The organism is uncultured Roseivirga sp., from assembly GCF_963973945.1.
Lineage (GTDB): Bacteria > Bacteroidota > Bacteroidia > Cytophagales > Cyclobacteriaceae > Roseivirga.
In genome coordinates, this window is sequence record NZ_CAXBBV010000001.1 from 692,057 (window position 1) to 807,399 (window position 115,343).

Here is a 115,343-nt window from a genome sequence, read left to right on the forward strand (position 1 = left end):
CGAATACACTACTAAAAAAGCACAATAGTCCCCCTTTCTATTTGGTTTGGCTATCCCCTTTGCCGTCATAATGCGCAAGGGTGTCAAACTCTGCTCATCTAGTTGAAAGGAAAAACCTGCCAAAACCAGCCAGAATAGAGTTCATCGTCTGAAAACTGTCAAAGAATGTCAAGTTTGAGTTAAGCATTCGCTGTAGCTGCATTCTACTTTTACTGTACAATCACCTTGAAATAATTAAGAGCATCAGGTTCTCTTGAAAGAGGAGGTTCTAAGTAATAATTTTCATTTAGAATAGCTTTGAAATTTAATAGAAGTACTCGCCACTTTAGTATTCGGAAACCTATTGTGGGTTTGTTAACTGCTATCTGCCTTATCTTAATCAATGGTGGATATAGCTATACACAAACAGCCGTTGCATTCACCATTCAGAATGATGCGGACATTGTGGAAAACGAAACCGCACCCCTCACTATTAATAATCCATCCACTGGAATTACTTCGGAAGCAACCACAATTCCAAATGTAGCCGTTACAGACGATGCTTTGTTAGCCTGCGGACCTACTGATCAGGTTTTTCCTGGTATCCTTTCTTCTAAGGTTATTGGCGATCCCACCGAGGGACTGGTATCTTCTGCTACCATGCACTTTGGTAGTAGTGCCTCAGGAGCTCGAAGAGGTCGCGTTCAGTTTTTATACACTGCAGCCGAACTTAATGCAGCAGGGTTTATAGGTGGTGGTAAAATTTCATCCCTTTCGTTTATGTACACATTCGCTAGTAATCCAGCAAATACCGTTACTAACCTTACAATGAAAATGGGCTGCACAGGATTGAGCTCTCTGGGGGATGGGCTACCAACTGAAACTGTTCCTGAAGATCGTTGGGATTTTGAAACAGGCCTTACCCAAGTAGGAAGTTATGCAAGTGTTGCTCCCCCCGCAGCATTTATGTTTCCCCCTACTTTTGCCTGGGTAGAATTTCCGATAAATGAACCTGGGATGGATGGATTCTTGTGGGATGGTGTAAGCAATCTACTCGTTGAGTTCTGTACACCTGATTTGCAATCTAACAAACCATTTTTCCTGTCTTCTTCAACAACCGCTAATAATCAAGCATTATATCTTTATGATTTTGCTTCGGGTGATCCTGACGGATGCTCCTATACAGCAGGGAAGAAAAGCGCTATCCGGCCTATCGTGAGAATGGATGTTCGTTCTTCCTTCCCCAATGTGAATCTATCAGTAAGTGCCAATTCAGGAACCGAAGCAGCAGGAACAGCAATCACAGTTACTGCTACTGCCGATGCTGCCGTAACAGGAGATCAAACCGTTGATATAGCCGCGAGCGGCACAGGAATTACGGGTACTGACTACACATTAAGTGCCGGCACAATTACCATTCTTGATGGTGCTACTACAGGAGCTGCCACTTTCACGATACTGGATGATGCAGCTATTGAAGGAGCCGAAACGGCCACTTTAACCATCAGTAACCCTTCGGCTGGAATCACACTTGGTGCTACCACAGCTCGGAATATTTCCATTACAGACAATGACACTGCTGGTTATACATATGCTCATAGTGGTGGAAACACTACAGTATCAGAAACAGGTACGACCGATGGATTTACCATTGTTCTGAATGCACAACCTGCCTCAGATGTAGTAATCGATGTATCCAGCGGAGATACTGGAGAAGCCACCGTCAGTCCGGCCAGCCTTACCTTTACCGCAGCCAACTGGAATACGCCACAAACTATTACGGTCACAGGCGTTGATGATGCCCTTTTGGATGGCACCCGAAATACAGGAATCACTCTTTCCATTAATGATGCTGCGAGCGATGACGCTTTCGATCCATTATCAAACCAAACAGTGATTGTAAGTACCACTGATGATGAGCTCCCAGAAGTAAGCCTCAGTGTTTCCGCGACTTTTGGCACCGAAGCTGCTGGCACAGTCATCACGGTAACCGCTACAGCCACTGGCGCAGTAACAGGCGACCAAACCGTTGATTTAGCTGTTAGCGGAACAGGTATTACAGGCACAGATTATACTTTAAGTGTAGCCACCATTACCATTCTTGATGGTGCTACAACAGGAACTGCCACTTTCACGATCCAAGACGATGCAGCCATAGAAGGAGCCGAAACGGCCACTTTAACCATCAGTAACCCTTCGGCTGGCCTGACCCTAGGAGTGACCACAAGCCGAAATATTTCAATTACGGACAACGATACGGCTGGTTACTCCTATACCCATAGTGGAGGAAATACTACTGTATCAGAAACGGGTACAACCGATGGGTTTACTGTGGTGCTGAGTGCCCAACCTGCCTCAGATGTAGTGATCGATGTATCAAGCGGAGATACAGGCGAAGCTACTGTCAGTCCGGCCAGTCTCACTTTTACCGCAGCCAACTGGAACACACCACAAACTGTTACGGTCACAGGCGTTGACGATGCCCTTTTGGATGGCACCAGAAATACGGGAATCACCCTTTCGATTAACGATGCAACCAGTGATGACGCTTTCGATCCATTATCAAACCAAACGGTGATTGTAAGTACCACTGATGATGAGCTCCCCGAAGTCAACCTTTCTGTATCAGTGGCATTCGGTACTGAAGCAGCAGGAACGGTAATCACCGTGACCGCCACAGCCACTGGCGCAGTAATAGGTGACCAAACCATTGACCTAGCGGCCAGCGGAACTGGAATTACGGGTACAGATTATTCTTTAAGCGCTGGAACTATTACCATATTAAATGGTGCAACCACAGGCACAGCAACCTTTACAATTCTTGATGATGCTGATATTGAAGGTACTGAAACAGCTACTCTAACCATCAGTAATCCTTCAAGTGGACTTAGTCTTGGGGTTACCACAACTCAGAACATTACGATTACTGATAATGAGATTCCAACAGTTAATCTTACTATTAACTCAGCCTCAGTAGGGGAAGCTGGTAATGTTGTTGTGCTTACGGTTACGGCTGATGTAGCTGTTGTGGGAGACCAAACAGTGGATGTGGCAGTTACTGGAGCAGGAGTTACAGGAACAGACTATGCCATCAACTCAGCCACTATTACCATTCTAAATGGGCAGACTAGCGGTGTTTCCAATGTGACATTACAGGATGATAGTTATGTTGAAGGCACCGAGACAGCCACTTTCACCATTAGTAATCCTTCAGCAGGAATAGTCCTTGGTACTACTACATCTCAAAACTTGGACATCTTGGATGATGACGTTGCAGGGTTGACTATTATAGAAAGTGATGGCAATACCACAGTTTCGGAAACTGGTACAACAGATGAGTTTACAGTAAGGTTAAGTAGTCGACCAACCTCTGATGTGATTATCGACATTTCAAGTGGAGATACAGGAGAGGCTACCATAAGCCCCTCTTCGTTAATTTTTACTCAATTCAATTGGAATCTTACTCAAACAGTTACTGTAACTGGGGTTAGTGACGCTGTATTTGATGGTGACCAAAACACTACCATTACACTTTCTGTCAATGATGCAAGCAGTAATGATTTCTTTGATCCAATGGCAGATCAAACCGTAACAGTTACTACCACTGAAGCTCCACCAGCAGTTAACCTTTCAGTAAGTTCAAACACTGGAACAGAAGAAGATGGAACAATAATCACCGTTATCGCCACAGCAGCAAGAGCAGTGGTGGGAGATCAAGCCATTAACCTGGCTGTCAGTGGAACTGGAATTACGGGTGCCGATTATATTTTAAGTGCTGGTTCAATTACTATTCTTAATGGAGAAACTACTGGAACTGTCACTTTTACTATTCAAGACGATGCGTTAGGGGAGGGGAACGAAACAGCCACACTAGCCATTACCAACCCTTCGGGCGGAATACTATTAGGAACGACTAAATCTCAGGATGTAGTGATTACTGATAATGACCCGATTGAAGTAAACCTTTCTGCAAATACCAACTCAGGTTCAGAAATAGGTACGGTCATTACACTTCAGGTAACTTCTGCATTCCCCGTAGTGGGAGACCAAACGGTAGATTTATCTGTGAGCGGAACAGATATTACCTTTACTGATTATGCCTTAATCAATCCTAATATTACAATACTAGATGGACAAACATCGAACACAATATCCTTTACTATTCAGGATGATACTTATGTAGAAGACACAGAAACGGCTACTATTACTATGAGTAATCCTTCAGCAGGACTTGTTTTAGGAGCAACTGCAACTCTGGATATTACCATTATTGACAATGATGTAGCGGGTTTTAATATTACCGAAAGCGATGGTAACACTTCCGTTTCAGAAACAGGTACCACAGATGATTTCTTGGTCAAGCTAGACAGAAGGCCGACTAGCGATGTCGTTATTGATATTTCTAGTGGCGATTTAGGTGAAGCCACTGTAAGTCCTACACAACTGACATTTACTATTAATACTTGGAATACAGCGCAAACAGTAACGGTTACAGGTGTTGATGATAACTTTGTGGATGGAGATCAGAATACTACCATCACACTTTCTATTAATGATGCCAACAGTAACGATCTCTTTGATCCAGTGGCAGACCAAACTCTAACGGTTACCACTATTGATGATGATGCCGTTGGCTTTACGGTTACGCAAAGTGATGGAAATACCGCGGTTTCAGAAACAGGCACTACCGATGAATTTACCGTTGTTCTGAGTGCACAACCTGCTTCGGATGTAATTATTGATATATCGAGTGGAGATACAGGCGAAGCCACAGTAAGCCATGCCAGTCTGACTTTTACCGCAGCGAACTGGAATGCACCACAAACCATTATAGTTACTGGGGTTGATGATGCACTTGTAGATGGAAATCAAAACACTACAGTGACCTTGTCTATTAATGATGCAGGCAGCGATGACTCATTTGATCTGCTGGCTGATCAAACCATTATGGTTACTACTGTTGATGATGATACGCCTGGGTTTACTATTGTTGAAAGTGATGGAAGCACCGAGGTATCAGAAACAGGAACTATCGATAACTTTACAGTTGTACTCAATTCTCAGCCTACATCTGATGTGTTGATTGATGTATCCAGTGGAGATTTAGGTGAAGCCACAGTAAGCCCCACCAGTCTGACTTTTACCACAGCTAATTGGAATACACCTCAAACCATTATAGTTACTGGGGTTGATGATGCACTTGTAGATGGAAATCAAACTACTAATATCACCTTGTCAATTAACGATGGTAGTAGTGACGATTTGTATGATCCTTTAGCTGATCAAGTTGTATCTGTTATTACGACAGATAATGACTTTCCTAAGGTCAACCTTTCAGTAAGTGCCAACGCAGGAACAGAGGCTGCCGGAACAGTCATTACCGTAACCGCCACAGCTTCCGCAGCTGTTACAGGTGACCAAACCGTTGATCTGGCCGTAAGTGGAACTGGAATTACTGGCACGGATTACAGCTTAAGTGCTGCAACAATTACTATCTTAAATGGAGCAACTACTGGCACCGCTACTTTCACTATTCTTGACGATACGGATGTCGAAGGCCCTGAAACCGCTACTCTAACGATAAGTAATCCATCTGCTGGAATAACGCTTGGTGCTACAACAACGCAAAATGTGGTAATAACAGATAATGATTTTGCAGCAAACCCTACTGTGGATTTGAGTCTTTCGGCAAATACAGGAACAGAAGCTGCCGGAACAGTGATCACCGTAACCGCTACAGCATCTGCCGCGGTAACAGGTGATCAAACCATTGATCTTGCTGTCAGCGGAACTGGAATTACAGGAACTGATTACAACTTAAGTGCCACTACAATCACCATCTTAAATGGTGCAACTACTGGCACGGCTACTTTTACTATTCTTGACGATGCTGATATTGAGGGCAATGAAACAGCTACTTTGACTATCAGTAACCCTACTGCCGGAATCGCTTTGGGAGCTACCACAACGCAGAATATCACGATCACCGATAATGATTTCCCCGAAGTCAATCTTTCGGTAAGTCCCAATATTGGAACAGAACAAGATGGAACAATGATAATTGTCACGGCCACAGCTTCAAGTGAAGTAGTGGGAGGGAAAACCGTTGACTTGGGGATTAGTGGAGCTGGCATTACCTCAACCGATTACGCCTTAAGCTCCACTATCCTTACTATTCCTGACGGAGAAACCACTGGCACGGCAATTTTAATGATTGTGGATGATGAGGATATCGAAGGAACAGAAACAGCCACACTAACTATCAGTAATCCTTCGGCTGGAATTGCTTTGGGAACTACAACCACTCAAGATATTATAATCACAGATGATGATTATACTAAGCCTGACCCAACAAATGTAAACACAACAATAATGGCTGCCCCATCAACCTTGGTTGCCGATGGTACTTCCACAAGTATAATTACGGTAATGCTATCGAATGCAAACGGAGATCCATTATCGATTAGTGGAGGAACAGTAATCTTGACTACCTCAGGTAGTGCCTCTTTAAGTGCAGTTGTCGACAATAACGATGGTACTTATACAGCAACTTTAACCAACACTGTTGCCGAAACCGTGACAATAACTGGTCAGGTAGATGGAGAAGACATTACAAACAATGCGCTTGTGATCTTCACCCCAGATTTAACGGACTCAGATGGAGACGGGGTAATAGATAGTGATGAAGACATCAACGGAAATGGAGATTTGACGGATGATGATACCGATGGAGATGGTATTCCTAATTATTTGGACCCAGATGATGACGGTGACGGAGTTCCAACAAAAGATGAGGATGTGAACAAAGATGGAGACCCTACCAATGATGATACTGACGATGACGGAGTACCAAACAACCTAGATGAAGATGATGACGGAGACGGAAAGTCGACCGAAGAAGAGGGTACTGGCGATTCAGACGGAGATGGTACACCTGACTATTTAGACACTGTTGATAAAGTCGAAGCAGGGCAAATTTTAAGTCCAAATGATGATGGCATCAACGATGTTTTCATTCTAGAAGACATTGAGAAATACCCAGAAAATATGGTAAGCATATTCAATCGAAAAGGAAATTTGGTCTTCGAAATTCAAGGCTATAACAATAACGATAAAGCTTGGCGTGGACTCCCTAACACAGGATTCCTAACTAACAGCGACAGAATTGTTCCTAATGGTACTTATTTCTATGTGGTGGATCTTAATGATGGAGAGCGCCCAATAACAGGTTTCCTTGTTCTTAAGCGTTAATCAAATGAGTTTAAAAAGAATATTTGCATCATTGATTATTTCCATTGGGCTTTCGGCAAGCACATATGGACAGCAGCAGATTTTGAATACCCAGTATGTATTCAATCGTCACCTGATCAACCCTGCCTATACTGGAGTTGGAAATACCCTAAAAGCCTCTTTACTATTCAGAAATCAGTGGAAAGGAATCGAAGGAGCTCCAAATACACAGGCTTTTAGTCTTCATTCACCCGTTAATTATGATAATTCATTTTCTCTAGGGGAATTATTATTAGAGATAAAATAGGAGTAACTACTCAAACAGGGGTATATATGACCGCTTCTTATGCTCTTCAGGTAAGCGATGAAACCTTTATTTCCTTTGGCTTACAAGGCGGGGCTTTAACCGACCGAACTAACTTTTCGGAACTTGATGGCTATGCAAATGACCCTTCACTAATTGCTGAAGATCGAACTTACGTTCGCCCTAATTTCGGTGCTGGGATTTATATTTTCGATGATCGATTCCACATCGGGCTATCAGTTCCCAACTTAGCAAATCAAAAGTTCGAGCAGTTCTCCACTCAAGAAGGTTCAGACATCAATCGTTTTTTCTATTTGGATGACGGGTATGTGTTTTTTCTCAACCCTCAATGGACATTAGACCTAAGTACCCTACTTAAAGTTCAACCGGGAGACCCTGTGCAGTTTGATATAAATGCGCTCGTTGGAGTCCGTCAATCCATTTGGTTCGGTACTTCATATCGCTCTTTTGAGTCTTTCGATTTACTCTTCAGGTTGAAAATTGCCAGGGATTATTACTTTTCATATTCATACGACATAGCCACTGGCCCTGTAGCTTTAAGTCGAGTAAACACAGGTTCTCATGAATTCAACCTTCAGTTTGGATTAAGTGAAATCAGTAAAAAAATCAATCGCAGAAATGCTTTCAGAAGATAAATTTTGTACTTTATAAGTCTCATTTAGGCTAAACTGCCTTCCTCTGCTGAATGTATTCCGTAGGCGAAAACTGCATCTTTTTACGAAACTGCCGATTGAAATGTGAGATGTTATTGTAGCCACAATGGTAACTGATTTCGAGGATGCTCATTTGTTTTTCCATCAGCATTTTACAAGCAAAACCAATCCGCACTTCATTCAAAAATTCGGTAAAGGTTCTTTGAGTAGTCTGCTTGAAATACCGGCAAAACGAAGACTTATTCATGCTCACCAAGTCTGCAATATAATTTACCTCAATCCCTTCCTGAAAGTGGTTCATTACATAATCGTAGACCTTTTCTAGTTTGGAACCTTCCGTTTTTTCAAAGTGATTTACAAAGCCAGGGCTGGCAATGGTTTGGGCAGATTTATCTTTAGAAAGCAAACTAAGTACTCTCAAAAAGTGAATCATTCGATCTAAGCTGTTTAAGCTTTCGAGTTCCGAAATCAGAACCTTCACCTCTTTTGTAGTATGTTCTGAAAACTTTAATCCCAATTTGGCCTTTTCAAACAAAACATGGATTTCTCTAAATTCTGGAATATTCGTTAAGGCAGAATTGAGAAATGAAGGGTCGAAATGAATTACGTGCGCTTCGGCCCTGAGCAATGAGCCTTCTTCAAAATACCCTTCGTCATTTTGGTACATATGCGGCAAATTACTGCCCAATAGAATCAGTTCACCCGCCTTAAATCGGTCGATATTATCCCCCACAAAACGAGTTCCTTCACTTTTTACAATGTGTACCAGTTCAAGGGCAGTATGATAATGCCATACTTTAAGAAAATATGGGAAATCATGCTTCGCAATTGCAAAGGAATGATCTGGGGCAGCATGGCGTTTAAGTAATGTTGCTTTCACCGACATTTATTTATCTTCAATAAAGCCAGTAGCTCTATTTGTTGCAAATATAGTGTTAATACTGGAACACCTAAGCGTAGCCAGTATCCAGCATATTGAAGAAATTGCTCTAGATTCAATTGGACTGCCCACAGCATGGAATGTGAGATTATTGGCTACGAGGTAAAAGACATTCGCTTTCCCACCAGCAAAACGTTGGATGGCTCTGATGCTATGAATCCCGACCCCGATTATTCAGCCGCATACCTCATTCTAAAAACCAACATTCCCCAACTTGAAGGCCATGGATTAACCTTTACCATTGGCCGCGGAAATGACATTTGTGTTCAGGCCATTCGGGCTTATATGCCCATGGTTATTGATAAAAAGCTGTCTGAAATCACCTCAAATATGGGCGCCTTTTGGCATACTCTTAATGGCGATAGCCAACTGCGCTGGTTAGGGCCAGAAAAAGGAGTAATGCACATTTCTCTAGGGGCTGTAGTCAATGCCATTTGGGATTTATGGGCGAAGAGAGAAGGCAAACCACTTTGGCAATTGGTCAGCGATATGTCGGCTGAAGAAATCGTCAACTGCATCGACTTTACTTACATTACGGATGCCATTACGCCTCAAGAAGCAGTGGAAATATTAAAGCAGAAGGAGCTCAGCAAAGAGGAGCGCATTGCTCATTTGAAACAAAACGGATACCCAGCCTACACTACCTCTGCGGGCTGGCTAGGTTATTCTGATAAAAAAATTAGACGGCTGTGCCGAGAAGCCATTGCCGAAGGTTGGGCTCATGTGAAGATGAAAGTGGGCAGCAATCTTCAAGACGATATCCGCAGGGCCACCATCATTCGTGAAGAAATTGGTGAAGACCGATTCTTGATGATGGACGCCAACCAAAAATGGGAAGTGAATCAGGCCATTGAATGGATGGATGGGCTTAAGCAATTCAATCCACTTTGGATCGAAGAACCCACCAGCCCAGATGATATTTTAGGACATAAAAGAATCAGAGAAGCCGTTGCACCAATCCGCGTGGCTACGGGAGAACATTGCCAAAACAGAGTAATGTTCAAACAGTTTTTACAAGCCGAAGCCATTGATTATTGCCAGATTGATAGCTGTCGCTTAGGAGGGGTAAACGAAGTGTTGGCTGTGTACTTAATGGCCGCCAAATTTGGCGTAAAAGTTTGCCCTCATGCGGGTGGCGTGGGTCTTTGCGAATACGTTCAGCACTTGTCCATGATCGACTTTATCTGCATTAGCGGAAGTACCGAAGGTCGAGTTATTGAATATGTAGATCACCTCCACGAACACTTCGAATCTCCAGTAATCATTAAAAATGCAGCTTATACCCTACCCAAAGATGCTGGCTATAGCATCACCATGAAAAACGAATCCATCAACACCTATTCCTATCCAAAAGGTAGCTATTGGGTCAAAGAAATGAATTATGAGCAAGTTTAGTCTTCAAGGAAAATACGCCATCATTACTGGGGCAGGTAGCGGAATTGGAAGGGCGATCGCCTTGGTTTTTGCAGAAGCCAAAGCGATCATTCAGGTGCTGGATTTAAATATAGAAGCTGCCAATGAAGTAGTGAATGAAATTAAGGCCACTGGCGGTAATGCTAAAAGCCATGCTTGCGATGTCTCAAATCAAAGCGAAGTAAAAAAGGTAATTGATACCATTGCAGAAAATCATACCATAGATATTCTGGTGAATAATGCTGGCATTGCTCATGTGGGTAATTTGGAAGGCACAACAGAAGCAGATTTAGATCGCATCTACGCTGTCAATGTAAAAGGGGTTTATAATGGTATGTTGGCCTGCGTTCCCTACATGAAAAAATCAGGCGGTGTTATTCTGAACATGGCATCGGTGGCTTCGTCTGTTGGTATTACCGATCGCTTTGCCTATTCAATGAGCAAAGGAGCCGTACTGACCATGACACTTTCTGTAGCCAAAGACTACGTGAAAGAAGGCATTCGTTGCAATTGCATTTCGCCCGGAAGGGTACATACACCATTTGTAGATGGATTCATTGCCAAAAATTACCCAGGAGAAGAAAAAGAAATGTTCGAAAAGCTTTCGGCAACTCAGCCCATTGGTCGAATGGGGCGGCCCGAAGAAATAGCGAACTTAGCCTTGTTCTTATGTTCAGATGAGGCAGGCTTTATAACAGGAACAGACTACCCAATTGACGGGGGATTCATAAAACTCAACACATAAATGAAGTTAATTCGATTTGGAAACACCGGAGAAGAGAAACCCGGAATCATCAATAAAAACGGCCAAAGGCTTGATGTAAGTAAATTCGGTGAAGACTACAATGAGGCATTTTTTGAAAAAGATGGAATCAAAAGATTGATCACATGGCTATCAAAAAATATCGACAACTGTCCAAGAATTTCTGAAAACGAACGTCTTGGCGCTCCTATTTGTAGGCCGTCTAAGATCGTTTGTGTGGGATTAAACTATGCCAAACATGCCCAAGAAAGTGGCGCTCAAGTTCCGTCAGAGCCCGTGCTTTTCTTCAAGTCTACCACCGCCATTTGCGGTCCATACGATGACGTGATTATTCCGAAAGGAAGTCAGAAAACAGATTGGGAAGTAGAGCTAGCCGTGGTCATTGGCAAAAAAGCCTCTTATGTTGAAGAAGAAAATGCCATGGATTATGTGGCAGGCTATGTACTACACAACGACATCAGTGAAAGAGAATTTCAACTAGAAAGACAAGGACAGTGGGTAAAAGGAAAGAGTAATGACACTTTTGCACCACTCGGCCCTTGGTTAACCACACGAGACGAAATAAGTGACCCCAATAACCTTAACCTTTGGTTGAAATTGAATGGCAAAACCATGCAAGAGAGCAATACTTCAGATATGGTGTTTAAAATTCCAGAATTGGTAAGTTATATCAGTCAATTCATGACTTTACTTCCGGGTGATATTATCTCAACAGGAACTCCTTTTGGAGTGGGGCTTGGGCTGAATCCTCAAAAGTATCTTGTTGAAGGAGATGTGATGGAATTGGGCGTTGACGGCCTTGGAGTAGCAAAGCAAAATGTAATAAAATACACATGAAAATCGATGCGCATCAGCACTTTTGGCATTACGACCCAGTCCGAGACTCCTGGATCGATAGTTCTATGTCCGTGTTGATGCGTGATTTTCTTCCGCTTGAGCTAAAAGAAGAAATGGATAGCAACGAAATTCGCGGTTGCGTGGCTGTTCAGGCCGATCAATCCGAGGAAGAAACCAATTTTCTACTTCAATTGGCACAATCCAATTCCTTTATCAAGGGGGTAGTAGGCTGGGTAGATTTACGAGCCGAAAATGCAGAGGATCGCATTTCACACTTCGCTGCAAATAAAAAACTTAAAGGCCTCAGGCACATTGTTCAGGCCGAACCAGACGAGCATTTTATGCTCCAAAATGATTTTAAAAGAGGTATTTCCTTCCTTTCTAAATACGGACTTACCTACGATATTCTGATCTTTCCTAAACACTTGGGTACTGCTCTGGAGCTGGTAAAACAGTTTCCAGAGCAACCCTTTGTTATCGACCACATGGCCAAACCTCAAATCAAAGATCAGCTGTTTTCGCCTTGGAAAGAACAGTTTCAAGAGTTGGCCAAAGCACCCAATGTGTATTGTAAAGCCTCTGGCTTGATCACCGAAGCCAATTGGCACCACTGGAAAATCGAAGATATAAAACCCTATTTGGATATAGCTTTTGAGGCCTTCGGTACAGACCGACTCATGTTTGGCTCCGATTGGCCCGTGTGTAAATTGGCGGGAAACTATACTTCCACTTGTACTATAATGGAAGAGTACCTCAAAGGTTTTTCAGAGGGAGACAAGGCCAAATTCTGGGGGAAGAATGCGGTAAACTTTTACAACTTAAATTGATGAACAATGAAAAAGTCAAGCCTACGATTTGTTCTTACTTTCTTTCTGATGCTTCCTTTTTTAGCGGATGCACAAGAAGAAAAACAGAAGTACTTTCCAGAGACTGACCCTTTGGTTTTAGAAAAGCTGGAGCAATGGCAAGACATTAAATTTGGTTTGTTGATGCACTGGGGAACTTACAGCCAATGGGGCATTGTAGAATCTTGGTCCATTTGTGCCGAAGATGAGCCGTGGTGCAGAAGGCCGCACGACAATTATGAACTGTATAAGCAGGAATACGAAAACCTACAAACGACTTTCAATCCCGTAAACTTCGACCCAAGTAAATGGGCAACTGCGGCCAAGCGCGCAGGAATGAAATACATGGTATTCACCACCAAACACCACGATGGTTTTACCATGTTCGATTCGAAGTTCACCGATTACAAAATCACCGACCCTAAAACTCCCTTTCACACCAATCCAAAAGCCAATATTACCAAAGAGATTTTTGACGCCTTCAGAACTGAAGACTTTATGATTGGCGCCTATTTTTCTAAACCCGATTGGCACTCGCCCTATTATTGGTGGAAGAATTTTGCCACCCCAGATCGAAACGTAAACTACAATGTAAATACCTATCCCGATCGTTGGGAAAAATTCAAAGACTTTACTCATGGCCAAGTAAACGAGCTTATGAGCGGTTATGGTAAAGTCGATATTCTCTGGTTCGATGGCGGTTGGGTGCAGCCCTATACCGATGAGGAAATTCTTGCTTACAAGGTGAAAAAGGATTTTAAACAGGTCAACCTTCAGAATCAGGACATCGACATGCCAAGGTTAGTAGAGGAAGTAAGAGCAAAGCAGCCGGGAACCATTGTTGTTGATAGAGCAGTGGAAGGGCCTTATCAAAACTACATTACCCCAGAAAACCGAATTCCTGAACACATGATTCCTTACCCATGGGAATCGCCAATGATTGCTGGCGGAAGTTGGTCATGGATCAAAAAACCAAACTACATTTCAACCCGAAAAGCAGTACATATGCTGCTAGATATTGTTTCGAAAGGAGGAAATCTATTGCTCAATATTGCCCCTTCTCCCTTAGGTGAATTTGATGAAGGTGCTTATGAATTATTGGAAGGCATTGGCCAATGGATGGACGTAAATAGTGAAGCCATTTATGAAACGCGACCAATCGCACCCTATAAAGAAGGTAAAGTAACCTTGACACAAAATAGACATACCAAAGTTGTTTATGCAGCTTACCTGCCCGAAGAGAACGAAAATCAACCCCCAACCAAAATATGGTTATCCACAATACAACCAGAAAAAGGAACGAAAGTAACCATGTTGGGTTCAAAAGTAAATCTGAAATGGGAGGCGATTGGAAATGGTTTTGAAGTGATTATTCCTGAAAGCCTAAGAAAAAACCCACCGGCTTCAGATGCTTGGGTGCTCAAAATTGAAAAGGTAAAGGACTAGCATTATGAAAAAGGCTCTATCAATTCTATTTACGCTGGCACTAATTTCCGCTTGTGGTACTTCCACAAAAGAAGAAGGCCGAAACGTCCTCTGGTATAATACGCCCGCAACATATTGGTCAAAAGAAGCCTTACCCATTGGCAACGGAAGAATGGGCGCCATGGTATTTGGCGATCCGCTTCACGAACGCATTCAATTGAATGAAGACTCCATGTGGCCAGGTGCCCCAGATTGGGGAGATGCGCAAGGAACACCAGCGGATTTGGAAAAAGTAAGAGCGCTTTTGGTCGCTGGAAAAGTGCATGAAGCCGACAAAGCTTGGGTGGGTTCATTTTCGCATAAAAGCATCGTTCGTTCGCACCAAACCATGGGCGACTTATTCATTGATTTCGAAGAAAGAGAAATTTCAAACTATCATCGTCAGCTAGACTTAGATTCGGCTTTGGTGACGGTCAGCTATAATACGAAAGCCGGAAAATTTGCGGAGCGCATGTTCGCCAGTGAACCACACAATGCCATGGTTTTGGAGCTGGAAACTACGGACGAAGCAGGCTTAAACCTCGACCTTCGATTGAGCAGGCCCGATGACGATGGGCACCCAACCGTTTCAATTTCCACCCCAAAGGAAAATGAAATTCAAATGGACGGCATGGTAACCCAATACAAAGGCAAGCACTTTTCGGAACCAAAGCCCATCGACTATGGCGTGAAATTTCAGACCCGTTTGAAAGTAGAAAACGAAGGAGGAACAATCACGTCTTCAGACGGAAAACTAAAATTAAGTGGAGTCAAAAAAGCCACGATTTACATTGTTGCAGCAACCTCTTATTATCAGGATGATTTTGAAGCCAAAAACGAGCAAGACCTTCAGCGACTTTCGAAAGCTTCATTCCAAGAAATTCTTAAAGAGCATGTAACAGACTACCAAAGTCTTTTCAAAAGAGTTGAAATCGATTTGGGAGACCACGAATTAGATAGTCTTCCTACTAATGAACGCCTCGATCGAATTAAAGCTGGGGCAAAGGACCTAGATTTTGTGGCCAAACAATTCCAATTCGGAAGGTATTTGCTGATTGCAAGTTCGCGCCAAGGCACCAATGCCGCCAACCTTCAAGGCCTTTGGAATGAGCATATTCAAGCTCCTTGGAATGCAGATTATCATTTGAACATCAACCTGCAAATGAACTATTGGCCTGCGGAAGTCACCAACCTGAGTGAAATGCATGACCCCCTTTTTGATTTCACAGAACGGCTCATCGAACGCGGAAAAATTACTGCAAAGGAACAATACAACATGCGTGGTTTTGTAGCGCACCAAGCCACAGACTTTTGGGCTCCGGCATGGATGCGTGCAGAAACACCCTACTGGGGTGCTTGGGTTGGCGGAGGTGGTTGGCTGACACAGCACTTCTGGGATCACTATCAATTCACTCAAGACAAAACCTTTTTAAAAGACCGCGCCTATCCTGCAATTAAGGCTTCCGCACTCTTTTACTTGGATTGGCTGATGGAAGATCCACGAGATGGAAAATGGATTTCGGCACCATCCACTTCCCCCGAAAACTCATATACCGCAGCCGATGGAAAATCTGCGGCCACCGTTTTAGGAACTGCCATTGACCAGCAGATTATTGCCGAAGTATTCACCAATGCATTGGCTGCCGCAAAAGACTTAGGCATTGAAGATGACTTTACGAAAGAAGTAAAAGAGAAACTGGCGAACCTAAGATCGGGAACAATGATTGGCCCAGACGGTCGAATTTTGGAATGGGATCGGCCTTATGAAGAACCCGAAAAAGGGCACCGACACATGTCACATTTATATGCTATTTATCCGGGGAACACCATTACCTCGAAAACTCCCGAACTCTTTGAAGCCGCCCGAAGGTCTACTGAGTACAGACTGGCGAATGGTGGTGCAGGCACAGGTTGGAGCAGGGCTTGGTTAATTAACCTTTCCGCCCGACTTCTAGATGCTGAAGAAGTAGACAAACACGTGACGCTTCATTTACAAAAATCCATTGTGCCGAACCTGTTCGACATGCACCCTCCTTTTCAAATTGATGGCAATTTTGGTTTCACCGCGGGCGTAGCAGAAGCCCTGCTTCAATCGCATACTGAAGAAATTAATCTGTTGCCAGCTTTACCTAAAACTTGGACCACAGGAAATATAAAAGGACTTAAAGCCAGGGGCAATCTGACCATTGACTTATCATGGAAAGATGGCGTACTTGACATGGCCAAAGTAATTCCCGCAAATACAGGGAATTATCAATTCGCATATCAGGGCATTTCAAAAACAATCGAAATGCAAGCTGGAAAAACCTATTACCTCAACACACAACTAAAAACGACAACTCCATGAACAAACCCGCTAAGTTCACCGCCCTCCTACTCACGCTAGTTTTATGGGTGACCTCTGCTGAACAAAGCCACGCCCAATTTCAAAATGGCGTAGACGAAATATGGAAATACATCGAGAATGAGCAGATCATAAGTGAAAACAAAGCGCCCGCTCATGCCTCATTCACTTCTTATACTTCAGAAGCCGATGCGCTGAACAAAAAAGCTACGGATGCCAAATTCTATCAATCGCTAGATGGCACATGGAAATTCAACTGGGTGCGTATGCCAAAAGACAGGCCGCTCACTTTTATGAATCCTTCGGAAAGCGTTGCCAATTGGGATAACATTAAAGTACCTGCCAACTGGGAAGTGGAAGGCTTCGGGGTGCCAATTTATGTAAACCATCAATACGATTTTGCCGATTACAAAGCGCCCGTTTCTGAGGAAATGAAATTTGTAGATCGAATTTACCCTGCTGACCCGGGTAAAGTTCCTCACGATTATAACCCAGTGGGTTCTTACAGAAGAGATTTCGATTTGGCCAAAGATTGGGATGGAAAACAAATTTTTCTGCATATCGGAGCGATGAAATCTGGCGGCTTTCTCTGGATTAATGGAGAATACGTTGGCTACTCTCAAGGGAGTAAATTGCCAGCAGAATTTGATGTGACCAAATTTGTAAAACCGGGCAAAAACACCATTGCTCTGCAAATCTACCGCTGGACGGATGGTGCCTATTTAGAAGGTCAAGATTTTTGGCGCATTAGTGGAATTGAGCGAAGTGTCTATCTCTACGCTCAACCGAAACTTAGAATCAAGGATTTCGAAGTGGTGTCAATTTTAGACGGAGCCTACAAAAATGGAGAGTTCGACTTGACTGTTGATTTGAAAAACCATGGTACGAAGTCCCAGAAATTCAAGCTCAGTTATAAGCTTATCACAGCGGAAGGCAAGGAAATAAAAAGTGGATCCGAAACACTTTCAGTAGCAGCAAACGCGGAAGTCAGCCATAACTTTAAAGCCACCATCGACCAAGTAAAACAATGGAGTGCAGAGCATCCAAACTTATACACATTGCTTTTAAAAGTAGAAGACTCAAAGGGAAAAACGCTTGAAGCTACTTCCCGAAAAATTGGTTTCAGAAGTGTTGAAATCAAACAAGGTTTACTTTTAGTGAATGGCCAGCGGATTACTTTGAAGGGAGTGAACACCCAAGAAAATGACCCAGAAACAGGTCATGTGATGAGCGAAGAAATGATCATGAAAGACATTCGCTTGTGGAAAGAAAATAACATCAATGCGGTGCGCTTGAGTCATTACCCTAGAGGCAGGCGCTTTTACGAGCTCTGCGATGAGCACGGAATTTATGTAGTAGACGAAGCCAATATCGAATCGCACGGTATGTACTATGGTCAATACTCTTTGGCCAAAAAGGAGAGTTGGGAAAAGGCCCATGTGGATAGAATGTTGCGCATGGTCGCCCGCGATAAAAACCATCCGTCTGTGGTGATTTGGTCCATGGGGAATGAAGCTGGAAATGGCATCAACTTTTACGCAGGCTATAACGCGATGAAAGCCTTAGACAAAACCAAACGTCCGATTCAATATGAGCGCCCTTACAAAGATTATGATGGCAGCCTTTATGATATGGATTGGAACACGGACATTATTGTTCCGCAGTATCCGTCACCCGCGCGTTTTGAGCAAGTAGGCCAAAACAAAACCGACCGCCCTTATATTCCAAGTGAGTATGCCCACGCCATGGGAAATAGCACCGGTAATTTTCAAGATTACTGGGACATCATCGAGAAATACGACAACCTGCAAGGCGGTTTTATTTGGGATTGGGTAGATCAGTCCATTTGGAAAACCAATGAAAAGGGAGAACGATTTTATGCCTATGGTGGCGATTATGGCGAAAACATGCCAACGGATAATACCTTCTTGAACAATGGAATTGTGTTTCCAGACCGTACTCCTCAACCCGCTTTATACGAAGTAAAAAAGGCGCATGAGTACATCAACTTCAAAGACCAAGGCATTAACCGACATGATGAATTAAGAGTGTTGGTGGAAAACCTCTATGATTTTACTGACCTCAACCAATTCAATTTTGAAGCAAAAATCAAAGCGGATGGCAGGGTATTGAGAACCATTCCTTTGGAGGAAATATCGGTGGAAACACATACGGGAAAACTGATCCGAATTCCATTGTCAGGAATCGATTATCAACCTAAAACAGAATACTTTGTTGAGATCAGTGCCACTACAAAAACAGATTGGGGACTGCTTCCCAAAGGTTTTGAGGTAGCCCATGAGCAGTTATTCTTAAAGGGGAAATATAAAGCGGAACCCGCGTCTCCAATGAATTATGGAGAAGCTTTAAGCCATACAGAACAAGGCCAAATCATCACGATTCAGAATGACATTGTGAAAGTGGTTTTCGATAAAAATCAAGGCCAAATCACCTCTTATGTTTTCGAAGGCAATGAATTGCTGAAAGATGGCCGAGGCCCAAAACCTAATTTTTGGCGAGCTCCTACCGACAATGATTTGGGCAATAGAATGCAAAACAGAAATATAGAATGGAAGAAAGCTTCTCTGTTTTCTGAAGTAATTGAAACGAAGATTTCGGAACCAGCTAACAACCAAATTCAAATCGATTTCATCTATAAGCTTCTGGGCGTAAATACAAATTACACCAGTCACTACACCATTAGCGGCAATGGGCTGATCCATATTTCCAATGAAATGGAGCCAACGGAATACAAAGCCGACATGCCTAGAATGGGCATGCGCATGCAACTGCCGAAAGCGTATAACACCCTTGACTATTATGGACGTGGCCCTTGGGAAAACTACCAAGACCGTAAAGCTTCGGCCTTTGTGGATGTATATTCTTCCACCGTTTCAGCGCAATATGTGCCTTATGTTCGGCCACAGGAAAACGGCTACAAAACAGATGTGCGTTGGGCCACATTGAGCAATAGTGAAGGTCAGGGTTTAATGATTGTAACAGATTATACCGATCAACCGCTCGGCTTTTCAGCATTGCACATGCCTAATGAAGATTTCGATTTAACAGAAGGATTGGCCTATAGTGCAAACGATAAAATCGATCCAGAATTTCAGTTAAAAGGTGCTTCGCCTGCCAACCCAAGCAAGCACATCAACGACATCAAGGAAAAAGATTTGGTGCAATTGAACATTGACATGGGTCAGCGCGGAGTGGCTGGAGATGACAGTTGGGGGGCAATGCCACAAGAGAAATATCGCATTAAAGCGGATGAAAAACTGAGCTATGGTTTTTACCTTTTCCCCTTTTCAAAGTACAGCAAGGAAGCTGCAATTAGTAAAAGTAAAAGCCTAATGAGGGAAGGAGGCGAATGATAGAAAGTAAACCTTTTGGCCGCACCAAAAACGGAGAAGAATCCACGCTGTTTTACCTGTACAACAATCAGGGACACTCAGTGTGCATTACCGATTTTGGTGCCCGAATTGTTGAAATCAATGTACCCGATAGTCTTGGGAAAATTGAGAATGTTGTGCTGGCCTATGATCGGCTGGAAGCATACGAAAACGACCCAGCTTACCTAGGCGCAATCGTTGGGCGATACGCTTCTAGAATTCATGAAGGCAAGTTTGAAATGGATGGAAAAATCATTCAGCTTTCAAAAAACGAAAAGGGAAATCACCTGCATGGTGGCGAAAACGGATTCGATAAAAAGGTCTGGAAAAGCAGCACAGAAAGCACCAAAGGCTTTGAGCGTTTGACGCTTTCATGCTTCTCTCCAGATGGGGAAGAAGGCTACCCTGGAAACCTTGAGGTGAGCCTAATATATACTTGGAACCATGAGAGTGAATTAAGTCTGGACTTCAGTGCAAAGTCCGATCAGAAAACCATTATCAACCTCACCTCTCATTCCTATTTCAACCTTTCAGGATTTGCCAAAGAAGAGGTTTTGAATCACCTGCTGATGATCCATTCAAAGAGTTTTGCCCCGATGAAAGCTGAGCTCGTACCGCAAGGAACATTAGAAGAAGTAAGCGAAACACCCTTCGATTTTAGTTGCTTCAAAGCCATCGGCAAAGATATTGAAGATCAAGATCCGCAGCTAAAATTGGCTGGCGGTTACGACCATTCCTTTTTTCTACAAGCGGGAAATTCGCTGATAAAAGCGGCCTCCCTTTATGAGCCCAAAAGCAAAAGACTGTTAGAAATTTCTACTACCGAAGTCGCTGCCCACCTGTATTCTGGAAATTATTTACCCAATGTATCGGGCAGAAATGGGATGCCCATTGGACCGAAAAAAGGAGTGGCTCTAGAAATGCAGCACTTCGGAGATGCTCCAAATCAGCCCGCATTCCCCTCCACAATTTTGGACGCCAACACTGAATTTAAAAGCAGCACTTTGTATAAATTCACAACGGTTGAAAGTATTGTGAATCAGATAAATAGTAATTTGTAGATGAAGAACAAGTAAACATATGGATCTGAACCTGAGAGATAAAGTTTTTTTAGTCACCGGAGGTGCAAAGGGAATTGGAGCTGCCATTGTTCGTCAAATTGCGGAGGAGGGCGGCATACCCATAATCTTCGATAAGGATGAAGAGGCGGGAGAAAAACTAGTCTCAGAAATTCAAGGCAAGGCTCAATTTGTTCAGGTCGATTTATGCAATACTGCCGAATGCGAAAAAGCCGTCAAAGAAACGATTGCTTTGTTCGGAGCCATTCACGGACTTGTCAATAATGCTGGAATCAACGATGGTGTGGGATTGGAAAACGGAAGTCCAGAAGCCTTCAAAACCTCCCTTCAAAAGAACCTCCACCACTTTTACGACATGGCGCATTTTTGCTTGCCTTACCTCAAAGAATCGAAGGGTACCATTCTCAATATTGCTTCCAAAACCGCAATTACTGGACAAGGAAATACATCGGGTTATGCTGCGGCAAAAGGTGCCGTTTTGGCCTTGACAAGAGAATGGGCGGTTGAACTTTTAGAAAGCGGCATCCGGGTAAATGCCATTGTGCCTGCCGAAGTAATGACGCCACTTTACGCAAGTTGGCTACAGACTTTCGATGATCCCGAGGCAAAGGTAAAGTCCATCACCGATAAAATTCCTTTAGGAAAAAGAATGACCACAGCCGAAGAAATTGCCAACACGGCTGTTTTCTTAATCTCCGAAAAGGCCAGCCATATTACGGGGCAGCAGATCTTTGTAGACGGAGGTTACACCCATTTAGACCGAACCATTTAACCTCAACCTATGAAAGCTTCAACCAAGGCAAAACTCGTTGACCGAAAAACGCTCCTCCCCTTCATTCTGATTACATCGCTTTTTGCGCTTTGGGGTTTTGCGAATGCGGTAACCGATCCTATGGTGCAGGCTTTCAAGAAGGTGCTGGAGCTAACGAATTCTCAAGCCGCTTGGGTGCAAATGGCATTTTATGGGGGCTACTTTTGCATGGCCTTGCCTGCCGCATTATTTGTGAGAAAATACTCCTATAAAGTGGGTGTGTTAATCGGCTTAGCCCTTTATGCCTTCGGGGCACTGTTATTTTACCCAGCAGCCATTACGGAGCAATTCTGGTTTTTTTGCCTTGGCCTCTACATTCTTACTTTTGGTTTGGCCTTTTTAGAAACCACCGCCAATCCTTATATTCTGGCCATGGGTGCAAAAGAAACCGCCACTCAACGCCTCAATTTGGCGCAGTCGTTTAACCCTGTTGGGTTATTGGCTGGTCTGCTCGTTGCGCAGCAGTTCGTGCTCAAAAAACTGCAGTCCGATGATATAGCCGACTTTGCTTCACTTGAGCTGGCCAAAAAAACATTGATCAAAACCTCCGACCTGATGGTCATTCGTAACCCTTACGTCATTCTCGGCTTAGTACTTATCGGCATCTTTATTCTGATTGCAGTGAGCAAAATGCCACAGACAAAAGGCGATGGAGAAATCCCTAGTGTTAAAGCATCCTTCAATGCCTTGCGCAAAAACAAAAAATACGTACTCGGTGTATTGGCGCAAGTGTTCTATGTGGGGGCACAAATCATGTGCTGGACTTATATTTATCAGTATGCCGAAGCCATAGGCATTTCCAGTTCAGACGCAGCCAATTATCAGTTTGCGGCCTTCATCCTCTTTTTAGTGGGAAGGGCAACTGGCACTTACCTGCTCAGGTTTGTTAACTCTGGTCAGTTACTCAAGTATTTTGCCCTTTTGGCTGGAATAAGTACGGTGCTCACCATTTATGTCGAAGGAATTTATGGTTTGTATGCTTTGGTCGCCATCTCTCTTTTCATGTCCATCATGTTCCCCACCATTTACGGTGTGTCCTTGAATGGTCTGAATGAAGAAGAATCCAAAATCGGGGCAGCGGGCTTGGTAATGGCCATTGTAGGAGGCGCCTTATTACCCAAATGGCAAGGAATGATTATAGATTTAGGCGGAAGCGCAGTGAACGACACTCAAATTACGGGTGCAAGCGAAGTGAATTTCTCCTTTATCCTGCCACTGCTCTGTTTCATGTATATTGGCTGGTATGGAAGAAAGGTGAGTAAACTGTAAGAGCTCCCATCCATGCCTTCCCCAAAGGGGGAAGGTTACCGAAGTGCAAGAAGTTGGCTAAGGGTGCTTTGAGAGAATTTAGAAATCGGTAGATCAGAAATCAGTTAATCAGTGATCGTAAATCGTAACTCAACATTCAAAAATTGAAAAGATACTGTCTTACACTCGACCTAAAAAATGATCCTCAACTGATTGAGGAATACAAAATCCATCACCAAAAGGTATGGCCAGAAATCATTGAAAGCATTCGAGTTTCGGGTATTTTGAAAATGGAGATTTACCTACTTGCCAATCGCCTTTGCATGATTATGGAAACGGAAGATGATTTCTCATTTGATGAAAAAGGAAGAATGGATCAGGCCAATCCTAAAGTGCAAGCATGGGAAGCACTCATGTGGAAATATCAACAAGCTTTACCCTTCGCAAAGCCAGATGAAAAATGGATGCTGATGGAGAGGGTTTTTGAGTTGTAGGCTATGGTTTGTGTATGAGTAGTGGCATCCCGCAGGGTGCTATTACTCATACATCGTGTTGTGCTCAGTTTTTGATTTCCATATTTTTCTAAAGGTCATGTTCCTCAATTTGAACAGAATTGATTCGACCAAATAGGTAACCTTACTCCAGTGCTTAAAGGATAGGCTGTTTAAAACAGCTCCTGTAAATATTAGCCCAATCCCTACAAAGGAAGTTGGCTGATGTGTTAGAGTGTAACCCCCTCCAACAAGCAAAGTTCCAATCAAGCTAATCCAAAAAGGGAATAGTCCATTACGGGCTTTTGCTCTTCTGTAAAGCAATACTAGGTTAAACACCATTACACCAATAATCAAAGGCAGTAACCAAGGGCTATATGGAATACTTTGAAGACCTGAAATTCCAAAAACGCTAAGGTAAGCAGCCCAACAGAAAGGACATTTTGGGAAGAAAACAACCAAAATAGGAATGACTACCTGTTGAAAGGTATTTAAGATTTTTGAGACCCATGTTCGTTTTAATGAACGACCGACCAATTTTGTTAGATCAGAAACCACCTGTTCCACTGTCCACTGTATTCTAGAGTAAGTCGTTGCTACACGACCATATTGATTCAGAATGAATAGCTCGATTCTGTGCTGATTAACCGTAGAGGCCACATGATTGACGCCAAGTTGAAAAAAGTCAGAAAGCACACTAAATTCCTCCGGGCGAGTTCTTAATACATGTGTGTTCGGTCCAAATACCAAACCTCTATTCTCTCCAAATACTCGCATTTTAGTTGGGGTATCGTAGCTCGGATCATAGGTGAATGCAAGCAGGTTTACCTTGCTATCAAGTCCTATTTGTGTCAGCTCTTTTTGCAGCCATCCCATTTTGTTAATAGTAAGTGTACACTTATTTGGGTTCATACAGCGTGTGTAAAAGAATGCTACAACTGTAGGCTTTTGGTCTATAACATCCTGAAGAGACTGGAATTTACCCTTCTCATTTTGAACCTCAAGATTTCCTATACTTCTTACATTATGCAACCCTTTCCACAACCAAGAAATTCCGGTTTTGCTCTTGTTTTCTATTTCACAGCAACTTAAATCAAGGTCTCGTTTGTCTTCCTCGATTTCCTTGATTGTTTTCCGAATTACCTCACGCATTTCTGGTGTAAAATCCTCTGTCTTGTTTAAAAACGACCTGAGTTCTGGTAAAGCTGCTTTAGCATATCCCTTCAACCACTGTAGCGTTCTGAAAATTTCAAGGCGCCCACTTGAAGGATTATTAAGTGGCCATTCAGGTTTAAAAACAGTAAGGTCAAAACTATCGTCATGGTATTTGAGATTATTAACCGATTGGATTAAGAAACTAACGTATTGAGCTTTCGGATGCTTAGCACCACGTAATCCTCTAGCTGCGGCTCCAACCAAATAAGCGTTTCGTCCATTTTGCAATTCATCCAGTACGAAGCTGATGGCCGAACTAGGTAGTCCTGTTTCTTTAAAAGAAGCAAGTGCATACCCTTTGATTCGGTTTATCTGATAGCTTGGGCGCTCTTGATACACAGAATGGCGTTCTGATAAAAGATCTACCAAAATGCTTCTGGACAATTCACCTTTTCGAATTCTACCGAATACTTCTCCGATATGGTCTTCGATACTTTCTGCTGAAAGAACAGGTCTAATCATCGTTTTTACCATCTAGTCTTGAAAGAAGTTCAGCAGCCAGTTGCTCAACGATAGTTGGGCCTGCTACCGGTGCAGCAGCAAATGCCTCGAGTGAACTGCGAAATTTAGCCTTGTATTGAGTGTCCGAGGCAACCACTTCTCGCAATGAAGATTTTAGTTCTTCGTTTCCTTTCAATAGGTCAGTATCTCCTGTGTATACCAACATATTCAATAGTCCCGCTTTAAAATCTACTTCATCTGGGTTGGGATTCACACTTTTAAACATCTTTATCCCGTCTCCAGGTTCTGGTTTTGCAATAATCTTGGCAGCAATGTAGTTCATGGTTTTATAGTCCAGATGGTGTAGCGACAGTCCACTCGCTTCTCTTACACTGTAGTTTTCATTTTCATCGGTAACAACCTCCTTAAGTAGGTCTATAGATTGAGGGTCGTTTCCGAGCCCCTCAATTGCTGCTTTCCTAACGGCATTGTTTCTACTTTCATAAAAAATTTCATGGAATAGCCCAACATGTTGCTGTTTAGTATTTTCCCTTAAAAAGAAAATGGCATCCTGTTTTGAGATAAGCTCACCTTGGTCTTTTCTTAACTCTTCAATAAGAAACTCTTGAGCAACCTCGTCTTCGTGGGATGTAAGAATTTCAATAGCCTGATATCTTAGTTGTAGATTTTCGCCTCTGAGTAATCCTCTTAATAGATCAAAGAATTTAGCTCTCCTTGATGGATATGCTTTGTTCGATCTTTTCGCACCAATCATCGAATGAATCAGTTCAGACCTGATTTCAACGGACTCCAATTTATCCTCGATTATGCTTAATGCTCGATCTAAAAATTCTGCTTGAGAATCGTCTGCTAGGACGATAGACATTAATCTGACCTCAGTTTCTTCGTTCTTGTCACTCAAAACCTCTAATGTCCTCATTTTCTCACCATCTTCAATGAGAAACAGTTTGCTCGCTATCTCTAACCGCTTTGGAGTTTCGATACTCTGGTCGAAGAATTGATCGAGAAGCGCCTTTCTGTCTGTTTCAGGCATCTCACACTTGTATGGTGTTTTATCCTTATCAAAATACGGAAGGTCTGCATAATCAAATCCTTGTTGAGCTTGATTATTCTCGCTGTAGATACCTTGATAATCAATGGTGCTTTTTACTGTAAGAGACTTATATGGATACGGATATTTGGAGGTTGGTGAATCAGGGAACTTAATATTTATTTGTGGGACTTTTCCTTTATTATCTCCTCCTAAATAGTTTGTATCCCACCTTCTTATAGGCCTGCTTAGTTCATAATCATATGCCCATGGCCACAGCGTATCTTCAGCATAGTTTCCAACGTCCTCATTGCCAACATCATAATGACCATCATCATTTAGCACTTTGTCTCGAGCCCACTTTTCTCCTCTTTCTCCTGGATAATTCCCTTGATAAGGGTATGTTTTAATGTCATTTCCATCGAATCTATCATAAACATGTTGCCACAATGCCCATAAACGGTCTACATTGCCGTGCATCATAAAGAATACAGGGTCAACAGGATCTTTACCAACGTTAACCACATGACCCGTGAATGTAAGATGAGCACCATTGTGAGAAAATCTTTCCTCTAAGGAAGACCAAAACTTAAAATTGTCTTTAGTGTCTGCAGGCGCTTCACAAATAAGTTCCTTCTCCGACATGCCAATATACTGAGTTCTACCATCCAAAGGATTTTGATTCCGGTATGCTCGTTTTAAAGCTCCACCCCAAAAAATATGTTTCGAATAAGTGAATAGTGGGTTGTTTTTATTAAATGTAGGTTCCAATGTTTCGCCATAACTCACCTTTACCGTTGTGCTATTGATATTTGTGATACCAGGAATTTTTGTTTGACCATTCTCACCTGCAAATTCTCTTGTGAATACATTATTTGCAGCTTCGTCAAATTTCCAATAAGGAATTGTTACCTCGGGGTGGATTTTTTGCAATTCCCGCTCTAGATGTAAAAGAAAAGCTCTATGCCAGGGGTGAAAAGAGGTCCTCCTATGAATTTCATTCGATGCGTCCAGCGTATGCATTAATACAATCTCGTCCAACAACTTGCTAGGTGTTTTGGTATATTCGTTACTTGGGTCAGGGTAATTATCTTTAGATTCTAGTCTTGCTAATTCTACAAAACTCTCTAAAAACAGTTTTATCTCAATTGGCGCAAGTTCATTGGCATTCTTCCGAACTCGGACCATTACATCTCGTTGAATCGTAGCAATTTTAGAGTCACGGTCTTCAACTCTGATAAAAGTGTCCTTTCTTGCTACACTAGCGTTATCAAACACCCCAGCCACAAAGAAGACTTGTTCTTCGCCCATGTAATCTAGCTCGATGGTTTCTACCGACACTGCGCTTGTGGAATTATCTTTATAAAGAGCAATTTTTCCTTCTGCTCCTTGAAGCTGGCCGGTCGAGATAATGACTCTTACAGGTGAAGAATTTTCAAACGATGCAATCTTTAGGTTGCATTTGACTGGTGTCCAGCCTACATAAGCTGCCTTTTCTGATTCAGATCCATTAATTTTTAATATGAAATTCATTTTTGTGGAGTTTTAAAGGGGTATTAGTTAATGAATTGTTTTTATTACTCCCATCCTGGAAAAGGCCAAATAACCTCCGCTTCCTTAACGAGAGTTGGAGGATGGATAGGGATTTCCATCAGTTCACCTGTGGCTGTTTTTTGTACTTGAACAGTAATGATGGGCTTATCGTTATTTAATCCTCGCTCATCAAGGTCGATATCTGCAAAAAATGTCTTCATCTTAGTTTTCGCAAGAGCTGGAATTAGATGATTTGGTTCAATAGAATCGGCAGATTGAATGGCTTCTTCGAAGAATATACCACAAGCAAAGGCTCCAGCTGAGAAATAAGATGAAGGCATACTGAAGCGTTCAAAAAACTTTCTAGCAAATCGTTCTGGTGTTATAAACTGATCATGTCCGACAAGCTCGACAAACGGATTCCACTGTGCACTGCCAAAAAGGGCATTGGCTTTACTACCCAATTCTGTTCTGAATTTAGGAACAGTAGGCCCTACACTAAAAGCTAGGCCTTTAGGACTAAATTGCAATTTGGCTGCCTGCTTAACAATATCTATACTTTCAGATAGATGCCCTGTATTAAAAAATAGATCGGGGCCAATAGCTTGAATGGACTCCAATTCTTTTCTATAATCCTCTTGAAGGTGTTTGTAAACAACTACGCCTGATTTATCAATTGTTAGATCAGGAGATGGATCGGGCTGTAGTAATTGCATACCCTTATCCTGTGCATATTTTGCCGTGGCCTTTGCATCTTCCAAGGCTGCTGGATCATCGCAGGATAAAAACGAAATCGTTTTGGGTTTGTCTTTTATATCGGAGTTGCCTAGCAAATAATCGATTGTGCCAGATAAATAAACCCTAGCGGGTGACATGATGCCGAAGAGATGCTTATAGCCTTTGTCATACATAAACTCTCCTGCTCCAGTGGCCGTTACTACGGGAATACCCTTGCCGTCAAGAAAATCTGCAATGTGCCAATTTGGAGGAGTAGGATAACTTCCTAGCATAAATTTCACACCATCAAATAGTAATTCCTGGGTCAGATTTTGAATGAATTCCTTATCTCCAGGACCATTACTTTTGGATTCTGTATCTCGAAATTTTAAAACGACTTTATATGCTTTGTTCTGAATTTGAATACCCCCAGTTGAATTAACATGTTCCATCCAGAATTGATAACCTAATCTTATTTCACGCCCCTCAGTAGCGCTTGGGCCAGATAAAGGCAAGCAACAACCAAATACCAGTTGATCAGCTCGTGAAGGAATGCTCACTAATGCGAGTCCGTTTGGTCCTCCCAAAGTTGGTATATTGTTTTTTACCGTAAAGTCTCCCAGACTTAACTTAGAAATAAACTTGCTTCGACCGTGTGAAATATAAGCCATGTTATCCCTAGCATGAACTCGGATGTGTATGGGATCCATTCCTACACTAATCCTTTTTACAACCGATCCTCTTGCAATATCTAGCACCAGTATCTTACTTTCCCAAACAGCTGGACATAGAATATATTTTCCGTCTGGAGTAGGTTGGGAATACAGAATTTGTGCGGCTTCAAGATTATTAAACTCTTGAACAGGAGTGAAATTATTTGGATTGAGTATCACCAAACGTCCACTTCCAGATATAATGAGATTCTTCCCGTCAGCAGTCCATGTGATCCCTCGAACAGCATTATTCTTTCCTAACGAAAAATGGCCTAATTGTTTACCATTATCTGCATCTATCTTATAAAGACCTGCTCTTCCTGCCCCAAGAAAAATAGATTTTCCATCTGCAGAAAATTCGAAATTATGAGTGCCATGTGGAATGGGGAAGTTTTGATCTGGAAAATAATCTGAGTCTGAACCAATGGAATGATGGTCTATATCTAATGCGAAGGACTTTGTTGGGAATTTCTCTTTGGAGTCAAGATCAAAGATCAGCATTTCACTATTCCCTTTTTCCACATTTACATATAGCCTACTTTCATCTGGATGAAGTTTTATTCCATGAGGCGCTCTATATAAAGCATATTCATCATTATCTCGAAATGTATATAATCTATGTAATTCACACTGGGTATGTGTATCAATGACCGAAATACTTGCTCCAGCATCTCCTATGAATTCATCATAGTCTTTTATACCAAAATTCGTTACATAGGCAATTCTACCTGACTTGTTGACCTCTATTTCATGAGGCCAGAATCCAGTTTTGATTCTTCCAATTTCAAGCTCACTATTAAGGTCGAAAAATCCTATTGAAGAATCACTTTCTTCAACTGTAATTAAAATATCCTCCTGATTCATAACTTAAATTTTAACGTCATCTTTATTTCCACAGAAAATTAAAAGGTAGAGAGTTTGCACCCATGGCCACTCTTGTATGATGCGCTTTGTCCTTGAAAACGAATTCCAAGAGTTCACTGGCCCCGTTTATCACCTTTGAGTGTTCGGTATAGTCATCAACCGAGTTTACCATTCCAAAAACCTCAATGATTGATTCTACCCGATCCAAGCTTCCAATTGCCGCTCTAGTAGTTTGAAGAAGATTGAGCATGCATATCTTTGCTGAATTATAGCCTTGATCTGTAGTAAGGTCAATTCCAACCTTCCCCAGGTTTTTGCTAAAATCATTCCCCCAACTAGGACCATGGCCTGAAAGATACAGGTATGAGCCATCGATACGATATAGTTGAAATGGGTTGCCACCTGGTATTTCAATTTGGGGAGGTATTTCAGGAATAGAAAGAAATTTTTTTTCTGCACTCATCTCAATGTTTGGTTTGGTTATTTATTTACAAGAGTTTCAACAGCCTTCAAAGAAGAAATAATTGCACCCTGTATCCAGCCATTATCGAGTGAGCAATGTTCACCAGCAAAGAATAAATTACCTTCCGAAGATATAGCATCTTGATAATAATTGGAAAAATCTCCAGGTTTCATAAAACAGAAAGCTCCATTTGCATATTTATAGTTGTCCCAGGAGATTGATGCCGTATCTTTAACCATTCCGACTTCCATTATTTCTGGATGAATTTTTGAAACGGCATCTATAACAGTGACCGCCCGATCATCCTGTTCTAAAGCACCCAGCCTTCGGGCATCCATTCCCCATACATAACTACCTACTAGAATACCTGGGCTTTCTTTTGAATCGTCAATTAATTCAAATTTGCTATACTTTTGAACCTGCCCATGTAAACCCTTGAGCTGAGACGCGTTAGTTTCCGGTACGGCAACTGTATTGCCAGAAGGATAATAAATTTGCCTGTTGATTAAATCAGTTTGCGAGGCACCACCTTTGATATTATAAGGAGCAGCCTCCCAAAAGCGGTTTTTAGTATTCAGCAATACTTTGGCAGAAGAAGCATAATTAAGATTTCTGATGGCAGTCATCTTAGGTTTACTAAAGCCAGCCAAAGAGATTGTTCGGAGAATAGAAAAAGGTAGCGTACATATTACGTAATCGAAATCTTCGAGTGTTTCCTTGAGTTTATTTTTGATACCTAATTGTATTTGCTCACTTTGTTTGTTTATCGAAAAGACTTCATGTTCGGTTTTAATTTCAACTTTTAGCTTGCTCAACATGTTAAGCATCCCATTTGGAAGCTGATCGGTGCCCCCAATTATTTCATCTCTACCTTCCTCAATACCTTGATCTTTTAATCTTTCTTCTGCCGCCAATTCCTCTCGAATAAACATTGATACTGCCTTGTCCCACCAAACCTCCAAACCAGTAACTCCACCGATTAATTCGATGGCATCCGTAGAAGTATTGTATTTTTTCAAATACTCTCCTAATGAAATCTTATCAATTTCTTTTATTCGTTCAGTTATTGGACCTGTACCAAGAATCGCATTCAGGTCATGGGGATTCGAAGAAATTTCATGCATAAGTTGCTTAAAGGGGTATACTAACAAATTGAGTAATTGAGCATGCCTAGCCTCAGCTGGAATTGGTCCATTATCAATCATCCACTTTTCAAATTCAGTCAGGTTTAATTCTGGAAGAAGCTTGGTGCCCCAAGATGATTTCTCTGTTAAGACCCCTTTTATAAAATAGAATGAGTTTGGTTCGTCATGGTGCTTGATAAATGTTCTAAAAGATAATCCACACTTTTTAGCATAATATCGGGTATGATCATGTTCCATAGGAAAACGCATCGCTCCAAACTCATGGTATTGGCCATCGTCAAAACGATGTGTCCATGCCCTGCCACCAATTCTATCATTTGCTTCGTAAATAACGACTTCATGACCTAGCGAGGCAAGTTCATAGGCTGCTACCAGACCTGCCATTCCTGCTCCTAAAACGGCAATTTTTTTTCGAGGACGATTTTGGTCAGCTTTCTTAATACGGTCTAGTTTTGGTTGAATTTGTTCTATCATTTTTTCTATTTTATTTCTGTTCGAATTATTTTAGATGTATATCATTTAGTTGATTTCTAGTGTTGGTGAGTAAGGTTTCAAATATCATTGAGAGCCATACTGAAGTTTTTAGCCGTAATTTCTTCTGGGTAAATATTATAGCTGCTTTTTCTATTTGCTCGTATAATTGACTTACTTTTTTATTCTCGTAATTCAAATTGATGTAAAAGTTGTTAAATAAGGCATCTGGATTTGTGATTTTAAAGTCGATCATTGTGGAAGGTATCTCTATCTCATTGCAGGGATTAAATCCCAGTATACCGTAGGCTTGTTTAATTTTATCACTGTTGTATCTGGAAATAATATGAAAGAGTTCATGCTCAAAAAGGTGTGCTGAAAGAAAATTATAATTGAGTACCATATAATTTTTCCGTGTAAACCCATTGGCTCCTTCTTCATGCATGGCTGATTTGACAACAAAAATTTCATCCATTCGAATCGATATTGTTTTTTTTGATTTGTTTCTCGGTTTGGGTAATGATATTTTCTAAGTATGCCTTTTCATGATTATTCCAACTATATAGGTATTTCTGTGCATTTGCTAAATAGTCGTCAACTGTTACCTGTCCTATCTGTTTGACCTTTGCTTTAAGGTCAAAAGGTGTCAATAAATGGAGTAAGAATCAGGGTCAATCACTAAGCGTTCGGCTTCTAATGAATCGACCAAATTGATTTTCGAGTTGAGGAATTTTAATTGCATTTGTTTCTTTTTATATCTACTCATATTGAGCACAACGTTATGTAACGCTCAATTTAAGAGTGTTACATTTCCAATAGTTTACAAAAAGGAGAGTTAGCACACCTAATGGGCAATTGCTATAAGCCCTTTTTTAATTTCCAGAAAAGCACGATGAGTGAAAGTGGGAGGTATGTTTTTCTATAATAAAGAAAGACATTTAGGAGAATATTAACAAGAGGTATGCTAGAGGAAGTTTACCCGTGGAAAAAGAGGGTACAGCGTGCAAGATTGGGGCACTAATGCAAAACCTAGCAGAATGTGCTGTCCCTCTCCTTGGAGAGGCATAAAAGGGTGAGGCCTCTCGGAGGTTGTTATGAAGCACGTCTATCTTCTACGTAGCTCAATTCATTTATTCTGAGAAGTAAACTGTCGAGAAACCAGAGCACCCTCCATAGAGTAAATATTCCAACTCATTTCCGTAAATTGTCCCTTTCAGCAAAGCCTTTCCATGGCAAAAGAAGGCGATAAGTGGATGGCTATTTTTTTGATTTAAGAGAATAAAAAAACCTATGCTCAAAAAGCGAATTTTCAGTTTAATCATACTTTGCCAGGTAGTGGGCATATCACTATTTGCTCAAAAATACCCTTACCAGAATGCCAAGCTTCCCGTGGAAGAAAGGGTTTCTGACCTTCTTTCAAGAATGACTTTGGAAGAAAAGGTACGGCAGATGGACATGTACAACGGTGCAAATATTAAAGAAGGAGAAGCCTTTTCACTAGTGCTGGCCAAGGAATTGATCGGAGAAAAATTGGGTGCAGGTGCGGTACACGATTACTATCCGAAAGACGCCAAAGCAGCCAATCAACTTCAAGAATTTATCATCAACAATAACCGTTGGGGAATTCCCGCATTACTCATGTCCGAGTTTTTGCACGGCTATATGGGTGAAGGCAGTACTGCTTTCCCCATGAACATTGGCCTTGGCGCTACTTGGGACAAAGCCTTAATGGAAAAGGTGGGGCAGGTTATTGGCACCGAAGGCCGGGCGCATGGCGTACATTTCGGTTTAGGCCCCAACCTCGATTTGGGCAGAGAACCACGCTGGGGAAGAATTGCAGAAACGCTGGGAGAAGACACCCACTTATCTGCCGAACTCGGTACCGCCTTGATCAAAGGCATCCAAGGAAAAGACTTGAGTTCTGACCGCTCGATGGTAGCAGAACCCAAACATTTTGCCGCCCACGGATCACCACAAGCTGGCGGCAATGCCGGGCCTGTTTTGTTGGGAGAAAGATCCGTAAGACAGGATTACCTTCCTGTATTCAGAAAGGCATTTATGGAAGGAGGCGCTTTGGGCACCATGGCCGCATATTCCGAAATTGACGGAATTCCCAATGCCTCCAATGAATGGCTGATGACGGAAGTGCTCCGAAACGAATGGGGCTTTAAAGGCATCGTGGTTTCTGACCTTGGCGCGATTCGCTTTTTGCAGAGCAGCCACAAGTCCAGCGATTCTCCTAAAGAATCTATCCGGCAAGCCATTTCTGCGGGCATCGACATGCAGTTCTACGACTTCCCAAATGAAGAATTTCAGCAAACCATTATAGAGCTGGTGAATGAAGGAGCACTCGATATTTCAAAAGTGAGCAGAGCGGTATCAGGGGTTTTGAGGTTAAAATTCTTGTTGGGGCTTTTTGAAAACCCATATACAGAACAAAGACTTATTGACGAAAGAAATCACAGTGAAGAAAACCAGAATCTGGCCTTAGAAGCAGCCTTGAAATCGATGGTATTGCTCAAAAATGAAGGTGATTTATTACCCCTCAGTAAAAGCTTAAAGAAGGTCGCGGTGCTTGGGCCATTGGCCGATGAGTCCGTTTTGGGTGGCTATTCTGTAAAAAACAAAAAAGCCATCACGGTTTATGAAGGGGTAAGGCAATTGCTCGGAGCAAATACGGAAGTAGTGTATTCCGAAGGCGTTCCCCTTATTTATAAAGGTCAGCCCATTCCAATGGCCAACTTTAAAACCAAAGACAGATCACAAAACGGATTAAATGCCACATTCTTCAACAATAGAAATGTAGAGGGCGAACCTGTACTCACTAGAATTGACAAGCAAGTCGCTTTTGAATGGCCGGGCTCTCCGGGCGAAGGAGTGGGCGAAGATCACTTCTCTGTCACATGGGAAGGTTACCTTCAGCCAGATGAATCATTTAGCGGATGGTTAGCCGTAAGTTCCGATGATGGCGTAAGACTCTGGGTAGACGACAAACTGGTGATTGACAATTGGGAAAAGGGAGCGACAAGTATCGAAACCACGCCAATGGATTTTGTAAAAGGCAAGGAATACAAAATCAGAATGGACGTATGGGAAGGTGGCTATGGCGCCAAAGCTTATCTCAACTGGAACATGCAAAAGCCCGATTTAACAGAAGCGATCGCGCAGGCAAAATCATCAGACGTGGCCATTGTAGTAGTCGGTGAATCGAACGAACTGGTAGAAGAAAATAAAGACGTAAGCAGCCTAGAACTCTATGGCCTTCAGAAGGAATTCGTAGACGCCATTCTTGCTACCGGAACTCCTGTGGTATGTGTTGTGCTCAATGGCCGCCCCTTATCCATTAACAGTTTAGATCAGAAAGTGCCTGCCATTTTAGAGGCTTGGTTTCCTGGTGAAAAAGGAGGCTTAGCGGTGGCACAAACCCTATTTGGAGACTACAATCCTGCGGGTCGTTTACCTGTTACGGTTGCCCGAAGCGTAGGCCAACTGCCAATGTATTACAGTGCCAAACCCACCAGAAATCACCGCTATGTCGATGAGAAAATTACACCCCTCTACCCCTTTGGCTACGGTTTAAGTTATACCTCTTTCGATTATAAGGACCTTCAGATTACGAATCAAGGAGAAGGTAAAATTCACATTGAAGTGACGGTCACCAACACCGGAATTCAAGCAGGTGAAGAAGTGGTACAGCTTTATCTAAGCGACTTGATCAGCTCTGTAACCACAGCGGTAAAGGAACTCAAGGGTTTTCAACGGATCCATTTCAATGCTGGAGAAAGCAAACGTGTAAGTTTTGATTTAAACCCTGAAGATCTTTCCCTTTGGAGCAGGAACATGGAGCGGGTAGTGGAAGCGGGCAAGTTCCGAATCATGGTTGGGAAAAATTCGGAAGAAGGAGAGAGTGATACTTTCACGGTGGAGTCATTGATCAAACTGAAAAATTAAATGGGAGCAAATTGGTCATATAATAAGAACTACCCATCGATGGATGACCTTCGCAATAAGGCCAAAAAGAAGATGCCCAAATTTGCCTTCGAGTATTTGGATGGAGGTTGCAATGAGGATGTCAATTTACACCGCAATACCTCTGAAATTCGAGAACTCAGTTTGGTGCCGAAATACTTAGCGCCTTACAAAAGCAGCAGTCTAAAAACCGAGCTCTTTGGCCATGAATATGATGCTCCTTTTGGCATTGCACCCGTGGGTCTGCAAGGTCTGATGTGGCCAAATGCGCCAGAGATTCTAGCCAAAGCGGCCTTCGAACACAATATTCCTTTTATCCTTAGCACCGTCACGACTAGTAGCATCGAACGCATTTCAGAATTGACGGAAGGCAGGGCTTGGTTTCAACTTTATCATCCAGCCAAAGAAGAATACCGTGACGACATTTTGAAACGAGCGGCCGCAGCCCATTGCCCAGTTTTAGTATTGCTTTGCGATGTGCCCACCTTTGGTTATCGCCCAAGAGACATTCGTAACGGGCTTTCGATGCCGCCTCGTTTGACCATGAAAAATATCGCTCAGGTGATGACGCATCCGCATTGGGCATTGCAAACGCTCAAACATGGCCAGCCCAACTTCGCAACACTCAAACCTTATATGCCTAAAAATTTGGGCCTAGGCGGACTGGGTGGATTTATGGATCAGATGTTTTCTGGCCGATTAAATGATGATCGGATCAGCCGAATACGTGACCAATGGAAAGGAAAAATCGTGCTGAAAGGTGTAGCCAGCGAAGCAGACACTGAAAAGGCAATTGCCCTTGGTTTAGATGGCATCATTGTTTCGAACCATGGCGGAAGACAACTGGACGCAGGAGAATCGACCATCAAACCTTTGACTAGAATTGCAGAGAAATACAGCGGTCAAATCAAAATAATGATGGACAGTGGTATGCGCTCAGGCCCTGATGTAGCCCGGACTTTGGCCTCTGGTGCTGAATTTACTTTTATGGGCCGAAGCTTTATGTATGGTGTAGGCGCTTTGGGCAAAAAGGGAGGAGATCATACCATCTCCATTTTAAAAACCCAATTACAACAAGTGATGGAGCAGATTTGCTGCGAGAAAATTGAAGATCTTCCAGCACATTTACATAAGGCCTAAAACCTAGGGTAATTTGTGTTCAAAAGTTCCGATAAAACTTCCGAGTAATGAAAATACATATAACCAATTTGCGCCCTTTTCCTTGTTTACGAGGAATACAAATAATAAAAAATAAAGTAAAATAAAGCAATTTACTACTGAAGATCACGGAGGAAAACTTCCGATAAAACTTCCGATAAACTACTTAAGTAGCTCAATGCCTTGTTTTGTAATTTGATATTTACGGTTCTTATTTTTACCAGAAGTTGATATTAGTTTATGCTTAGATAGAGCCCCCAAGTCATCTCTAACCGACCTGTTTGATACTGATAATTTAGCTGAGATTTGATCTACAGAAAACTCCTTGTTAATATGAAGATCCTTAAGTATTTCTAGCATTTTGTCGGCTCTCTTTGTGGAGATTTGAAGAATGCTCTCAAGTGGGTTAACTCTACTTTTTCTTTCAATTTTTAAGGTAAAAAACTCTGAGTATTCAAATTGAATCTCGGGTAAGTTGTTCTCTTGCATTAGCTTTCTCATTCTGCTAATGCCAGTGCCCATTTTTTCGATATAGTTTACTTGGTTGAGCAAAGCGCAAATATTAGGATTTCTGGCCAAGCTCTTTTTCCCAAAATCATTTTCCGATAACCCTTTTGGTAAGCCCCCTGGGTTCGAAATCTCGATCATATCATCAAAAACTTCAACCATTACATTTGCCCCCTTTTCAAAATAGTCTCTATGCGCAATTGCATTAACGATAGCTTCCCTCAAAACAACTTCAGGAATTTCTAAAATTTCCATTCTGCGAGTACCTGATATTTCAATCCTATTCTTAAGATGAGTTTTTAAGAATAGGATAGCCCCTTCAATGTTTGAAATTAAATCGCCCGATAATTCCTTCTTATCGAGAATCGTAGCCTTGTCATTACCCTGAAATCTAGCACATACTACATTGGAATGTGGAATGTACTTGGTGGGAGTTTTGGTGAAAAATAGCACACCAGTATGAGTGAGGTAGGCTTGGTCATCAACAAACTCTAGAACACCAAGATTGGAAAGTATATCAGCGTCCTCGATACTCTTAGAAATGTTCTTAAGGGATAAAAAATGATTTAGTTTTTCTGAATCAAAGATTTCTTCGAAAGGATATTTTTTGAATAATAACTCGTCAAATTTTATCCTTCCCTCACTTTGAACAAACTTAATAATCTGAGCAGTATTCATTTTTTCAGAACTACTCCCTGCTCTTAAAAAGAAGCCTTTCGTACAACGATAGGGTTTGTCATGCCCCTCCTTCACTTCAATAATCAATATATTTTCAAACGTTTCTAGTTTTATGTCAACAGGGGGATCGCAGGTTGAAGCGGCTTGTTGTATTTGAGACCTCAGCTGATTGGTCGCTTCAATGCCCGTAACTTTTCCATCATCAGAAACCCCAAGGAAAACCCTCCCTCCTGATCCATTCGCAAAAGCCACCAGCTCTCGTTGCAAATCACTATTCAGGCTTGATTTAAATTCAGCCCTATAACCTTCACCTTCTTGAAGAATCAATTGAAGTTCTGCCTTTGTCATTGGTTGAATATAATAAAAGGAAGTAAATTAACTGCTAAAGTATTCGGCCGTAGTCGCCAAATACCACTTCATTCTTATTAACCCTTACCAATATGTTGAAAAAGACGCTTTCCTGCTTTTTTCTTGCGCTGCTAATGGCTTCCTTTTTCGGCTGCCAGGGTGGTGATCAAAAATTAGACGAAGCCAAAGAAGAAACCCGAATGGATTGGTGGCGTGATGCCCGCTTTGGCATGTTTATTCATTGGGGCCTTTATGCCATCCCTGCTGGGGAATGGAAAGGAACAACCAACCATGCAGAGTGGATCAGGACCACAGCCGAAATTCCGTTGGAAGAGTATGATCAATTTTTGGATGATTTCAATCCAGTGGAATTTGATGCAGAGGCTTGGGTGAAAATGGCCAAAGATGCGGGAATGAAATACATCACCATCACCAGTAAGCACCACGATGGCTTTGGACTCTACGATTCTAAAACTTCGGATTTTGATGTGATGGCCACCCCTTTCAAAAGAGATATTCTAAAGGAATTGGCCGATGCCTGTGAAAAGGCGGGCATCAAACTCTGCTTCTATCATTCCATTATGGATTGGCATCATCCTGATTATTTGCCAAGAAGAGGCTGGGAAAAAAATCGCTCTACCGAAGGTGCCGAGTTTCCTCGTTACGTGGATTATATGAAAAATCAGCTGAAAGAGCTTCTGACCAACTATGGGGAGATTGGCGTGCTTTGGTTTGATGGGGAATGGGAAGACACATGGACACATGAAGAGGGTGTGGAATTGTATGATTATATCCGAAGTCTTCAACCCAATATCATTATCAATAATAGAGTTGACAAAGGTCGCCAAGGTATGCAAGGCTTAACCGCAGAAGGTAATTTTGTTGGAGATTTTGGAACACCGGAGCAGGAAATTCCTGACACGGGTTTGCCAGGTATCGATTGGGAAAGCTGCATGACCATGAACGATCATTGGGGCTACAATAAAAATGATAACAATTGGAAATCGTCCAAGGAGTTGATTCAAAACCTAGTGGATATTGCCTCTAAGGGCGGCAACTTCTTGTTAAACATTGGCCCAAAAGCAGACGGTACTTTCCCTCAAGAAAGCATTGAAAGATTGGCGGCAATCGGTGATTGGATGAATGTTAACGGAGCGTCTATTTATGAAACAGAAGCAAGTCCATTCGAGCATTTGGTTTGGGGCCGCGTTACTCAAAAATCGATCAATGGAGGCACCAGACTTTATTTACATGTTTTCGATTGGCCAGAAAATGGCGAACTCAGGCTCGGAGGCATTCGGAATGAAGCCATTAAAGCAAGCTTACTTTCAGCCGCTTCCACTCAATTGACGGTCAGAAGAGATGCGGACGCTTTAGTGATTGAGCTTCCTAAAATTTCACCCAATAGCATAGACGAGGTAATTTCTCTTGATATCAAAGGCAAGCCTGAAGTAGTTTTGCCGCCAGAGATTATGGCAGATGAATTTCAGTTTTCTGATCAGCTGCTCGTAAAACTAAAGGCCAAAGATGGCTTTGATGTGCGGTATACACTTGACGGATCTGAGCCAAATTCCTCTTCAACCCTATACTCACAAGAGGGCATAAACATCACCAAAAACACGGTATTGAAAGCCAAAACTTTTGAGGGTTCAAATGCTGCAAGCGCTACTTCCTCAGCAGAATTTAATAAAGTTTCAAGCCAAAAGGCACAGGCAGTATCCAACCTTAAGTCAGGAATTAATTATGCTTATTATGAAGGAGATTGGGATCAACTCTCCAATTTCAATCCATTGAAAAGCACCAAAAAGGGTACAGTAAACACCTTTGATTACAGTGCTCATTCACGCGATGAATACTATGCTTTTTCGTTCGAAGGCTATATCAATGTTCCAGAAAATGGAGCTTACAGATTCTATATTTCCTCAGATGATGGAAGCCAACTTTTCATCAACGATCAATTGGTGGTGGATAATGATGGCTTACACGGCATGGTAGAAAAGTCAGGTTTGGTGGGTTTAGAAAAAGGAAATCATAAAATCAAAGTTACTTATCTTCAAAAAACGGGAGGCAGTGGTCTGGAAGTAAGTTGGAAAGGCCCTAGTTTTATCAAGACCCAAATCCCCGCTTCAGTTTTATATCATCAATAGTTTATAATGAAATTCATCTCTCTGTTTAAATCGGCATTAGTTTTCGTTTTGGTTGTCCAAAGCTTGGGGCTCCACGGCCAGGAAAAGCAATATGAGGCCACTTGGGAATCCTTGAAATCAAAGCCTTATCCTGAATGGTTCAAAGAAGCCAAACTCGGAATTTTCATTCATTGGGGTGTTTATTCTGTGCCTGCTTATAGCAATAAAGAAGATTACGGAGAATGGTATTTGCGTGGACTCATGTTGAGTGATTCGCTCCGCACCTCTTACATGAAAATTAATTATGGTGAAGATTTCACTTACAAAGACTTTGCTCCCTACTTCAAAACCGAACTTTTCTACCCTGATGAGTGGGCCGATCTTTTCAAAAAAGCAGGCGCCAAATACGTAGTCATGGTTTCCAAACATCACGATGGCTATGCCATGTGGCCGAGCAAATACGCTCCCAATTGGAACAGCATGGAAGTCGGGCCAAAAAGAGATTTAGTAGGTGAACTGAGCACGGCAGTAAAAAAAGCAGGCCTCCACATGGGGCTTTACTATTCACTTCCTGAGTGGAACAATCCTCTCCACCGCTGGGATACCGATCCGCATAGAAATATCAAACCCTATGTTGATCAACACATGATTCCGCAATTCAAGGAATTGATTGCTACTTACAAACCAGACTTGATTTTTGCCGATGGCGAGTGGTTCAACTCCGCTGAAGAATGGCATTCAGCCGAATTGATTTCATGGTATTACAATTTGGTTGGACCAGATGCTGTAGTGAATAACCGCTGGGGAGGTGGAAGTCAGGAAATTGGTTTTCTTACCCCAGAATATAGTTCGGGCATCACGGAAACCGAACGTCCTTGGGCGGAAGTCCGTGGTTTGGGTCGCTCTTTTGGGCTTAACCGATTTGAGAAGTTGGATGCCTATATGACGGGTGAAGAGTTGATTCACTTCTTTGTAAAAGCTGTCGCCAACGGTGGCGGTGTAATCATTAATGTTGGACCAAAAGCCGATGGCCAAATCCCATTATTGCAGCAAGACCGCTTGATGCAGTTAGGCCGTTGGTTAGAAATTAATGGTGAAGCCATTTACGGCTCTACCGCTTGGGAGAAAACGGGAGAAGAAAAACCAGTAAGTCTTCAGCGTGTCGATCCGAATATTGACTTCAACTGGGTGAGAAACACACCCGGAAATCCGATCAAAGAAGACAACTTCACCGCTACATGGACGGGCTTTATTCAACCTGAGTTTTCAGAAGAATATCAATTTGAAGTACAGGCCGATGATGGTATTCGCGTATGGATCGACAATCAATTAGTACTGAGCAAATGGGAAGGCGCACCCGCTGGTGCCGAAGGTTTTGTAATGGGCAACAATAACCAAAACAAAGAACAAGGTAGTATTCAGCTCAACGCTGGAAAACGCTATGCCATCAAAGTGGAGTATTTCGAAAAGCAGCAAAACGCCAGTGCCCGCCTTTTTTGGTCGAGCAAAAATACCGAAAAGCAGATCGTTCGTTCTTCTAAATTATACACCTCTGCAACAGGAGATACGCATGGCTTAAATGCCGAATACAAATCCATGCAGCAGCACATTGCCTACACTCAAAACAATGGAAATGTATATGCCATTGCTATGGAGTGGCCAGATGATCAATTGGCCTTGACGGTAAAAGCGCCTTCAAAAAACGCCAAGGTCAGCCTTTTGGGTTATGAAGGAAATCTTGACTGGAAGTATGAAAACGGAAAAATGATCATCAATACAGACGAGATTAAGTTCAGCCAAGTAAAGAGCAAAGAGGCATGGGTGTTTAAGATTGAGGGGTATTGAGTTGGGTGTTATATTATGGAATTGTTTAAAGCAAACTGTACAAGTTGAGACGTGTTGTGCAATTCCGTTTTTCTCAGAATATTCTTTCTATGTGTTTTAACAGTATTTTCAGAGATAAACAGTTTTTCCGCAATCTGCTGACTAGTAAGACCCTCGGCCAGTAATTTGATGACTTCAATTTCCCTATCTCCTAGTTTGTATTGGGTTATTTGATTTTTACTCTTATTAAAAGTCTGGATTAAATCATAGTAGGATTTTCCACTACTTACCCTCAAAATAGCTTCCTTCAATTCTTTCCCAGTGTTGCTTTTTAGTAAAGATCCATCTATTCCAATTTTTAACATTTCTTCAATAAACGACCTTTGAGCATACATGGTAAGAATGATAATCTTAACTTCTGGATAAGAAGTTTTAATCCGTTTTGCGCATGTAAGCCCATCCATTACGGGCATGTTGATATCAAGAACGACTACGTTAATGTCATTTCGATTGTGTAAGATGTTAAGAGCCTCTTCTCCATTATTGGCTTCAGCACAAACCTCAATCTCTTCATGACCATCAAGGACGGCTTTTAATCCTTCAATGACAATGGCATGATCATCTACAAGTAGAACTTTGATTTTCATTTTAGTGGGATTTCAATTACTACATTAATTCCTTTACCCTCAGACTCAATAGAAATATCTCCTGCCATTTTGTGTACTCTCGATTTAATATTTATCAACCCAACTCCTGAAACGGTTTGACCTTGATTAAAGCCAATACCATCATCTGTATAAATAAAGCTTAAATACTCATTCGCAACTTCATACAATTCAATACTAATGTGTTTTGCTCCAGCATGTTTTAAAGTGTTGTTAATCAATTCTTGGGCAATTCGGTAAATGTTTAGAGAAACGTCTCCACTGATAGAGTTGTCTATCAAAATACTGCTTTTTACTGCGATATGACGGGTTTCCCTGATGGCACTCAGCAAATCATCGAGGGCGGTTTTAAGTCCAAAATGCTTTAGAGACACGGAATCAAGCCTGTGCGATAATTTACGTGTTTCATCACTAGCCTTCGTTGCAATTTCATTAATGCGGTTGATTAATTCATTTTTACGCTTTATGTCGACAGTAGACAGTGCGGTATCGGTGTACATATTCAGTGTGACCAATATACTGCCCAAATTGTCATGAAGCTCTTCGGCAATTCGCTTGCGCTCTAGGTCTTGCCCCTGCATTAATGCATAAGTTGATTTTAATTCCTGCTCTTTTAAAAGGTCTTCAATCTCCTGAAATGCGATCTTTTTCTTAAAGAGCTTGCGCTGGTATAAATAAATAAAAAGCACCACTGCACTGGCCAATAATAGCATGCCCAATGTGCCTAAATAAACGAAAGTTCTGTATGCTATTTCTTGCTTACTTTCCATAAGCCAATGGCTAAAAACACATTTTTTAGAACATTTGATGTATTGTGTAAAATCCAGAGTGGCGCATCTGTCAAAATATATTTACTAAGCGTAAAGGTGAAAAATGCGCCCGAGAAGTACACTAAAACCCCAATGGTGATCCAGAATATTGGAGATCGATCAATAAAAATATCTTCTTCCAATTTAAAGAATTGATAAAATAACCTCAGGGATAAAAAGATCATTATCAAACATTCAACAGACCTACCCATCGTGTTAAACTCACCCCATTCAAACCAAATAGAATTAATCAGGTAGAATACAGAGTAAGCCAAGGCCAAAAAAGGAATCCATTTTTGGTTTTTGATTACTGAATTGAAAAACCAAAAGAGTATTAGCGCTTCTAAAAGTCCATATAGGTGAAGCACTGTGTAATTATTTCCAAACAAGAACACAGATACTAAATCAGTTAAAAATGAGAGAGAGATAAAGAGTATAATGATCTGTAAGGGACCATTATACCTACCTTTCAGTAGAAATAGCAGGGGTATAAGCGGTGAAAACACCGAACTATAAACAAAGAAGTAATCCCAGTTAGTCATATTGTTATTTTTCCGGCTCGCAGTTATTTGGGCATGGAGCGGATGTATTTAAAAACAGACTATCGGATAAAAATGGTTGGCCTTTATCAATTTGTCGATAATCAAAACCATTCCCTTGAACAGGGATCATCATCAAATCATAGTGATCCTTTAAAGTTTCTTTGTCCTTTGTAACAACAAGGTAAGCTCTTACGCCACGAATAGACTCTAATGAATCTTTGGGTAATTCATATTGTAAATTTTCTCTTTCTATTGCTCTTATTAGACTTCTGAGGTTGTCGATCCCAAAAGCAAACGCATAAGGTTTTATCCGCTTTTCGCCATTCATTCCCCTATTAATCTCTACAAACTTTGAATATTTTTCTCTGGCTTCACTCAGCTCGATAAATGAACCTGTATTTCTTGGGTGAATACCGCCAACCATTTTGCCGTTTGTGTCTTGATATATATAATTCTTTTTAATCCAATCATCTTGCAGCTCATCGACATCAGAAAGGTTTTGGTAATCAAGCACTGCTTTGACCCATTCTTGGGTTATTGTAAACGGTTCTCCATCATTATCAAAAAAGCTTGGCTCTTTACTACGATTAAAGAAGCCCATGAATACTAGTACACCTATTAAAGCAATACTTAATATGACCGTTGTGGTTTTGTATACTTTCATAAAATAGTGGTTTTGGTTTCATGCTAAATTCTCTTTAAAAATGGTGTGCTTCAATACCTATCTGGGGGTAATTGGTATAAAAAAAATTGCTATAGGTTATAGTATACCTTCCTTAATAAGTCTTGATTTTATCTTTTCCATAATAAGGTAATAATAAATGCCTATAAAATAACCTTTGATACCGCTCAGTGGGTATTGAAATACGTGAACTGATAGAAGAAATTTGATTCTCAATTTTTAAATCAATCAATCATGAAAACGGTATGCACTATTTTTTTTGTACTGCTCTTCTTTGGAGGCAACCTCTTCGCTCAAAAGGAATTCACTTATGATTTCAAGGAAAAGAAAATGAAAGCCCCTGAAGGTTTTGATGGGTATGTTAAAGAAGGAGAATTAATAAGCCTAAAGGTCACCAATATTAATATGCTACTCATGAAGGTTGACCTTGAAAAAAATGCAGTGACATACAATACGAAAGTCCCTGACTTTTCATTGTCGGGGCTTTCTGCTTTGACGCTTTTCAGTAGTGTAACAAATGGAGAAAAATTTTTTGTGGCAAATGATAAGGTTCATGTATTTAAGCAAGAGCTACCCGATTATTACGAGCAGTTTTTCAACCTATATGATCAGCTTGTTACTGATGCCAAAAAAAGTGCCTCAGAGCTTAATATACAGAATCAGTGGTATCCTGATAGCAATCCGCTTAAGAGCCTTACTCCGATGGATATAACGAATTTAACAAATGACCTGAAGAACTTAAATAAATTATATTTCCAAATAATTCTTGATCCAGATCCCGCCAACAAACCCCTTAAAGAAGAAGTTAAAGCACAAAAGTTAAAGCTAGATGAGATCGATCTCCTTGATTGGTATACCAAGAGAAATGTTTACATTGATAACATTCAAAAAAGCACCATTCATTTTTATCAATCACAGCCAAAAAAGGCCTCGGGCGATGAGTTTTCCTTAAGTCTTATAATAAGTCCGAAAGACACTAGTAAATCCTATCCATTTGGTGTTGAGACACCCGTAGTTTCAATGAAGGTAATCAGACGCCATAGAGTCACTTTTAGTACAGGTCTTTTTGGATCTAGCTTATCGAACGAAAAATTCATAAACAAACCAAACTATGTTACAGACATAAACACTCAAGTTGACACGGTCGCCAGTTACACTCTTTCAAAAGAGGGAACTGATAATTATACTGTGGGGCTTGCCGCCTTTATGCATTACACTTGGCATTATGAATATAATTATGGTACAGGATTTAGTATTGGAGTAGGCTATGACCTCGATAAGAATGTTCAATACTTACTTGGAGGAACACTTGTTTTAGGTGCGAAAAATAGAGTTATTTTTAGTGGGGGCCTTTCCTTTGCTCAAAAGGAACAGCTATCAAGTGGGTTCAAGTTAGAAACCACAAGCAACGCCCCAATAGACTTTAAAACTGTCAAGAAAATTGAAACAGGTGCTTTTATAAGCTTTAGTTACAACTTGAACCTCTAACCATAATTCCTGAATCAATTGTAAAGTTGCCTGAAAATGGAAAATCGACATCAGCCAAGTAAAGAGCAAGGAGGCTTGGGTGTTTAAGATGGACTATTAAAAAGTTGTCATGTCAACAAAACCGACTGATTTTTCGTCTAAAAAGCATGAAGCTAATTGCCCTTATTTTTTTAGGAATTACGCTTTCATTAAAGGCTTTTCCTCAAAGTGCTTTTAGTGAAAAATTATTTGAACATGCCAAGAGCACCCCAGAAGAAATACAAAAGGATATTGACGCCCTAGTTTCTTATTTAAAAAAACCTACTGAATCTAAAAGACAATTGGCAGAAGTTATTGCCTATTGGGTAATGCTAAATATCGAGTATGATGTAAAATCATTCGTTAATAACATTAATACGCCTCCAAACTGGGAAACCACTCTCATATCAACAAAAGCTGTATGCTCAGGTTACGCAAATTTATATAAAGAACTCTGTGATAGAGTTGGAGTTAAGTCTTGGGTTATTTCGGGTTATTCAAAAGGTTATAATTATATCCTAGAAGACTTAGAACAAAGCAGTCATGCTTGGAATATTATCCAAACGGATGGAGAATTCCATTTGATGGACCTTACATGGGCAAGTGGTTTTGTAGAAATGGTCAACAATAGGCTCACTTACTTCCCTCAACCAGATAGATCATTTCTGTTTGCTGAGCCAACAGATTTTATTCAACGCCATATTCCAAATCAGCCAAGGTGGCAACTGCTTGATTTTCCCGTTTCTATTGAAGCTTTTGTCGGCTCTACAACCCTTCAAGATATGATTGATTCTACAAGCCAGTATTACAATCACAAAGACAGCATTTTACTTTACCTAGAGTTAGAGCCTATTGAGCAGTTAATTAAGGATACCGAGGCATCTCATGCTTTCTTTCCTAATAATAATCAACTTGCTCAACAATATGAATACCTCGCATATCAATGCGTAGTGCAGGGTAAAAGAAAAGAGGCTTTCTTGAATTCAATAAAATACTACAAGATCGCTGAAACACTTTATATGAATAACCCTAATCATACAGAGCTGGACTTGGATAGATGTAAAGAAGGAATTAAATATGCTCAAACCAGTCTTGAAAAATACTATTAGCATGCAATGGGTTAAATAATCTGTTAGATTAGTTAGTCATACTTGAAAAGGACAATGCCACTGTAAATAACTTACCCATTTACGCCTCTTTTTTCTACATTAGACAAGCAATGAAGAAGATTCAATATTCCAATTTTGGCGTTTTTACAATGCTATTGATAATCGCTTTCTCCTCTGGATGTCAAACCGATCCGAAACCTACACCTCCAGAAGGCATGCAGTACATTCCAAAAGGAAAATCAATTCCTGCTTTTTTTATGGATACCTCGCCAGTAACGGTTGCTCAATTTCGCGCCTTTGTAGAGGCCACCGAATACATTACCGAAGCCGAAAAATTTGGGAACTCTGGAGTCTTTACCATTGAGCAAAACTGGTTTCTAGAAGACGGGGCCGACTGGCAATATCCACAAGGGCCAAATGCTGAAAAAGCCAATGATGACCATCCTGTTACCCAAGTATCTTATAACGATGCGCTCGCCTATGCTAACTGGGCTGGCAAAAGGCTTCCCTCTCAAGCCGAATGGGAACATGCTGCCAAAGATGCGGATGACATCAATACGATTTATAATTGGGGCGACCAGCTTATTGTGGAAGGAAAATACATGGCCAATACTTGGCAGGGTTCTTTTCCCTTTGTCAACCTCAATGAAGATGGCTTCATGCTTACTTCCCCAGTGGGGTCCTTTGGAAAAACCAAGCTTGGCCTTACCGATATGGCAGGCAATGTTTGGGAATGGACCAGCGATTGGTCGATTCCATACGGGGTTAAGCCAGAAAATTTTGTACCGAACCAAACCAGTCAGAAAATATTGAGAGGAGGTTCCTTTCTCTGCGAACCTAGTTTTTGCCATGGTTATCAAATTACTGGCACCAGCGAATCAACTCCCGAAACTAGCTTAATGCACACAGGTTTTAGGTGCGTGAAGGACATTTAGCCAAAAAACAGAATGAAGAAACTAATAGCCGCATTTTTACTGATTACCATAGTCGCTTGTCAAACCAATACCGAAGAAAAGCGGCCCAATATCATCGTGTTTTTGGTAGATGACATGGGCTGGCAAGACACCTCCGTTCCATTTTGGAACCAAAAAACCGCCTTCAATGAATTGTACCAAACGCCTAACATGGAACGCTTGGCCTTAGATGGAATGAAGTTTACCCAAGCTTATTCCTGTTCCGTTTGTACCCCCACCAGGGTAAGCCTAATGACGGGCATGAATGCCGCCCGCCACAGAGTAACCAACTGGACTTTGGAAAAAGACACACAACCAGTTGCTGATGACGATATTTTACAACAACCCGACTGGAATGTGAATGGAATGAGCCCCGTAGAAGGCATTCAAAATTCCATATTTGCCACTCCACTTCCCAAGCTTTTAAAGGATGCAGGTTACTTTACCATCCATTCGGGCAAAGCCCATTTGGGTGCTATTGGAACCCCCGCTGCCGACCCAATTAGCCTCGGTTTTGATGTTAATATCGCTGGTCACGCTGCTGGCGCACCCGGAAGTTACTATGGCAAAGATGACTTCGGAAATAAGAAAGCCGATAATGTTTGGGCCGTTCCGGGTTTAGAAAAGTATTACGGGAAAGATATTTTCCTGACGGAAGCCCTGACCCTTGAAGCCATTTCATCTATGAATCAAGCCATACATTCCGAAAAACCTTTCTTTCTTTATATGGCCCATTATGCGGTGCACACCCCCATTCAAGGAGACGACCGTTTTGTTCAGAAATACCTCGACATGGGCATTAACCCCATTGAGGCAAAATATGCTTCCTTGATTGAAGGCATGGACAAAAGCCTAGGCGACATTATGGATTTTCTAAAACAGAAGGCCATTGATGACAATACAATTGTTCTATTTATGTCCGACAATGGCGGATTAAGTGCCGTATCTAGAGGAGGTGAAAAACATACCCACAACCTACCGCTGAGCAGTGGAAAAGGTTCTGCCCGAGAAGGAGGCATTAGAGAACCGATGATTGTGAAGTGGCCAGAAAAAGTACGTCCCAATTCTGTTACCGATGCGCATATCATCATTGAAGATTTTTTCCCAACCGTTTTAGAAGTCGCTGGCATTGAAAAATATGAAACAGTTCAAGAAGTAGACGGCCTCAGCTTTGTTCCAGTACTAAAAGGCAAGGAATCCGAAAGTAACCGACCACTTTTTTGGCATTACCCTAACCGATGGGGTCCGATAGGTCCAGGCATTGGCTCAACAAGTTCGGTAAGGTTGGGGGAATGGAAGTTAATCTACTATCATGCAGATAGACATTTCGAACTCTTCAACTTAAATGAAGACATTGGTGAAAGCCAAAACCTTGCGGAAAAAGAGCCTGCTAAACTTGAAGAATTAGCCAAAGTACTCTCTGATTATTTAAAGAAAGTAGATGCCCAAATGCCTATTGATAAGGCCACGGGCAAAACGGTGGAGCTTCCTTCAGAAGCATTATCCAATTAGACTAAAATTCCGAAATGAGTTTTGAGTAAATAACCCTAAATTATAGATCAATTCAACCTTAATCAGCCATGAAACAGCTCCTCGCCTTATTGTTTATTTCCGCCATTTGTTTTAGCTGCGGAAAGCCAGAGCAAGTGCCTTCCAAACCCAATATCATTTATATTCTAGCCGATGACCTTGGCTATGGTGAACTGGGTATTTATGGCCAAACAAAAATCCAGACCCCAAATATCGATGCGTTGGCCAAATCGGGAATGATGTTTACCCAACATTATTCTGGTGCCCCTGTTTGTGCTCCTGCCCGCTATATGCTGATGACGGGAAAACACCCGGGCCATGCCGCCATCAGAGGCAACGATGAATGGGCAGAACGAGGCGAAGTTTGGAACTACGAAAAGGCAGTGTACGATCCGAATTTGGAAGGCCAAAGACCAATTCCAGCAGGTACATTGACCGTTGGAAATATTTTACAAAATGCAGGTTATACCACAGGAGTTGTAGGCAAATGGGGTTTGGGTGCTCCCATTACAGATGGCATTCCAACCAATAGAGGTTTCGACTTCTTTTACGGCTACAATTGTCAGCGTCAAGCGCATCAGCTATACCCAAAACACCTCTGGAAAAACGAAGAAAAAGTATGGTTAGATAATGATTTGGTGAAACCTAGTCAGAAGTTGGCTACCGATTTAGACCCAATGGATTTGGCCAGTTACGATATGTTCAATAAGCAACCCGACTATGCGCCAGCCTTAATGCAAACCGAAGTGCTCAACTTTATTGAACAAAATAAGGATCAGCCATTCTTTATGTATTACGCTACGCCAATTCCGCATTTACCCATTCAGGTTCCGCAAGAATACACCGACCGCTATGTGAAATTATGGGGCGAAGAAGAACCCTATGTGGGCGACAAGGGCTACTTCCCAAACCGTTATCCGAAAGCCGCTTATGCTGGAATGATTACCTATTTGGATGATCAGGTGGGCGAAATTGTAGCCAAATTGAAGGAGTTAGGATTGTATGAAAACACGCTAATAGTGTTCACCAGCGATAATGGGCCAACCTATACTGGTGGAGTAGATGCCCCATATTTTGAAAGTGCATCCCCTTTTGAAACGGAGTATGGCCGCACCAAAGGCTTTACTTATGAAGGTGGAATTCGTGTACCAATGATTGCCGCTTGGCCAGGTCAGATTGAGGCAGGTACTAAAACTGATCATATTTCTGTGTTTTGGGATGTGATGGCCACTGTGGGCGAACTTACCAATACTGAAATACCAAAAGACACAGATGGCGTTAGTTTTCTTCCCACCCTAACAGGCAAAGGAACCCAACAAGACCGTGAATATTTGTATTGGGAGTTTCCTGAATACCAAGGTCAGCAGGCCATACGCATGGGCGACTGGAAAGGCATTAGAAAAGACATCAAAAAAGGGAACATGGCCATTGAACTATATAACCTCAAAACCGACCCTGCCGAGCAAACCGATATTGCTGAGCTTCATCCCGACATCATTAAGCATATGGAGGAAATTATGGTCAAGGAACATACTTCTGCTGAACTCGACCGTTTTAAAATGACCCAATTAGGCGATGTAATGACTGGGGGAAAGTAACAAAGAAAACTGTCTTGCCTTGAAGTAATTTAGTCAGGGCAAGACAGTCAATTATGGTTCTAGAATTACTTTGTTAGTATTCTAATTAAAGCATCGTAGCCTTTCAACTTTCGCTTTTTGTGGTATTCATACATCTTATCGTTTTTGATGATTTCTACAGTCTGTACCTTTTTATCTCCTAGGTTGTTTAAGTCAGCAAATGTCATTTCTGGTTTCAGTTCGCCATCCAGATCAATGATAAAATTACGATGATCCAATCTATCGCTGATGAATTTTAATTGTAGATCGTGACTTAGAGCATCCCCAAATTCGATTCTTGTAAAATCATGAGTAATGCTTGATGTAGTAAGTGGGTCTTTTGTAAATACTGAATTGGGAATTAAGTCATTCTTCTTTTTTGTGGATATGCGCACCAAGATTAATTTCTCCCCCGTCAGACTAGGATGTAGTTTAAGTATTTTAGCTTGGTCACTAATAACCTCTGCCGACATTGCTATTCTCGGATCCATAATTAGGAAATCCTTGATATCAACAATTTTATTATCGACTTCATAAATAAGGTTTTCATTTGTTGCTTTTGCTCTAGTAAATTTCAATTCGACTGGGTCATTTTTATCATCCGATATTTTCTTTGAAACATTTTTAAGAGTTATTCTGATGGTGTCTTTCTTCTGCAAGCTTTCCTCCAGTTTCTTTAATTCTTCGGAAACAACAGTCTGTTTATCAACAATTTCTGTAGTTGCCGTTCCTTTAAAAAGAGTAGATACATTGCCCGTAAAATCATTTTGTCCAGTGGTAACCCTGTTTCTTTGCGTTACAAGAATATTTCTTGTTCTCCCTTGAATTCTGCGAACCTCTTCTTGAGCCTCTACGAGCTTTGCTTCTTCCTCTTTCACCTTCTTTACCCACTTAATGATTTCCTCCTGAGTTACCTCAGCCTTTTCAACCACAGAAGCTTTAGATTGTGCTGAAGCCTTAATTACTTCTTCAACTTCTCTGAGGACTTTTTGGGCACGAAGAACTTCCTGTTCGACCAGTTCCTGAGAAGGTTCTTTTTGGGTCCTCTGGCGTTCTTCAGAAAACTTATGGATTTGATAATAAGCGGCTTTATAGGCTTCAAACTCATCTCCAGAAATTTCTTTTTTATCATTCAAAATCATTGTTACCGCGCCAGAAGGATCGGTTTTAACCGTCACTTTAGAGTTTGGGTTGAGTAATTCCAGAATAGCTTTATTCACCTTGGTGGTGTCTTGAAGCGCTGGGTCTTGCATCAAGTTTTCGATGTTGTTTTCTTCCAGCTGAGCCATGGTGGGCTTGTCTTCTTGGTTTGCATTCTGACTCATAAGCGCAAAGCTCAACACTAGAATTCCCAAAGACATAAAACCACTAAGCCAGTTCATTTGAGGCTTATGATCTACGATGCGTTTTACCCTGCTCAGCAATTGATTCTTCTTTCCGGCAAAGGCCAGAGCAGGTTGAAATTTATGCCCCTGATATTCGGAAGCATTTGTTAGCGCTCTGATGAGGGTTAGTTTTTTACCCAGTTGGTTTAGTGCAATGTCATCGCAGTGGAATTCCCTTTCGGCATCAAGCTGTACTTTGAGCCACCAAAAAGCGGGGTGGAAAAAGTAAACTACTTGCAACAGGTTGATAACTATGTTGATAAGAAAATCTTTTCGTTTGATGTGGGCCAATTCGTGCACTAAAATGGCCTCAATTTCATCGGTAGGAAGGGCTTGAATGAGACCCATAGGAAAAATGATTACTGGCTTAATCACCCCCATGACCAATGGAGAAGAAACCCTTTCAGATTGCTTCAAGAGCACTTTTCCCTTTATTTTCAAAGAGGTGCAAAGGGCGCTCATTTTTTCTAACCAAGCCGTATCGGTAATTAGGTTGGCTCCTGATTTTAAGCGATTTAGAAAATAGAAACCGCCTAACATTCTGACTGTGAATAAGAAGGCACCGATGAGCCAAATGACTAAGGCCAAATTGGCGTTCTGTGACGTCCAAACTTTCCATTTTGCCAAAATTGTAGGGGGAACAACAGCCTGCTCAATTGGAACGGGAATTTCACTGAAGTCTAATGAAAATACGGAGGTATTCTCGAAATCAAGCGGGCTATTAAGCGTTGAAGTTGCCGCGCCATTATCTAAATGCCCCAGAAAAGTTGTGACTGAAAGTAAGGGTAAAATGAAAATGGCGACAAGTACTACGGCATAACGTTTTGCAGGCGAAGCTTTCTTCATAAAAAGCAAAACAACTAAACTGGCGATTAGCACTATGGCTCCTTGCCAAAGCGAATCGAATAGGGTTAAGCCCAAGGCTTCGGCCCATTGAGAGTTGATGAATCCTTTCATTTTTGTTCTCCTTCTAGTTGTTCAATGAGTTTTTTGATTTCTTCGAGCTCGGCTTTCGAGGTTTTCCCTTGCCCCAATGCCTGCATGACCAATTGCGAGGCGGAACCGCTAAAAGCGGCATCGACCAATTTATTAAGTAAAGTATGCTGTACATTTTTCTGCTCAATAGCTGGCTTGTACACGTGAGTACGTGACGATTCGTCTCTAGTAACAATACCCTTTTGCGCCATAATCTGCATCAGTTTCAAAGTAGTGGTATAACCTGTTTCTTTTTCCTGACTGAGTATTTCATTGACTTCCCTTACCGTACTTGGGCCTTTTTCCCAAAGTACTTTGAGTATGTCTAATTCCGATTCGGTAGGTTTATGTGTCATGTTGCTTTCGTTTTTGTCTTTAAATTTTGACCTCCATTGAAGTAGATCTCTCTGATCTACGACAAGTTTCGTATCAAACATATACGAATGAGTTCGTAATAACAAATTTTGTTACGAATATTTTCGTAGATACATGCGATAATTTGAATAGGTTCATATGATTTCTACCATAAATGTGAAATCCTTTTCCTCTCATCACCTTTTTAGAACAATTATACTATGTGTCTGTATTTAGCACGAAAGGAATGCTTAATTTCATTAACCACTAAACCTACCAAAGAGATGAAACTACTGAAGAATTTAAAAAGATTTACAGGGCTTCTGGTCTTGGCCATGCTATTGAACTTTGGTTCGATACAAGCCCAAGATGCCAATATTGGCTACCAAAGACCTCCAGAAGAAATTGCTAAACTCATTGATGCGCCTTCTACGCCATCGGTGAGTATTGACTCTAAAGCAGAATGGATGCTGCTGATGGAAAGACCGGGTTATCCTTCTATTGAAGAAGTAGCTGCGCCAGAACTCAGAATTGGGGGAACCAGAATTAATCCTGCCACCAACGGCCCAAGTAGAGAAAGTTTTATGACAGGCTTGAGCTTAAAGAACATAGCTTCAGGCCAAGAATTTCAGTTTTCGGGAATGCCAAGCAAACCTCAAATTGGCAATGTTAGCTGGTCGATGGACGAAAGTAAAATTGCTTTTACCAATACCACAGAAAACGGAATTGAGCTTTGGGTGGCAGATGTCAACAGTAAGTCAGCCAAAAAATTGACGGGCGAAATCATCAACAATGCCTATGTAGGTGCATTTGAATGGATGCCAGATAATGCCACTCTATTGGCCAGCACGGTAGTAGATAACCGTGGCCCTCAGCCTAAAAAACCTTTGGCACCTACCGGACCAGTACTTCAAGAAACCTCTGGTGCGCTTGCTGCTTCAAGAACCTATCAGGATTTGCTTGAAAATCCTTATGACGAAATGCTTTTCGAATACTATACCATGGTTCAGCTGAGAAAGATTGACATGAATGGAAATAGCCAAAAGGTAGGGCAGCCAGATATCATTAAGTCGGTGAATATTTCGCCTGACGGCCAATACATGTTGGTGCAAACTATTCAGAAACCCTTTTCTTATTTGGTGCCTGCTTCTCGTTTTCCTTTTCAATACGAAGTATGGAGCAATACAGGAAGTTTGGTGAAAGTAATGGCCAAAATTGATTTGGATGAAGTTCGTCCGAATGGCTTTGACGCCACAAGATTGGGTGAAAGAAGCATGAACTGGAGAGCGGACAAGCCTAATACTTTATACTGGGCAGTGGCCAACGATGGTGGCGACCCGAACAAAGAAGTAAAAGAGCGTGACATTGTGTACATGCAAAGCGCTCCTTTCAACGGAAATCCAACCAAGCTTTTTGGGACCAGTTTACGTTACTCTGGCATTCAGTGGGGCGATGAGAATCGTGCCATATTAAATGAAGGTTGGTGGGCACAACGCTTAGACAGGGCTACTTTGATTAACCCTTCCAAACCTAATACTCCTGGCCAGGTTTTAATTGACCGCGCTACCACCGATCGATATAATGATCCTGGAAATCCAGTAATGACTAAAAATCAATATGGCTGGAATGTGCTTTTGTTTGACAAAGACGACTTGTTTATGCGGAGTACGGGTGGTTCGCCAGAAGGTGACAGACCCTTCTTGAGCAGGTTCAACACGAAAACTAAAAAGGCAGAAATCCTTTTTAGGTCTGAAGCTCCTTATTACGAAAGAGTAACTGATCTTCTTTCTAAAAAAGGAGATATGATAATTACCATTCGCGAGTCAGAAAAAGAGCCACCTAACTATTACATCCGTGATTTGAAGAAGGGCACAATGAAGGCCATTACGGACTTCCCTCATCCACAGCCTTCATTAATGGCCATTAACAAGGAAATTGTAAAGTATAAAAGGAAGGATGGCGTAAACCTAAGCGCCACATTATATACGCCTGCTGGTTACGACAAAGACAGAGACGGTCGACTGCCAGTAATTATGTGGGCTTATCCAATTGAGTACAAGTCGGTAGAAACCGCTTCTCAAATTAGAGGTACGCCTTATTCGTTTACGAGAGTAAGTTCTGGTTCACCTTTGTTTTGGGTACTACGAGGTTATGCAGTTATGGATGGTACGGAGTTTCCTATTATTGGAGAAGGTGATAAAGAGCCGAACGACACTTTCGTAGAGCAATTGGTAATGAATGCCGAAGCCGCGATTGACAAAGCTGTAGAAATGGGTGTGGGCGACCGCAACAAATTTGCAGTAGGGGGCCATTCTTATGGTGCCTTTATGACGGCCAACCTTTTGGCGCATTCCGATTTATTTGCAGCCGGAATTGCCCGAAGTGGTGCTTATAATAGAACTTTGACGCCTTTTGGTTTCCAAAGAGAAGAACGTACTTATTGGGAAGATCCAGACCTTTACAACACCATGTCGCCATTTATGAATGCCGATAAAGTGAATGAACCATTGCTTTTGATTCATGGCGAGGCCGACAATAACTCTGGCACATTCCCAATCCAGAGTATTCGTTTTTATAATGCCATTAAAGGCCATGGCGGCACCTCTCGTTTGGTTATGTTACCACACGAAAGCCACGGTTACAGGGCAAAGGAATCGATTATGCACATGCTTTGGGAAATGGATACTTGGATGGAAACGCACGTAAAAAATGCGAAAAGTCAACCAGAGAATACTGCGATCAATACTAAGAAGTAATTGATCCGCCAATACTGAAACAACGAACCGCGCTTGAAAGGGTGCGGTTTTTTGTTTACGGGTAAGAGTTATGATATATTCATGAGTATTGACTCATATATGAATGACGTTTGATGTAATCGACTATAATGTAAAAGGGTTGGCCAAGCGATATAGATAGAATCATCAGATGACTATAGGAACGAGGCTTAAAAAAATAGAGATTGAATTATGAACTTTATAAAAGGAACATTATCCCTTTTTTTAATGACGACATCATTGTTGTCTTTAGGGCAAACTATCAATTATGAGCAAAGAGCCATGGAGCATTTTTTTGACTCTATTTTTTACTCGGAATATCCTAAAGCGTCAGACATTCAATTCAGTGGCTTGACTAGCGAAAGAGTTAGTCAATTTGGTTTTCTGAATCCATGTTTCGGAGAGGGGAGAATACCAGAGATATATACCAAACTGGAAACAGCGGCACGGAATAAGCAACTAGTAAAGCCATCTCGTGTGGATTTGAGTGAATTTGATGAGATAATTTTTAAAAAAAGAAGGGCTAAGTCCAGACTAAAACTTGAGCTGGCTCAAGCGGTTGCGGTTGATGGTTACTATTATGTTGAGTTAGACATAACTGTGAGGGTGCACAGTTTAGATGCCTACTATCTTAAAATCAATGAAGTTGGAGATTTGGTTGATTGGTGCAAAACTGCAATCATTTACTAAGCTGAAAACCCCAGCACTCGCTGGTTTCCCCTAATTCGTAAGAAACCTCATTTTATACTTCATGGCAATTTCAGAAACGGTTCGGGGGTCTGGCGGGCCATCTTGTGAAATGGCGGCTATTTCATCGAAGAACTTCTCCAGTCCTCCGGGTGTCATGGTATTTAGGGTTATGCCCGTGGTGCTTCCAATGTTCTTAAAACTATGAGGTAAGTTTTTTGGCAATACCACCATCGCGCCTTTATTGGCCGTTACTTTTCTATCGCCAAAGGTAAACTCAAATGAGCCTTCCAACACATAGAAGACTTCCTCTTCGTTTTCGTGTACATGCAAGGGCGGGCCACCGTTCGCTGGGGTATGACTGATAATGGTGGAGTAGGCGCCATTGGTATCTTCGCTCATGATCTTTCCAATGATTTTAAGCCCGAACACATTCCAAGTTTTTCCTTTCTCCGCATCAACAAAAAGAGGCGCCTGATTGGCTTCAAGCAGGTTCAGCTCAAATTCATTTTCAGGAAGACCGAGCGCTTCCTTTTCCAGTCCTTCGGTCATGATTTTTACGTTTTTCCACTTGATCTGCTTGCCGGGTTCGTCATTGGCACCTATACCGTGTACTTGCAGCGAAATAAACCCAGAAGCATCTTTATTGTCCTGCATGGCAGCCGTAAACACCCCATTGACCCACACCCGAATGGAAGTGCCAATCGCCTCGATGCGGTATTTGTTCCAAATGCCATTTTTAAAAGCGGTTCTCGCTTTGGGGTTATAGGTGAGCGGATATAGCCAGCCCCTTCGGCTTTCATCATAAATGCCGCCACTCCAAGCGCGTTCGGCTGGGTCCACCTCAATCTGATAACCAAAAACCCGTTCGCCTTCATGACTCCTGATTTGAATGCCCGAATTCATGGAAGGGTCAACCAAAAGTTCGAGTTCGAGAATGAAATCGGAGTATTCTTTTTTGGTAGAAAGGAAAGTGTTGTAGCGTCCTTTTGTAGTGCCGATGACCATTCCGTCTTTGGTTTCATAAGAAGCTTCGCCCCCTCTTTTTTCCCAGCCAGAAAGGTCTTTGCCATTGAACATGGGCTGCCAACCTTCTTGTGCAGTGCCTAAAAAGGCAATGCCGATGAATGCGAATATCAATAGGGATTTCATAAGGCTAGTTTTTGATTTTAAGTAATTCTTCTTCGGTATAAGCACCGCCTGTTTTGGATTTTACCGCCCTCAATTCTTTCACGGTAGCGGCATTAATTCCTCTTGACGAATTGCCAAAGGCATTGCTCAAGTAGGTCATTAAATCGGTAATGTCTTGGTCGGTCATGGCTGGATTATTCGCAATTCCCGGCATTTCACCATTGAACTCATAATGAGTTCCATTCACATTGATGGGCCCTTTTAAACCATGCAATAGAATCAGCGCAAGCCTTTTGGGCGACCCAGTTATGTATTCTGAATTGAGGAGTGGAGGCGCCAAACCTTCAATGCCATTTCCGCCTGGGCCATGGCAGGCACTGCAAATGTTTTTGTAGAAGCGTAGGCCGCGTGTTCGGTCGTCTTCTGGTAAAGAAAGACGTTCGTAAATTCCATTTTTGGAATTCTTGGCCCTGTTTTCCGTAGCGGTTTCGAGCATAGCAACAAGCTCTGCTTTGGGCGAAAGTTTTAGCATTGCCGCTTCATTATTTCCTAAACCACTGACGGCCGCCTCTTGGTAAATGGCTTCCTCATGTCGCTCTGTCAATTGATATAATAGAGGTAGAAAAGTGTCGCCATCCATTTGCGACCAATTTCCCAAAGCGATGGTTAAATAGAGGTCAATGGTGGGGTCGTTTTGGGTGATTAGACTTTCCGATAATGCTTTGAGGGATTGGGTTTGTTGCTCAATTTCTAATTCATCGAAAAGCATTAATGCATGCGCAACCACTTGCGGGTCGCTGGTTTTTGCAAGGTTGAGAAGCAGATCAAAAGTTAGTTTTTGCAATCCATTCAAAGTGTGCAAAACATGAATTTGAGCAATGGGGTTTTGATTGTCTTTTGCTTTCGCCTCCAATGCGGATACATCTTTGTCTGTTCCCCTAAGGATTAATAAATGTTGCGCTTTGTCCCGCACCCAGCCGTTTTGGTGACTGAGTAAATTGATTAGATCCTTGTTCGAAGCTTTGTCTAATTCAGGCAGTTCTAGCAGGGGGCTGTTTTTGTTTTTGACCCGAAGAATTCTGCCCATACCAATCACCTTGTCCAAGCCTTTTTCTTCTAAATGCTTTCTTAAATAAGGACTCATATAAGCGCCATGTTGAATTATTCCTCGGTGCATATCCACCACATACATCGCCCCATCTGGGCCGTTGAATAAATTGACAGGCCTGAAGGATTCATCGGTGGAGGCCAGAAATTCCTTGTCTTCCCATGCGGCTTCTCCCGTGGTTTTTATGGATTCAAAATTTAGAATATGTCGCTTTATAAGGTTGACTTCGGGCGCACAAATGAATGCATTTTCGTCATAATCATTGGGGAACTGCCCTCCGCGATACACCAAAGGCCCGCAGGCAGAGGTAACGTTTACGAGGATACTGTCTTGGTCGAGCACCCCTTTTTCATATCCCCGATTTACCGAAGTTACGTGCAGCGGATATACCCGCTGACTGGAGGTGAGCACTTTGCCGATGGCGTTTCTTGGACTGTAATACTCGTTGTTGATAAGAGTGTTGGGCAATACATAATCGCCCTGAAGCAATGTGGAATTATTGTTATGGTATAGTCGCCCAAAATTGTCTTTTGTAATTCCCCATTGGCCTCGGTAAGAAGTAGGTTCTTTGATCCACGCTCCGTTTTTGCGCTGGTAGCGAAAGTTTGATTTGGCATTGTAAATCCAGTTATCAATGTTCATCATTAAGCCGTTGGGCTGATGCTCCACATTGCCATCGTCTGCATACAATGAATCTACAAGCACCTTCTTTCCGGGCTTGTCATTCTCTATTTCCACAAACCAAAGTTTTGGAGGTTCGGCATAAAGCAGACCATCATACACCAAGGCCAAAGCCCTAGGGAGTACAAGGCCGTCCATGAAAATTTTAGAATGATCTGTCACGCCATCGCCATCCAAATCTTCCATAATGGAAATGGTGCCGCTTGGTTTGTCCTCATCATCCCCATTAATATTGGTCATGTAGCCCCGCATTTCAGCTACCCAAATTCTGCCTTGGGTGTCGAAATCAATCGCGACAGGAGCTTCTAAAAATGGCTCACTGGCGACCACTTGCAGCTCAAAACCTTCTTCAATTTGATAAGCTTCCAATGAAACTTCTGGCTCTTCGTATTCTAGTTTTTCTGTAGCGCAGGAAAAAATAAGAAGCAGGCTTAGAAGTGAAAAAATGCATTTGTTCATAAGCTAAAAATGAGATGTCGGATTTCAATTTAGAGATTTTTGTTTGATCTCGTTGCTTCTATCTACCCATCCGCTAAAACCCTAAACAAGGCAGTTCTTTTGTTTAGGGTTTACAGTTATAAAATTCAATATTTTTATGGGGGTTAACCTCATTTGTGACCTAAAGATAATTCTAGTACACATATAGGTTATGAACTAAATTTTGTGGTTTATTTTTTCATTATTATATTTGACAAATAATGTCAAGTCAAAATATGGAAAATAGTTTTGGAGAAACAATAAGAGGATTGAGAGAAGAGCGGAATTTGCTTTTGAGAGAACTCTCAGCAAAGTTGGAAATGGACTCCTCACTATTAAGCAAAATTGAGACAAATAATAGAACTGCGACAAAAGAACAAGTTCAGAGATTCGCGAAAGTATTTAAAATAGATTATCAGGAACTGTTAATAATTTGGTTCTCAGACAAAATCGCAAACGAATTGAAAAATGAAGAGAATGTTGGTGAAATATTAAAAATCACTGAACAAAAAATAAAGAATGGGAAATAATAAGTTAATGGATTATCACCGTTTTTTAGATGAGGCTGGTGATACAACCTTTTACGGAAAAGGAAAGAAAAATATAATAGGAGAAAATGGTGTTTCTAACGTCTTTATTTTAGGAATGATAAAAGTAAAAGACCCATTAGATGACGTTAGAGATAGAATCAACGTGCTTCAGGATAAAATAATTAATGATGAATTTTATCACGTTCCTAGTGTATTAAAGAAAATCAATACGAGTGGGTATTATTTGCACGCAACAGATGACTTACCAGAAGTTAGAAAAGAAATGTTCGACTTGATGAAAAGCATTAACTGTAGCTTTGAGGCTGTTGTTGGGAGGAAGGATATTGAGCGATACGAAACAAAACATAAAGGGAAAGAAGAATATTTTTACGCAGATTTACTATCTCACTTACTAAAAAACAAGCTTTCAAAGCACGACAAACTTGTATTGCATATTTCGGAACGAGGTAAAAGCACTAAAAACCATAATTTGGAATTAGCATTTATGAAAGCAAAACAAAGATTTTCTAAAATAAACGGAGATAAAGAAACCAGAACTAAAGTGGTTTTTAATGTCAACTATCCAACAAAGGACCCTTTGTTAAATTTAGCTGATTACTTTTGCTGGACAATTCAAAGAGTGTTTGAAAGAGGAGAAATGAGGTACTACAATTTTTTAAAAGAACAAATTAAAGTAGTGATTGATTTGTATGATACTGATAATTACAAGGGTTGGAAAAACTATTATGATAATGGTAAAAATCCACTAACGGCTAAAAATAAAATAAGCCCACTAAAACACTAATTTCAAATTAAATTTAAAATAACGACTTGTAGTCGACTTTCGTGTTTTGCAGACTTAAGGACACAAATATACAAAATATTTAAGAATTCAGAAAGACGCATACTAGCACCTCATAAGGAAACCGACCATTTCCATGCCAAATTATATTTCATGGGGTTCTTTAGTAAAGATATATTGGTCGGGATAGGGTATCCTCATTTAATACTATAATCATCTCTAAAACAACCCCATCTGCCCTTTGTTGGTTTTTACAAATATGTCGGTGCGAAGCTTAGGCCTTGGCTCCGTATTTTGAAAGTACTTGGCTTTAGAAAGCTCAAACAGTCGGTTGATGGATTGCACCATCAAACCCTCGCCTCGCATTCTGGTGCTGTAACGGCTATCGTTTAATTTGCCTCCGTGCGCTTCCTTTATTTGGTTCAGAATTTTTCTAGCCCTGTCGGGGAAAGCCTCCTGCACCCAATGTTCGAACACTTGGCCAATGGCACCATTTAACCGCACCATGGTATAGCTTGCGCCTCGTGCGCCAGCCTCAGCAGCAGCTTTCATAATGTCGGGAATTTCATGGTCGTTTAGGCCGGGAATAATAGGGCCAATCATAATGCTTACGGGCACGCCACGCTGGGTCAGCGTTTCAATGGCTTTCAATTTTCTTGCAGCCGAAGCCGTTCTGGGTTCAAGCTTTCTTCTTACGGATTCATCCAAAGTAGTGAGGCTGAAATAAACACTAATCAGGTTGAGATCGGCTAAAGACCCGATAATATCGAGGTCACGGGTGATGGTGACGTTTTTGGTAATAATGCCCACAGGGTGTTTGTATTTCAGAAAAACCGCCAGCAGCTTTCGGGTAATTTCAAGCTTCTGCTCCAAAGGCTGATAGCAATCGGTATTGCCAGAAAGCACGATGGTAGAAGGTTGCCAATTGGGGTTTTGCAAATGCTTTTCCAGCAGTTGAGGCGCGGACTCTTTGTACATGATCACTTTTTCAAAATCGAGCCCAGCATTGTAGCCCCAGTATTCGTGGCTGTTTCGCGCATAGCAATAAATGCAGCCATGCTCGCAACCTTGATAAGGGTTGAGGGAATAGGTCATGCCCACATCTGGGCTTTCCACTTTGTTGACAATGGTTTTTGGGAAGATGGGGATGTATTTGGTGTTCGGGTTTTGGCCATCAAATTCATCGATTGCCTCTAGGTGTTCTTGCACATATTCGTGCATCAAGAACCTGTTCTTCATCTGCTTTTGAGCGCCTCTTCCCTTAATCATTAATCTAGTATTTTTAGTTTTACTAAAAATACTAGATTAAAACCAAATATTATAGCTAATAGATTGAGTATTTCTTTTGAAGTGCTATTGTTTTGTGCAGCGTCACGGCTGTGGGGTTTTTGTTTTCTGGGCTATTAATTTATATTTTAGAACATAAAATTATACTTAAGATATAATGAAACTCCGATCTCAGGCATTCTCAATTTTTAGTTTCCTTCTTCTCACATGCTGCCTTATAACAATGGTGGCCTGCAATGGCAATGAAGAAAACTCAGAAAGTAAAATTGCGAGCTTTAAAGCTGAAATTGTTGACTCTTTGGTGATTGATAGACTTTCGGTCTTGGAGTTATTTGATTACCAAAGTAGTACGGGAGAGCTTCTATTTTTCGATACCCAAACAGGGGAACATCTAATTATAAACGAAGAAGCTGAAGTTCTTTCTTCTTTTAACCCACTAGTGGAAGGGCCAAGTTATATGGGTAATAGCTATGGCTGGAGTTTCTACGGTAAAGACGAACTGGCTGCTTATGGTCACGCTTACTTTTATCGTTATTCTAAATCGGGCGAAATACTTGGTCGATATGAACCCCCAATAGAAGTGGGCGGGGGTATTATTTTAGATTTTAAGCCGCAGCGCATAAAAGCCTTTGAAACAGAAAGAGGAACAGAAGTGTTGGCCATGATTTTAGACCTCTCGAATAGAAACCGTAAGACTCAGCAATTCCAAGATTCGATCGATGATGTTTTTCGAATGAATTTTGAGACAGGTGAAAACACTACGGTAATGCACAAGCAACCTGACAATATTTACCGCACTGCTGGTGAGTACATGGTGGGGTTATCCGACTTTCACACTATTGTCAGGAAGTACTTTTGCTTTTACCCATCAAAGCGATAATCACCTCTATATTTTTGACGCAGAGAAAAATGAATACCTCAATAAAATTGCGATTCCTACCGAGTTTTTGCCTGAGTATAAAGCGGTAGAATTTGGAAGTAAAGACGACCCTGAGCTGTTGAAGATAAACTCACACGTCTTTTCTGTAGGGAATAAAATTCTGCTCCTCAGTTTGGGGAAAATTCCTAACGCTGTAATGAAAGAATTGCAACAGCTTCCTAGATGGTGGTACTCGCCTGAATTTGAGGCAGCCACGAGAAAATACATGACCACTGATTTTCTGTTGTTCGATCAAAAGCAGTTTTTAGGAAAAGTAGACTGGGATATTAACCTTAATGAGCCCATGCCCAAAGGTACCGAAAATGATTTCCTATGGCTGAAACGAACTTATAAAGATGAGCGCGACTACCAGACTTTTTTGAAGGTGAAGATTGTTAAAGAATGATTTTCTAACTTGAGCTCTGTTAATACAATATACCTAAAGAAATCAATTGAGGTTCTTCTGATTGCTAAAACTCTCCAAAAGTTCTCAATATATAGTTCAAATAAATCTATCGGCTCCTGTTAGTCTATAGGCATCAACTTTTGGAGAGGTCTTTAAAATTTACAGTCAAGCTCAGATTTCCTACCCAAAGACGGAAACCTCTTCAATGGCTTTTTCCATGGCTTCTTTTTCTGAAAGCACTTTTTCAGCAGACCAGCCAAAGTGATTTTGAAAATCTTTAAGGATAACTTCAAGCGTAGGTTTGATGCTGTGAATATCGAAATACAAACGGCCCGTTCTGCGGATATAGAAATCTTGAATTGAAAAGACCATTTCATTTTCTAGGCAATACCTCAATTCTGAACGAATCAATTTAAGATGGAGTGCTTTGTTGTCAAAGGCATTCATGCCTTCAATAATTTCGTCTGTTACTTTTCCGTAATTGCTCACCAAATAACCAGCATAGTACTTTTCGAGGCCAATGACCTCTAATTGCTCACGAATGGTTTTTCTATATTTCTTTACCGCTTTGGCATTTTTAAAAGCACCATTATCTAAATCAATATGGATGGTTTTGGTTTCCACAATGGGCAGATCTTCCTCATCGTTCAGTCGATCATACAAGCGATCGACCACTTTTTCAGCCATTTTGCGATAGCCCGTAAGTTTTCCGCCAGCAATAGAAATCAGTCCAGTTTCCGATTCGAAGATTTCATCTTTACGCGAAATTTCTGAGGCAGACTTTCCGTCTTCATGTATAAGTGGCCTTACTCCAGCCCAGCTCGATTCTACATCTTTGACCTTCAGGTTCAGCTTTGGAAATGCATGATTTGTGCCTTTAATAAGGTATTCCACATCGGCTTTGGTCGTCAAAATTTTATCCTTGTCGCCAGAGTAATCGGTGTCGGTAGTGCCTATATAAGTGATTTTCCCTCGGGGAATGGCAAACACCATTCGCTTGTCGGGGAAATCGAAATAAATGGCCTGCTTGAGCGGAAATTTACTGTGGGGCAACACAATGTGTACGCCTTTGGTGAGGTGGAGGTGCTTGCTGGTCAAAGAATGGTTTTTCGTTCTCAGCTCATCTACCCAAGGGCCAGCCGCACTAATGGTGGATGTGGCCTTGATCTCCATTTTTTCACCTGAGATAAAGTCCGTAGCGAAAACTCCGGCTACTTTTCCTTCCCTATAAATGAATTCATCGGCCTGCACATAATTAAGGCAATGCGCTCCAAATCTGGAGGCGGTTTTAATAATTTCAATCGTTAGACGGGCATCGTCTGTTCGGTATTCCGCATAAATGCCACCGCCTTCCACATTTTCTTCGCTTAAAAGCGGTTCCTTCTCCAAAGTCTCTTCAATATCCAACATTTTGCGTTGATCCACTTTTTCTACGCCTGCCAAAACATCGTAGACCATCAAACCTATACTGGTCATGAGCTTTCCGAAAGTGCCATCCTTAATAAGGGGGAGCAACATTTTTTCTGAAGTCACCAAGTTGGGAATGAGCTTGTGCAAAGTGGCGCGCTCTCTGCCTACTTCACGCACGAGCGCAATTTCAAATTGCTTGAGGTAGCGCAAGCCACCATGAATCAGCTTGGTGGATTTACTGCTGGTGCCGGAGGCGAAATCGTTCTTTTCAACCAACACGGTTTTAAGTCCTCTTGAAGCTGCATCGAGCGCAATGCCTGCCCCGGTAATGCCTCCACCAATGATTAAAAGATCATAGTGCTGCGTTTTTGCAGTATCGGTTAATGCTTTTCGGTTGGTGGAAGAGAGGAAGTTCATAATACTAATTTTCTACCCAGTCCATAGATCTCTTCACCGCCTTTTGCCAAGTGGCGTAGAGTTTTTCCCTGAGCTTGGCGTCCATTTCTGGCTCAAACTCATGCTCGATAATTCTGTTTTTGATGATGTCTTCTTGCTTCCAAAAACCCACTGAAATTCCAGCCAAGTAAGCCGCACCTTGGGCGGTGGATTCAATAACTTCTGGTCGTTCCACCCCTACGCCAAGAATATCGGCTTGAAACTGCATGAGGTAATTATTGGCCGCAGCACCACCATCTACTTTCAATTCCTTCAACTTTAGCCCCGCGTCTTTTTGCATGGCTTGTAAAATATCACGGGTTTGAAAAGCCAGAGAGTCTAGCGTGGCCTTGATAATGTGTTCTTTTCCCGTATCACGAGAGAGTCCGAAAATGGCGCCTCGAGCATACATATCCCAATAGGGAGCGCCCAAGCCCGCAAAGGCTGGTACGACTACGACTTCATGACTGTCTTTGAGCTTTTCCGCAATCGCTTCGGAGTCGCTAGAATTCTCAATGATTTCGAGTGCATCGCGTAGCCATTGCACAGCTGCACCTGCTACAAAAACACTTCCTTCCAAAGCGTAGTATACTTTATCGTCAATGCCCCAAGCAATGGTGCTGAGCAAGCCATTGTATGAATGTTGAAGGTCTTCGCCCGTATTCATTAGCATAAAACAGCCGGTGCCGTAAGTGTTTTTCGCCATGCCGGGTTCAAAGCAAGCTTGGCCAAAAAGGGCGGCTTGTTGGTCTCCAGCAATGCCTGCGATAGGAATTTCTACACCGTCAAGTTCATAAGTACCGAAATTTCCGCAGCTTGGGCGGGCTTCAGGAAGCATGGATTTTGGTACGTCTAGCGCCTTTAAAAGCTTGTTGTCCCACTTCACGGTTTTGATATTGAAAAGCAAAGTGCGGGAAGCATTGCTGTAATCGGTGGCGTGTATTTTTCTATTGGTCAGGTTCCAAACCAACCAACTGTCAATGGTTCCGAAGAGTAAATTACCAGCTTCGGCACTTGCTTTTGCACCTTCTACATTGTCTAAAATCCATTTTATTTTGGTGCCAGAAAAATAAGAGTCGATCACTAAGCCCGTGTTTTCTCTAAGGTAGGCTTCAATACCAGTGTGCTTTAGGTCTTCGCAAATGCTGGCCGTCCGTTTGTCTTGCCAAACAATGGCGTTGTAAATAGGCTTGCCCGTGTTTTTGTTCCAAACCACTGTGGTTTCTCGTTGGTTGGTAATGCCTATGGCCGCTACTTCTTCGCCTTTGATTTTGTTCTTTTTAATAAGTTTGGAAAGGGTTTCCATTTGGCTGGAAAGGATTTCCATAGCATCATGTTCCACCCATCCTGGTTTAGGGAAAATCTGGGAAAACTCTTGCTGTGCAATGTCAATGATTTGTCCTTTTTGATCGAAGAGCACCGAACGAGAACTCGTGGTGCCTTGGTCTAATGCGATGATGTATTTCTTTTCTCCCATAGTTTTAGAGGTAACAGAAAAAATTGGTTTGGCCTTCTTATAATATTAGCGACAATTGAGCGGAAAGCCTAGAGGCCTAATTCAATTCTATATGTTTCTCATTCGGTATTTATTGGTGCTTCTCTACCTATATTTGATTCAAGTCTATTTTTACCTTTCCTGTTAAAGGCTCAATACTTAGCTTTACCGCGATGAATTGGTTACAACTTCTTTCTTTAGATACTCCTGATGTTCAGCAAAACCAGACGAGAACGGTTTTCGATCGTGATTTTGATCGGATTATCTTTTCTCATCCGTTTAGGAAATTGCAGGACAAAACGCAGGTACACCCCTTGCCAGAGCAGGATTTTGTACACACCCGACTGACGCACAGCTTGGAAGTGTCTAGCGTGGGCCGATCTTTAGGAAGGTTGGTGGGCAGTAAACTGATAGAGAAGTATGATTTTCTTCAGAATAAAATAAGTGCACATGATTTTGGTGCCATAGTTGCGGCCGCTTCTTTGGCGCACGATATTGGGAACCCTCCTTTTGGGCACTCAGGAGAATCATCTATTTCGGATTATTTTAAAAATGCCGAGACTGAACTTAAACCGGAAGTAACCGAAGCCGAATGGGCCGACTTGATCAATTTTGAAGGAAATGCACAAGGGTTTAGACTACTGAACCGACCGGGTTATCAGGGCTTGAAGTTATCTTCAGCCACCTTAGCTGCTTTTACAAAATACCCTCGTCCTTCGCTGGTTGAAAAGCAAGACAAGGCCAGAAGAAGCCAGAAGAAATTTGGCTTTTACGATACAGAAAGAACGATTTTTCAGGAGTTGGGAAAAGAACTTGGTCTTGAGGTTTTAGGAACTGATCAGTACTGTCGCCATCCGCTGGCCTTTTTGGTAGAGGCTGCCGATGACATTTGCTACCATATTATAGATTTAGAAGACGGCTGTAATTTAGGCTTGGTCACTTATGAGCAAACGGTCGAATTGCTTGCCAATGTGATTGGCGATAAGTTTCAGCCCGAAAAATTAGAGGCCATTCATAGCCTAAAAGAGCGAATTGGAGTGCTTCGTGCTTTGGCCATTAATCAGCTAATTGGAGAGTGCGTAGATTTATTTATGAAGCATGAAGAGAGACTACTGACTTCGGAATTCGATATTTCTTTGGCCGATGAAATTCCTTCGAAAGCGGCTATGGCCGAAATTATTAACGTTTCTATAGAAAAAATTTACCGTAGTCGCGATGTGGTAGAAACCGAGGCTGCGGGTTATCGTGTATTAAATGGTTTGTTGGAAACCCTTGTGCCTGCTACTTTGGCTGGTTTTAAAAATAACCTTTCCGCAAAAGATAAAACCTATTTTAGGTTATTACCCACCGAAACTCAAACGGAAGTGAAGCAAGCGAATTCTGCTTACATTGCCTTAAGGTCTGTGCTCGATTACGTTGCTGGAATGACCGATTCTGACGCTTTGAATTTGTACCGAAAAATTATGGGTATTTCCCTACCGGGCCGATAGCCGAATTAACCTTTCTGTTTATAGGATAAAATGGTGAGAATCAATTTACTGAGAAGGGATTTCTATTACCTTTGTGATCTTTGAAAAAAATGTGGTCTAAACTTCCTCATATCGTACTGAAATACAGGCTCGCCCTGATGATTCTCTTGCTCCTTTTTACGGTGTTCATGGGCTATATGGCGCGCGATGTAAAAATGGCATTTAACTTCAATACGGCCGTTCCAGAAACAGACGAGAACTATAAGTACTTCCAAGACTTTAAAAAGAACTTTGGTGAGGATGGAAATATTCTAGTACTCGGTATGAAAGATAGCAGTCTTTACGAGCTCGAAAATTTCAATAAGTATGAGGCACTGAACAAAAAGTTACAAAAAGTGGAAGGAATCACCAATGTGATTTCGTTGGCCACGCTTCAGAATATTACTAAAAATCAAGACAACCGCAGTTTTGAGCTTTCCCCTTTAGTTGGCAAAAGCCCTACCTCTCAGGCCGAATTGGATTCGTTGATGGCTGTGGCTTTGAACCTAAAATTTTACAGTGGTCAGTTGATGAATGTTAAGAATGGAGCTACGCTGATCCTGATTACGATGGATCGTGAGGTGCTCAATTCTAAACTTAGGAATGATGTAGTTGGCGAAATCCAAGGTATTGGTAAGGCGTTTTCGGCAGATACGGGCATCGAGCTTCATTATTCAGGAATGCCGTTTGTGAGAACGGTAATGCAAGAAATGACGGCCAAGGAACTCAAGTTGTTCATTGTGCTTTCCATTGCCATTACTGCCCTTATTCTCTTTCTCTTCTTTAGGTCGTGGACAGCAGTGGTTTTTCCACTGATTGTAATTGGCGTAGTGGTGACTTGGGTAATGGGAACCCTCGGAATACTTCAATACAATATCAATGTGCTTACGGGTTTAATACCGTCAATCATCATTGTAATCGGTATTCCCAATTCGATTTATTTACTGAATAAATATCATCAGGACTTTGCCAAACATGGCAATAAAATGAAGGCACTTAGCCTGATGATCAGAAAAATAGGCTTAGTAACCTTTATCACAAACTTTACAACGGCTATCGGTTTCTTGGTTTTGGTAACTACAGACATCACCCTCTTAAAGGAGTTTGGTTTGGTTGCTGGAATCAACATTTTGGCCACTTTTGTGGTAAGTATGGTACTCATTCCGGGTATCTTCTCTTACTTGCCTGCCCCTAAACCAGCCCAGCTTAAACACCTAGAGTTCAAGATAACTGGGCGCATGCTCACATTGCTCGATTTGTTGGTACACAGACACCGCTATCGTGTTTTCGCAATTACCATTGTTGTTTTAGGAGTGTCGCTTTATGGAGTTTCCAAACTCTATTCTGTGGCCTATATGGTAGACGATATTCCCGAAGAGTCAAAATTGAAGCAAGACCTTTACTTTTTCGAAAACAACTTTAGCGGGGTAATGCCGCTTGAAATTATTATTGACTTCGGAAAACCAAGGTCATCACTGAATGCCAGAAACTTAAGAAAAGTGGAAAGGCTTGAAATCGGTCTCGATTCAATCGACTTTGTTTCTCAGCCCATTTCCATTGTCAGTTTTGCAAAGGCCATTCGTCAAGCCTATTATAACGGTGATTCTAACCGATATAGCCTTCCGAGCCCAAGCGATAGAAATGCAATTCTGAACTATTTGAGTAATCAAAAAGATGAAGATGGCTTACTGAATAGCTTTGTAGATACAACAGGACAAGTGTTAAGGGTTTCTCTTAAAATCTGGGATTTAGGCTCTGTTAAAATGGATTCGCTCATCACCCAAGTAGTTGAACCAAGAATTGATGAAGTGTTTGGTGATGATGAAGATGTTCATACCAGCGTAACCGGGTCGACCTTGTTATTTGTGAAAGGCAATAAGTTTTTGATCGAAAACCTACAAATGTCGCTATTGCTGGCTTTTGGTATTATAGCCATCATCATGGCAATCCTATTTGCTAACCTCAGAATGATTATCATTTCTATGGTGCCGAACTTAATTCCATTAATACTCACCGCAGGCATCATGGGTTATTTTGGAATTCCGTTGAAACCGAGTACGGCCTTGATTTTCAGTATAGCTTTTGGTATTTCTGTAGATGACTCTATTCACTTCTTGGCCAAATACCGCCAAGAGCTGTTTGCCAATAAGTTCTTTGTGCCAATCGCCATAAGTAAAAGTATAAAAGAAACAGGGTCAAGTATGCTCTATACTTCCATCGTGCTGTTTTTCGGCTTTGTAATCTTCGTGTTTTCCGATTTTGGTGGAACCGTAGCTTTGGGTTTGCTTACATCGCTTACATTGCTTTTCGCCATGATGACCAACCTTACTGTATTACCAGCATTGCTTATGGTGTTTGACAGTGGAAAAAGAGATACTAATTTCCGCCCACTTATTGAGCATTATGAGTTTTATATTGAAGACGAAGACGAAGAAATTGATACTCAAAGCTTATTGATTAAGAGTAACGACCCGTTTGTTGGTTCAACAGACAAAGACAATAAAGATTCCTAAAAGCCAATTCGGCTTAGCCCATAAAACAAGGAGTAAAGTGAAAAAGTACAACGAATACAAAAACCCGAATTATGCTGAAATAGGTGAGCAAATGCTCCAGTTCTGGAAAGAGAACGGCATATTCGAAAAGTCAGTAGACACCAGAGAAGGGAGACCTTCTTTTACCTTTTACGAGGGACCTCCATCTGCAAACGGAACCCCAGGTATTCACCACGTAATGGCGCGAACGGTGAAGGATATTTTCTGCCGATACAAAACACAAAAAGGCTTTCAAGTAAAAAGAAAGGGCGGTTGGGATACCCACGGCCTTCCTGTTGAACTTCAGGTAGAAAAGGAATTAGGCATTACCAAAGAAGACATAGGCAAAAAGATTTCGGTTGAAGAATACAACCAGAAATGTCGTGAGGCGGTAATGAAGTTCAAAGATGAATGGGATGATCTTACCGAGAAAATGGGCTATTGGGTAGATTTAGAAAACCCATACATTACTTTCGAAACCAACTATATTGAAACGCTTTGGTCGCTTTTAAAACGACTTTACGATAAAGACCTTATCTATAAGGGCTACACCATTCAGCCGTATTCACCAGCAGCAGGTACAGGTCTGAGTTCACATGAACTGAACCAACCAGGTACTTACCAAGATGTGAAAGACACATCGATGACGGCCATGTTTAAGGTAGAAGGCACTGAAAACGATTTCTTCTTGGCTTGGACAACAACGCCATGGACATTGCCTGCCAACAACGGTTTGGCCGTTGGCGCTGGTATTGAATATGTAAAGGTGAAAACCTTCAACCAGTACACCTTTGAGCCAATCAATGTGATTTTGGCCAAAGATAGAGTAGCTTCATTCTTTAGCGATAAAGCAAAAGAAGTTAAGCTTGAAGATTATAAAGCTGGCGATAAAATTATTCCTTTTGAAGTAGTTGAAAGCTTCAAAGGCCGCGATATAGCAGGCAAAAGCTATGAGCAATTGATGCCTTACATTCCTTTAGAAAAACCAGCTTTTACCGTAGTGATTGGTGATTTTGTAACTACGGAAGACGGTACAGGTATCGTTCACATTTCAAAAACATTTGGTGCAGACGATTACCGTGTTTCGGTAATGAATAATATGCCAGGCATTTTTGTAAAGGACGAAGAAGGCAAAGATGTTCCGATTGTAGATAAGCAAGGAAAGTACGTGAAAGAGATCACGGACTTTGCTGGCATGTACGTAAAAAACGAATACTATTCTGATGCAGAGCGTCCTGAAAAATCGCTCGATGTTTTGATTTCGATCAAACTGAAAGAAGAAAACAGGGCTTTTAAGGTAGAAAAATACGAGCACTCTTATCCGCATTGCTGGAGAACCGATAAGCCGATTTTATACTATCCGCTAGATTCTTGGTTCATTAAAACCACGGCTTTTAAAGATGATTTAGTAGCCTTAAATAAAACAATCAACTGGAAACCCGCTTCAACAGGCGAAGGCCGCTTTGGCAACTGGTTAGAAAACTTGGTAGACTGGAACCTAAGCCGTTCGCGCTATTGGGGAACTCCATTGCCAATTTGGGTTTCAGAAGACAAAAAAGAACATATCTGTATTGGCTCATTGGCTGAATTGAAAGCTGAAGTAGAGAAATCAATTGCTGCTGGTTTTATGACCGAAAGCATTGGCGAAGACTTCGATTTACACCGCCCTTATGTAGACGATGTGTATTTGGTGAGTGAAACAGGTCAGAAAATGACCCGTGAAGCTGACTTGATAGATGTTTGGTTCGATTCAGGAGCCATGCCTTACGCGCAATGGCATTACCCGTTTGAGAACAAAGAAATTTTCGAATCGAATTTCCCAGCAGACTTTATTGCAGAGGGCGTAGACCAAACCCGTGGTTGGTTCTTTACGCTCCATGCCTTAGCTGTAATGCTAGAAGATAAAGTGGCTTTTAAGAATGTAATCGCCAACGGTTTGGTGCTCGATAAAAACGGCAATAAAATGTCGAAGCGACTGGGCAATGCGGTGAACCCATTTGAAACCATCAACAATTTTGGCCCAGATGCCACACGTTGGTACATGATTTCAAATGCCAACCCTTGGGACAACCTGAAATTCAATATTGAAGGCGTGGGCGAAGTACAGAGAAGGTTCTTCGGAACGCTTCAAAACACCTATGCTTTCTTTGCGCTTTATGCCAATTTAGATGGCTTTACTTTCGAGGATGCTGAAATTCCTTTGAATGAAAGACCCGAAAGCGACCGTTGGATCTTGTCTCGATTGAACAGTTTGATCAAAGAGGTAGACCAAGCCTATAATGATTATGAGCCAACCCGTGCTTCGCGAATGATCATGGATTTTGTAACCGATGAAGTGAGTAACTGGTATGTACGTTTGAACAGAAAACGTTTCTGGAAAGGCGACTACGATCAAGGCAAAAAAGCAGCTTACCAAACTTTGTACACTTGCTTGGTGAGTGTGGCGAAATTGGCGGCTCCTGTTGCTCCGTTCTACATGGATCGTTTATATCAGGATTTGAATGCCGTTTCTGGTAAAGAGAACTTCGAGTCGGTTCACCTTTCCGATTTCCCAGAGGCCAATGAGGCTTGCATTAATGCAGACTTAGAAGCCCAAATGATTTTGGCGCAAACCATCTCTTCGTTAACACACTCCATTCGTAAGAAGGAAAAAATCAAAGTGCGTCAGCCTTTGACCAAAGTGATGGTGCCTGTTTTGGATGAAAAAACCAAGCAATATATTGAGGCGGTTCAAGACTTGATCATGACCGAAGTCAATGTAAAAGCGGTAGAATATATAGATGATGCTTCGGGCATTTTAGTCAAGAAGGTAAAACCGAACTTCCGCACCTTGGGTAAAAAATTCGGTTCACAAATGAAGTTGGTGGCTGCGGCCATCGGCCAGTGGACGAAAACTGAAATTGCCGAAATCGAAAAGAACGGATCGATCAATATTTCGCTTGATGGCGAATCCGCTTCACTTTTGTTGGAAGACGTAGAAATCTCTAGCGAAGATATTCCGGGCTGGTCAGTAGCTTCTGAAGGCAAGGTAACCGTAGCGCTAGACATCTCAATTACCGATGAGCTTCGTGCCGAAGGAATTGCCCGTGATTTCGTGAACCGAATTCAGAATTTGCGAAAAGACATGGGACTGGATGTTCAGGATAAAATCAACATTCAAGTAGCCAAGAATGAAGCTTTGATTAACGAAGCTTTGACGGCCAATGCAGCTTATGTTTGTGAAGAAACCCAAGCTTTGAATTTAGATGTTGTGGAGTCAATTTCAGATGCGCAAAGTGTTGAAATTGACGAGTGGACCCTTGAAGTGAAAATAGCAGTGGGCTAATGGCTGCGCAGTTCAAGCACTATAAATATTTTCTCCTCACTTTGGCGGTAATCGCCATAGACCAGACGGTAAAACTTCTGGTGCATTTTAAAATGGTTTTTGGCCAAATTGGGGAGATTAAGGTTTTTGGTGATTGGTTCAAGCTACATTATATCTTAAATGAAGGCATGGCTTTCGGCCTTCAATTTGGTTCGGAATGGGGAAAGTTAGGGCTTACTATTTTCAGAATGATAGCCATGACTTTCATTGCTGTTTACCTCTACAAACTAGCCAAGAAGAACTATAACTCAGGATTACTCTGGAGCATGGCCCTTATTTTAGGTGGCGCCATGGGCAATGTAATAGATAGTATTTTTTACGGAGTTTATTTGAATAACGCACCGTACGATGCCGTAACGCCTTGGTTCCATGGCAAAGTGGTAGATATGTTTTACCTCGATGTTTGGGAAGGATACATTGCAGATTGGGTTCCGTTTTGGGGAGGTAAATACATAGCGCTTTGGCCTATTTTCAATGTGGCCGATGTTTGTATTTTTTTAGGGGTTGCCATACTCCTTATTTTTCATAGAAAATTTTTCAGCCGCCAAGCTAACATCCAAAATGAGGTAATTGCTGATTAGGCAGTGATTAACAGTGTTATAGTATCACCTAGCTTATTGCTTAACATTTTTTAATAGTTTAAAAATGTAGAATCATTTCTTATTTCAATCATAATTGATATATTTAACTAATTGAATAGTTTTAATTATCAGATATGACACAACGACTTCAAAAACTCAGTATCTGGGCAGTACTATTGCTCGTCCTTCCGCTATCATCATTTGCCTTTCAACAACTTGAAAAGGATCCGTCTGTTAAAATAGGCAAGTTAGAAAATGGCTTTACCTATTATTTAAGACAGAATGCCAAACCAGAGAATCGTATTGAATTTAGACTGGCTGTAAATGCAGGTTCAATTTTAGAAGATGACGACCAGCAAGGCTTGGCTCACTTTACAGAGCACATGCTTTTTAACGGTACAAAAAACTTTGAGAAAAACGAACTGATCAGCTTTCTTCAGAAAATGGGGCTTGAGTTTGGAGGCGACCTTAACGCCTACACAAGCTTTGATGAAACAGTTTACTTTTTACCCATTCCTACAGAGGACAAAGAGAATATTGATAAGGCCTTAACCGTTTTGAGCGATTGGGCACATAATGCCACTTTCGATAACGAGGAAATAGACAAAGAAAGAGGCGTGGTAATGGAAGAGTGGAGGCTTGGAAGAGGCGCTTCTCAAAGAATGAGAGAAGAAACTTGGCCAGTAGTATTGCAAGGTTCTAGATATGCCGAAAGACTGCCTATTGGTAAGGAAACTGTATTACAGAATTTTAAATACGATGCAGCCAAAAGGTATTACCGTGATTGGTACAGACCAGATTTAATGGCAATTGTAGCCGTGGGCGATTTTGATCCTGCCGAAATGGAGGCTAAAATCAAATCGTATTTTGGGTCGATAGAAAATCCTAAAAAGCCAAAGGAGAGAAAATACTATGATTTACCACCTTTCAAAGGAACCCGCATTGCAGTAGCTACGGATGATGAAGCCACTGGAAGTTCAATTGCAGTAGGCTTTATTACCCCAGGAACTCACAAGCCAGAAAATACACTAGAAGATTTCAGAAAGAGCATTCTGAACGGTCTGTATGGTCAGATGATCAACCAACGATTGCGAGAAAAATTACAATCAGAAAACCCGCCTTACTTATTCAGCTTTAGTGGCTATGGTGGCTCGCTAGGCAAGCATAAAAAGGAATATAGCATTGTAGTGAATGTAAAGGATGACATGTTCAAAGAGGGGCTTAAAGCTGCTATGGTAGAGAATGAAAGAGTGAGAAGGTACGGCTTTACCAATGGAGAACTTGAACGAGTGAAAGCACTATACCTTAATTCATACGATAGAAGAGCCAAAGAGTCAGACAAAGCACAATCGGGTAGTCTTGTAAATACTTATGTGCAGCATTTCTTGAATGGAGGAACACTGTTGAGCGAAAAACAAATGTTAGACCTCGTAAATCAGATACTCCCAACCATTAAAGTTGAAGAGATTAATGAGCTAGTAAAAGGATGGATTACGGAAGATAACCAAACCATTGTTATTACAGCCAAAACAGACCAAGAAGCTAATATTCCTTCAGAGAATGAGCTGAAAGCAATAATGAAGGATGTGCGAACTGACGAATCGATTGAGCCTTATGTAGAAGAAAAATTGGCAACTGCTTTAATGACCTCTGCACCAAAACCAGGCAAAATTACAAGTGAAAGCACTAATGAACCTACGGGCATTACCAAGCTCACGCTTTCAAATGGAGCTACAGTTTATCTAAAACCTACAGATTTCAAGAACGATGAAGTGCGGATGAGTGCTTATAGCGATGGCGGTGTTTCGCTCTATTCTGCCGATGAGTTTATAGATTTGACCAATGCCAGTCAGGTTATAGCTGAGCTGGGGCTTGGTGAGTTTAGCCAGGTTGATTTGGGTAAATTTATGACTGGGAAAACCGCATCCGTAGGCGCAAGTATTGGTCAATATGAAGAAAGCATGTCGGGCTTTTCGAGCTTAAAGGATTTGGAAACGTTTTTTCAAATGGTGCACTTAAAGTTTACCACCGTACGGTACGATGAACAAGCTTTCAAAAGCTGGGTCACTAGAATGAAGACACTTTATTCAAATTTTGGCTCTAGCCCAGATATAAAGTATCAGCTAGAATCTCAAAAAATTATGTTCGGAGATAACCCTTGGGTTGGAGGACTGCCTACTGCGGAAGAAATGGATCAAATTTCGCTGAAAAGAGTAACGGAGATTTACAAAGAGCGTTTTGCCGATGCCAGTGATTTTAGCTTTGTGTTTGTAGGGAATATAGACATGAAAACCTTTAAGCCTTTATTGGAGAAATACATCGCAAGTTTGCCGGCAACCCATAAAAAGGAATCAAGTAAAGATTTGAATTTAAGGCCTTTACCTGGAGTAATCACTCAAAATGTATATGCTGGAGTAGACGATAAAAGCGTAGTTACAATTACCCTGAGCGGAGATTACAATTACACTTTAGAGAATAATGGGCTGATGAACGCGGCAGCCAGTATTTTGACCAATAAAATGATAGAAACGCTAAGGGAAGAACTGGGCGGAGTTTATGGCGTTAGCGCTAGGGCTTCAATGAGTGAGAACCCAAAGGAGACGTTCACTTTTACAATTTCATTCCCTTGTAAACCCGATAATGCAGAGGCTTTAGCAGAAGCTGCCATGAAGGAGCTAGAGAAACTCAAAAATGGTGAGTTTACGGAGGAAGATTTGCAGAAAGTGATTACTGCCCGTATGCAGAACTTTGATGAGCAAATTAAAACAAACGCCTACTGGCAGGGTATGATAAAAAGCTATTCAAAATCTGGAGATGGCTTTGAAGAAATCTTGAAATCAAATGAACGCGCCAAGGCCATTACAAAAGACCAAGTGGTAAAGGCCGTAAATCAATATTTAACAGGTGAGAACATTATTAGAATCACCAAGCTTCCTGATGGCTATAAAGGTGATACCAACCTGAAACAGGAAATCAAAAAGAATTAAGGAAAGTTGAAGTTGAATAGAAGGGGCCGGCATATTGTCGGCCTTTTCGCTTTTTAGGCACTTAAAGCAGGATTACATCATTTACGATAGGGCTTCCAAATTCTTTGGCCAGCAAAACCAAAATCTTGTTTTTAGACATATTGAGCTCGTGCCTTAATGGCGCAGAAGTAAGGTGAACGTAAAGCTTTTTGTCCTTAATGTAAATCTTGCTGGTACGTTTGGCAATCGCCACGCCCATAACTTGCTCCCAAGAATTGATCAGGTTAGTTTCATGGAATTTCTGTTCAATATTGAATGACTTCAACATTTCTTTCACAGCATCTCCAATACTCTCTGGCTGTCCTTTTCTATTGTTGGGGTACGGTCTTTTATTCACTATTACTTCGTTCGAATTATAAAAGTAGGTATTTGGAAGGGTCGTTTTTAAGAAGCACTCAGATTTACTTATCAAGACGGTTATCCACAAACAGAATTAAGCGTACAATCCTGTCAATCTTCCTTGCTATAAACGAATAAATCAGAAGCTATTTTATCGGCCAAAAGCTTTCCGTTATTGGTGAGTGTAATGCAACCATCTTCTACCTGAATCATGCCTTTGTAGTCAATCCGCATGAGGTAATCTTCGTGCATTCTCAATAAATCTACCTTGTGCTTTTGTTTGAGCCATTCGGTATCACAACCCCATTTGGTTCTTAAGCTTGTGAGAATATACTCGTTGATTTGGTCTTCTTTTGAAAGAATAATTTTCTCGAAAGGAATTTCCCCTTCACTTATTCCTTTAATGTATTTGGCGTTGTGCGAAACATTGGCTTGCTTAAAATGACCGTTGAATGAATGTGCCGAAGGGCCTATGCCCAAGTATTTTTCCTGTTTCCAGTAATTACCGTTGTGCTGCGATTCGTAACCAGGCTGGGCAAAATTTGAAATTTCGTATTGCTCAAAGCCGTAGCGGTCCAAAGTTTCGGTCAGTATTTCAAATTGTTGCGCAGCGTACTCTTCTTCTACATCTTCCATTTTTCCTTTCGAAACCAGGTGGCCAAAAGCGGTTTTAGGTTCTATGGTAAGACAATAAGAAGAAATATGTTCAGGTCGCATGTGAATCACCTTCATTAAGTCCCTTTCCCAAATCTCATGGTTATGGTGAGGCAAGGCATAAATCAGGTCCACGCTTATGTTTTCAAAACCAGCTTTTCGGGCATTATAGAAACACATTTCTGCCTGTTGGGCTGTGTGTTGGCGGTTCATCCATTTTAAATGCGGCTCATGAAAGGACTGAATTCCCATGCTTAATCGGTTAATACCCGAAGCATAAAGTGATTTCAGCTGGTCTGCGTCTAGGTCGTCAGGGTTGGCTTCCAGTGTAATTTCAGGGTTGCTAGCCAGCCTAAAAGTATACTGAACCTGCTTCATGATTCTTTTCAGCTGATCCTCATTCATTAATGATGGAGTACCACCACCAAAATAGATTGTGTTTATGGCGTCTCCATTCAAATAATCAGCTTGCATTTCCAGTTCTTTACAAATGGCATTTACCATACTGTCCATTTGCCCAACAGATTGAGTAAAATGGAAATCGCAATAATGACAAGCCTTTTTGCAAAAGGGAATATGAATATATAATCCGGCCAAAGAATCGTTAATTTGAAGCTTAAATTCGCAGAATGCCCAAGATATACTTAAAGTATATTTATTGCTTATTCCTTTATGGTTTTTTATGCCTTTCCGTTGAGGCGCAGGAAAAGTATGTGTTAAAGATTGAAGCTGTTGCCGAAGAGGAATCGGTACTTAGAAAGTATAAATACCCTGCTGAACATACGGATTCTTTGAGTACCGAAAGAGCAATTAGGCAGCTGATCAATACCCTTCATTCCGATGGGTATTTGCTGGCCAGTACCCTTTCACGCTCCAGTGTAAGTAACGAACTCAGGGTCAAAATTTCGATAGGAGAAAAATTTACATGGTTAAGACTGACTTCTGGTAATGTAGAAAACTCACTTTTGAGAAGAAGTGGGTATAAGCAGGCCCAATTTGAAGAAAAGCCTTTTCGGTTCAATCAGGTGGCACGGATGGAGAAATCTATTTTGTCTTTTGCAGAAAGAAATGGTTATCCCTTTGCAAGCTTGAAATTGGACTCCCTTCGGATTGAAGTAAATCAGATTGGCGCTTCATTGAACTTAGACTTAGGGCCGCTGATTGTTTTTGATAGCTTAGATATTAAAAGCGATTTTGCCATTAAAGCCCGCTTTCTGGGAAATTACTTGGGCATTGTTCAAGGGAACCCTTATGACCAGAAAAAAATAGATTACGTCTCTCAACGATTAAGAAATTTGCCTTACCTAAGGGTGAGTGAAGCTTCCACTTTAACTTTTCAGAACTCTGAAGCCACCGTACACCTGAAAGTTGAGAAAAGGCCTGTAAATCAAATTGATGGTATCATTGGTTTTCTACCAAACTCAAATCGTTCGGATGGACTTTTGGTTACAGGTCAGGTAGATGTGGATTTACTAAACCCTTTTGGTTCAGGGAAACAGATTGGGTTACATTGGCAGCGACTGAGTGAAGAAACACAGAATTTGAACCTTCAATATGCTCACCCTAATGTACTGGGCAGTCCACTTAATTTTGATTTTGCCTTCGACTTTTTAAAGCAAGACACCTTATTTACGAAACGTATTTTCGACTTAGAAATAAGCTATAATCTTGGAGGAAACAGCTTTCTGAATGTCTTTTCAACAAGTGAAGGCACCGACTTAATTGGCACGCCAAAGGTTACAAACAATCAGCTCCCCTCTGTTATTGACTTCGATTTAACTTCTTATGGATTGGGCTTTGACTGGAACAATTTTGATGACCCATTTATAATTTCTAGAGGTGCAGGCTTGAGTATTAAAGCTTCAACAGGAAATAAGAAGATTAGCCGTAATGTTAGTTTGCCTGCAGAAGTCTATCAAGGAGTAGACCTAAAAACACTTCAATATACATTCGAATTGGGCTTTCAGAATTACTTTAGGTGGAAGAACAATTTTGTTTTAGTAAGCAAACTGAGCGGAGGCTTAAAAGCCAATGATCAACTTTTTCAGAATGACGCATTTCGTTTGGGCGGACTTAAATCGATTAGAGGCTTTAATGAGAATTTCTTTTTTGCGACAAAATATGGATTAGCTACGCTTGAGGGTAGGTTGTTATTTGATGAAAGTTCATATTTGCTACTGTTTACAGACCTAGCTCATTTAGAAGGAGAGTTTAAGGAATCTCCAACATCGGAATGGGCTTTAGGGCTAGGCACGGGATTAAGCTTTGCTACCTCATCAGGTATATTTAACTTTATTTATGCGCTGGGGAGTTCGCAAAGCACTGGCAGTTTTAATTTTAATCAATCTAAAATACACTTTGGTTACACTACCAGATTTTGAGAGAATATGATCTATTCGCAATTGGTTAGGGCAGAAGGCAGAGATGCATTTATTGTAATTGCAATTATTTTGCTTTGTACCTATGCCGTATCCAGAGCGGTTTTCCCCAAAGTGTTTTCAGGCATTATTGCTCCAAACAAACTTTTTGGTTTTAGGGTGAGAGAAGATTTGGGCAGCAACCTAAGACCTTTTAGTTCGGAACACCTATACTTTACTGCTTTAAGCTCCCTGTCACTTTCCTTTGTAATTTTATTTATAGCCAATGGCCTTTGGAAGGACAACGGCCTACCAGAAACACTCATTGTCGACCATTTTGGCTTTGCCATTCTGCAATGGTTAGGTCTTTTTGTGGTACTCAATGTACTGGTCTATGTTAAGTTTTTGTTGATTTTAGGTTTCGGATTGCTCTTTGATTTGCGTTCAACTATCTCTCGCCACTTTGTAGATATGGTCAACGCTTCGCTGGTGTTTTTTCTGATTGTGCTTCTATTTTTAGCTGTTATAAGCTTTTCTTCCATAGTGTTTCCTAAAAACCTGATTCAGTTTACATTGGCTGCATCGATTATCTTTTTCTATTATCGGGGGTTTTTAATCTATATGAGAATGCTCAATGATAGGCCTCATAGCAAGTTGTTTATATTTTCGTACATTTGCGCCACGGAACTGACGCCACTGACCATCGGGCTAGTTCTAATAATAAACAGCCAAATCTAGAAGAAGAAGTAGGGAACTTATGTCTAATAGTACACAAGAGGATAGGCTTAAACAAGTAAAAAGCATCCTAGTATCTCAGCCAAAACCATCTGATGATAAATCACCTTATTACGTTTTAGCGAATAAGTATAACATCAAGATTGATTTCAGGCCTTTCATTCAAGTAGATCCAATTAATGTTAAGGACTTTAGAAAGCAGAAGGTAGATATACTTAAACACACAGCCGTTATTTTCACAAGTAGAAATGCCGTTGATCACTTTTTTAGGCTTTGCAAAGAGCTTAAAGTTGAAGTGCCAGCAGACATGAAATACTTCTGTATTTCAGAGCAGACGGCTAACTACCTTCAAAAATATATTGTTGTTAGAAAAAGAAAGATTTTTACAGGCTCAAGAACAGCTCAAGATTTAATAGAGATTCTTAAAAAGCACAAAAACGAAAAATACGTTTTCCCTTGCTCCAACATTCGTAAGGAAGACATTCCTGTGTTTTTAGAAGAAAATAATTATCATTTCACAGAGGCAATCATTTACGAAACCGTAGCAAGCGACTTGTCGGATTTGGATGATGTACTGTATGATATTATTGCCTTTTATAGCCCTAGCGGTATTAATTCCCTGTTTGTAAACTTCCCTGAATTCAAACAGAACGATACGAGAATAGCTGTTTTTGGCCCAACAACTGCGCAAGCAGCAAGAGATGCTGGTTTGATCATTGACATTGAAGCTCCATTACCCAATGCTCCTTCTATGACGGGTGCTTTGGAGTTATATATAAAAAAGGCAAATAATCTGGATTGATTTAACCTTAGCTCTAAGGGGGGAATCCAGTTATCTTGTAATATATTCGAGCCGAATGAATAATTCGGCTAAATTTGTCGTTACGAGATTATGAAAAGAACTTTTCTGTTTTCATTGGCTCTTCTACTGGTTGCCATTTTTCAGGTAAGAGCTCAACAAGATGCTCAGTTTACCCAGTACATGTTCAATCAACTGTACTACAATCCAGCTTTTGCGGGGCCATCAAATGGAACAACATTAACGGCTATCCATCGATCACAATGGTTTGGGTATGACGGTACTGTAAATCAAGGAGGGGCTCCAAGCACACAATTAATAAGCTACAATTCAAATTTACCTCAAATTAAATCTGGGCTCGGAATATATTTGAGCAATGACAATTTAGGGCCTACCAACAATTTACAAGTGCAAGCAGCATTGTCTCGAAGCTTGAACTTACCCAATGGAGGAATACTAACTGTAGGATTAAACGTAGGTATGTTTTCAAGTTCTATAGATTATGATAAGATCGTGGTAGTGGACCCGTCTGATCCAATCTTTAATGCTTCAGGAAAAGAAGGGCAAATCCGACCTGATTTGGGTGTAGGGCTTGTATATAGAAAAGGAAATTTTTTTGGTGGTTTGAGTTCAAATCACTTACTTCAACCAAAATTTGACTTTGGAGAAAGTCAGGTTTCCAATCAATTAAATCGACATTACTATTTGACAGCGGGTTATGATTACTCATTTACCCCTCAAATAACTATCACACCAACTGTTTTACTAAAATCTGTAAGTTTGAATACTTACAATGTAGAAGTGAGCGTTATTGGCGAGTACAATAATAACCTCAGGGCTGGTTTGGCTTACAGACAATCAGAGTCGGCCTCCCTGATAGTTGGATACAAGATTTTGAGTGATCGTTCTTTAACATTGGCCTATGCCTTTGATTTTGTTGTTGGAAATCAAAGTAGTAAAAAGCCAACATCACAGGAGTTGATGTTAATTTATAATTTCAAGTCTTCCCCAAGAATAGGAGGACAAAGAATTATAAGAACTCCTAGATTTAGGTACTAAATGAACGTTTTGCCTAAGTTATGATTTCGATAATTTTCGGTCATGGACTGGATTAATGAATAGAAAATACTATTTTTCGCGCTTTATTTAATTGATTGGCAATAAGATAAGCAGGCGGTCAGTTAAATAAAAACAAGAATTAGCTATCAATGAGGAGAATATACGCTGGGTTTGCGATTTTAATGGTTGTCTCTTTATCTACTGGTTGCTCTATGTTTAAGGGCTTTCTAGGTGGTGGAGGCATGAGTAAGGTAGAAAAACTTAATGCCGAAGGGCAGTTAATGGGGGTGCCTGATCGAGAAGGATGGTACCAAGAAACACCTTACGGAATGGTTCAGATTCCTGGAGGAACATTTTTCATGGGTCAAGCCGATGAAGATGTTGCTGCATCTCAAATCAACTTCAACCGACAAATAACTGTCAGTTCATTTCTGATGGACTCAGAAGAAATTACAAACAACGAGTATCGTCAGTTTTTGAATTTTATCGATACCATTTCCCAAGACCCTAACGAACAATACTGGACACAGCAAGTAAAGCAAGATGTTACTCCAAACCCTAATGTTTGGGATACAGAGTTTGCCTATCATATGGGTGATAAAATGACCCAATACTATTTTAGTCATCAGGCTTTTGATGATTACCCAGTAGTAGGAATTAGCTGGGAGTCTGCATCTAAATTTGCTGAGTGGAGAACCGAACACTTGAACATTGGTCGTGAAGACGATTATTTTGGAACTGGTGGCGGGGGCCTTTTTGGAGGTAAAAAGAACAAAAATGCCGACCCTGCTGGAGTTCAAGGCTTAGGTGGCCCAGGTCAATTAGGTGCACAACCTCAAACGAATCAAGGACAGGGAAATCAAACAAATACAACTTTTAAAAGCACACTACCTGTAGAAGCACGTTACCCTAATTTCAGATTGGCCACGGAGGCCGAATGGGAATATGCTGCAAGAGGAGGACGTGAAATTATTAAATACCCTTGGGGTGGCCCATATACTAAAAACAAGAGCGGTTGCTTTTTAGCGAACTTTAAACCTGGAAGAGGTAATTATGACGATGACGGATATCCGTATACTGCTCCAGTTAACTCTTTCCTTCCAAATGGTTTTAACCTGTATAATATGGCAGGTAACGTTGCCGAATGGTGTTTAGATGACTTTTCACCAATATATAACCCATTGGTTTGGGATTTGAACCCACTATTCCTTTATAAAGACAATGAAACAGGCAATCCGCACTACGGTAAAAAAGTAGTAAGAGGTGGCGCTTGGAATGATATATCTTATTACCTGCAAACAGGAACACGTACTTACGAATACAGAGATGTAGAATCTGCCAGTATTGGTTTTAGATGTGCAATGGACTACCTAGGACGTGCAGGTGATGACTTCGGAACCAATTAACCAAATTTTAACCAAATAACTTCAACCTTATTAATACGCATATGGCTAACAAATCATTTTCAGAGAAATTTTATGGCGACATAATGCCCAAAATATATGGGCTAGGAGCTGCGGTAGTAATTGTAGGAGCAATGTTTAAGCTAGAAGGCTGGGCAGGTGCAACTCCAATGCTAATTACAGGTTTGAGCGTAGAAGCATTAATTTTTGCTTTTAGTGCTTTCGAACCAAAATCAACAGATTATACTAAAAAATTATACGAGGCAAATTCAGCAGGAGTTAGCCCTAGCGATCAAGGCGGTAAAGACGAGATAAGTCTTGGTAAAATTCTTAAAGAAGCTGCCGTAAGTAAGGAAAGCCTCAAACAATTTGGTGAAGGAATGACCACCCTTGCAGCCAATGCTAAAGGAATGTCAGATATGTCAAATGCTGTTTCTGCAACAAATGCATATGCTGATAGTGCGAAAAAAGCATCTGAAAGCTTAGGTAAAATTAATCAAAGCACAACAGTAACAGCCACTGCCATGGCGCAAATGGCCGAAGCAGCAAAAGGAGCAGGTGAAATTCAGTCGCAGTTAAAAACTTCGGTAGGATCCTACCAAACACAATTGCAAAATGCTTCAGTTCAGCTAGACGCTTTGAATAAAGTATACAAAGAAGAATTGAACGATTCACAAGCACACGTGAAGGCGATCAAATCTTTCTATGCAAATATTGATACTGCCTTAGCAGGTGTATCTGCTGCAACTAAAGAAGCAGAAGAATTTAAAGCTCAAATGGGCAAGTTGAATACCAATGTGAATTCACTTAACAAAGTGTATGGCGCAATGTTGTCAGCAATGAAATCATCAAACTAAACTGATCTATTATGGCAGGAGGTAAAGAAACCCCAAGGCAGAAGATGATCGGTATGATGTACCTCGTACTGACAGCTCTTTTGGCCTTGCAAATTAAAGATACAGTACTTGAAAAGTTTGTATTAATGGAGGCAGGCTTGGAGACTTCAAATGAAGTGTATGCAACAAGCAACGCCCAAGTATTGACCAGCATTGACAAGGCAGCTAAAGATCAGGGAAGTAAAGACACTGATATTGCTGTTGTTAATGCAGCAAAACAAGTTCGTCAAAAGACAATCGATATTGTTGAGTACCTAGCAGGTATTAAACAAGAGGTTGGATTGAAGTCTTCTGGTGGCGATAAAGATGCTATTTATGAAAGAAGTACTCTAAAGAAGTATGAAGAACCATCTCACTATTTAGTGGAGCAAAAAAAGGCAGATGAAATTAAAACTCGTTTGGACGCTTATAATGATGAGATGAAGTCAACTTTGGCTCAAATAGGAATCAATAAGAATTGGCAATCACTTGCACTAGATGCTAGCGAAATCGAATTCTACAAGAACAATCCTGAAGAAAAGAACAAGGATTTTGCAAACTTGAACTTTTACAAAACACCTTTGGCAGCTGTTTTGGCTCAACTTACTTTCTATGAAAATCAAATTTATGCCCGTGAATCTGAGGCGTTAGGTTTGTTAGGAGGAAGAGTAGGAGCAACAGCCGTAAAAGGATTTGACCAAATTACAGGAACTGTTTTGCCAGTATCAAATGTGGTTACTGCGGGAACTGAGTTTGAAGCTGAACTTTTCTTAACAGCATCTAACTCAGCGTTAGAGCCTACAATGACTTATAACGGTTCAAAACTGACAGTTGAAAACGGCAGGGGAAAAATCAAATTCAGAGCTTCAGCAACAAACTATGTGGATAACATGTCCAAACAAAAGTTTGAAGCTAACATCCAGTACAATGATGGTGGAGAGATTAAAACTGTACCAATTGTACATGAGTATATGGTAGCTAAGCCCGTGATAGAGGTAAAGGCTGAAGCGATTCAGAACTTATATCAGAACTCTGCAAACGTACTCCAAATCAATGTACCTTCATTGGGGCCTGCCTATAATCCTTCTTTTACGGTAAAGGGAGCTGAGCAACGTGCGGGTTCAAAAAAAGGTGAAGTAGTAGTAATTCCAACTACAGGTACTAGAAACGTAACAATTGGCGTTAGTAGTGGTGGAGCATTTATTGATAACACGTCTTTTACTGTGAAATCAATACCAAGGCCTAAGTTTGAGGTTAAGGTTGACGGGAAAGACTATAATGCCGAAAGTGGTTACAATGGTATTCCCAATAAGCTTAGTTTGATTTTAGTGCCTGATGAGGACTTTCTAAAAAACTTCAAATCTGATGCTAACTTCTTTATTTCTAAAGGTAAAGTAATGTTGATTCAGAATAATCGTCAGAGTGGTACTATAAATATAGACGCAGCTACAACAGATGTTGATTTAGCACCTTTGAAATCTAGAATGAGAGCAGGCGATAGATTGCGAGTTATTGTAGAAGAATATACGCGTTTGAACTTTGCCAATCAGAAAGAAGTGGTGAAGTACAGCGATGGACAAGAAATAAATATTAATTAATTATGAGAACTCTCTCAGCAATTTGTTTTTTACTCTTAGTGAGTGCCAGTAGTTTTGGTCAAGCCAATTCCAATGGAACCGCACCTATTGATAGTGTGCAAAACTCAAGAAGGTATAATATCAACTCCGTTAGACCCATTAGAAGTGAGGACGTAATGTTCAGCATTCGAGTATGGTCTAAAATGGATCTGAGAGAGAAATCTAATGAAGGCTGGAATTCCAGGTATTCTAAAATTGTTGAAATCATTTTCGAAGGGATTGATCTTTGGTACAACTCTGCAGAGGGAGAAGGAATTGCTCCTTACAACCCTTTAACACAGGGCTTCGATGATTCAGACTTATTATCGGATAGAAATGCTTATACCGATAGAGTAATCATTGATGGAACCAAAGGTGAAGATGCTACTTTGGATGAGATTGACAGATGGAAAACTGAAGCGATAACTCGTGGTGTTGAACCTGATGCTTATGTGCAACAGAAGACACAAGAGAAACTTGCTCCAGATTCTATTCCAAAAGATAGGATTTCAATGCTTGAAATTGAGGAAGACTTAATTTTTGATAGAAACCGATCTGTACCGATTTGGGATGTTCAGTCTGTAAAGATTGTTGCACAGTCTGATATTGCTGGAGGTGTTGAAAAGGAGATGGTAAGAGTTAAGTACAAAGACTTGGTAGCTTACTTGGATAAAGTGTATCGTGAGAGTGTAGCAAATAAAGAGGCGAACGTTAGAGCGTTTTGGTTCAACCCAAGAAACCCAAGAAACTTTGATATTAGCTTAACCAATGCTTTTGATATGCGATTGTTCAGTTCAAATATCGTTAAGTTCTCTAACCCAAGTGATGCAGCCATGGAGCAGTTCTTTGAAGCACAGATTACAGCAGGAAAGAGAAATTTGATGGAAATATCGAGAGACTTCAGATACCAACTATTAGAGACAATGCATAACCTTTGGGAATACTAAATAAGGTTTGATTTATAAATTGGAAAGGAGGCTTAGGCCTCCTTTTTTTGTTGGAAGAAGTTTTGGATTCTTTTCGCTCGACTCTCTCCTGCAATAGCTGATAGTTCTTCAAAACTGGCAGCCTCAATTCCGCTCATGGTGCGAAACTCTTTGAGCAGTTTGTCTACCGTAAACCTTCCAATCCCCTTTACATTTTCAAGCTCAAAGTTAAAGCTGTTTTTACTTCTTAAGTCGCGGTGGAAGGTAATTGCAAAGCGGTGAGCCTCATCTCTAAGTTTCTGAATTAATCGGAGAGATTCTGATTTTTTATCGATGTGGAGCGGGAAGGAATCCTCTGGAAAATAGATTTCTTCAAGCCTTTTGGCAATACCAATAATGGGTATTTCACCATAAATGCCTAGGCTTTTCAAGGCATCGCAAGCGGCACTTAATTGACCCTTGCCTCCATCTATAACAATGAGTTTTGGTAAGGGCTGTTTTTCCTCCAGAAGACGTTTGTATCGTCTGCCTACAACTTCAGTCATTGATGCAAAATCATCTGGGCCGATAACGGTTTTGATTTTATAATGGCGATAGTCTTTTTTTGACGGCCGTCCCATTTTGAAACAGACCATTGACGCTACTGGGTTTGTTCCTTGTATGTTTGAGTTATCAAAGCATTCAATGTGCACAGGCAATTCTTTCAATTGAAGATCTTTTTGCAACTGTTTCAATACTCGGTTTCCTTTGTCCTTTACATTGTCTAGTGATTGATATTTTTCTTTTTTAGCGAAGAGCGAATTCTTTAATGATAACTCTACCAATTTACGCTTGTCGCCAATTTGAGGAACTACAGGCTGGAAGGTTTCAGAACCTAGGTCCAAAGGCTTATTGGTAAGAATTTCTTTGGTTATGCTTTGGTAGCGGTCTCGCATATCCACCAACATAAGTGAAAGAATTTCTTCGTCCGTCTCGTTAAGTTTCTTCTTAATCTCGTTGGTTTTGGAAAGATTAATCATTCCATTTTTAATGCGGATGTAATTAACAAATGCATACTTTTCGTCCGATACAATTGTGAATACATCTACATCTGTAAGTTTTGGGCTTACTATAACCGACTTAGAATGGAAGTCATCTACTAACTCCAGCTTTTCTTTAAACCCTTGGGCTTTTTCAAACTGCAATTGGGCGGCTGCTTCTTGCATTCGCTCTTTGAAATAGCTTTTGGGAAGCCCCAAGTTTCCTTTCAGAATATTTAATGCTTGATCAACATCTTTGAGGTAGTCTTCTTCACTTTGAAAACCTTCACATGGGCCCTGACAATTTCCTATGTGATACTCTAAGCAAACTTTGAACTTGCCTTTAGCGATATTTTCTTGCGATAAGTCAAAGCGGCAAGTGCGTAAAGTGAACAAAGAGTTAATTAGCTTCAGTACATTGTTCATGGCCTTTACATTGGTGAAAGGGCCAAAGTATCTTCCTAAAGAAGGAATTAGTTTACGAGTGCTATATATTCTCGGAAATCGTTCATTAGAAACGCACAGATACGGAAAGGTTTTATCATCCTTGAGTAGGATATTGTACTTAGGTTGGTTTTGCTTGATCAGATTGTTCTCGAGCAAGAGGGCATCAAATTCTGAATTGACGAGTACAATTTCGATACTGTCAATTTCACTGACCATACGGATGGTCTTTTGACTGTGCTGTGCCGATTTATTGAAGTAACTCGATACGCGCTTCTTTAATGATTTTGACTTCCCAACATAGATAAGGGTGTTTTCAGTATTGTAATACCGATAGACACCCGGGTTATCGGGTAATTTTAAAATGTCTTTTGTTGAAAAGCGTATCGCTTCCATTTACCAGTTTAATAAATTTCTGGATCATAAATGGTGGAACCCGAAGTGGTATCCTGCGGTACAAGTATGTCTTGAAACTTCTGACAGTCAATTTCCATTTGAAGATTGGTAGGGCGTTCAAAAATACCTTTTTGAAGGTTTATGGAAGTATCCTTGTATACTTTTTCAAAGAATCGACCTACAATTGGAAGGGCGGTTCTTGCTCCCTGTCCATCAGGCCAATTTCTAAAATGGATAGCGCGATCATCTCCACCTACCCAAGCACCTGCCACTAAATCTTTGGTTACGGCCATAAACCAACCATCAGAAGCATTTTGTGTAGTACCTGTTTTAGAACCTATTGAGTTTTCAGTTTGGTTAAAATTGGTGATTTTGTATTCACTCCACAGCCTGATACCAGAACCATTTGTAGTATTTTCTTGTAGCATATTTAGCATTACATAGGCTACATCTTCGCTAATCGCTCTTTTCTTTTGAGGCACCTTGCTCCAAATAACGTTACCAAAACGGTCTTCAATTTTAGTCACATAATGAGCTTCTATGTGTGTTCCTTTATTGGCGAAGGTACCAAAAGCCGAAACCATTTCTTTTACCGAAACATCTACAGTGCCAAGTGCTATAGAATAGAATGGGCCTATCTCCGATTCAACCCCTAACCTTCCCGCCATTTTAGAGACGTTATCAGGTTTAACAATGTCCATTACCCTTGCAGAAATGGAGTTCACGGATTTTGCCATGGCGGTTTTCATGGTCATTTTTTCGCCACTGAATTTGTTATCAGAGTTTTGAGGAGACCATGAGTTCTGCCCAGAAATTTTAATTGTTATGGGCTGGTCTTCAAATTCGTAACATGGGGAAAAGCCTTTTTCAACGGCTGTTGCATATAAGAATGGTTTAAACAAAGAACCCGCTTGTCTTTTCCCCAATCTTACATGGTCAAATTTGAAATACTCGTAATTTATTCCTCCTACCCAAGCTTTAATTTCACCATTGTGTGGGTCGGCAGCCATAAAGCCTGCTTGTAAAAAGTGTTTGTAATATTTTAGTGAGTCCATTGGGCTCATTAGCGTATCTATCTCTCCTTTCCACGAAAATACTTTCATCGGAACTTTCTTATTCAAATAGTAATCAATTGAATCGGAGCCTTTACCATATTCTTTCTCCAAGCTTCTATACCTTTCGGTTCTAAGTAGTATCTTTTCTATAAAGTCTTTGATTACTCGGCCTTGATCATCAATCCAAGGTTCACGTATATTACCATTGTCGTCTTTCAATTTATTGAAGAAACTGGCCTGCACTTGACGCATGGTACTGTCCACTGCTTGTTCTGCATAGCGCTGCATTCTGCTATCAATAGTGGTATATATTTTTAGGCCATCGGCAAACAGATCGTAGCCTAAATCCCTGGCAATTACGATAAGGTCTTTCTGTACTTCAGCTCTAAAATATTGACCAGGTCCAAAGTTTTGATCTTGGGCGTTGTAGTCAAGTACAATGTCTTGGGGTGCTAAAGTGTCATAAGCCACTTTATCTAAATAACCGTACCTCACCATTTGGCTTAGCACTACATTCCTTCTCGATTTTGAGTTTTCAGGGTTCCTTAAGGGGTTGTAACGGGTTACTGCTTTCTGAAGGCCAACCAAAACTGCTGCTTCTTCAACATTGAGTTGTTTTGGCTTTTTATTAAAGAAACTTTCCGCGGCCGACTGTATTCCAAACGTGTTGTTTCCAAAGCTCACTTGGTTAAAATACATGGCCATCAGTTCGTCCTTAGTATATGATCTTTCTAAACGAACTGCCAAAATCCATTCTTTGGTTTTATATATTAATTGATCTAGAAGACGGTTAACACCTTCTAACTTTCCTTTTTCATCTTCTTCAATAACACGTGTATCAAATAAGTTTTTGGCCAATTGCTGAGTTACTGTACTTCCTCCTCCTTGGCGGTTGAAGGTTATTACCCCAAAAGCTGCCCTTAACATACTGCGCAGGTCAATTCCTGAGTGGCTGTTGAAGCGAATATCTTCTGTTGCTTTTAGGGCATTGATTAGGTTAGGCCCCAATTGGTCGTAAGTAACTGGATTTCGATTGTCTCTATAATAAGCACCTAGAATTTCATCATCTGCACTAAAAAGCAGGGAACTTAGGTTTTGCTCAGGATTTTCCAATTGGCTATAGCTAGGTAGCTCGCCAAATAAATCTCCAGCATTGCTGCTTACCATCCAGATGTAGACAGGGAAGCCCACAAAAACTAGAAAGAAGCCTACCCAAAGGAGTATGGTTAATTTTTTGAGAATTTTTTTGTCACCTTTATTTTCTTCCTTGGCCATGTCTATTGATAGAATGTATTATGAAATCTGAGGTAAGCTTCTAACTCTTTGGTTTGAAAGAGCATCTGAAAGTTATCTCGTGATATTGCAAAATTATTAAAATTTGAATCGACTTCTATTGTGAAGTCTGTTAAAGCTTTTTTAAAGGCCCTATGATAGGCCTCTACTGTTTTTTTGTCTTCAAATGAATTGATGAATATGATACCCAGCTTTTTGCTAGTATCAAATTCTAATTGTCCAACGCTCAGTTTTAAATGTGTGAATGAGCTTTTGTTGAAGTTTTCAATTGCCGTTTTCAAATCTGCAGATTTTGTTACTTCATTATTATAAACAATCGCTACGAGATGAAGTTGTTTAAAATCTTCGCTGTATTCAAAATCTTCGCTCCTCACTATGGTTTCTTTTATAGGGTTAACCGCTATTAAAAGATCCTTGGCGTAATTGGTTAAACGGCCTTCTGGGTATTTGTTTACAAAAGCTTTTAAGGCTTCTTCATAAGAAAATAAGCTTTCTGTTTTGCCCTTTAATATGGCTGAAAGTAATTCTACAGTAGGAAGAAAGTCAACGTCTTCGAAGGATTGCAAGGCGCCTCGTATAATTTGATCGGCCTTTACATACTCACCGTTTTCATAAGCGTTATAGGCCGATGCATATACTTTTTGCAATGCTTTATTTCGTGCTTCCTTTTCAGCCAAATAGTTTGGGTTGATAAGCGTTTTGGCAATTAATGATTCTGGGAAAGCATCAATAATTTGCTGCTTGTAGTTTTGGGCTTGGTTGGGGTCCGATTCTAAGTAAATGGTATACAGTGCAAAAAGAGCATCTAGCTTATATTCAGTATTAGGGTATTTTTGAAGAAGAGTTTTGTAGCTGCCAGCTGCTTTGGCATCTTTTTCTAACCCAAACCTATACACTGAACCAAGCTTGAAATGGGCTTCTTGAATTTCTAAATTCAATTTTTCTTTGGCTTCTGGTGTGGTTGGAATATTGGCCAACAGCTCTTTTTTCTTAGCCGCTCTTCCTTCATCAGTTGGAGCTTTGTCTTCCGATTGCTCAGTGCTTTCGTCAGTAATATTTTCTTCTGTAGAGGTTTCTGTTGGCGAAGAAGCTTCTTTTGAAGAGCGTCTCCAATTATCTTCCAGCTTTCTGTTGCCCCAGCGTCTTTGAAATTCTATCGATCCTAATTCAACAGCCGCATCGTTATAGAAGTACCATTCGCTTGAAGGTGTACTTGATGCAAATCCACCTCCGCTTGATGGAGAAATAACTGAACCTGTAGAGGCGGCATTTCTTCTTTCTTCTTTTTCTAGAGCCTTGGCTTCCTTTTCTTGTTGGTTTAAATAGCTGTCAACAAAGGCATCTAAGGATATGGCAGGAAGTTCGGCCAAGGAAAGCAAGCTGTCATTTGTCTGAATAATTTTGAGCTGTGTTACAAAGTCAGTGAGCACTTCTTTTCTTTTCACATGAATTGGATAACCGTCAATATCTGCGGGCATAATGGAAACCGCGCTGTCATAATAATTACTGGCTAGCTCGAATTTCTCATAGGTGTCAAAATAGAGTTGGCCGATTCGCAAATAAGAAAGCGACTTTTGACGGGGCGAAGGTTCTTCAACCGCTACTGCTTTCAAGTAATTACCAATGGCTAAGTCATAATGAGTTTGCTTCTTTTCAAACTCTCCCATTTCATAATAAATCTTGCCTTGGTATTCTTTGTTCTTACCGTCTTTTAAAAGTTGAGCATAAAATTTCCTTACTTTTTCAATTTCCGCTGCACCATTTACCGAACTAACCTGCTGCATATTCAACTTTGCGTGAAAGGTAAGGTCATAAGGAGGAGACCCAGCAAGTGATGCTTTATAATATTCGTAAGCTTCAGCATTTTGACCTTTCTCTTGTTCTATTTGGCCTAGAATAAAGTTGATTCTCGATTTTGTTTCTTTTTTGGAAATAATTTCGGCTACTTCTTTCAAGTTGGTAGCCATGGCCTCAAAGTCTTCTTCTTTTTGATGGAAATAGGCAAGCATTACTTTATAGTTTGCCATGTTCTCATCGTCCAGCTCTTCAGTTTCTAGGTAATTAGAAACTTCTTTGGCTTTATCTTTTTCGCCAGCATCCATATAGGTTTGCATTAAGGCAATAAGCGAAGCGTGCCTAGTTGGGTCATCTTCGCTAGTTTGGTTAATGTATTGAAGGGTTTCAATGGCAAACTGAAACTGGGCTCTCAAATGCCTAATTTTACCAATTATTAAATAATTGTCGTCCGTCCAGTCACTTGATCCGTACCATTCAATTACCTGAGAAGCTTTTTTGAAAGCATCATCCAATTTGCTTTTGTTGCTTTGAATAATACTTGAATCAATATCAGGATAGATTTTTAAAATTTGGTCGTAATTATATTGGTATGAATCCTCGATTTGCTGATTTACTTCATTTAGATACTGGTTGGCATAAAAGTACCCATTATAGCGAGCGTTCATGTTTTGGTACCCCTTGGAATTACAACCTATAAAGAGCGATGTAATGGTCAGCAGCCCAAAAAATCTGGCGATATGTAAAAATCTAAATCTCAAAATCTCGTTTACCCGATTAAGGAACGAAATTAAATCTTAATTAATACAAATAAAGGAAGTGGAATATCTATTAATCTATAATTTTGTTGTCCTTATAAAATAACCGTGGCGAAGAACAAAAAAACACTCTCTAATTGGTTGAATAACAGGCACATTCTGATCATTCAGAATGAAGAGGACTTTTCGCATAAAGCAACCTATAATTTTACATATGCTAGGGTAGTCTTTTTTAGCCTAATCGCCTTTATTCTAATTTTTGTAATCAGCTTTTACTTGGTAAATACTGTTTTGGCGCAATGGTTCGACCCAACGCATGCCGAAAGAGAAACAAGAAAGGATTTGGTGACTATGAGCCTTTCCTTAGATTCATTAGCTACAGAATTGGAGAACAGAGATCTTTTTATTCAAAGTATGAAGCGAGTGCTGGATGGAGATCAGCCTACAGATGATGAAGCAATTGATGATGTAAATACTTCAAAGGTTCAGCTTTCACAAAGTTCCAGCTCTCAAGAAATTGATTCACTCTTTAAGTCTGAGTTCGAAACGGGTGGTGATTTCCTTCTGGGTCAAAGAATTGATAATATAGAGTTGAGGCAAACCTATTTGTTTTCGCCTATCAGTGGCTATGTTTCTCAGCCTTTCGACCCAAGAAATGAGCATTTTGGTATTGACGTGGTTTCAAAGAAGGACGAACCAGTAAAATGTATTGCGGATGGCACTGTAATTTTTGCTTCGTGGACGCAGGATGCAGGAAACGTAATAGCCGTTCAGCACAAAGAGAATTTAATTTCTGTTTATAAACATAATTCTGCCTTAACTAAAGAGGTGGGCAATTTCATCAGCGCTGGCGAAATTTTGGCCATTATTGGAAATACAGGAGAGCTAACTAATGGGCCACATTTGCATTTTGAACTTTGGTACAACGGAAGTGCTGTGAATCCTGAAGATTTCATCGTATTTTAGACCCACCCAACTCAACCATTATAGTAATATGTTTACATCTAAGGAAGAAAAAAAGGCTACCGAAGAACAAAGCAACACCAGTAATATTATTGGTAAAGACACCGTACTCGAAGGCAGTATAGAGTCGATCGGTAACATAAGAATTGAAGGCAAAATATTTGGCCACGCAAAAGCCAAGGCCAAATTGGTGATGGGCACAGAAGCTACTGTAGATGGTAATGTTACCGCCAGAACCGCTGAAATTGCTGGAACCATTAAAGGAAACATAGAGATTTCTGAGCTGCTGATTTTAAAACCCACCGCAGTAATTAAAGGCGACATTCTTACCAATAAATTGGTAGTAGAACCTGGTGCTACATTTAATGGTGGTTGTAAAATGGGGCACTTGGCTAAAGAAATTGAAATAGGAAAGCCAGCAAGCCCAGCTAGAGAAGCCGCCATTAAAAGAGCATAGTCTATCTACTGGGTTCTATTTCTTACTTTAATATATGAAGCCTAAGAAACCACCTTTTGATAAAAAGCCAGTTAATGTTTATCTCAAGTATTCGCAGTTAGGCTTACAGATGTTCCTAACCATCGGGCTTTGTGCTTGGCTGGGTTTTAAAATCGATCAATGGTATTTCGATGCTAAACCTATTTTTTTCATCATTCTATTTCTCTTAGGAGCTTTTGGTGCATTTTATCAGTTTTATAGACAAATAAAGTCGGACTGAAACCAACATAATTCGCTACCTTTGCGCGATGAATTCGATTAAAACGCAGTTACTCAGGCTTTTGGCATTTTCTGGGGTTATTCTTCTGCTAATTCTCGTGCTCGACTTTATACCATTTACCACAGCTTTAATTCACGAGAAGGCTTATGGGTTATATATATATATGACCGTTTTGAGCTTTATTTTGAGCTTTGCTACATTAACCATTATGAAAAATACTGACCAGGAGAGCTGGACAGGACTTTTTATGGGTGCTATGGTGGCAAGACTATTATTTACAGCGGGTTATATAGGAGTGGTGTTGTATTTAGGGGTAGAGAATCGACTTCTGTTAGTTATAAATCTTTTTGTTGTCTATTTGTTTTACATGGGGTTTGAAATCATGGGGTTAGTGACTAACTTGCGCGCGATTTCAAAGAAGGCTGGATAAGTAATGTTCAAAAAAAAATCAGTAGTACCAAACAAAGCGCTTTTCGTTAGTTTTCTAGCGCTATTCCTACTCTTAGTTCCCGCATTGTCTAGTGCAAAAGCGTATTCTGGCGGAGGTGAAGAAAAAGGAGCAACCGACTTTATCCTGCATCACGTTGTTGATGACCATGTTTGGCATTTCTTCGATGGTGAATACGGAACACTTTACTTACCTATTATTCTTTATTCTGAAGATAGAGGTTTAGAAGTTTTTTCATCCCATCACTTCTATGATGACCACCACGAAAAAGTAGCATACAACGGTTATGAGTTAGGTGAAGATGGCCACATTGCTGCTTTAGATGCAGGCAGACACGCCATGGACTTCTCTATCACAAAAAATACGGCCATGCTTATCCTTACAATGATTGTATTGTCATTCATTGCCTTAAGAGCAGCAAGCCACTACAAAAAGAATCCGAAAACAGCACCTAAAGGTGTGGCCTCTTTCTTAGAGCCTATTATTATATATGTAAGAGATGAAATAGCGAAGCCAAACATTGGTAAGAAGTATGAGAAGTTCATGCCTTATTTGCTCACGCTTTTCTTCTTTATTTGGTTGGGTAACCTTTTGGGTTTGATTCCTGGGGCTTCTAACCTAACTGGTAACATCGCAGTAACTTTTGTGTTGGCAGTATTTACCTTTATTGCTACAAACGTTAACGGAAACAAAGAATATTGGAAGCACGTGTTTGCAACACCAGGTGTTCCAAAACCATTACTATTAATTATGGTGCCTGTAGAGTTCATTGGTCTTTTCACAAAGCCTTTCTCTCTTATGGTGCGTTTGTTTGTAGCCATTACGGCAGGTCACATTGTAATCTTAAGTTTGATTGGTCTGGTATTTATATTCCAGTCGCATGCGGTAGGAGTGGCCAGTACTGTAATGGTAATATTTATTAATATGATCGAATTGTTGGTAGCTACAATTCAGGCGTACGTATTTACGCTTTTCTCTGCAATGTACATTGGAGCGGCTGTAGCAGACCATGATCATCACTAAGAAACTTATTTGTTCAATTTTATAAAACACGAATTATGTTAACTACAATTTTACTTACTGCAGGTTATGCTCTTATGGGCGCAGGTATTGGTGCAGGCATCGTTGCGATAGGCGCGGGTCTTGGTATCGGTAGAATCGGTGGTCAAGCAATGGAAGGTATTGCTAGACAACCTGAGGCTGCAGGAAAAATTCAAACAGCTATGTTGATCATCGCTGCTTTGATCGAGGTAGTTTCTCTGTTTGGTGTAGTAGTTTGTCTTTTGATTGCTACTAACCCAAGTGTAACAGCAGGATTCCAATAAGAACTAATCGGAGTGGCGTTAGGCCACTCCTTTTATTTGATTTGAACACAGATTTTAAAATATAAATTATGATTGCTGCGGATTTATTATCTCCAGGTCTTGGCTTAATTGTTTATCAGGCGATAGGTTTCTTAGTCCTATTGTTTATTCTAGGTAAATTTGCTTGGAAACCAATTTTAGGAGCCTTAAAAGAAAGAGAAGACAGTATTGAAAGTGCTTTACTTTCAGCCGAGCAGGCTAAAAACGAAATGCAAGCTTTGCAGGCCGATAATGAAAAACTATTGGCTGAAGCAAGAGTAGAGAGAGATAGCATTTTAAAAGAAGCAATCGCTACTGCCAATTCAATTAAAGAAGGCGCTAAAGAGGAAACCTCTAAAATTACTGCCAAAATGATTGAAGAGGCTAAAGCGGCAATTGAAATCGAAAAGAAAGCGGCACTTGCAGATGTTAAGAATCAAGTAGCCATGCTGTCTTTAGAAATTACTGAAAAACTGCTTAGAAAGCAGTTGGCTGATCAAAAAGCTCAAAAAGAGTTGATTGACGGTTTCGTAAAAGATTTGAACCTTAACTAATAGGTATAAATGTCAGAATTCAGAATTGCTTCCCGTTATGCCAAGTCACTGCTAGAGTTAGCAAGTGAGCAAGGTAAGTTGGAAGATGTGAACAAGGACATGCTGCTTTTCTCTGATGTTGTTTCAGAGAACAGGGACTTTCAGTTATTTCTGAAAAACCCAGTAGTAGCACACGACAAGAAATTGACGGTATTGAATCAGGTATTTACAGGTAAAGTTAACGACCTGACCTTGGCTATCTTTAGAATTCTAATCAAGAAACAAAGAGAGGCCTATTTACCAGCAATCGCTACAGAGTTTCACCATCAGTACAATGCAAAAATTGGAGTAGAGGAAGCTACGGTAACAACTACTTTCCCAATTGATAATGAACTCCGCAACGAGTTTAAAGAAGTGGTGAAGAAAATATCTGGAAAAGAAGTAGAGTTAACCGAGAAGATTGATGAAAATCTGATTGGTGGCTTTATCTTAAAAGTAGGTGATCGTCAAATTGATGATTCTATTAACTCAAGGCTAAAAGCCTTAAAATTGAAATTTAGTCAAAACCCTTACGTAAAGGAGTTTTAAATAATTAACACATAACTGTATCATAAAATGGCAGATGTAAGACCTGATGAGGTTTCAGCAATTTTGAGAGAGCAGCTCTCGAACTTTAAATCAGAAGCTGAATTAGAAGAAGTAGGTACCGTATTGCAAGTGGGTGATGGTGTAGCCAGAATCTACGGCTTGTCTAAAGCGCAATCGGGAGAGCTTCTTGAATTTGAAAACGGACTGAAAGCCCTAGTATTGAACCTTGAAGAGGACAATGTAGGTGCTGTATTACTTGGTGAATCAGCTGAAATCAAAGAAGGCGATACCGTTAAAAGAACAGGTAAAATCGCATCTATCAATGTAGGTGAAGGAATGGTTGGCCGTGTGGTTGACACCCTTGGTAACCCAATTGATGGTAAAGGACCTATTTCTGGCGAAACGTTTGAAATGCCATTGGAGAGAAAAGCTCCAGGGGTAATTTACAGACAGCCAGTAACTGAGCCTCTTCAAACTGGTGTTAAGGCGATTGATGCCATGATTCCAATTGGAAGAGGTCAAAGAGAATTGGTAATTGGTGACAGACAGACAGGTAAAACTGCTGTAGTTATCGATACTATTCTTAACCAAAGAGAATTCTACGAAAAAGGAGAGCCTGTATTCTGTATCTACGTTGCCGTAGGTCAAAAGGCATCTACTGTAGCAGGAGTAGTAGCAGCCCTTGAAAAAGGTGGTGCAATGGATTACACTGTTGTAGTATTGGCTTCTGCTTCTGACCCTGCTCCAATGCAGTTCTTCTCGCCAATGGCGGGTGCTGCTATCGGTGAGTACTTCAGAGATACAGGAAGACCAGCTTTAGTAATTTATGATGACCTTTCTAAGCAGGCAGTAGCTTACCGTGAAGTTTCTCTTCTTTTGAGAAGACCTCCGGGACGTGAAGCTTACCCAGGTGATGTATTCTATTTGCACTCTAGACTTTTGGAAAGAGCCGCAAAAGTGAATGATAACGATGATATTGCAGCGGCAATGAACGACCTTCCTCCTTCATTGGTAGGAAAAGTAAAAGGTGGTGGTTCATTAACAGCCCTTCCAATTATCGAAACACAAGCAGGTGACGTTTCTGCTTATATTCCAACCAACGTAATTTCAATTACAGACGGACAGATTTTCTTGGAAACTAACCTTTTCAACTCTGGTGTGCGTCCTGCAATTAACGTAGGTATCTCAGTATCAAGAGTAGGAGGTAACGCTCAAATCAAATCAATGAAGAAGGTTTCTGGAACTTTAAAGCTTGATCAAGCTCAGTTCCGTGAATTAGAAGCTTTCGCGAAATTTGGTTCTGATTTGGATGCATCTACTAAACTTACAATTGATAGAGGTAGAAGAAACCAAGAAATTCTTAAGCAAGCACAGTTTTCTCCAGCACCAGTTGAAGAGCAAGTGGCAATCATTTATGCTTCTACAAAAGGTCTTTTAGATAAAGTGCCAGTTGAGAAAGTGAGAGAATTTGAAAAAGAATTCTTGACTATAATGAGAACTTCTGAAAGAGCAGCACTTGATTTATTGAAAGCAGGTAAGCTTGACGAAGCAGCTACTTCAGCAATCGAGAAGACGGTTAAAGATTTAGCAAGTAGGTATTAATTTCATTAAGCCTAAATCGTAATAGATGGCGAATTTAAAGGAAGTAAAGGAAAGGATTAAGTCGGTATCTTCTACCCAGCAGATTACCAGAGCCATGAAAATGGTTGCTGCTGCAAAGTTGAGAAGAGCTCAGGATAAGATCATTCAGTTGAGACCTTATTCAGAGAAACTATCGGCTATTCTTGCCAATGTATCTGCTGGTAACAGCGATGAGTCTATGACCACTTACGCCCAAGAGCGTGACGTAAAAAATGTACTTATTGTGCCAGTAACCTCTGATAGAGGACTTTGTGGAGCGTTCAACTCAAATATCAACAAAGCATTAAATGTAGTAGTAAAAGCCCATGAGGGTGCAACTATTCACGTAATGCCTATTGGTAAAAAAGCGTTCGATATGTCTAAAAAGCAGAAATTCACTAACGTGACTGCTTATTGGGATATGTTCTCGAAACTGAGCTTTGAAACGGCTCGTGAGGCAGCAGAATACGCTATGAACGGTTATGTTGAGGGTAAATACGACAAAGTAATATTGGCATATAACGAGTTCAAGAACGTAGCCACTCAGGTTGTAAGAAGCGAACAGTTACTGCCTATTGTTCAGGTAGAACAAGAAGGCGAAACAACCGCTACTGGAACGGATTATATCTTCGAGCCTTCAAAGGATTTTATCATTGAAGACTTGATTCCGAAATCGTTGAAAATTCAGTTTTACAAAGCAATATTAGAATCTAATGCTTCTGAGCATGGTGCTCGAATGACGGCCATGGGTAAAGCAACCGATAACGCTGGTGATTTGCTGAAAGAACTGAAATTGATGTATAACAGAACACGTCAGGCAGCCATTACCAAAGAAATCCTAGAGATTGTAGGTGGAGCAGAAGCTTTAGCAGCCGACAACTAGAAATTCAATTGTAATAAGTAGAGAAAGCCCTTATGAGAAATCAGAGGGCTTTTTTGTTTGCTTTCGCTTCATAAGTTTCTATAAATTGAGGCTAGATAATATGAGAAAGCTTTTGACTCTTATACAGAACCTTAGCCTTGATGTTACGGCAGGCGCAGTAATTTGTAGCCTGTATGTGGCTAAGCTGTTTGAGGTACGGTTAGAAAGCTCAATGCTGGTAGGTTTGGGCGTAGCTATCTGGCTCATATATACCATAGATCATCTATTTGATGCTAAAAAGGATGGTGGCAACTCGACTAACCAACGTCATGCTTTTCACCAGAAGTACTTCAAACCAATTATATATGCTACTGCTATTGTCTTTCTCGTAGGAGTATTAAATCTGTATTACTTGCCATGGGTTACTACAAAACTTGGTTTGATTCTAGCGCTTTTGGTTTTGATTTACATTGGCTCCTTGCACCTACTTAAGCTCAACAAGACTTGGCATAAAGAGTTTTTGGCGGCTATAATCTACAGCTTTGGAATTTTTGTAGCACCGCTGAGTTTATTGAAACACTGGGATGTTTTTGTGCTGTATGTATTCGCTGTGTTTTTTCTCATTGTAGTTACCAACCTACTTGTATTTCCCATATTCGAATATAATAATGATAGAAGTAACAATACTCAGTCTATCGCAACACTTTACGGTAAGGCTTTTGTGAGAAGGCTGGCCGTTATCATTCTGGTTTTAAATGTACTGCTTATTGTTTGTGGAATGATTTATCTAAACCCAGTTATGACAGGCGCGCGGTGGCTGAACTCAGAGTATATACTGTTTATGATGACTTTGGTCTTGGCTGTACTTTTAAGGTACCCGACCTTTTTTCAGCATAAAGATAGGTACAGATGGGTTGGTGATGGCATCTTCTTTTTTCCTCTGATTTTTCTTTTACTGTGAAGAACAATTTCGATCTTATTGCTCCTGTATATGACGGCTTGGCGAAAGTTGTTTTTGGAAGAAATCTAAAGAAGATTCAAACTCATTTTTTACCCTTGATTCCGGGAAATGCCAATGTTTTGATCATCGGTGGAGGCACTGGATGGATTATCAACGAACTGTTCAACACTGATTTTAAAGGGAGGCTTACTTATGTAGAAGCCTCTGAGAAGATGATCTCCCTATCAAAAAAGAACTGTGTCAAGGACTCGGTCAACTTTATACATGGTGATGAAAGTGCTATTCCTCTTGGTCAGAAATATGATGTAATTATCACCAATTTCTTTCTAGATGTTTTTTCTGAACCGCGTTTAGATCAAGTGATGACAACGCTTTCGGAGAAATTGGATAAGGATGGAATATGGATTTGTTCAGACTTTCAGAATAATGGTCGATTTAGTCATCAGTTGTTACTGTGGCTTATGTTCAGATTTTTCAAGATAACTTCAAAGCTAGAGTCAAAATCACTCCTCAATTTTGATCTTAAGTTCAAAAAAATAGGCCATTCAAGAAGCGAAAATTTCACATTAATGAATGGCCTAATATTTTCTTCGGTTTATTCTAGCGAACAATAACCTTAAAGGTTTGTCTCTTTTGAGTCACTTTATCGGTGATAACAACCATTATTAAACCTCTACTTAACTCTTTTGTTTCCAGCTCTAGGTTTCCTGTTTCAGGTTGAAGTATTACAGATTGGCTATTGATAAGTACACCCGCACTTGAAATCATTTGCACAAGTACTTCACTTTCTGCTTCAACGTTGTATTCTAAAGTAATCAGCTCTCCTCTATTTACAGGATTAGGAAAAACGTTGAAGGTTTGAGTCGTAGTCTTTTTCTCAACAAATACCCTTTTAATTTCGGAAACGGTTGAAGTTCCATTGAAATCTGTTTGTCTAAGGCGATAGAAGTTATTACCAGATTTAGCCTCTTTGTCGATAAAGAAGTAGTTATTCACTTCGTCACTACTACCAGCCCCTACTAGTCTGTGTATGCTTTCAAAGTCTTCTCCATTTGAACTTCTCTCAATTGTGAAGTATGCATTATTGAACTCTGCTGCTGTACTCCAATCTAGTCGAACATAATCCTCATTCGTTTTTTGAGCGTCAAAAGATAATAAAGTAATAGGTAACGAGGCAGCCTGTAATGAGCCTAAGGTGAAGAACTGCGTGTCGCTTAAGTTGACTGTAAAAGTGACCGTTTTGTTGGTTGCATTGATTGAAGCTGGAGCCACCAAGGTTGCTCCTGAAGTAAAGTTACCGTCAGCATCAAGCATTAATCTTACTTGGTTTAGGTTGTTTGTACCGACACCACTTGGCCCCATTATGTCAGCCAGTTCAAAGGTTAAGTTTACATTTCCAACAGTTCCGGTTTCTTGCACATACCATTCTCTGAACAGTCGACCACTTACTTGAGAAGAATTGTATTCTGTATTACCTTCTGCTCTAGTGCCCGTTTTGGCCACATTGTCATTTCCCCAAATTAAGAATGAGTTATCTGCCGAGAATGCTCCGGCCATTTCCATAGTCACAATAGCATCATCATTTTCACTTTTTGATTTCCATTGTTGGAAACAAGAGTCATCATCACGTCCAATGCCGGCAATGTCGTTGTTGTACACTGGTTGTTCTGACCAGTCCCAAGTGATTGTGCCGGCTGATGACTGGTAGTCTTCTGTGGCGGTGCCTCCAGCGTTTCTTGTGATACCGTATTTCACTGCCAGATACGATTCAACCCTTTGTCTTTCTGTGGCGGTCAGGTCATCGGAGAACACCAATACTTCTGCTACTCTGCCACTGAACTGTGAGGCAACATTTGGGTCGGAGTGGTTTCCGATTCCGAAAGAGGCTGGCCCTGTAAGGGAGGTGTTGGTGGAAGCTGAGGAGCCTACACTGAGGGAGTTGATATAGAGCTGAATGGAGCCTGCAGCTGTGGACCTTACCCTTGTTGCAGTGGCTATAAAGGGCTCAAAGTTATTGTACACTGGCCCAGCGGTACTTCGTACATTCAGGGTTGAGTTGTTGGATGCGTTTACATGCACTCTTCCTCCTGAAATGCCCAGCCCGTAATCTGCCGATCCTCCTGAGTCGCCTCCGCCAATAATGGCTGGGGCGTCTTCAAAATTGCTGGTTGAACCTCCTGTTTGGCCTGTCTCAAAAACTGCAATCAAAGTAAAGTCTTCTGAAACGTTATTGCCTCCTGAGGTTGCCATAAATGAAGCATTGGTGGAGTTGGGGTCACTAAAGTTAATTGCTGGGTTAAAGTTTATTTGGCTGGTCAGGTATTTTGGTTCTACCGGCACTGCTCCGCCTAAATCAGCTTCACTGGCATTTCTGCCATTGGGGCTCTGATCGGCCCAAGTGTCTAGGTCAGTATTGTTTGTTGTGGTACCTGTTCCATCATCTGCTCTTAGCCATAGTGCCAAGTCTGTGGTGATTCCACCGGGGCCACAGGTTTCACGGGCGGTGCCTAATGTAAAGAAGTCTCCATCAGCAAAGTCTACATTGTTGAAGGTGATCACGTTGCCATTGAAGGTTCCTCCTGAAATGGTTGACCCGCTGGCCATAGTGGAGGTGGAAGAGGTGATCAGTTGGAAATCTGAGGCATTGGAGGAGTAGCCTAGACCTGTGAGGTCAAAAGAGACGGATGTGTTTCCAACCGATCCTGATTCGTCTACTCTCCAAATCCTTGTCATGCGTTCGGTCACATTGCCTGGTACGTCAACTGTATTTGCTCCTGACTGCAATGCACTGCCCGCATCTCTACCCCAAACTAAATAGGAGTTGTCTGCCAAGAAGTTATTGGGGTTAGTGGAGTTGTCGGAAAAGATTCCTCCGTTGCCTATAGTGACAATTGAGCCTGAGTTGGCGCTTTTTGATTGTTTCTGCTGTAAACAGGATCCGTCATCACGGGCTATGCCTGCAATGTCTCTATTGTATGTACTGTTGGTTGTGGCATTCCAAACGGTAGTACCAGATGAGTTTACATAGTTCTGTGCTGTGTTCTGGCTCAAGGTAATTCCGTATTTAATGGCCAAATAGGATTGTATCCTGTTGTGCTCTGCATCTGAAGGGCGGGCAGAGAATGAAATGACTTCAGCTATTTGCCCATCAAAGTTGTCGTTGGTGAAGGTGTTGGCGTCTAGGTTTCCTCCAATACGGTATGCCACATTGGTGGAGGTAAGCAAACTGCCGTCTATTAAGTTTGCTTGGTTTCGGCCGTTTACAAATAGCTCTGTACTGTTGTTTGCCGCATTGTTCTTAACCCCAAACATCATGGTGGTATTATTGGCTATTGCACCAAAGGCGGCCTGTGTTGTGCCCCTTCTGTAACGGGTTCCCGTTCCGCCAATGGCATGGGTTATTATCTCGTCTGCAAAGGCTCCGGTTGCTGTGCCCAGAAGCAAGCTTCCGAACTGGTTGGTTGCTCCGGCAGGCACCACAAACTCCATGATACTTTCTTGTGCCGAGGCCGAAGTATATGCGGCATCGGTATTAATGACCATGTAATAGGCGCTGGAGTTAAAACCACCACTTCCAGAGATTTCTTCGGTATTGGCTGCATCAAAATTAAGGGCGGGGTTAAAGTTGATGGAGTTGCTCTCGTAGTTGGGCTCATCGCCCGAAACTGCGGTGGCATTGTTGCTCCCGGCCTGGTCGGACCATGTGCTTACATTTGCTCCATTTGTGGTTGAGCTTGGGCCTATGTCGGCTTTGAGCCAGAGGGTCAGGTTTGAGCTTACGTCTCCGGGGGCACAATCAATAAAGCCTGTCCCAATTGTAAAGTACTGGCCGTTGGAAAGGTTTACATTGTTAAAGGTTATTGTGTTTCCTGAAATGATACCGCCCGTGATTACCGAGGCGGAAGAAAAGTCGCCATTGGAGCTGTTGCCGGCCACAAGCAAACTGTAGTCAGAGGCTCCGGGGCTGCCAGAAATACTGAGTTCATCGAGGTCAAACGAAATGGAGTTGTTGCCTGTTTCGCCTGTTTCTCCGGCACGCCAAACTCTTTCTACTCTTTGAGATACTAATGGGGGAACATCGGTAGTTTCTGTATCGGTGTCTGCGCCTCCATCATTGCCCCAGATTAACCAAGAGTCATTGGTGGTAAAGCTTCCTCCATGATCCATTGTGACTACCGAGTTGTTGTTCTCGCTTCTTGATTTGATCTGCTCAAAGGCTGAGTTGTCATCACGGCCAATGCCTGCAATATCTCTGTTGTATTCTAAAAACCCTCCAATTGATGCTGCTGAGGTGGTATTGAAGATGACGGAACCTGCTGAGTTTACATAGTTGATCGGGGTGGCCTGATCGAGTGTGATCCCGTATTTAATGGCCAAATAACTTTCAATCCTGTTGCGTTGGGTAAGCGGAAAGGCGCCCGGCTCATTACAGTAGATCATCTCTGATATTTCTCCATAATAGGAGTTGCCGCTGCTATTTGAACCGTCATCAAACCTCGTATTCCCGTCTGATCCTCCAAACTGAATTCCACCTGTATGTTGATAGAGCAGGCCTACGCTCCCAAAGGAGCCAAAACTTTGGCCATTGAGGTAGGCTGTTATGGTGCCTGTTCCTGATGAGTTTCCGTTTTCTTCAAATGTAACAATGTACTCTCTATTTGTAAATATTGGGGTGCTTATTGTGGTTACATTGCCGCTATCATTCCATGGTGATCCAGCTCCATCGTTTGCCCTGTTCCATGCGGTAAGGTGAAGGCTTCCATTACGGATATAGATATTAATCCCCCTTGTGTTTCCTCCTTGCTCAAACAATACTTGTCTTGTGTTAATATCGCTTGTACTGGTACGAAAAGCCAAGTTGATCCCCTTTCTGGTGTATGACGAGGCAGTGTTGAAGCCGTTATTATTTGCAATGTCCAAGCTGTTGTTTCCATTTCCGAATTCAGCGGTTGGGTTAAAGTTGATATTGCTGGTTGTGCTTCTGTACACCACTGTTCCCGTGCTTGAGGTGGCATCATTGTCGCCCACCCACTGGTCTTGCCAGTCGCTTATGGTGCTGCCATCTGTAGCGGTAGTAACTCCTACATTCGCCTTGAGCCATGTAGTCAAAGCGGCCTTATATCCTCCAGGTCCTACTGCCGGGGTAAGGCAATTATCTGATGAAACGGCTGCCGAAACACCTGCTACTAAATCTAATCCAGAAACAGAAGAAAGGGTATTTGTAGGAAAAGTATTAATATCGGTTAGATCAATTCCAGGAGTCGCCTCATTTGTGTCAGAAGCAAAAATAGAATAACCATAGACGACCTGATTGGGTGCAATTCCAAGCTCAGTAAATGAAACCGCTACACCCTGTACCGTTTGAGCGGCTTGTCCTGCAATCGTTCCAATGTTAATCAGTGGCAAAGGGTTTTGCCCTACTATTTGCCTTCTTAGAATCAGGTAATTATTAAATGTGCTTCCTGTCCCCGGCCAGTCAGAGGTCTCAATAAGTACAGATGAAGAATATCCGTTTGGATCACCGTTACTATCTAAGGAAGTAATAGCCGCTACTCTAATATTATCATTACCACCTCTTTCTATTATAGGGAAAACTGCATTATCAGGCTCGCAGGTAACAATACCCGTATACCAAATAGCATCTACTCGTTCAATTTGGGCCTGAATAGCATCACCAGCCAAATCATCATCATTCACTAAAATATTATCATAGCCTGCATTAATATTTCGAGTTTGATAAATGAGGTCAGCATCCGCAACGGCTCTTGGGTCTAAATCTAACTGATTGGGGGTTGTACCTGTATTGATTTGTATTAAGGTATACCAAATATTTACGAACCTACTTCCATCGGTACGTCTTAGTGCTAAGGTATCTGGAGTAAGAAAGTTATTATATGTATTACCGCCTACGATATAGCTCGTAACTTCAATGTCGTTTCCTTGACCATTGCGCACAGTATAAACGGTTGAGCCACTATTATTAATGTTGTTTCCTGCATCAGTTGGGGCAGTTTGATTGTATTGAGAATCAGGAGCAGCTGCAGAAGCTACGTTGATGGTGGTAATTGGGGACTGTCCAAGAGCTGCTTGGTTTGACCATACGATCAAACATGTAGCAAGGAATACCTTGAGCAGTTTTGGCATTAATAGAATACGTTTAGGTGAACAAAACATTAAATAAGCTCCGTCTATTTTCAAAGTACTTGATTTGCAAAAGACTTTAGCCTTTATACAAATACGAGAAAAACAGTGCCAAGAGTTTATTTCTTGCCTATAGAAGCAAAAGTGTTGGTTTTTTTATTATAAAACAATAAGAATCCAAAGGAAATTATTCTCAAATTGAAAACCTTTTCCCAATTTAAGACTCTGGTTTTTCTAATTGCCACCCAAACTTCAATTGGGTTTAAATATTGTATGTAGGTGAACTAGCGTACCTTTATATCGTATTAAAGGCTAATGCAGGTTTCTACAATGTCAGGTCCGTTTTCTGTTTTTAAATACCTCAAAATGGTAAGAGGCCTTAACCTTATTATTGTAGGGCTTACGCAATATTTTACGGCCATTTTTTTGCTCCACAAAGGATTTACTTGGGAGCTGTTGAGTGATGAGAAATTCTTTTTGTTAGTACTCTCCACAGTGGTTATTACCAGTGCTGGCTATTTAATCAATGACTATTATGATGTAAAAATCGATTACATAAACCGGCCCGACAGGGTCATGGTTGGTAAAAGCCTAAAAAGAAGGTGGATAATTATTGGACATACCGCTTTGAATTTTTTAGGAATCGGAATTGGTTTCTATGTCTCTCCAATCATAGGTATCATTAATTTTATGGCGGCCTTCCTTCTTTGGCTTTATTCTAACCAACTTAAAAGGCTACCCTTTATTGGTAATTTAACTATTGCTATTCTTACAGGAACAACACTTTTTTTAGTTGGGCAATACTTTCGTGAGCGAGAGTACTTGGTTTTGTGTTACGCCATATTCGCTGGTTTTATAACGCTCATTAGAGAGATTATCAAGGATATGGAAGATTTAAAAGGAGATGAAAGGTTTGGTTGTAAAACCCTTCCAATAGTTTTTGGAATTGCTCAAACAAAGAAAATCATATATGTGATCTCTTTGGTTTTTTGTATAGTCGTCTTTTTATTAATGATTTCTGTAAATATTGTTCTCCCAATCACGCTTTCAGTTGTAATGATTTTCCTCATATTTGAGCTTTTAAAAGCTGATAAGGTAAAGGATTACCATAGGCTCAGTACATTTTGTAAAGTTATTATGCTGATGGGTATTATCAGTATGGTTTGGATATGAACAAAAAACGGATAGCAGTTTTTGCCTCTGGCAACGGCACCAATGCCGAAAAAATATTTGAGAATTTCAAAAATCACGACCAAGTTGAGGTTGTGCTTTTGTTGAGCAATAAAAAGGATGCGGGTGTTTTAGATAGGGCTAAAAAGTTTGACATTCCCAGTTTGTCTTTTTCTCGACAAGAATTTTATGATAGCCAATCTGTTTTGCAGGTATTACATGGTCACCAAGTTGATTTTGTGGTACTAGCAGGCTTTATGTGGTTGGTTCCCTCTTATTTGGTTGACGCCTTTCCGAATAAAATTGTGAATATTCACCCTGCACTTTTGCCTAAGTTCGGAGGCAAAGGAATGTACGGAATGCATGTGCATGAGGCGGTGAAGGCCGCTGGTGAAAAAGAGACTGGCATTACTATTCACTTGGTGAACCAACATTATGATGAAGGCTCAGTACTTGCTCAATTTTCTTGTGATATTGAACCAAACGACTCATCAGAAAAAATCGCAAAAAAGGTTCAGGTGTTAGAACATGAAAAATATCCAAAAGTGATTGAGAATCTAGTTCTTAATAAGTTCTAAAATGCCTAGTTTTGCGACTTAATTAAAAATCAACCTAAATGTCGCAGGTTAAGATTCAATCCGCATTAATTTCAGTTTTTCATAAAGATAACCTTGCTCCAATTGTTGAGAAATTGGGAGCATTAGGTGTTCAAATTTATTCAACAGGAGGTACCCAAACTTTTATTGAAGAATTGGGAGTTCCCGTAACGGCTGTAGAAGACCTTACAAGCTACCCATCGATTTTCGGAGGTAGGGTAAAGACCCTTCACCCAAAAGTATTTGGTGGGATTTTGCATAGGAGAGATAACTCTGACGACTTAAAACAAGCAAAGGAATTTGAAATTCCTTCTATTGATTTGGTGATTGTAGACTTGTATCCTTTTGAGGCTACAGTAGCTTCAGGAGCACCAGAACAAGATATTATTGAGAAAATAGACATCGGTGGAATTTCATTGATTAGAGCTGCAGCCAAGAATTTTAAAGATGTGGTAATTGTTTCGTCAAGAGAGCAATACCCTACCTTGGAGAAACTGCTTCATGAGAAAAACGGTAGCACTGATCTTTCAGATAGAAAAGCTTTTGCGGCTCAAGCCTTTGACGTATCGTCTCATTATGATACAGCAATTTTCAATTATTTTAATCAAGACGAGACCCTTGAAAGGTTTAAGGTGAGCCAAACGGAAGGACAAACCTTGCGCTACGGAGAAAACCCACATCAGAAAGGTCAGTTCTTTGGCCCACTTGACGAGCTTTTCGAAAAATTAAATGGAAAAGAACTTTCTTATAACAACTTGGTAGATGTTGATGCTGCCGTAAGTTTAATCGAGGAATTTTCTAACGATGAAAAGGCTTTTGCCATTTTAAAACATACCAACGCTTGTGGCGTTGCTACTGGTAGCACCGTGAAAGAGGCATACTTAAAAGCCTTTGCTGCCGATACAGTAAGTGCTTTTGGCGGAGTGTTGGTAAGTAACCAACCAATTGATTTGGCGGCTGCGGAAGAGTTGAATACACTTTTCTTCGAAGTATTAATTGCCCCAGCGTTTGATACCGATGCTCTTGAGTTACTAAAAGGTAAAAAGAATCGAATTTTACTAGTAAAGAAACAAGCTTTAAACACTAAAAAGCAGTTTAAAAGTTTATTAAATGGCGTTATTGTTCAGGACAGAGATTTAGTAACTGATCAAATTTCTGACTTCAAACAAGTAACAAAGAAAGCCACCTCTGATGCCGAAAATCAGGCCTTAGCTTTTGCGAGCAAAATTTGTAAACACACTAAATCGAACACCATTATTTTAGCAAAAGATGGTCAAATGCTTTCTAGCGGTGTAGGTCAAACATCGAGGGTCGATGCTTTGAAGCAAGCCATTGAAAAGGCCAAAGTTTTTGGTTTTGATTTGAATGGAGCTGTAATGGCTTCAGATGCTTTTTTTCCATTCCCCGATTGCGTAGAAATAGCCAAGAACGAGGGTATTGTTGCGGTAATTCAACCTGGAGGTTCTATTAAGGATGATCTTTCAATTGAGTTTTGCGATAAAAACAGCATGGCGATGGTGTTTACAGGCACTCGTCATTTTAAACATTAAAAGAATTTTTCAACC

At 40.9% G+C, this 115,343-nt stretch carries 83 protein-coding genes (1 of these 83 cut by a window edge); 58 read left to right on the forward strand and 25 right to left on the reverse strand.

Annotation, left to right across the window (positions count from 1 at the left end):
* The 4 genes from AAC026_RS03080 to AAC026_RS03095 all read left to right on the forward strand — a co-directional run.
* Positions 1 to 28 carry the end of an ATP-binding protein gene (locus AAC026_RS03080; RefSeq protein WP_339694950.1) on the forward strand. It extends 2,732 nt beyond the left edge of the window, so only the last 28 of its 2,760 coding nucleotides appear in the window; the start codon falls outside the window, past its left edge; its stop codon occupies positions 26 to 28.
* Positions 29 to 297: 269 nt separating this feature from the next.
* Positions 298 to 7,230 carry a Calx-beta domain-containing protein gene (locus AAC026_RS03085; protein WP_339694951.1) on the forward strand — a complete coding sequence of 2,311 codons (6,933 nt, stop codon included), beginning with the start codon at positions 298 to 300 and terminating at the stop codon, positions 7,228 to 7,230.
* Positions 7,231 to 7,234: 4 nt separating this feature from the next.
* Positions 7,235 to 7,516 (forward strand): type IX secretion system membrane protein PorP/SprF, encoded by a 282-nt coding sequence (locus AAC026_RS03090; protein ID WP_339694953.1) that lies wholly within the window; start codon positions 7,235 to 7,237, stop codon positions 7,514 to 7,516.
* Between the two features lie 26 nt (positions 7,517 to 7,542).
* Positions 7,543 to 8,169 (forward strand): PorP/SprF family type IX secretion system membrane protein, encoded by a 627-nt coding sequence (locus tag AAC026_RS03095; RefSeq protein WP_339694954.1) that lies wholly within the window; start codon positions 7,543 to 7,545, stop codon positions 8,167 to 8,169.
* 28 nt (positions 8,170 to 8,197) lie between these two features.
* Here the strand turns inward: AAC026_RS03095 and AAC026_RS03100 are convergent, their stop codons facing one another.
* Entirely contained in the window at positions 8,198 to 9,073 is an 876-nt protein-coding gene (locus AAC026_RS03100) for an AraC family transcriptional regulator (RefSeq protein ID WP_339607554.1), read from the reverse strand.
* Positions 9,074 to 9,202: 129 nt separating this feature from the next.
* Between AAC026_RS03100 and AAC026_RS03105 the strand changes: the two genes are divergently transcribed.
* The 11 genes from AAC026_RS03105 (at position 9,203) to AAC026_RS03155 (ending at position 23,817) form a co-directional block, all read left to right on the forward strand.
* Positions 9,203 to 10,522 carry an L-fuconate dehydratase gene (locus AAC026_RS03105; protein ID WP_339694956.1) on the forward strand — a complete coding sequence of 440 codons (1,320 nt, stop codon included), beginning with the start codon at positions 9,203 to 9,205 and terminating at the stop codon, positions 10,520 to 10,522.
* Positions 10,509 to 11,285 carry a glucose 1-dehydrogenase gene (locus AAC026_RS03110; RefSeq protein WP_339694958.1) on the forward strand — a complete coding sequence of 259 codons (777 nt, stop codon included), beginning with the start codon at positions 10,509 to 10,511 and terminating at the stop codon, positions 11,283 to 11,285. The genes AAC026_RS03105 and AAC026_RS03110 overlap by 14 nt, the downstream gene beginning before the upstream one ends.
* Positions 11,286 to 12,140: a fumarylacetoacetate hydrolase family protein gene (locus AAC026_RS03115; RefSeq protein WP_339694960.1), complete on the forward strand. Its 855-nt coding sequence runs from the start codon at positions 11,286 to 11,288 to the stop codon at positions 12,138 to 12,140. It begins immediately after the preceding gene.
* Positions 12,137 to 12,967, forward strand: a complete 831-nt coding sequence (locus AAC026_RS03120; RefSeq protein ID WP_339694961.1) for an amidohydrolase family protein — start codon at positions 12,137 to 12,139, stop codon at positions 12,965 to 12,967. The genes AAC026_RS03115 and AAC026_RS03120 overlap by 4 nt, the downstream gene beginning before the upstream one ends.
* A gap of 6 nt (positions 12,968 to 12,973) precedes the next feature.
* Positions 12,974 to 14,431: an alpha-L-fucosidase gene (locus AAC026_RS03125; protein WP_339694962.1), complete on the forward strand. Its 1,458-nt coding sequence runs from the start codon at positions 12,974 to 12,976 to the stop codon at positions 14,429 to 14,431.
* 4 nt (positions 14,432 to 14,435) lie between these two features.
* The gene (locus AAC026_RS03130; RefSeq protein WP_339694964.1) at positions 14,436 to 16,796 is read left to right on the forward strand and encodes a glycoside hydrolase family 95 protein; all 2,361 of its coding nucleotides are present in this window, start codon (positions 14,436 to 14,438) and stop codon (positions 16,794 to 16,796) included.
* Positions 16,793 to 20,167, forward strand: a complete 3,375-nt coding sequence (locus AAC026_RS03135) for a glycoside hydrolase family 2 TIM barrel-domain containing protein (RefSeq protein ID WP_339694966.1) — start codon at positions 16,793 to 16,795, stop codon at positions 20,165 to 20,167. The genes AAC026_RS03130 and AAC026_RS03135 overlap by 4 nt, the downstream gene beginning before the upstream one ends.
* A complete protein-coding gene (locus AAC026_RS03140; protein ID WP_339694968.1) occupies positions 20,164 to 21,246 on the forward strand; it encodes an aldose epimerase family protein in 1,083 nt (360 codons plus the stop codon). The genes AAC026_RS03135 and AAC026_RS03140 overlap by 4 nt, the downstream gene beginning before the upstream one ends.
* A 19-nt stretch (positions 21,247 to 21,265) precedes the next feature.
* Entirely contained in the window at positions 21,266 to 22,036 is a 771-nt protein-coding gene (locus AAC026_RS03145) for an SDR family oxidoreductase (protein ID WP_339694970.1), read from the forward strand.
* 9 nt (positions 22,037 to 22,045) lie between these two features.
* Complete coding sequence (gene fucP, locus AAC026_RS03150; RefSeq protein WP_339694971.1) at positions 22,046 to 23,344, forward strand: L-fucose:H+ symporter permease; 1,299 nt, start codon at positions 22,046 to 22,048, stop codon at positions 23,342 to 23,344.
* 143 nt (positions 23,345 to 23,487) lie between these two features.
* Positions 23,488 to 23,817: an L-rhamnose mutarotase gene (locus AAC026_RS03155; RefSeq protein WP_339694972.1), complete on the forward strand. Its 330-nt coding sequence runs from the start codon at positions 23,488 to 23,490 to the stop codon at positions 23,815 to 23,817.
* 42 nt (positions 23,818 to 23,859) lie between these two features.
* Here the strand turns inward: AAC026_RS03155 and AAC026_RS03160 are convergent, their stop codons facing one another.
* From AAC026_RS03160 to AAC026_RS03185, 6 genes are read right to left on the reverse strand one after another with little or no spacing between them, the layout of a single operon-like run.
* Positions 23,860 to 25,491: an SCO family protein gene (locus tag AAC026_RS03160; protein ID WP_339694974.1), complete on the reverse strand. Its 1,632-nt coding sequence runs from the start codon at positions 25,489 to 25,491 to the stop codon at positions 23,860 to 23,862.
* The gene (locus AAC026_RS03165) at positions 25,484 to 28,054 is read right to left on the reverse strand and encodes a tyrosinase family protein (RefSeq protein ID WP_339694976.1); all 2,571 of its coding nucleotides are present in this window, start codon (positions 28,052 to 28,054) and stop codon (positions 25,484 to 25,486) included. The genes AAC026_RS03160 and AAC026_RS03165 overlap by 8 nt, the downstream gene beginning before the upstream one ends.
* A 44-nt stretch (positions 28,055 to 28,098) precedes the next feature.
* The gene (locus tag AAC026_RS03170; protein WP_339694978.1) at positions 28,099 to 30,348 is read right to left on the reverse strand and encodes an ABC transporter substrate-binding protein; all 2,250 of its coding nucleotides are present in this window, start codon (positions 30,346 to 30,348) and stop codon (positions 28,099 to 28,101) included.
* Between the two features lie 22 nt (positions 30,349 to 30,370).
* On the reverse strand, positions 30,371 to 30,811 hold the full coding sequence (locus tag AAC026_RS03175) for a RidA family protein (protein WP_339694979.1): 441 nt from the start codon (positions 30,809 to 30,811) through the stop codon (positions 30,371 to 30,373).
* Positions 30,812 to 30,828: 17 nt separating this feature from the next.
* Positions 30,829 to 32,430, reverse strand: coding sequence for an NAD(P)/FAD-dependent oxidoreductase (locus tag AAC026_RS03180; protein WP_339694981.1), 1,602 nt, complete (start codon positions 32,428 to 32,430; stop codon positions 30,829 to 30,831).
* Between the two features lie 25 nt (positions 32,431 to 32,455).
* Complete coding sequence (locus AAC026_RS03185; protein ID WP_339694983.1) at positions 32,456 to 32,902, reverse strand: hypothetical protein; 447 nt, start codon at positions 32,900 to 32,902, stop codon at positions 32,456 to 32,458.
* 815 nt (positions 32,903 to 33,717) lie between these two features.
* Between AAC026_RS03185 and AAC026_RS03190 the strand changes: the two genes are divergently transcribed.
* Both AAC026_RS03190 and AAC026_RS03195 read left to right on the forward strand, forming a co-directional pair.
* Entirely contained in the window at positions 33,718 to 36,378 is a 2,661-nt protein-coding gene (locus AAC026_RS03190; RefSeq protein ID WP_339694984.1) for a glycoside hydrolase family 3 N-terminal domain-containing protein, read from the forward strand.
* A complete protein-coding gene (locus AAC026_RS03195; protein ID WP_339694986.1) occupies positions 36,379 to 37,536 on the forward strand; it encodes an alpha-hydroxy acid oxidase in 1,158 nt (385 codons plus the stop codon).
* Positions 37,537 to 37,716: 180 nt separating this feature from the next.
* On the opposite strand, the gene AAC026_RS03200 is transcribed toward AAC026_RS03195, so the two are convergent.
* The gene (locus AAC026_RS03200) at positions 37,717 to 39,087 is read right to left on the reverse strand and encodes an ATP-binding protein (RefSeq protein WP_339694988.1); all 1,371 of its coding nucleotides are present in this window, start codon (positions 39,085 to 39,087) and stop codon (positions 37,717 to 37,719) included.
* Between the two features lie 92 nt (positions 39,088 to 39,179).
* Between AAC026_RS03200 and AAC026_RS03205 the strand changes: the two genes are divergently transcribed.
* Positions 39,180 to 41,234, forward strand: coding sequence for an alpha-L-fucosidase (locus AAC026_RS03205; protein ID WP_339694990.1), 2,055 nt, complete (start codon positions 39,180 to 39,182; stop codon positions 41,232 to 41,234).
* A 6-nt stretch (positions 41,235 to 41,240) separates the two neighbouring features.
* Complete coding sequence (locus AAC026_RS03210) at positions 41,241 to 43,058, forward strand: alpha-L-fucosidase (protein WP_339694991.1); 1,818 nt, start codon at positions 41,241 to 41,243, stop codon at positions 43,056 to 43,058.
* 8 nt (positions 43,059 to 43,066) lie between these two features.
* Here the strand turns inward: AAC026_RS03210 and AAC026_RS03215 are convergent, their stop codons facing one another.
* The 4 genes from AAC026_RS03215 to AAC026_RS03230 are packed head-to-tail and all read right to left on the reverse strand — an operon-like array spanning position 43,067 to position 45,717.
* On the reverse strand, positions 43,067 to 43,684 hold the full coding sequence (locus AAC026_RS03215; protein WP_339694992.1) for a response regulator transcription factor: 618 nt from the start codon (positions 43,682 to 43,684) through the stop codon (positions 43,067 to 43,069).
* Positions 43,681 to 44,472 carry an ATP-binding protein gene (locus tag AAC026_RS03220; protein WP_339694994.1) on the reverse strand — a complete coding sequence of 264 codons (792 nt, stop codon included), beginning with the start codon at positions 44,470 to 44,472 and terminating at the stop codon, positions 43,681 to 43,683. The genes AAC026_RS03215 and AAC026_RS03220 overlap by 4 nt, the downstream gene beginning before the upstream one ends.
* Positions 44,451 to 45,053, reverse strand: coding sequence for a hypothetical protein (locus AAC026_RS03225; RefSeq protein WP_339694996.1), 603 nt, complete (start codon positions 45,051 to 45,053; stop codon positions 44,451 to 44,453). The genes AAC026_RS03220 and AAC026_RS03225 overlap by 22 nt, the downstream gene beginning before the upstream one ends.
* A gap of 4 nt (positions 45,054 to 45,057) precedes the next feature.
* Positions 45,058 to 45,717, reverse strand: a complete 660-nt coding sequence (locus AAC026_RS03230; RefSeq protein ID WP_339694997.1) for a hypothetical protein — start codon at positions 45,715 to 45,717, stop codon at positions 45,058 to 45,060.
* Between the two features lie 252 nt (positions 45,718 to 45,969).
* Between AAC026_RS03230 and AAC026_RS03235 the strand changes: the two genes are divergently transcribed.
* The 5 genes from AAC026_RS03235 (at position 45,970) to AAC026_RS03255 (ending at position 52,431) form a co-directional block, all read left to right on the forward strand.
* Positions 45,970 to 47,223 carry a hypothetical protein gene (locus AAC026_RS03235; RefSeq protein ID WP_339694998.1) on the forward strand — a complete coding sequence of 418 codons (1,254 nt, stop codon included), beginning with the start codon at positions 45,970 to 45,972 and terminating at the stop codon, positions 47,221 to 47,223.
* Between the two features lie 146 nt (positions 47,224 to 47,369).
* On the forward strand, positions 47,370 to 48,350 hold the full coding sequence (locus tag AAC026_RS03240) for a transglutaminase domain-containing protein (protein WP_339695000.1): 981 nt from the start codon (positions 47,370 to 47,372) through the stop codon (positions 48,348 to 48,350).
* Positions 48,351 to 48,460: 110 nt separating this feature from the next.
* A complete protein-coding gene (locus AAC026_RS03245) occupies positions 48,461 to 49,285 on the forward strand; it encodes an SUMF1/EgtB/PvdO family nonheme iron enzyme (protein WP_339695002.1) in 825 nt (274 codons plus the stop codon).
* Between the two features lie 12 nt (positions 49,286 to 49,297).
* On the forward strand, positions 49,298 to 50,815 hold the full coding sequence (locus AAC026_RS03250; RefSeq protein ID WP_339695004.1) for a sulfatase: 1,518 nt from the start codon (positions 49,298 to 49,300) through the stop codon (positions 50,813 to 50,815).
* A gap of 68 nt (positions 50,816 to 50,883) precedes the next feature.
* Positions 50,884 to 52,431 carry an arylsulfatase gene (locus AAC026_RS03255; protein ID WP_339695006.1) on the forward strand — a complete coding sequence of 516 codons (1,548 nt, stop codon included), beginning with the start codon at positions 50,884 to 50,886 and terminating at the stop codon, positions 52,429 to 52,431.
* 65 nt (positions 52,432 to 52,496) lie between these two features.
* On the opposite strand, the gene AAC026_RS03260 is transcribed toward AAC026_RS03255, so the two are convergent.
* Together AAC026_RS03260 and AAC026_RS03265 are read right to left on the reverse strand one after the other, a co-directional pair.
* Positions 52,497 to 54,791 carry a M56 family metallopeptidase gene (locus AAC026_RS03260; RefSeq protein ID WP_339695008.1) on the reverse strand — a complete coding sequence of 765 codons (2,295 nt, stop codon included), beginning with the start codon at positions 54,789 to 54,791 and terminating at the stop codon, positions 52,497 to 52,499.
* Positions 54,788 to 55,246: a BlaI/MecI/CopY family transcriptional regulator gene (locus AAC026_RS03265; protein ID WP_339695009.1), complete on the reverse strand. Its 459-nt coding sequence runs from the start codon at positions 55,244 to 55,246 to the stop codon at positions 54,788 to 54,790. Before AAC026_RS03265 ends, AAC026_RS03260 begins: the two co-directional genes overlap by 4 nt.
* A 201-nt stretch (positions 55,247 to 55,447) precedes the next feature.
* Between AAC026_RS03265 and AAC026_RS03270 the strand changes: the two genes are divergently transcribed.
* Positions 55,448 to 57,919 carry a prolyl oligopeptidase family serine peptidase gene (locus tag AAC026_RS03270; RefSeq protein WP_339695011.1) on the forward strand — a complete coding sequence of 824 codons (2,472 nt, stop codon included), beginning with the start codon at positions 55,448 to 55,450 and terminating at the stop codon, positions 57,917 to 57,919.
* Positions 57,920 to 58,129: 210 nt separating this feature from the next.
* Positions 58,130 to 58,627 carry a hypothetical protein gene (locus AAC026_RS03275; protein ID WP_339695013.1) on the forward strand — a complete coding sequence of 166 codons (498 nt, stop codon included), beginning with the start codon at positions 58,130 to 58,132 and terminating at the stop codon, positions 58,625 to 58,627.
* A gap of 30 nt (positions 58,628 to 58,657) precedes the next feature.
* Here AAC026_RS03275 and AAC026_RS03280 read toward each other — a convergent pair whose 3' ends face one another.
* Positions 58,658 to 59,776 (reverse strand): family 16 glycoside hydrolase, encoded by a 1,119-nt coding sequence (locus tag AAC026_RS03280; RefSeq protein ID WP_339695015.1) that lies wholly within the window; start codon positions 59,774 to 59,776, stop codon positions 58,658 to 58,660.
* A 4-nt stretch (positions 59,777 to 59,780) separates the two neighbouring features.
* Complete coding sequence (locus AAC026_RS03285) at positions 59,781 to 62,003, reverse strand: c-type cytochrome (protein ID WP_339695017.1); 2,223 nt, start codon at positions 62,001 to 62,003, stop codon at positions 59,781 to 59,783.
* Between the two features lie 254 nt (positions 62,004 to 62,257).
* On the opposite strand from AAC026_RS03285, the gene AAC026_RS03290 reads away from it, so the two are divergent.
* Both AAC026_RS03290 and AAC026_RS03295 read left to right on the forward strand, forming a co-directional pair.
* The gene (locus AAC026_RS03290; RefSeq protein ID WP_339695019.1) at positions 62,258 to 62,551 is read left to right on the forward strand and encodes a helix-turn-helix transcriptional regulator; all 294 of its coding nucleotides are present in this window, start codon (positions 62,258 to 62,260) and stop codon (positions 62,549 to 62,551) included.
* Positions 62,541 to 63,356: a DUF3800 domain-containing protein gene (locus AAC026_RS03295; RefSeq protein WP_339695020.1), complete on the forward strand. Its 816-nt coding sequence runs from the start codon at positions 62,541 to 62,543 to the stop codon at positions 63,354 to 63,356. Before AAC026_RS03290 ends, AAC026_RS03295 begins: the two co-directional genes overlap by 11 nt.
* Before the next feature lie 216 nt (positions 63,357 to 63,572).
* Here the strand turns inward: AAC026_RS03295 and AAC026_RS03300 are convergent, their stop codons facing one another.
* Positions 63,573 to 64,622, reverse strand: a complete 1,050-nt coding sequence (locus AAC026_RS03300) for a PA0069 family radical SAM protein (RefSeq protein WP_339695021.1) — start codon at positions 64,620 to 64,622, stop codon at positions 63,573 to 63,575.
* Between the two features lie 175 nt (positions 64,623 to 64,797).
* Here AAC026_RS03300 and AAC026_RS03305 point away from each other — a divergent pair, with 175 nt between their 5' ends.
* Together AAC026_RS03305 and AAC026_RS03310 are read left to right on the forward strand one after the other, a co-directional pair.
* Positions 64,798 to 65,520, forward strand: coding sequence for a hypothetical protein (locus AAC026_RS03305; protein ID WP_339695022.1), 723 nt, complete (start codon positions 64,798 to 64,800; stop codon positions 65,518 to 65,520).
* Positions 65,480 to 65,965: a hypothetical protein gene (locus tag AAC026_RS03310; protein ID WP_339695023.1), complete on the forward strand. Its 486-nt coding sequence runs from the start codon at positions 65,480 to 65,482 to the stop codon at positions 65,963 to 65,965. The genes AAC026_RS03305 and AAC026_RS03310 overlap by 41 nt, the downstream gene beginning before the upstream one ends.
* Before the next feature lie 180 nt (positions 65,966 to 66,145).
* Here the strand turns inward: AAC026_RS03310 and AAC026_RS03315 are convergent, their stop codons facing one another.
* Both AAC026_RS03315 and glpK read right to left on the reverse strand, forming a co-directional pair.
* Entirely contained in the window at positions 66,146 to 67,792 is a 1,647-nt protein-coding gene (locus AAC026_RS03315) for a glycerol-3-phosphate dehydrogenase/oxidase (RefSeq protein ID WP_339695025.1), read from the reverse strand.
* A gap of 4 nt (positions 67,793 to 67,796) precedes the next feature.
* Positions 67,797 to 69,287, reverse strand: coding sequence for a glycerol kinase GlpK (gene glpK, locus AAC026_RS03320; RefSeq protein ID WP_339695027.1), 1,491 nt, complete (start codon positions 69,285 to 69,287; stop codon positions 67,797 to 67,799).
* A 191-nt stretch (positions 69,288 to 69,478) separates the two neighbouring features.
* Here glpK and AAC026_RS03325 point away from each other — a divergent pair, with 191 nt between their 5' ends.
* The 5 genes from AAC026_RS03325 to AAC026_RS03345 all read left to right on the forward strand — a co-directional run bounded on the left by AAC026_RS03325 (position 69,479) and on the right by AAC026_RS03345 (position 80,276).
* Positions 69,479 to 70,795 (forward strand): deoxyguanosinetriphosphate triphosphohydrolase, encoded by a 1,317-nt coding sequence (locus AAC026_RS03325; protein ID WP_339695029.1) that lies wholly within the window; start codon positions 69,479 to 69,481, stop codon positions 70,793 to 70,795.
* 89 nt (positions 70,796 to 70,884) lie between these two features.
* A complete protein-coding gene (locus tag AAC026_RS03330; protein ID WP_339608273.1) occupies positions 70,885 to 73,326 on the forward strand; it encodes an efflux RND transporter permease subunit in 2,442 nt (813 codons plus the stop codon).
* Between the two features lie 37 nt (positions 73,327 to 73,363).
* Positions 73,364 to 76,669 (forward strand): isoleucine--tRNA ligase, encoded by a 3,306-nt coding sequence (ileS, locus tag AAC026_RS03335; RefSeq protein WP_339695031.1) that lies wholly within the window; start codon positions 73,364 to 73,366, stop codon positions 76,667 to 76,669.
* On the forward strand, positions 76,669 to 77,289 hold the full coding sequence (locus tag AAC026_RS03340; protein ID WP_339695033.1) for a lipoprotein signal peptidase: 621 nt from the start codon (positions 76,669 to 76,671) through the stop codon (positions 77,287 to 77,289). Before ileS ends, AAC026_RS03340 begins: the two co-directional genes overlap by 1 nt.
* Before the next feature lie 134 nt (positions 77,290 to 77,423).
* Positions 77,424 to 80,276 carry an insulinase family protein gene (locus AAC026_RS03345; RefSeq protein ID WP_339695035.1) on the forward strand — a complete coding sequence of 951 codons (2,853 nt, stop codon included), beginning with the start codon at positions 77,424 to 77,426 and terminating at the stop codon, positions 80,274 to 80,276.
* Positions 80,277 to 80,337: 61 nt separating this feature from the next.
* Here AAC026_RS03345 and AAC026_RS03350 read toward each other — a convergent pair whose 3' ends face one another.
* Both AAC026_RS03350 and hemW read right to left on the reverse strand, forming a co-directional pair.
* Positions 80,338 to 80,652 carry a DUF721 domain-containing protein gene (locus tag AAC026_RS03350; protein ID WP_339607858.1) on the reverse strand — a complete coding sequence of 105 codons (315 nt, stop codon included), beginning with the start codon at positions 80,650 to 80,652 and terminating at the stop codon, positions 80,338 to 80,340.
* A gap of 113 nt (positions 80,653 to 80,765) precedes the next feature.
* Complete coding sequence (gene hemW / locus AAC026_RS03355; RefSeq protein WP_339695037.1) at positions 80,766 to 81,905, reverse strand: radical SAM family heme chaperone HemW; 1,140 nt, start codon at positions 81,903 to 81,905, stop codon at positions 80,766 to 80,768.
* A gap of 32 nt (positions 81,906 to 81,937) precedes the next feature.
* Here hemW and AAC026_RS03360 point away from each other — a divergent pair, with 32 nt between their 5' ends.
* The 8 genes from AAC026_RS03360 to AAC026_RS03395 all read left to right on the forward strand — a co-directional run bounded on the left by AAC026_RS03360 (position 81,938) and on the right by AAC026_RS03395 (position 91,099).
* Complete coding sequence (locus tag AAC026_RS03360; RefSeq protein ID WP_339695039.1) at positions 81,938 to 83,689, forward strand: hypothetical protein; 1,752 nt, start codon at positions 81,938 to 81,940, stop codon at positions 83,687 to 83,689.
* A gap of 6 nt (positions 83,690 to 83,695) precedes the next feature.
* The gene (locus AAC026_RS03365) at positions 83,696 to 84,403 is read left to right on the forward strand and encodes a DUF4271 domain-containing protein (RefSeq protein ID WP_339695040.1); all 708 of its coding nucleotides are present in this window, start codon (positions 83,696 to 83,698) and stop codon (positions 84,401 to 84,403) included.
* Positions 84,404 to 84,422: 19 nt separating this feature from the next.
* Entirely contained in the window at positions 84,423 to 85,202 is a 780-nt protein-coding gene (locus AAC026_RS03370) for a uroporphyrinogen-III synthase (protein WP_339607862.1), read from the forward strand.
* 90 nt (positions 85,203 to 85,292) lie between these two features.
* Positions 85,293 to 86,258: a type IX secretion system membrane protein PorP/SprF gene (locus tag AAC026_RS03375; protein WP_339607863.1), complete on the forward strand. Its 966-nt coding sequence runs from the start codon at positions 85,293 to 85,295 to the stop codon at positions 86,256 to 86,258.
* A gap of 149 nt (positions 86,259 to 86,407) precedes the next feature.
* Positions 86,408 to 87,664, forward strand: a complete 1,257-nt coding sequence (locus AAC026_RS03380; protein WP_339695042.1) for an SUMF1/EgtB/PvdO family nonheme iron enzyme — start codon at positions 86,408 to 86,410, stop codon at positions 87,662 to 87,664.
* 41 nt (positions 87,665 to 87,705) lie between these two features.
* Positions 87,706 to 88,518 (forward strand): gliding motility protein GldL, encoded by an 813-nt coding sequence (gene gldL, locus AAC026_RS03385; RefSeq protein ID WP_339607865.1) that lies wholly within the window; start codon positions 87,706 to 87,708, stop codon positions 88,516 to 88,518.
* Between the two features lie 11 nt (positions 88,519 to 88,529).
* Positions 88,530 to 90,134, forward strand: a complete 1,605-nt coding sequence (gene gldM / locus AAC026_RS03390) for a gliding motility protein GldM (RefSeq protein ID WP_339695044.1) — start codon at positions 88,530 to 88,532, stop codon at positions 90,132 to 90,134.
* Between the two features lie 2 nt (positions 90,135 to 90,136).
* Complete coding sequence (locus tag AAC026_RS03395) at positions 90,137 to 91,099, forward strand: hypothetical protein (protein ID WP_339607867.1); 963 nt, start codon at positions 90,137 to 90,139, stop codon at positions 91,097 to 91,099.
* A gap of 32 nt (positions 91,100 to 91,131) precedes the next feature.
* Here AAC026_RS03395 and uvrC read toward each other — a convergent pair whose 3' ends face one another.
* The 3 genes from uvrC to AAC026_RS03410 are packed head-to-tail and all read right to left on the reverse strand — an operon-like array spanning position 91,132 to position 97,747.
* The gene (uvrC, locus tag AAC026_RS03400; RefSeq protein WP_339695046.1) at positions 91,132 to 92,937 is read right to left on the reverse strand and encodes an excinuclease ABC subunit UvrC; all 1,806 of its coding nucleotides are present in this window, start codon (positions 92,935 to 92,937) and stop codon (positions 91,132 to 91,134) included.
* 8 nt (positions 92,938 to 92,945) lie between these two features.
* Positions 92,946 to 95,267 carry a transglycosylase domain-containing protein gene (locus AAC026_RS03405; RefSeq protein WP_339695048.1) on the reverse strand — a complete coding sequence of 774 codons (2,322 nt, stop codon included), beginning with the start codon at positions 95,265 to 95,267 and terminating at the stop codon, positions 92,946 to 92,948.
* A gap of 2 nt (positions 95,268 to 95,269) precedes the next feature.
* Positions 95,270 to 97,747, reverse strand: a complete 2,478-nt coding sequence (locus tag AAC026_RS03410) for a hypothetical protein (RefSeq protein ID WP_339695050.1) — start codon at positions 97,745 to 97,747, stop codon at positions 95,270 to 95,272.
* Between the two features lie 198 nt (positions 97,748 to 97,945).
* On the opposite strand from AAC026_RS03410, the gene AAC026_RS03415 reads away from it, so the two are divergent.
* The 12 genes from AAC026_RS03415 (at position 97,946) to AAC026_RS03470 (ending at position 106,485) form a co-directional block, all read left to right on the forward strand.
* Entirely contained in the window at positions 97,946 to 98,803 is an 858-nt protein-coding gene (locus AAC026_RS03415; RefSeq protein ID WP_339608357.1) for a M23 family metallopeptidase, read from the forward strand.
* Between the two features lie 28 nt (positions 98,804 to 98,831).
* On the forward strand, positions 98,832 to 99,257 hold the full coding sequence (locus tag AAC026_RS03420; RefSeq protein ID WP_339608359.1) for a polymer-forming cytoskeletal protein: 426 nt from the start codon (positions 98,832 to 98,834) through the stop codon (positions 99,255 to 99,257).
* Positions 99,258 to 99,291: 34 nt separating this feature from the next.
* Complete coding sequence (locus tag AAC026_RS03425) at positions 99,292 to 99,516, forward strand: AtpZ/AtpI family protein (RefSeq protein WP_339608361.1); 225 nt, start codon at positions 99,292 to 99,294, stop codon at positions 99,514 to 99,516.
* Between the two features lie 28 nt (positions 99,517 to 99,544).
* Positions 99,545 to 99,946: a hypothetical protein gene (locus AAC026_RS03430; protein WP_339695051.1), complete on the forward strand. Its 402-nt coding sequence runs from the start codon at positions 99,545 to 99,547 to the stop codon at positions 99,944 to 99,946.
* Between the two features lie 3 nt (positions 99,947 to 99,949).
* Entirely contained in the window at positions 99,950 to 100,987 is a 1,038-nt protein-coding gene (gene atpB, locus AAC026_RS03435; protein WP_339608365.1) for a F0F1 ATP synthase subunit A, read from the forward strand.
* 35 nt (positions 100,988 to 101,022) lie between these two features.
* Complete coding sequence (gene atpE / locus AAC026_RS03440) at positions 101,023 to 101,289, forward strand: ATP synthase F0 subunit C (protein ID WP_339608366.1); 267 nt, start codon at positions 101,023 to 101,025, stop codon at positions 101,287 to 101,289.
* A gap of 68 nt (positions 101,290 to 101,357) precedes the next feature.
* Positions 101,358 to 101,861: a F0F1 ATP synthase subunit B gene (locus AAC026_RS03445; protein WP_339608368.1), complete on the forward strand. Its 504-nt coding sequence runs from the start codon at positions 101,358 to 101,360 to the stop codon at positions 101,859 to 101,861.
* A 9-nt stretch (positions 101,862 to 101,870) separates the two neighbouring features.
* On the forward strand, positions 101,871 to 102,428 hold the full coding sequence (gene atpH, locus AAC026_RS03450) for an ATP synthase F1 subunit delta (protein ID WP_339695053.1): 558 nt from the start codon (positions 101,871 to 101,873) through the stop codon (positions 102,426 to 102,428).
* Positions 102,429 to 102,455: 27 nt separating this feature from the next.
* Positions 102,456 to 104,030 (forward strand): F0F1 ATP synthase subunit alpha, encoded by a 1,575-nt coding sequence (gene atpA / locus AAC026_RS03455; protein ID WP_339608372.1) that lies wholly within the window; start codon positions 102,456 to 102,458, stop codon positions 104,028 to 104,030.
* Positions 104,031 to 104,055: 25 nt separating this feature from the next.
* Positions 104,056 to 104,931, forward strand: coding sequence for an ATP synthase F1 subunit gamma (atpG, locus tag AAC026_RS03460; protein ID WP_339695055.1), 876 nt, complete (start codon positions 104,056 to 104,058; stop codon positions 104,929 to 104,931).
* 100 nt (positions 104,932 to 105,031) lie between these two features.
* Positions 105,032 to 105,871: a UbiA family prenyltransferase gene (locus tag AAC026_RS03465; RefSeq protein WP_339695057.1), complete on the forward strand. Its 840-nt coding sequence runs from the start codon at positions 105,032 to 105,034 to the stop codon at positions 105,869 to 105,871.
* Positions 105,868 to 106,485: a methyltransferase domain-containing protein gene (locus tag AAC026_RS03470; RefSeq protein WP_339695059.1), complete on the forward strand. Its 618-nt coding sequence runs from the start codon at positions 105,868 to 105,870 to the stop codon at positions 106,483 to 106,485. The genes AAC026_RS03465 and AAC026_RS03470 overlap by 4 nt, the downstream gene beginning before the upstream one ends.
* Here AAC026_RS03470 and AAC026_RS03475 read toward each other — a convergent pair.
* Positions 106,472 to 112,015 carry a hypothetical protein gene (locus tag AAC026_RS03475; RefSeq protein WP_339695060.1) on the reverse strand — a complete coding sequence of 1,848 codons (5,544 nt, stop codon included), beginning with the start codon at positions 112,013 to 112,015 and terminating at the stop codon, positions 106,472 to 106,474. The two genes, AAC026_RS03470 and AAC026_RS03475, sit on opposite strands and share 14 nt — an antisense overlap.
* Before the next feature lie 312 nt (positions 112,016 to 112,327).
* Here AAC026_RS03475 and AAC026_RS03480 point away from each other — a divergent pair, with 312 nt between their 5' ends.
* Genes AAC026_RS03480 through purH form a run of 3 tightly spaced genes read left to right on the forward strand, consistent with a single transcriptional unit; the run spans position 112,328 to position 115,328 of the window.
* Positions 112,328 to 113,185, forward strand: coding sequence for a geranylgeranylglycerol-phosphate geranylgeranyltransferase (locus AAC026_RS03480; RefSeq protein ID WP_339695062.1), 858 nt, complete (start codon positions 112,328 to 112,330; stop codon positions 113,183 to 113,185).
* Positions 113,182 to 113,760, forward strand: a complete 579-nt coding sequence (gene purN / locus AAC026_RS03485; protein ID WP_339695064.1) for a phosphoribosylglycinamide formyltransferase — start codon at positions 113,182 to 113,184, stop codon at positions 113,758 to 113,760. The genes AAC026_RS03480 and purN overlap by 4 nt, the downstream gene beginning before the upstream one ends.
* A gap of 38 nt (positions 113,761 to 113,798) precedes the next feature.
* Positions 113,799 to 115,328, forward strand: a complete 1,530-nt coding sequence (gene purH / locus AAC026_RS03490; RefSeq protein ID WP_339695065.1) for a bifunctional phosphoribosylaminoimidazolecarboxamide formyltransferase/IMP cyclohydrolase — start codon at positions 113,799 to 113,801, stop codon at positions 115,326 to 115,328.
* Positions 115,329 to 115,343: the final 15 nt, after the last annotated feature.

Bases quoted from the DNA above. Each gene is read 5' to 3' on its own strand.
- AAC026_RS03160 (WP_339694974.1), bottom strand. From the start codon at position 25,491: ATGATTAGACCTGTTCTTTCAGCAGAAAGTATCGAAGACCATATCGGA.
- AAC026_RS03255 (WP_339695006.1), top strand. From the start codon at position 50,884: ATGAAACAGCTCCTCGCCTTATTGTTTATTTCCGCCATTTGTTTTAGC.
- AAC026_RS03245 (WP_339695002.1), top strand. From the start codon at position 48,461: ATGAAGAAGATTCAATATTCCAATTTTGGCGTTTTTACAATGCTATTG.
- AAC026_RS03120 (WP_339694961.1), top strand. From the start codon at position 12,137: ATGAAAATCGATGCGCATCAGCACTTTTGGCATTACGACCCAGTCCGA.
- AAC026_RS03480 (WP_339695062.1), top strand. From the start codon at position 112,328: ATGCAGGTTTCTACAATGTCAGGTCCGTTTTCTGTTTTTAAATACCTC.
- AAC026_RS03315 (WP_339695025.1), bottom strand. From the start codon at position 67,792: ATGAACTTCCTCTCTTCCACCAACCGAAAAGCATTAACCGATACTGCA.
- uvrC (WP_339695046.1), bottom strand. From the start codon at position 92,937: ATGGAAGCGATACGCTTTTCAACAAAAGACATTTTAAAATTACCCGAT.
- AAC026_RS03370 (WP_339607862.1), top strand. From the start codon at position 84,423: ATGTCTAATAGTACACAAGAGGATAGGCTTAAACAAGTAAAAAGCATC.
- purN (WP_339695064.1), top strand. From the start codon at position 113,182: ATGAACAAAAAACGGATAGCAGTTTTTGCCTCTGGCAACGGCACCAAT.
- atpG (WP_339695055.1), top strand. From the start codon at position 104,056: ATGGCGAATTTAAAGGAAGTAAAGGAAAGGATTAAGTCGGTATCTTCT.
- AAC026_RS03190 (WP_339694984.1), top strand. From the start codon at position 33,718: ATGCTCAAAAAGCGAATTTTCAGTTTAATCATACTTTGCCAGGTAGTG.
- AAC026_RS03475 (WP_339695060.1), bottom strand. From the start codon at position 112,015: ATGCCAAAACTGCTCAAGGTATTCCTTGCTACATGTTTGATCGTATGG.
- AAC026_RS03275 (WP_339695013.1), top strand. From the start codon at position 58,130: ATGAACTTTATAAAAGGAACATTATCCCTTTTTTTAATGACGACATCA.
- AAC026_RS03290 (WP_339695019.1), top strand. From the start codon at position 62,258: ATGGAAAATAGTTTTGGAGAAACAATAAGAGGATTGAGAGAAGAGCGG.
- AAC026_RS03140 (WP_339694968.1), top strand. From the start codon at position 20,164: ATGATAGAAAGTAAACCTTTTGGCCGCACCAAAAACGGAGAAGAATCC.
- AAC026_RS03330 (WP_339608273.1), top strand. From the start codon at position 70,885: ATGTGGTCTAAACTTCCTCATATCGTACTGAAATACAGGCTCGCCCTG.
- AAC026_RS03225 (WP_339694996.1), bottom strand. From the start codon at position 45,053: ATGACTAACTGGGATTACTTCTTTGTTTATAGTTCGGTGTTTTCACCG.
- AAC026_RS03230 (WP_339694997.1), bottom strand. From the start codon at position 45,717: ATGAAAGTATACAAAACCACAACGGTCATATTAAGTATTGCTTTAATA.
- AAC026_RS03410 (WP_339695050.1), bottom strand. From the start codon at position 97,747: ATGAACGCTCGCTATAATGGGTACTTTTATGCCAACCAGTATCTAAAT.
- AAC026_RS03365 (WP_339695040.1), top strand. From the start codon at position 83,696: ATGATCTATTCGCAATTGGTTAGGGCAGAAGGCAGAGATGCATTTATT.
- AAC026_RS03425 (WP_339608361.1), top strand. From the start codon at position 99,292: ATGAAGCCTAAGAAACCACCTTTTGATAAAAAGCCAGTTAATGTTTAT.
- AAC026_RS03145 (WP_339694970.1), top strand. From the start codon at position 21,266: ATGGATCTGAACCTGAGAGATAAAGTTTTTTTAGTCACCGGAGGTGCA.
- gldM (WP_339695044.1), top strand. From the start codon at position 88,530: ATGGCAGGAGGTAAAGAAACCCCAAGGCAGAAGATGATCGGTATGATG.
- AAC026_RS03235 (WP_339694998.1), top strand. From the start codon at position 45,970: ATGAAAACGGTATGCACTATTTTTTTTGTACTGCTCTTCTTTGGAGGC.
- AAC026_RS03180 (WP_339694981.1), bottom strand. From the start codon at position 32,430: ATGATAGAACAAATTCAACCAAAACTAGACCGTATTAAGAAAGCTGAC.
- AAC026_RS03130 (WP_339694964.1), top strand. From the start codon at position 14,436: ATGAAAAAGGCTCTATCAATTCTATTTACGCTGGCACTAATTTCCGCT.
- AAC026_RS03210 (WP_339694991.1), top strand. From the start codon at position 41,241: ATGAAATTCATCTCTCTGTTTAAATCGGCATTAGTTTTCGTTTTGGTT.
- AAC026_RS03095 (WP_339694954.1), top strand. From the start codon at position 7,543: ATGACCGCTTCTTATGCTCTTCAGGTAAGCGATGAAACCTTTATTTCC.
- AAC026_RS03220 (WP_339694994.1), bottom strand. From the start codon at position 44,472: ATGGAAAGTAAGCAAGAAATAGCATACAGAACTTTCGTTTATTTAGGC.
- AAC026_RS03305 (WP_339695022.1), top strand. From the start codon at position 64,798: ATGAAACTCCGATCTCAGGCATTCTCAATTTTTAGTTTCCTTCTTCTC.
- AAC026_RS03200 (WP_339694988.1), bottom strand. From the start codon at position 39,087: ATGACAAAGGCAGAACTTCAATTGATTCTTCAAGAAGGTGAAGGTTAT.
- AAC026_RS03195 (WP_339694986.1), top strand. From the start codon at position 36,379: ATGGGAGCAAATTGGTCATATAATAAGAACTACCCATCGATGGATGAC.
- AAC026_RS03185 (WP_339694983.1), bottom strand. From the start codon at position 32,902: ATGGATGAAATTTTTGTTGTCAAATCAGCCATGCATGAAGAAGGAGCC.
- AAC026_RS03430 (WP_339695051.1), top strand. From the start codon at position 99,545: ATGAATTCGATTAAAACGCAGTTACTCAGGCTTTTGGCATTTTCTGGG.
- AAC026_RS03420 (WP_339608359.1), top strand. From the start codon at position 98,832: ATGTTTACATCTAAGGAAGAAAAAAAGGCTACCGAAGAACAAAGCAAC.
- AAC026_RS03110 (WP_339694958.1), top strand. From the start codon at position 10,509: ATGAGCAAGTTTAGTCTTCAAGGAAAATACGCCATCATTACTGGGGCA.
- atpA (WP_339608372.1), top strand. From the start codon at position 102,456: ATGGCAGATGTAAGACCTGATGAGGTTTCAGCAATTTTGAGAGAGCAG.
- AAC026_RS03260 (WP_339695008.1), bottom strand. From the start codon at position 54,791: ATGAAAGGATTCATCAACTCTCAATGGGCCGAAGCCTTGGGCTTAACC.
- glpK (WP_339695027.1), bottom strand. From the start codon at position 69,287: ATGGGAGAAAAGAAATACATCATCGCATTAGACCAAGGCACCACGAGT.
- AAC026_RS03265 (WP_339695009.1), bottom strand. From the start codon at position 55,246: ATGTTTGATACGAAACTTGTCGTAGATCAGAGAGATCTACTTCAATGG.
- AAC026_RS03240 (WP_339695000.1), top strand. From the start codon at position 47,370: ATGAAGCTAATTGCCCTTATTTTTTTAGGAATTACGCTTTCATTAAAG.
- AAC026_RS03280 (WP_339695015.1), bottom strand. From the start codon at position 59,776: ATGAAATCCCTATTGATATTCGCATTCATCGGCATTGCCTTTTTAGGC.
- AAC026_RS03465 (WP_339695057.1), top strand. From the start codon at position 105,032: ATGAGAAAGCTTTTGACTCTTATACAGAACCTTAGCCTTGATGTTACG.
- AAC026_RS03105 (WP_339694956.1), top strand. From the start codon at position 9,203: ATGGAATGTGAGATTATTGGCTACGAGGTAAAAGACATTCGCTTTCCC.
- AAC026_RS03380 (WP_339695042.1), top strand. From the start codon at position 86,408: ATGAGGAGAATATACGCTGGGTTTGCGATTTTAATGGTTGTCTCTTTA.
- fucP (WP_339694971.1), top strand. From the start codon at position 22,046: ATGAAAGCTTCAACCAAGGCAAAACTCGTTGACCGAAAAACGCTCCTC.
- AAC026_RS03345 (WP_339695035.1), top strand. From the start codon at position 77,424: ATGACACAACGACTTCAAAAACTCAGTATCTGGGCAGTACTATTGCTC.
- AAC026_RS03445 (WP_339608368.1), top strand. From the start codon at position 101,358: ATGATTGCTGCGGATTTATTATCTCCAGGTCTTGGCTTAATTGTTTAT.
- AAC026_RS03170 (WP_339694978.1), bottom strand. From the start codon at position 30,348: ATGAATCAGGAGGATATTTTAATTACAGTTGAAGAAAGTGATTCTTCA.
- AAC026_RS03175 (WP_339694979.1), bottom strand. From the start codon at position 30,811: ATGAGTGCAGAAAAAAAATTTCTTTCTATTCCTGAAATACCTCCCCAA.
- atpB (WP_339608365.1), top strand. From the start codon at position 99,950: ATGTTCAAAAAAAAATCAGTAGTACCAAACAAAGCGCTTTTCGTTAGT.
- AAC026_RS03395 (WP_339607867.1), top strand. From the start codon at position 90,137: ATGAGAACTCTCTCAGCAATTTGTTTTTTACTCTTAGTGAGTGCCAGT.
- AAC026_RS03360 (WP_339695039.1), top strand. From the start codon at position 81,938: ATGCCCAAGATATACTTAAAGTATATTTATTGCTTATTCCTTTATGGT.
- AAC026_RS03325 (WP_339695029.1), top strand. From the start codon at position 69,479: ATGAATTGGTTACAACTTCTTTCTTTAGATACTCCTGATGTTCAGCAA.
- AAC026_RS03125 (WP_339694962.1), top strand. From the start codon at position 12,974: ATGAAAAAGTCAAGCCTACGATTTGTTCTTACTTTCTTTCTGATGCTT.
- gldL (WP_339607865.1), top strand. From the start codon at position 87,706: ATGGCTAACAAATCATTTTCAGAGAAATTTTATGGCGACATAATGCCC.
- atpE (WP_339608366.1), top strand. From the start codon at position 101,023: ATGTTAACTACAATTTTACTTACTGCAGGTTATGCTCTTATGGGCGCA.
- AAC026_RS03205 (WP_339694990.1), top strand. From the start codon at position 39,180: ATGTTGAAAAAGACGCTTTCCTGCTTTTTTCTTGCGCTGCTAATGGCT.
- atpH (WP_339695053.1), top strand. From the start codon at position 101,871: ATGTCAGAATTCAGAATTGCTTCCCGTTATGCCAAGTCACTGCTAGAG.
- AAC026_RS03115 (WP_339694960.1), top strand. From the start codon at position 11,286: ATGAAGTTAATTCGATTTGGAAACACCGGAGAAGAGAAACCCGGAATC.
- AAC026_RS03300 (WP_339695021.1), bottom strand. From the start codon at position 64,622: ATGATTAAGGGAAGAGGCGCTCAAAAGCAGATGAAGAACAGGTTCTTG.
- AAC026_RS03405 (WP_339695048.1), bottom strand. From the start codon at position 95,267: ATGGCCAAGGAAGAAAATAAAGGTGACAAAAAAATTCTCAAAAAATTA.
- AAC026_RS03090 (WP_339694953.1), top strand. From the start codon at position 7,235: ATGAGTTTAAAAAGAATATTTGCATCATTGATTATTTCCATTGGGCTT.
- AAC026_RS03100 (WP_339607554.1), bottom strand. From the start codon at position 9,073: ATGTCGGTGAAAGCAACATTACTTAAACGCCATGCTGCCCCAGATCAT.
- AAC026_RS03250 (WP_339695004.1), top strand. From the start codon at position 49,298: ATGAAGAAACTAATAGCCGCATTTTTACTGATTACCATAGTCGCTTGT.
- AAC026_RS03285 (WP_339695017.1), bottom strand. From the start codon at position 62,003: ATGAACAAATGCATTTTTTCACTTCTAAGCCTGCTTCTTATTTTTTCC.
- AAC026_RS03215 (WP_339694992.1), bottom strand. From the start codon at position 43,684: ATGAAAATCAAAGTTCTACTTGTAGATGATCATGCCATTGTCATTGAA.
- purH (WP_339695065.1), top strand. From the start codon at position 113,799: ATGTCGCAGGTTAAGATTCAATCCGCATTAATTTCAGTTTTTCATAAA.
- AAC026_RS03340 (WP_339695033.1), top strand. From the start codon at position 76,669: ATGGCTGCGCAGTTCAAGCACTATAAATATTTTCTCCTCACTTTGGCG.
- AAC026_RS03135 (WP_339694966.1), top strand. From the start codon at position 16,793: ATGAACAAACCCGCTAAGTTCACCGCCCTCCTACTCACGCTAGTTTTA.
- AAC026_RS03375 (WP_339607863.1), top strand. From the start codon at position 85,293: ATGAAAAGAACTTTTCTGTTTTCATTGGCTCTTCTACTGGTTGCCATT.
- AAC026_RS03165 (WP_339694976.1), bottom strand. From the start codon at position 28,054: ATGAATTTCATATTAAAAATTAATGGATCTGAATCAGAAAAGGCAGCT.
- AAC026_RS03270 (WP_339695011.1), top strand. From the start codon at position 55,448: ATGAAACTACTGAAGAATTTAAAAAGATTTACAGGGCTTCTGGTCTTG.
- AAC026_RS03295 (WP_339695020.1), top strand. From the start codon at position 62,541: ATGGGAAATAATAAGTTAATGGATTATCACCGTTTTTTAGATGAGGCT.